92 protein-coding genes and 4 tRNA genes (2 of these 96 only partly in view) are annotated in these 115,343 nt (G+C 71.1%); 47 read left to right on the forward strand and 49 right to left on the reverse strand.

What is annotated here, in order from left to right; all coding sequences use genetic code 11:
- Both EV375_RS19965 and EV375_RS19970 read right to left on the reverse strand, forming a co-directional pair.
- A protein-coding gene (locus EV375_RS19965; RefSeq protein WP_130300648.1) for a DUF4231 domain-containing protein crosses the window boundary here: on the reverse strand, positions 1 to 23 show its 5' portion. 520 nt of this gene lie to the left of the window's left edge; 23 of the gene's 543 nt are visible here — the first part of the coding sequence; its start codon is at positions 21 to 23; its stop codon lies off the left edge, out of view.
- 110 nt (positions 24 to 133) lie between these two features.
- Positions 134 to 1,339, reverse strand: a complete 1,206-nt coding sequence (locus tag EV375_RS19970) for an IS256 family transposase (RefSeq protein ID WP_486588762.1) — start codon at positions 1,337 to 1,339, stop codon at positions 134 to 136.
- Between the two features lie 199 nt (positions 1,340 to 1,538).
- Here EV375_RS19970 and EV375_RS19975 point away from each other — a divergent pair, with 199 nt between their 5' ends.
- Positions 1,539 to 2,708 (forward strand): site-specific integrase, encoded by a 1,170-nt coding sequence (locus EV375_RS19975; RefSeq protein WP_130300650.1) that lies wholly within the window; start codon positions 1,539 to 1,541, stop codon positions 2,706 to 2,708.
- Between the two features lie 61 nt (positions 2,709 to 2,769).
- Here EV375_RS19975 and EV375_RS19980 read toward each other — a convergent pair.
- A tRNA-Gly gene (locus EV375_RS19980) sits at positions 2,770 to 2,843 on the reverse strand.
- Between the two features lie 259 nt (positions 2,844 to 3,102).
- Here EV375_RS19980 and EV375_RS29815 point away from each other — a divergent pair.
- The 3 genes from EV375_RS29815 to EV375_RS19995 all read left to right on the forward strand — a co-directional run bounded on the left by EV375_RS29815 (position 3,103) and on the right by EV375_RS19995 (position 4,643).
- A complete protein-coding gene (locus EV375_RS29815; protein ID WP_055486763.1) occupies positions 3,103 to 3,294 on the forward strand; it encodes a hypothetical protein in 192 nt (63 codons plus the stop codon).
- A 220-nt stretch (positions 3,295 to 3,514) separates the two neighbouring features.
- Complete coding sequence (gene dcd / locus EV375_RS19990) at positions 3,515 to 4,090, forward strand: dCTP deaminase (protein ID WP_055486764.1); 576 nt, start codon at positions 3,515 to 3,517, stop codon at positions 4,088 to 4,090.
- 76 nt (positions 4,091 to 4,166) lie between these two features.
- Positions 4,167 to 4,643 (forward strand): phosphoribosyltransferase, encoded by a 477-nt coding sequence (locus EV375_RS19995; RefSeq protein ID WP_130301979.1) that lies wholly within the window; start codon positions 4,167 to 4,169, stop codon positions 4,641 to 4,643.
- Positions 4,644 to 4,784: 141 nt separating this feature from the next.
- Here the strand turns inward: EV375_RS19995 and EV375_RS20000 are convergent, their stop codons facing one another.
- Together EV375_RS20000 and EV375_RS20005 are read right to left on the reverse strand one after the other, a co-directional pair.
- Entirely contained in the window at positions 4,785 to 5,363 is a 579-nt protein-coding gene (locus EV375_RS20000; protein WP_486588592.1) for a DUF5994 family protein, read from the reverse strand.
- A 166-nt stretch (positions 5,364 to 5,529) separates the two neighbouring features.
- Positions 5,530 to 6,075 (reverse strand): GNAT family N-acetyltransferase, encoded by a 546-nt coding sequence (locus EV375_RS20005; RefSeq protein WP_130300651.1) that lies wholly within the window; start codon positions 6,073 to 6,075, stop codon positions 5,530 to 5,532.
- Between the two features lie 353 nt (positions 6,076 to 6,428).
- On the opposite strand from EV375_RS20005, the gene EV375_RS20010 reads away from it, so the two are divergent.
- The gene (locus tag EV375_RS20010; RefSeq protein ID WP_130300652.1) at positions 6,429 to 6,680 is read left to right on the forward strand and encodes a hypothetical protein; all 252 of its coding nucleotides are present in this window, start codon (positions 6,429 to 6,431) and stop codon (positions 6,678 to 6,680) included.
- Positions 6,681 to 6,708: 28 nt separating this feature from the next.
- On the opposite strand, the gene EV375_RS20015 is transcribed toward EV375_RS20010, so the two are convergent.
- The 4 genes from EV375_RS20015 to EV375_RS20030 form a co-directional block, all read right to left on the reverse strand.
- Complete coding sequence (locus EV375_RS20015; RefSeq protein WP_486588593.1) at positions 6,709 to 6,885, reverse strand: hypothetical protein; 177 nt, start codon at positions 6,883 to 6,885, stop codon at positions 6,709 to 6,711.
- A 10-nt stretch (positions 6,886 to 6,895) separates the two neighbouring features.
- Positions 6,896 to 7,846: a Yip1 family protein gene (locus tag EV375_RS20020; RefSeq protein ID WP_486588594.1), complete on the reverse strand. Its 951-nt coding sequence runs from the start codon at positions 7,844 to 7,846 to the stop codon at positions 6,896 to 6,898.
- Positions 7,847 to 8,219: 373 nt separating this feature from the next.
- Complete coding sequence (locus EV375_RS20025; RefSeq protein ID WP_130300654.1) at positions 8,220 to 8,627, reverse strand: ATP-binding protein; 408 nt, start codon at positions 8,625 to 8,627, stop codon at positions 8,220 to 8,222.
- A 454-nt stretch (positions 8,628 to 9,081) separates the two neighbouring features.
- The gene (locus EV375_RS20030) at positions 9,082 to 11,397 is read right to left on the reverse strand and encodes a (Fe-S)-binding protein (protein ID WP_130300655.1); all 2,316 of its coding nucleotides are present in this window, start codon (positions 11,395 to 11,397) and stop codon (positions 9,082 to 9,084) included.
- 320 nt (positions 11,398 to 11,717) lie between these two features.
- Here EV375_RS20030 and dnaK point away from each other — a divergent pair, with 320 nt between their 5' ends.
- The 5 genes from dnaK (at position 11,718) to EV375_RS20055 (ending at position 17,192) form a co-directional block, all read left to right on the forward strand.
- Positions 11,718 to 13,595, forward strand: a complete 1,878-nt coding sequence (dnaK, locus tag EV375_RS20035) for a molecular chaperone DnaK (RefSeq protein ID WP_130300656.1) — start codon at positions 11,718 to 11,720, stop codon at positions 13,593 to 13,595.
- Positions 13,592 to 14,326, forward strand: coding sequence for a nucleotide exchange factor GrpE (gene grpE / locus EV375_RS20040; RefSeq protein WP_130300657.1), 735 nt, complete (start codon positions 13,592 to 13,594; stop codon positions 14,324 to 14,326). Before dnaK ends, grpE begins: the two co-directional genes overlap by 4 nt.
- A 57-nt stretch (positions 14,327 to 14,383) precedes the next feature.
- Positions 14,384 to 15,580, forward strand: coding sequence for a molecular chaperone DnaJ (gene dnaJ, locus EV375_RS20045; protein WP_130300658.1), 1,197 nt, complete (start codon positions 14,384 to 14,386; stop codon positions 15,578 to 15,580).
- A gap of 1 nt (position 15,581) precedes the next feature.
- Positions 15,582 to 16,040, forward strand: a complete 459-nt coding sequence (locus EV375_RS20050; protein WP_028437518.1) for a heat shock protein transcriptional repressor HspR — start codon at positions 15,582 to 15,584, stop codon at positions 16,038 to 16,040.
- Between the two features lie 297 nt (positions 16,041 to 16,337).
- The gene (locus EV375_RS20055) at positions 16,338 to 17,192 is read left to right on the forward strand and encodes a hypothetical protein (protein ID WP_130300659.1); all 855 of its coding nucleotides are present in this window, start codon (positions 16,338 to 16,340) and stop codon (positions 17,190 to 17,192) included.
- 268 nt (positions 17,193 to 17,460) lie between these two features.
- On the opposite strand, the gene EV375_RS20060 is transcribed toward EV375_RS20055, so the two are convergent.
- Positions 17,461 to 17,991, reverse strand: coding sequence for a pyridoxamine 5'-phosphate oxidase family protein (locus EV375_RS20060; protein WP_486588595.1), 531 nt, complete (start codon positions 17,989 to 17,991; stop codon positions 17,461 to 17,463).
- 106 nt (positions 17,992 to 18,097) lie between these two features.
- On the opposite strand from EV375_RS20060, the gene clpB reads away from it, so the two are divergent.
- Both clpB and EV375_RS20070 read left to right on the forward strand, forming a co-directional pair.
- Positions 18,098 to 20,737, forward strand: coding sequence for an ATP-dependent chaperone ClpB (clpB, locus tag EV375_RS20065; protein ID WP_130301981.1), 2,640 nt, complete (start codon positions 18,098 to 18,100; stop codon positions 20,735 to 20,737).
- Between the two features lie 91 nt (positions 20,738 to 20,828).
- Positions 20,829 to 21,362, forward strand: a complete 534-nt coding sequence (locus EV375_RS20070) for a type III secretion system chaperone family protein (RefSeq protein WP_055486779.1) — start codon at positions 20,829 to 20,831, stop codon at positions 21,360 to 21,362.
- A gap of 56 nt (positions 21,363 to 21,418) precedes the next feature.
- On the opposite strand, the gene EV375_RS20075 is transcribed toward EV375_RS20070, so the two are convergent.
- The 5 genes from EV375_RS20075 to EV375_RS20095 form a co-directional block, all read right to left on the reverse strand.
- Positions 21,419 to 25,327, reverse strand: coding sequence for a type I polyketide synthase (locus tag EV375_RS20075; protein ID WP_130300660.1), 3,909 nt, complete (start codon positions 25,325 to 25,327; stop codon positions 21,419 to 21,421).
- Positions 25,324 to 30,549, reverse strand: coding sequence for a non-ribosomal peptide synthetase (locus EV375_RS20080; RefSeq protein WP_165434777.1), 5,226 nt, complete (start codon positions 30,547 to 30,549; stop codon positions 25,324 to 25,326). Before EV375_RS20080 ends, EV375_RS20075 begins: the two co-directional genes overlap by 4 nt.
- Before the next feature lie 193 nt (positions 30,550 to 30,742).
- Positions 30,743 to 33,202 (reverse strand): SpoIIE family protein phosphatase, encoded by a 2,460-nt coding sequence (locus EV375_RS20085; RefSeq protein WP_130300662.1) that lies wholly within the window; start codon positions 33,200 to 33,202, stop codon positions 30,743 to 30,745.
- A gap of 196 nt (positions 33,203 to 33,398) precedes the next feature.
- Complete coding sequence (locus EV375_RS20090; RefSeq protein WP_130300663.1) at positions 33,399 to 34,631, reverse strand: pyridoxal phosphate-dependent aminotransferase; 1,233 nt, start codon at positions 34,629 to 34,631, stop codon at positions 33,399 to 33,401.
- A 100-nt stretch (positions 34,632 to 34,731) separates the two neighbouring features.
- Positions 34,732 to 35,223 carry a CHRD domain-containing protein gene (locus EV375_RS20095; protein WP_130300664.1) on the reverse strand — a complete coding sequence of 164 codons (492 nt, stop codon included), beginning with the start codon at positions 35,221 to 35,223 and terminating at the stop codon, positions 34,732 to 34,734.
- A 326-nt stretch (positions 35,224 to 35,549) separates the two neighbouring features.
- Between EV375_RS20095 and EV375_RS20100 the strand changes: the two genes are divergently transcribed.
- The 11 genes from EV375_RS20100 (at position 35,550) to EV375_RS20150 (ending at position 46,485) form a co-directional block, all read left to right on the forward strand.
- Positions 35,550 to 35,822: a hypothetical protein gene (locus EV375_RS20100; RefSeq protein ID WP_207228193.1), complete on the forward strand. Its 273-nt coding sequence runs from the start codon at positions 35,550 to 35,552 to the stop codon at positions 35,820 to 35,822.
- A gap of 292 nt (positions 35,823 to 36,114) precedes the next feature.
- Positions 36,115 to 36,684, forward strand: coding sequence for a DUF2617 family protein (locus EV375_RS20105; protein WP_130300665.1), 570 nt, complete (start codon positions 36,115 to 36,117; stop codon positions 36,682 to 36,684).
- Positions 36,685 to 36,810: 126 nt separating this feature from the next.
- A complete protein-coding gene (locus EV375_RS20110; RefSeq protein ID WP_130300666.1) occupies positions 36,811 to 38,502 on the forward strand; it encodes a polyamine aminopropyltransferase in 1,692 nt (563 codons plus the stop codon).
- A gap of 132 nt (positions 38,503 to 38,634) precedes the next feature.
- Complete coding sequence (locus tag EV375_RS20115; protein ID WP_486588596.1) at positions 38,635 to 39,888, forward strand: SRPBCC family protein; 1,254 nt, start codon at positions 38,635 to 38,637, stop codon at positions 39,886 to 39,888.
- A gap of 73 nt (positions 39,889 to 39,961) precedes the next feature.
- Positions 39,962 to 40,780, forward strand: a complete 819-nt coding sequence (locus EV375_RS20120) for an aldose epimerase family protein (protein ID WP_130300668.1) — start codon at positions 39,962 to 39,964, stop codon at positions 40,778 to 40,780.
- Positions 40,781 to 40,812: 32 nt separating this feature from the next.
- A complete protein-coding gene (gene pyrE, locus EV375_RS20125) occupies positions 40,813 to 41,349 on the forward strand; it encodes an orotate phosphoribosyltransferase (RefSeq protein WP_130300669.1) in 537 nt (178 codons plus the stop codon).
- Between the two features lie 259 nt (positions 41,350 to 41,608).
- Positions 41,609 to 42,631 carry a class II fructose-bisphosphate aldolase gene (fbaA, locus tag EV375_RS20130; protein WP_130300670.1) on the forward strand — a complete coding sequence of 341 codons (1,023 nt, stop codon included), beginning with the start codon at positions 41,609 to 41,611 and terminating at the stop codon, positions 42,629 to 42,631.
- 186 nt (positions 42,632 to 42,817) lie between these two features.
- Positions 42,818 to 43,231, forward strand: coding sequence for a DUF3151 domain-containing protein (locus EV375_RS20135; RefSeq protein ID WP_130300671.1), 414 nt, complete (start codon positions 42,818 to 42,820; stop codon positions 43,229 to 43,231).
- 317 nt (positions 43,232 to 43,548) lie between these two features.
- Entirely contained in the window at positions 43,549 to 44,409 is an 861-nt protein-coding gene (locus EV375_RS20140; protein ID WP_130300672.1) for a tryptophan 2,3-dioxygenase family protein, read from the forward strand.
- The gene (locus tag EV375_RS20145; protein WP_130300673.1) at positions 44,402 to 45,733 is read left to right on the forward strand and encodes an aminotransferase class V-fold PLP-dependent enzyme; all 1,332 of its coding nucleotides are present in this window, start codon (positions 44,402 to 44,404) and stop codon (positions 45,731 to 45,733) included. Before EV375_RS20140 ends, EV375_RS20145 begins: the two co-directional genes overlap by 8 nt.
- Positions 45,730 to 46,485 carry an alpha/beta hydrolase gene (locus EV375_RS20150; protein ID WP_130300674.1) on the forward strand — a complete coding sequence of 252 codons (756 nt, stop codon included), beginning with the start codon at positions 45,730 to 45,732 and terminating at the stop codon, positions 46,483 to 46,485. Before EV375_RS20145 ends, EV375_RS20150 begins: the two co-directional genes overlap by 4 nt.
- A gap of 136 nt (positions 46,486 to 46,621) precedes the next feature.
- Here EV375_RS20150 and EV375_RS20155 read toward each other — a convergent pair whose 3' ends face one another.
- Entirely contained in the window at positions 46,622 to 47,083 is a 462-nt protein-coding gene (locus EV375_RS20155) for a cupin domain-containing protein (RefSeq protein WP_130300675.1), read from the reverse strand.
- A 94-nt stretch (positions 47,084 to 47,177) separates the two neighbouring features.
- Complete coding sequence (locus EV375_RS20160; protein ID WP_130300676.1) at positions 47,178 to 48,461, reverse strand: adenylosuccinate synthase; 1,284 nt, start codon at positions 48,459 to 48,461, stop codon at positions 47,178 to 47,180.
- A 150-nt stretch (positions 48,462 to 48,611) separates the two neighbouring features.
- Here EV375_RS20160 and EV375_RS20165 point away from each other — a divergent pair, with 150 nt between their 5' ends.
- A complete protein-coding gene (locus EV375_RS20165; RefSeq protein WP_130300677.1) occupies positions 48,612 to 49,508 on the forward strand; it encodes a diacylglycerol kinase in 897 nt (298 codons plus the stop codon).
- Positions 49,509 to 49,607: 99 nt separating this feature from the next.
- Here EV375_RS20165 and EV375_RS20170 read toward each other — a convergent pair whose 3' ends face one another.
- Positions 49,608 to 50,144, reverse strand: a complete 537-nt coding sequence (locus EV375_RS20170) for a GbsR/MarR family transcriptional regulator (protein ID WP_486588597.1) — start codon at positions 50,142 to 50,144, stop codon at positions 49,608 to 49,610.
- 92 nt (positions 50,145 to 50,236) lie between these two features.
- Here EV375_RS20170 and EV375_RS20175 point away from each other — a divergent pair, with 92 nt between their 5' ends.
- Positions 50,237 to 51,175, forward strand: coding sequence for an ABC transporter ATP-binding protein (locus EV375_RS20175; RefSeq protein WP_130300679.1), 939 nt, complete (start codon positions 50,237 to 50,239; stop codon positions 51,173 to 51,175).
- Entirely contained in the window at positions 51,172 to 52,902 is a 1,731-nt protein-coding gene (locus tag EV375_RS20180; protein WP_486588598.1) for an ABC transporter permease, read from the forward strand. The genes EV375_RS20175 and EV375_RS20180 overlap by 4 nt, the downstream gene beginning before the upstream one ends.
- 89 nt (positions 52,903 to 52,991) lie before the next feature.
- Here the strand turns inward: EV375_RS20180 and EV375_RS20185 are convergent, their stop codons facing one another.
- A complete protein-coding gene (locus EV375_RS20185; RefSeq protein WP_130300680.1) occupies positions 52,992 to 54,878 on the reverse strand; it encodes a serine/threonine-protein kinase in 1,887 nt (628 codons plus the stop codon).
- A 128-nt stretch (positions 54,879 to 55,006) separates the two neighbouring features.
- Complete coding sequence (locus EV375_RS20190) at positions 55,007 to 57,001, reverse strand: protein kinase domain-containing protein (RefSeq protein WP_130300681.1); 1,995 nt, start codon at positions 56,999 to 57,001, stop codon at positions 55,007 to 55,009.
- 226 nt (positions 57,002 to 57,227) lie between these two features.
- Between EV375_RS20190 and EV375_RS20195 the strand changes: the two genes are divergently transcribed.
- The 4 genes from EV375_RS20195 to EV375_RS20210 all read left to right on the forward strand — a co-directional run bounded on the left by EV375_RS20195 (position 57,228) and on the right by EV375_RS20210 (position 61,152).
- Positions 57,228 to 57,899: a DUF4956 domain-containing protein gene (locus tag EV375_RS20195; RefSeq protein WP_130300682.1), complete on the forward strand. Its 672-nt coding sequence runs from the start codon at positions 57,228 to 57,230 to the stop codon at positions 57,897 to 57,899.
- Between the two features lie 226 nt (positions 57,900 to 58,125).
- The gene (locus EV375_RS20200) at positions 58,126 to 59,535 is read left to right on the forward strand and encodes an aspartate aminotransferase family protein (RefSeq protein ID WP_130300683.1); all 1,410 of its coding nucleotides are present in this window, start codon (positions 58,126 to 58,128) and stop codon (positions 59,533 to 59,535) included.
- A gap of 48 nt (positions 59,536 to 59,583) precedes the next feature.
- Positions 59,584 to 60,261 carry a GntR family transcriptional regulator gene (locus EV375_RS20205; RefSeq protein ID WP_130300684.1) on the forward strand — a complete coding sequence of 226 codons (678 nt, stop codon included), beginning with the start codon at positions 59,584 to 59,586 and terminating at the stop codon, positions 60,259 to 60,261.
- A gap of 237 nt (positions 60,262 to 60,498) precedes the next feature.
- Positions 60,499 to 61,152, forward strand: a complete 654-nt coding sequence (locus tag EV375_RS20210) for a hypothetical protein (RefSeq protein ID WP_130300685.1) — start codon at positions 60,499 to 60,501, stop codon at positions 61,150 to 61,152.
- A gap of 47 nt (positions 61,153 to 61,199) precedes the next feature.
- Here the strand turns inward: EV375_RS20210 and EV375_RS20215 are convergent, their stop codons facing one another.
- Positions 61,200 to 61,889 (reverse strand): SLATT domain-containing protein, encoded by a 690-nt coding sequence (locus tag EV375_RS20215; RefSeq protein ID WP_130301985.1) that lies wholly within the window; start codon positions 61,887 to 61,889, stop codon positions 61,200 to 61,202.
- Between the two features lie 211 nt (positions 61,890 to 62,100).
- Between EV375_RS20215 and purD the strand changes: the two genes are divergently transcribed.
- The 5 genes from purD to EV375_RS20240 all read left to right on the forward strand — a co-directional run bounded on the left by purD (position 62,101) and on the right by EV375_RS20240 (position 69,647).
- The gene (gene purD, locus EV375_RS20220) at positions 62,101 to 63,360 is read left to right on the forward strand and encodes a phosphoribosylamine--glycine ligase (RefSeq protein WP_130300686.1); all 1,260 of its coding nucleotides are present in this window, start codon (positions 62,101 to 62,103) and stop codon (positions 63,358 to 63,360) included.
- A 534-nt stretch (positions 63,361 to 63,894) separates the two neighbouring features.
- Positions 63,895 to 65,475, forward strand: a complete 1,581-nt coding sequence (locus EV375_RS20225; protein WP_486588599.1) for a hypothetical protein — start codon at positions 63,895 to 63,897, stop codon at positions 65,473 to 65,475.
- A gap of 83 nt (positions 65,476 to 65,558) precedes the next feature.
- Entirely contained in the window at positions 65,559 to 67,055 is a 1,497-nt protein-coding gene (locus EV375_RS20230; protein ID WP_130300687.1) for a N,N-dimethylformamidase beta subunit family domain-containing protein, read from the forward strand.
- Positions 67,056 to 67,391: 336 nt separating this feature from the next.
- Positions 67,392 to 68,336 (forward strand): phosphoribosylaminoimidazolesuccinocarboxamide synthase, encoded by a 945-nt coding sequence (locus tag EV375_RS20235; RefSeq protein ID WP_130300688.1) that lies wholly within the window; start codon positions 67,392 to 67,394, stop codon positions 68,334 to 68,336.
- A 288-nt stretch (positions 68,337 to 68,624) separates the two neighbouring features.
- Positions 68,625 to 69,647 (forward strand): helix-turn-helix domain-containing protein, encoded by a 1,023-nt coding sequence (locus tag EV375_RS20240; RefSeq protein WP_130300689.1) that lies wholly within the window; start codon positions 68,625 to 68,627, stop codon positions 69,645 to 69,647.
- Between the two features lie 246 nt (positions 69,648 to 69,893).
- Here EV375_RS20240 and EV375_RS20245 read toward each other — a convergent pair whose 3' ends face one another.
- From EV375_RS20245 to EV375_RS20305, 14 genes are all read right to left on the reverse strand, one after another.
- Positions 69,894 to 71,372: a phytoene desaturase family protein gene (locus EV375_RS20245; RefSeq protein ID WP_130300690.1), complete on the reverse strand. Its 1,479-nt coding sequence runs from the start codon at positions 71,370 to 71,372 to the stop codon at positions 69,894 to 69,896.
- Positions 71,369 to 73,405 (reverse strand): ABC transporter ATP-binding protein, encoded by a 2,037-nt coding sequence (locus EV375_RS20250; RefSeq protein ID WP_130300691.1) that lies wholly within the window; start codon positions 73,403 to 73,405, stop codon positions 71,369 to 71,371. The genes EV375_RS20245 and EV375_RS20250 overlap by 4 nt, the downstream gene beginning before the upstream one ends.
- Before the next feature lie 7 nt (positions 73,406 to 73,412).
- Positions 73,413 to 74,171, reverse strand: coding sequence for a class I SAM-dependent methyltransferase (locus tag EV375_RS20255; protein WP_130300692.1), 759 nt, complete (start codon positions 74,169 to 74,171; stop codon positions 73,413 to 73,415).
- A gap of 285 nt (positions 74,172 to 74,456) precedes the next feature.
- Positions 74,457 to 75,173 (reverse strand): hypothetical protein, encoded by a 717-nt coding sequence (locus EV375_RS20260; protein WP_207228197.1) that lies wholly within the window; start codon positions 75,171 to 75,173, stop codon positions 74,457 to 74,459.
- Positions 75,170 to 77,083, reverse strand: coding sequence for an alpha/beta fold hydrolase (locus EV375_RS20265; protein WP_130300693.1), 1,914 nt, complete (start codon positions 77,081 to 77,083; stop codon positions 75,170 to 75,172). Before EV375_RS20265 ends, EV375_RS20260 begins: the two co-directional genes overlap by 4 nt.
- Positions 77,084 to 77,399: 316 nt before the next feature.
- Positions 77,400 to 77,579 (reverse strand): hypothetical protein, encoded by a 180-nt coding sequence (locus EV375_RS20270; RefSeq protein WP_130300694.1) that lies wholly within the window; start codon positions 77,577 to 77,579, stop codon positions 77,400 to 77,402.
- Between the two features lie 113 nt (positions 77,580 to 77,692).
- Entirely contained in the window at positions 77,693 to 77,866 is a 174-nt protein-coding gene (locus EV375_RS29210; RefSeq protein WP_165434778.1) for a hypothetical protein, read from the reverse strand.
- Between the two features lie 565 nt (positions 77,867 to 78,431).
- Positions 78,432 to 79,085, reverse strand: a complete 654-nt coding sequence (locus EV375_RS20275) for a response regulator transcription factor (protein ID WP_486588600.1) — start codon at positions 79,083 to 79,085, stop codon at positions 78,432 to 78,434.
- Positions 79,082 to 80,554 (reverse strand): sensor histidine kinase, encoded by a 1,473-nt coding sequence (locus tag EV375_RS20280; protein WP_486588601.1) that lies wholly within the window; start codon positions 80,552 to 80,554, stop codon positions 79,082 to 79,084. Before EV375_RS20280 ends, EV375_RS20275 begins: the two co-directional genes overlap by 4 nt.
- Positions 80,555 to 80,575: 21 nt before the next feature.
- A complete protein-coding gene (locus EV375_RS20285; RefSeq protein ID WP_486588602.1) occupies positions 80,576 to 81,388 on the reverse strand; it encodes an ABC transporter permease in 813 nt (270 codons plus the stop codon).
- Positions 81,385 to 82,371, reverse strand: a complete 987-nt coding sequence (locus EV375_RS20290; RefSeq protein ID WP_130300695.1) for an ABC transporter ATP-binding protein — start codon at positions 82,369 to 82,371, stop codon at positions 81,385 to 81,387. Before EV375_RS20290 ends, EV375_RS20285 begins: the two co-directional genes overlap by 4 nt.
- 343 nt (positions 82,372 to 82,714) lie before the next feature.
- A tRNA-Gly gene (locus EV375_RS20295) sits at positions 82,715 to 82,790 on the reverse strand.
- Between the two features lie 103 nt (positions 82,791 to 82,893).
- Positions 82,894 to 82,965, reverse strand: a tRNA-Gly gene (locus tag EV375_RS20300).
- A 140-nt stretch (positions 82,966 to 83,105) separates the two neighbouring features.
- On the reverse strand, positions 83,106 to 83,423 hold the full coding sequence (locus EV375_RS20305) for a histone-like nucleoid-structuring protein Lsr2 (RefSeq protein WP_074466846.1): 318 nt from the start codon (positions 83,421 to 83,423) through the stop codon (positions 83,106 to 83,108).
- Positions 83,424 to 83,805: 382 nt separating this feature from the next.
- On the opposite strand from EV375_RS20305, the gene purS reads away from it, so the two are divergent.
- From purS to purL, 3 genes are read left to right on the forward strand one after another with little or no spacing between them, the layout of a single operon-like run.
- The gene (gene purS, locus EV375_RS20310; RefSeq protein ID WP_028437559.1) at positions 83,806 to 84,063 is read left to right on the forward strand and encodes a phosphoribosylformylglycinamidine synthase subunit PurS; all 258 of its coding nucleotides are present in this window, start codon (positions 83,806 to 83,808) and stop codon (positions 84,061 to 84,063) included.
- Positions 84,060 to 84,758, forward strand: a complete 699-nt coding sequence (gene purQ / locus EV375_RS20315) for a phosphoribosylformylglycinamidine synthase subunit PurQ (RefSeq protein WP_130300696.1) — start codon at positions 84,060 to 84,062, stop codon at positions 84,756 to 84,758. Before purS ends, purQ begins: the two co-directional genes overlap by 4 nt.
- On the forward strand, positions 84,755 to 87,034 hold the full coding sequence (gene purL / locus EV375_RS20320) for a phosphoribosylformylglycinamidine synthase subunit PurL (protein WP_130300697.1): 2,280 nt from the start codon (positions 84,755 to 84,757) through the stop codon (positions 87,032 to 87,034). The genes purQ and purL overlap by 4 nt, the downstream gene beginning before the upstream one ends.
- 122 nt (positions 87,035 to 87,156) lie before the next feature.
- On the opposite strand, the gene arfA is transcribed toward purL, so the two are convergent.
- From arfA to EV375_RS20340, 4 genes are all read right to left on the reverse strand, one after another.
- Complete coding sequence (gene arfA, locus EV375_RS20325; RefSeq protein ID WP_130300698.1) at positions 87,157 to 88,689, reverse strand: arabinosylfuranosidase ArfA; 1,533 nt, start codon at positions 88,687 to 88,689, stop codon at positions 87,157 to 87,159.
- A gap of 67 nt (positions 88,690 to 88,756) precedes the next feature.
- A complete protein-coding gene (locus tag EV375_RS20330; RefSeq protein WP_130300699.1) occupies positions 88,757 to 89,647 on the reverse strand; it encodes a carbohydrate ABC transporter permease in 891 nt (296 codons plus the stop codon).
- A gap of 5 nt (positions 89,648 to 89,652) precedes the next feature.
- Entirely contained in the window at positions 89,653 to 90,588 is a 936-nt protein-coding gene (locus tag EV375_RS20335; protein WP_130300700.1) for a carbohydrate ABC transporter permease, read from the reverse strand.
- Positions 90,585 to 91,880 (reverse strand): extracellular solute-binding protein, encoded by a 1,296-nt coding sequence (locus tag EV375_RS20340; RefSeq protein WP_165434779.1) that lies wholly within the window; start codon positions 91,878 to 91,880, stop codon positions 90,585 to 90,587. Before EV375_RS20340 ends, EV375_RS20335 begins: the two co-directional genes overlap by 4 nt.
- 259 nt (positions 91,881 to 92,139) lie before the next feature.
- Between EV375_RS20340 and EV375_RS20345 the strand changes: the two genes are divergently transcribed.
- From EV375_RS20345 to purM, 4 genes are all read left to right on the forward strand, one after another.
- Positions 92,140 to 93,147, forward strand: coding sequence for a LacI family DNA-binding transcriptional regulator (locus EV375_RS20345; protein ID WP_130300702.1), 1,008 nt, complete (start codon positions 92,140 to 92,142; stop codon positions 93,145 to 93,147).
- 525 nt (positions 93,148 to 93,672) lie between these two features.
- Positions 93,673 to 94,491 carry a maleylpyruvate isomerase family mycothiol-dependent enzyme gene (locus tag EV375_RS20350; protein WP_130300703.1) on the forward strand — a complete coding sequence of 273 codons (819 nt, stop codon included), beginning with the start codon at positions 93,673 to 93,675 and terminating at the stop codon, positions 94,489 to 94,491.
- A gap of 178 nt (positions 94,492 to 94,669) precedes the next feature.
- Positions 94,670 to 96,253 (forward strand): amidophosphoribosyltransferase, encoded by a 1,584-nt coding sequence (gene purF, locus EV375_RS20355; protein ID WP_130300704.1) that lies wholly within the window; start codon positions 94,670 to 94,672, stop codon positions 96,251 to 96,253.
- A 74-nt stretch (positions 96,254 to 96,327) separates the two neighbouring features.
- Positions 96,328 to 97,416 carry a phosphoribosylformylglycinamidine cyclo-ligase gene (gene purM / locus EV375_RS20360; protein ID WP_130300705.1) on the forward strand — a complete coding sequence of 363 codons (1,089 nt, stop codon included), beginning with the start codon at positions 96,328 to 96,330 and terminating at the stop codon, positions 97,414 to 97,416.
- Positions 97,417 to 97,566: 150 nt separating this feature from the next.
- Here purM and EV375_RS20365 read toward each other — a convergent pair whose 3' ends face one another.
- Together EV375_RS20365 and EV375_RS20370 are read right to left on the reverse strand one after the other, a co-directional pair.
- Positions 97,567 to 97,818 carry a DUF3073 domain-containing protein gene (locus EV375_RS20365; protein WP_130300706.1) on the reverse strand — a complete coding sequence of 84 codons (252 nt, stop codon included), beginning with the start codon at positions 97,816 to 97,818 and terminating at the stop codon, positions 97,567 to 97,569.
- Positions 97,819 to 98,076: 258 nt separating this feature from the next.
- Complete coding sequence (locus EV375_RS20370; protein WP_130301990.1) at positions 98,077 to 99,207, reverse strand: Glu/Leu/Phe/Val dehydrogenase dimerization domain-containing protein; 1,131 nt, start codon at positions 99,205 to 99,207, stop codon at positions 98,077 to 98,079.
- Positions 99,208 to 99,475: 268 nt separating this feature from the next.
- Between EV375_RS20370 and EV375_RS20375 the strand changes: the two genes are divergently transcribed.
- Together EV375_RS20375 and bldC are read left to right on the forward strand one after the other, a co-directional pair.
- Positions 99,476 to 100,351: a DUF8083 family protein gene (locus EV375_RS20375; RefSeq protein ID WP_055486829.1), complete on the forward strand. Its 876-nt coding sequence runs from the start codon at positions 99,476 to 99,478 to the stop codon at positions 100,349 to 100,351.
- 539 nt (positions 100,352 to 100,890) lie between these two features.
- On the forward strand, positions 100,891 to 101,097 hold the full coding sequence (gene bldC, locus EV375_RS20380) for a developmental transcriptional regulator BldC (protein WP_027749187.1): 207 nt from the start codon (positions 100,891 to 100,893) through the stop codon (positions 101,095 to 101,097).
- Between the two features lie 579 nt (positions 101,098 to 101,676).
- On the opposite strand, the gene EV375_RS29215 is transcribed toward bldC, so the two are convergent.
- The 3 genes from EV375_RS29215 to hrpA all read right to left on the reverse strand — a co-directional run bounded on the left by EV375_RS29215 (position 101,677) and on the right by hrpA (position 106,456).
- Complete coding sequence (locus EV375_RS29215; RefSeq protein WP_165434780.1) at positions 101,677 to 101,853, reverse strand: DUF6274 family protein; 177 nt, start codon at positions 101,851 to 101,853, stop codon at positions 101,677 to 101,679.
- 304 nt (positions 101,854 to 102,157) lie between these two features.
- Positions 102,158 to 102,232, reverse strand: a tRNA-Asp gene (locus EV375_RS20385).
- A gap of 90 nt (positions 102,233 to 102,322) precedes the next feature.
- Positions 102,323 to 106,456, reverse strand: coding sequence for an ATP-dependent RNA helicase HrpA (hrpA, locus tag EV375_RS20390; RefSeq protein ID WP_130300707.1), 4,134 nt, complete (start codon positions 106,454 to 106,456; stop codon positions 102,323 to 102,325).
- 215 nt (positions 106,457 to 106,671) lie between these two features.
- Here hrpA and EV375_RS20395 point away from each other — a divergent pair, with 215 nt between their 5' ends.
- A complete protein-coding gene (locus EV375_RS20395) occupies positions 106,672 to 107,925 on the forward strand; it encodes an ABC-2 transporter permease (protein ID WP_130300708.1) in 1,254 nt (417 codons plus the stop codon).
- 96 nt (positions 107,926 to 108,021) lie between these two features.
- On the opposite strand, the gene EV375_RS29220 is transcribed toward EV375_RS20395, so the two are convergent.
- Both EV375_RS29220 and sph read right to left on the reverse strand, forming a co-directional pair.
- A complete protein-coding gene (locus tag EV375_RS29220) occupies positions 108,022 to 108,192 on the reverse strand; it encodes a hypothetical protein (protein WP_165434781.1) in 171 nt (56 codons plus the stop codon).
- A 260-nt stretch (positions 108,193 to 108,452) separates the two neighbouring features.
- Entirely contained in the window at positions 108,453 to 109,508 is a 1,056-nt protein-coding gene (sph, locus tag EV375_RS20400) for a sphingomyelin phosphodiesterase (protein WP_130300709.1), read from the reverse strand.
- Between the two features lie 284 nt (positions 109,509 to 109,792).
- Here sph and EV375_RS20405 point away from each other — a divergent pair, with 284 nt between their 5' ends.
- Complete coding sequence (locus EV375_RS20405; RefSeq protein WP_130300710.1) at positions 109,793 to 111,346, forward strand: VCBS repeat-containing protein; 1,554 nt, start codon at positions 109,793 to 109,795, stop codon at positions 111,344 to 111,346.
- Between the two features lie 61 nt (positions 111,347 to 111,407).
- Here EV375_RS20405 and EV375_RS20410 read toward each other — a convergent pair whose 3' ends face one another.
- The 3 genes from EV375_RS20410 to EV375_RS20420 all read right to left on the reverse strand — a co-directional run bounded on the left by EV375_RS20410 (position 111,408) and on the right by EV375_RS20420 (position 114,957).
- Complete coding sequence (locus EV375_RS20410) at positions 111,408 to 112,283, reverse strand: geranyl diphosphate 2-C-methyltransferase (RefSeq protein ID WP_130300711.1); 876 nt, start codon at positions 112,281 to 112,283, stop codon at positions 111,408 to 111,410.
- A gap of 68 nt (positions 112,284 to 112,351) precedes the next feature.
- Complete coding sequence (locus tag EV375_RS20415) at positions 112,352 to 113,419, reverse strand: family 2 encapsulin nanocompartment cargo protein terpene cyclase (RefSeq protein WP_130300712.1); 1,068 nt, start codon at positions 113,417 to 113,419, stop codon at positions 112,352 to 112,354.
- Between the two features lie 476 nt (positions 113,420 to 113,895).
- Complete coding sequence (locus tag EV375_RS20420) at positions 113,896 to 114,957, reverse strand: right-handed parallel beta-helix repeat-containing protein (protein WP_130300713.1); 1,062 nt, start codon at positions 114,955 to 114,957, stop codon at positions 113,896 to 113,898.
- Between the two features lie 296 nt (positions 114,958 to 115,253).
- Here EV375_RS20420 and EV375_RS20425 point away from each other — a divergent pair, with 296 nt between their 5' ends.
- On the forward strand, positions 115,254 to 115,343 hold the 5' portion of the coding sequence (locus tag EV375_RS20425; RefSeq protein WP_130300714.1) for a potassium transporter TrkG. 1,251 nt of this gene lie beyond the right edge of the window; 90 of the gene's 1,341 nt are visible here — the first part of the coding sequence; it begins with the start codon at positions 115,254 to 115,256; its stop codon lies off the right edge, out of view.

A 115,343-nucleotide genomic window follows, 5' to 3' on the forward strand; every position in this document is an offset into this window, starting at 1 on the left:
TGCTGATCATCCGTCCCTGGCATGCCTGGGAGTACATCGGTGCCAGAAGGTGCAGTCAACTCTGCTGCCCAGACCCTCGGCTGGCGTAGCGTGGGCGTGTCCAACGAACGGTTGATCTGTGGTTGTTGGTTGGTCAGCGGCGGGCTGCGGAGAGCCGGCCTTCGAAGGCGATTTCGAAAGCGTTCAGCGGCGCTTTCCAGCGCATGGTCCAGCGGCGGCGGCCCTTGCCGGTGGGGTCCTGAGACATCAGTGCCATGTAGACGCACTTCAGCGCGGCCTGCTCGTTGGGGAAGTGCCCACGAGCCCTCACCGCCTTGCGGATGCGGGCGTTGACGGACTCGATCGCGTTGGTCGAGCAGATGACCTTGCGGATCTCCACGTCGAAGGCGAGGAAGGGCACGAACTCGGCCCAGGAGTGCTTCCACAACCGGATGATCGCCGGGTACTTCCTCCCCCAGGTTTCGGAGAACTCGCCGAACCGTGCGGTGGCGGCCTCCTCGCTCGGTGCGGTGTAGACGGGCCTGAGCGTCTTGGAGATCTTGTCCCAGTCCGCGCGGGAGGCGTAGCGGAAGCTGTTGCGCAGGAGGTGGATGATGCAGGTCTGTACGATCGTGGCCGGCCAGACGGTCTCCACCGCGTCCGGCAGTCCCTTCAGTCCGTCGCAGACGAGCATCAGGATGTCCTCGACGCCGCGGTTTTTGATCTCGGTGAAGACCTGCAGCCAGTATTTGGCGCCTTCGCCGCCGTCGCCGGCCCAGATGCCGAGGATGTCGCGGTGCCCGTCGACGGTGACGCCCATGGCGAGGTAGATGGGGCGGTTGGCGACCTGGCCTTCGCGGATCTTCACGTGGATGGCGTCCACGAAGACCACCGGGTAGACCGGGTCCAAGGGCCGGTTCTGCCACTCTGACATGCCGTCGATCACCGAGTCGGTGATGGTGGAGATCGTCTGCCGGGACACACTGGCGCCGTAGACCTCGGCCAGGTGGGCCGATATCTCCCCGTGGGTCAGGCCCTTCGCGGACAGCGACAGCACCATCTCATCCACCCCGGACAGGCGACGCTGCCGCTTGCGCACGATGCCCGGCTGGAAACTGCCGTCGGTATCGCGGGGCACACTGATCTCCACGGGACCGACGTCAGTGGTGACCGTCTTCGCCCGGCGCCCGTTGCGGGAGTTGCCTCCGTTCTTCCCGGCCGCATCGTGCTTCTCATAGCCGAGATGGTCGGTCATCTCACCCTCGAGCGAGGACTCCAGCACCCGCTTGGTCAGCTGCTGCAACAGCCCGCCCTCACCGGTCAGCTGCAGCCCCTCAGCATGAGCCCGGTCGACCAGCATCCCGACCAGCTGTTCATCCACCACCCCAGCACCCGCTCCGGCCGCCGGCTCCGACGGCTTGGCGGGCTCCTCGGCGGCCTCGGCCCCGTTCTTCACAACATCAGTCATCCGGTGTCACTCCATGATCGGCAGTTCCACCGTTCGTTGTACACACCCTTCAGCCGATGCGCCCGCGTCGCCGCTACGGGAGGGCTGCCTGATGGCGAAGAAGAGGCGTACGTTCGGCCGCGTCCGCAAGCTCCCGTCCGGTCGCTTCCAAGCCCGGTATCCCGGTCCTGACGGCATTGACCGCCCGGCCCCGGAGACGTTCACGTCGAGACGCGAGGCTGATGACTGGCTGGCCGAGAAGCAGACCGAGGTACGGCGCGGAGAGTGGCAGGATCCGGAGGCCGGGGCGGTCAACTTCGAGAAGTATGCGGTCCAGTGGGTAGGGGAGCGTGCCCTGTCGCCCACGACTGAGGAGCTGTACCGGCGACTGCTTCGGCTCCACGTCCTGCCCACCTTCGGTGGCCTCGACCTCGACGAGATCACCTCTCCGCGCGTCCGGACGTGGCGTACAGAACTGCTGAAGAGCACGGGAGCCACGACCGTCGCAAAGACGTACAGGCTGCTGAAGACCATCATGGGCACCGCCGCAGATGACGAGTTGATCCGTCGTAACCCCTGTCGCATCCGGGGTGCGGGCAAGGAATCCGCCGGCGAACGGCCCGTCGCAAATGTCGACCAGGTCGACGCACTCGCCGACGCCATGGGTCCGCGCTGGCGCCTCATGGTCTACATCGCGGCGTACGGCCCGGCCCGTCCCGAGGAGCAGGCCGAGATGCGGCGGTCAGACGTCGACCTCGATGCGGTCGGTATCTGGGTTCGCCGTGCTGCGCCGGAGCTGACTACCGGACGCCGCGCTGTAGGCGATACCAAGTCCGAGGCGGGGAAGCGGTTCATCGTGCTGCCGGGCTTCCTGCGTAAGGAGCTGAACCGGCACTTGGACTGGTATGCCCAGAAGGGTCCGAACGGATTGCTGTTCGTCGGCGAGAAGGGTGCCCCTTTCCGGCGAAGCTCGTTCGGGCGGAAGTGGCGAAAGGCGCGTGAGAAGGTCGGCATGCCAGAGGGCTTCCGCTTCTACGATCTTCGTCACACCGGGCATACCCTGTCGACGCAGAGCGAGGCGACGCTCAAAGACACGATGGTCCGGGCTGGCCAGTCCTCGGAGAAGGCAGCGCTGATCTATCAGCACTCCACGCTTGAGCGTCAGCGTGAGGTGGCCGCCGGCATCGAGGCCCGTGTCCTGGCCGAGCGGCATGCCGCCGAGCAGGGCAGCACCAGCAAGACCGACGACGGTACGGGCACGCAGCGGGCACGAGACCAATAGGAAGGGCTGAGACAGCCCGCACAACAATAGAGCCCCGGGCTTCTGGCCTGGGGCTTTGTGCTGGAGCGGGTGACGGGAATCGAACCCGCGCTCTGAGCTTGGGAAGCTCATGTTCTACCATTAAACTACACCCGCGAGGAGCCGTTCACTGTTCGGCTTCCATCGGTTCAACGCCGGACACTCTACCTCATCACCGACCCCCGCCGCACAGGCCGAGGGGTCTTTTTGCTGCTCCGGGACGGGGTGAGGGGACGGGGTGGGGGCCTTCGGGGCAAGGGAGTTGGGGCGTAGCGTGGGTCGGGGGGAGGCGCCCGGAGGGCTGTCAGTTTGATCCCCTAATGTGGCTTTCGTCGACCACCTACTTGTCGACCACGTACTTGGGGAGAGGAGAGCGATGGAGGCCACCGTCGTTCAGTGTGCCGAGGGGCACGTGTTCAGTACCTCGATGTTCCCGATGCAGAACCTCCGCAGCGGGCGCATCGGTCCCGGGCGGTTGCTGCGGTGTCCGCGGTGTGCGCGGCTGAGGCAGGCGGTGCCGGTGGGGGATGTCCCGTCAGTGCCGCGTCCCGGCCGCGGCGAGCGGTAGCCGTAGGGGAGGGCCCGTACGGGAAGCCCCCGGTACGGGGAGAGCTCGCGGGGAGCCGGGGAGCCGGGGAGGCAGCGGCGACTGGCGTGGACGGTTCGCCCGCCGCAGTTCGCATTACAGCGCAAACGGACAGCGCCGCACAGTGCCGTGTGACGGTGCCGTGTGGCAGCGGGGCCGGTTCGATTGGGCCGGCCCCTTGCCGTGCGCGTAGTCTCTGGCCGTGCTTCTCTCTGACAAGGACATTCGCGCCGAGATCGACACCGGCCGGGTGCGGATCGACCCGTACGATCCCGCGATGGTGCAGCCTTCCAGCATCGATGTCCGACTGGACCGCTATTTCCGGGTGTTCGAGAATCACCGGTACCCGCACATCGACCCCGCCGTCGAACAGCCCGATCTGACGCGGCTGATCGAGGCGGAGGGCGACGAACCCTTCATTCTGCATCCGGGCGAGTTCGTGCTCGCGTCGTCGTACGAGGTGGTCACGCTGCCCGACGACATCGCGTCCCGTCTCGAGGGGAAGAGCTCGCTGGGACGGCTCGGCCTGCTGACGCATTCCACCGCGGGTTTCATCGACCCGGGCTTCTCGGGTCACGTGACCCTGGAGCTGTCCAACGTGGCGACGCTGCCGATGAAGTTGTGGCCGGGGATGAAGATCGGGCAGTTGTGCATGTTCCGGCTGACGTCGCCGGCCGAGCATCCGTACGGGTCGGCCCTGCACGGTTCGCGCTATCAGGGTCAGCGGGGGCCCACGCCCTCGCGTTCGTACTTGAACTTCCACCGGACGCAGGTCTGATCCGTCCGATCGAGAGGGAGGAGCGCAGGTGGGTGACGAGGGCCGTGACGAGGGCCGGGAGAACCTGACGTATCCCATGTTCGGGGATGCCGTAAGGGAGTTGGCGCAGGCAGTCGCCGACGACGGATACGAGCCGGACATCATTCTGTCGATCGCGCGGGGTGGCCTCTTCGTCGCCGGCGGGCTGGGCTACGCGCTGGACGTGAAGAACCTGCACGTCACGAACGTGGAGTTCTACACGGGAGTGGGCGAGACCCTGGACATGCCCGTCATGCTGCCACCGGTGCCCAACGTCGTGGACCTGAGCCGAAGGAAGGTGCTCATCGCGGACGATGTCGCCGACACGGGCCGGACGTTGAAGCTGGTGCAGGATTTCTGCGCGGAGCACGTCGCCGAGGTGCGGAGCGCGGTGATCTACGAGAAGTCGCAGTCCGAGGTGAAGTGCGAGTACGTGTGGCGGCGTACGGATCGGTGGATCAATTTTCCGTGGAGCGTCCTGCCTCCGGTGCGCAGGCCCGGCGACCCGGTCACGCCTTCACGCGAAGCGCTCTGAGCCGACGTCCGTCTCGCTCTCTCCCGTTCGTCGCGGGCCCTGACTCCGGTCGGCCCGGCAGGCTCCGGAGCCTTTGCCGGCCGCCGCTCGTCGCGTCCCGGTGACGTGTCGCGGGCATCGGTGACGTCGGAGCCCGGCCGGTCACTCCCGGGAGGCCTGCCAGGCGGGGCGGGCGATGCCCGTCGCGACGAGGATCTGCTGCCCTGCCTCCGTGTTGCCGATGTGCGTTGCCATGGTCATCGCGGCATGTGCCTCGTCGACGGTGGCGTCGGGGGCGATGGCCAGGAGTGCGAAGTTGTCGAGGCCCCGGGTGACGACGACCGTGTCGTCCCCGAGGGGGAACCAGTCGATCTCTATGAGCCGGCCCGCGACGAAGAGCGGCTCGCCGAGCCCGTCCCAGACGTCGGCGTCCAGGCCGACGCGTTCTATGGGGCCCAGGTGTTCGCTCAGTACGGTCACCAGTCCCGGCAGCTCCGCGTGAATGTCGCGCGAGTGCGGCCACCAGGCCCCGTCGAACAGCCCGTCGTGGGAGGGCTCCCGCTTCAGGCGAAGCGCCAACAGGCCGGGTTCGACGGGGAGATGGAGTGCGCTCAGCGCGGAGAGATCCACGAGCGGCGTGTTCGGTTCCGTGTCCGCGCTGCCCGCGATGTGGATGCCTGATGTGCCCGGGGCGTCGGAGACGTGCGGTGCCGTGCCCGGGATGCTCGATTCGGCCCTCATGGTGCCCGCCCCCTTTGTCGCCCGGATCCGTCGCCCGGAGAGATCAGGCCGAAGCCGGCAGCCCGACACTTTCGGAGCGGACGGCGGTCTCGGCGGGCGTTTTCTGCCCTTTCGTCCCAGGCTACTACCGGAGGGCCGGTGCCTCAGCGCGGCGCCGACGGCCCTTCTACCTGCGAGAACGCCGGGTCCAGGCTTCGAGTGGCGGGCGGTCGGGCGACGGTGTGATCTTTCCGAGGCTCTCCCAGCCCCACGAGCCGAGCGCCTGGCGGGCCGGGGCATCCTGCTGGTCGATCAGCGTGACGGCGAGGCCGATGCCCGACGGGGACAGCAGGTGCTCCTGGAGGCGCGTCGCGATGCCGCGGCGACGGAAGGACGGCAGCACCATCAGTTCGGTCATCACGAACACCCGCCCCGCGGCGGTGAGTTCGGCCATCTCCGCGGGGAGCCGGCAGTGCAGCCCGTGCCACCACTCGTGGGTGCGTTCCGGGCGGTAGCCGTAGACACTGCCGACCAGCGTTCCGCCCGCGCTCGCGATCACCAGCTCGAAGCCGGCGAGCTGGACGTGCTCGCCGAGGCGGCGCAGATACTCCTCCCGTTCGTGGAACGCTTCACCGGCCGTGCCTCGGTACGCCTCGACGTACAGGTCGGCGACGGCGTCCCGCTCCCGGTCCGCCTGCCACCGGCTGAGCCGCCGCAGGAACACCTCTGCCATCTCTCCGCCCCCTCCCCGTCAGGCCGCCTCTCCCCCCGTCTCGCGACCGGGCTCGACCGGCATTGACCGACGGTGACGGGTCATCCACCGGGGGGAAGCGGAAAATGCTGAGAATACTCCGGTTTCGGGGATTCCGGCCTGCTCCTTCAGGTCCTGAAGTCCCCGCGCTCGGCGCCGAGTTGCCCGGAGCGGCAGGTGCGGCGCGGTCCACGGGGTGTGCGCGGGCGGAACGGGCGCTGTGTTTCGCAGACGAAATGGGCACCCGCGCTCTGGAGAGGTTTCAGCGGGAGAGGTATCCGCGCAGGCAGCACCCGGACATCCCGCCCCGCGCGAGCCGCAGGAGAGGAGCGACCATGCTGGACATCCTCGTCACCGTCGGCGTCATCCTCGTGCTGATCGCGCTGGCAGCTCTGCTGCTGCACCTGATCAACACGCACCGCGACCAGAGAATCGCCGCAGCCCGCTACGAAGACTTCCACCCCGGCAACCCGCCACGGCCCCCTGGGGACAGGGAGGAGAACGCCGGCCGCGGCGAGGCGCGGGAGCAGCGGGACCGGGAGGGGCCGGAGAGGGGCGGGGGCGGACCGCCGCCCCGGGAGGAGTAGCAGCACGGGCGGACCGACGGCGGCACTGTCAGGCGAGGTGCCGGGAGAAGAAGCGCAGCGTGCTGTCCAGCTCGAAGGACGGGACTTCCCGGTGCTTGCCGGGGTTGGCGTGCGGCGTCTTCTCGGCCGAGGAAAAGACGTCGAACAGCGCCGAGCCCGCTTCCCGCGGCACTCGTTCATCGTCCCACTGCACCAGGAACTCCACCGGGACGGTGCTAGAGCGTCCCCAGCTTGATCAGCACCAGCAGCGCCACGAGTTGTACCGCCGAGGCGCCCAGCGCCCGCGGCCATGCGAGGTCGTGGGAGCGGCTGACCATCATGGTGAACAGAGCGCCCGCAGCCACCCACGTGACCCAGCCCAGTACCTGGACGACCGGTGCGGTGCCGCCCATGAAGAGGGCGACGAGCAGCCGGGGAGCGTCCGTGAGCGACATGATCAGCATGGACAGGCCGACCGTCGGAGCCCATGCGCCGTCGCCGCCGAACTGCCGGGCGAGCGTGTGCGTCACCGCGCCGAGGATGAGGCCGGCGAGCACCACCGCGATGCCGGTGCTGAGGACGTACGGGATCGCGCTGGAGAGCGTGGCGTTGATGACCTCCTCGCGGGCCTGGTCGAGACCGAATATGGCCAGCAGCCCGTAGAGGAACGTGACGAGGACAGCCGTGGTCCACACGCTGTGGTCGCGCATCTGCCAGAAGGTCGCGCCGGGGCGCAGCAGGATGCCGCTCAGCAGGTCCTTCCAGTGGAGCCGCGGGCCGGAGGGCGGCGCGGGGCGGCTGTAGTCGTAGCCGTCGTCCTGGCCGTAGCCGCCGGCGTGGGCGTACGGGTCGGGCACGGTGAAGGACCGGGTGTGTCCGGCGGAGTTCGCATGCGGGTCGGAGACGGGGCCGCCCTGCCGCTGCCCGGGGCCCGCCGCGTAGGGGCCGGGGCCGAACTGTGGTCCGCCCTGCCCCTGTCCGGGATGCGGCTGCCCGCCCCGGTCGTCGAAGTACTCGGGCTCGCCGTGGCCGCCGCCCATGCGCGGCCACTGCTGGGCCGGACGCTGTCCGTACGCTCCGGCGCCGGGGGGCGGAGTGCCCACCCCCGGTCCCTGCGGTCCGCTGTACTGCCCTCGCTGCTGCGCGTTCCGGGAACCCCGGCCGCGTCCGATCCTGAAACCAGCCACGCCTTCGAACGTACCTTGTCCGCAGGGGCGCGATGCGGGGCCGGAGAGATTGGGGACGGCATTGTGGCCGATCCGGTACAACCCGTAGGGGTCACCCGCAGGGACGGCTGAGGGCGTCATCGTTCGCGGGTACGAGTCGCGGGTACGAGTCGCGGGCCCGGAGGGCCGTGGACGGGCGGGACGTGGAGAGGCGGGGCCGCCTCCGTGAGCGGGTCGCGGCCCCCGGACCGTACGACCCGGCGGGTGCGGCGTCGTGCTGCGCGGTCCGAGGGGGGGGAGACTCGGCGGTCCGAGCGGGGAGACTCGCGTCCGCACCAGCGCGGGCCTCCGCCTCTCACGCCTGTGACGTTGCCCTTGCGGCTGCGGAGTCGTTTCAGCCGCCCGGCAGTCTCACCGCCAGGGTCACCACCGCGCCGGAGTCCGGGCCCGCCGGTTCGACGCTGAGCCTGTCGGTGACGAGGCGCGCGAGCCACAGGCCGCGGCCCGCGGTGGCTCCCGCGACGCCCGGAGCGAGTTCGGGGATGACGTCCTCGGAGAATCCGGGGCCGGAGTCCTCCACGCGGCACTCCAGCTCGCCCGCGAGGTGACGCATCACCAACCGGCCCGTTCCGCCCGCGTGTTCGACGGCGTTGGTCGCCACGGCGTCGACAGCGACCACGAATTCACCTCTGCGGGGCTCCGCGAGCCCGGCAGAGGCCGCGCACTCCTCGACTTCGATGCGGATGCGCGGGAGGTCGCGCGAGGTGAAATGCAGTCGGCACAGGCGCTCGTTGGTCAGCATGCGCCCATCTCCTCGACGGTGGTCGGTCTACGAACCGGGTCCTCTCCGTGCCTGGACGGTGTGCGGACTCGGTTGCTTGTGCCCAGCACGTTATCGGGCTGTGAGCTCCGAGTGGAGAGGTGTAAGTGCCACTCATCGGCGACAGCGGGCCGCGCCGGGGCGTGACGCGTCTCCCGTCTCGCGGAGACAGGGGGGACAGGGCGGGCCTTCACCGCCACGTCGCCGCCGTCCAGCAACGGGGTCGCCTCCTTCTGTTCGGGATTTCGCAGCCGCTGGTCAGCGAGGCTAGGACGCGGGGTGCCGGTTGGGTATCCCCCGAAGGCGATTGACATGTGAAGAACGTTAAGTGACCGAATAAGAACGGAGGTTGTCGCAAACGAGCGGAGCTTGCCGTTCTGGAAGGCAAGCTCCGCTCGATCACGCGTATTTGTGCCGGGAGGCGGGCCCCGGAGGCCTACTTGGCGGGCTCGGGCTCCGTGCTCTCCTCCTTCTCCGGTTCGTCCGACGGGCCGTCCGACGGTCCGCCGTCGTCACCGGGCGTGCGCACGGAGTCGAGCAGCAGCTGCGCGACGTCGACGACCCGCAGGTCCTCCTTGGCCTGGGCATCGTTCTTCTTGCCGTTGACCGAGTCCGTCAGCATGACGAGGCAGAACGGGCACGCGGTCGAGACGATGTCCGGGTTCAGGGAGAGGGCTTCGTCCACGCGCTCGTTGTTGATGCGCTTCCCGATGCGCTCTTCCATCCACATCCGGGCGCCGCCGGCGCCGCAGCAGAAGCCGCGTTCCTTGTGGCGGTGCATCTCCTCGTTCCGCAGGCCCGGCACCTTGCCGATGATCTCGCGCGGCGGCGTGTAGACCTTGTTGTGCCGGCCCAGGTAGCACGGGTCGTGGTAGGTGATCAGACCCTCGACGGGCGTGACGGGGACCAGTTTGCCCTCGTCGACGAGGTGCTGGAGCAGCTGCGTGTGGTGGATGACCTCGTAGTGTCCGCCCAGCTGCGGGTACTCGTTGGCGAGCGTGTTGAAGCAGTGGGGGCAGGTTGCGACGATCTTCTTCTTCGAGGCCGGGAGCTTGGTGCTCTCGTCCTCGTCGTCTTCTCCGAACGCCGCGTTCAGCGTGGCGACGTTCTCCTCGCCGAGCTGCTGGAAGAGGAACTCGTTGCCGAGGCGGCGGGGCGAGTCACCGGTGCACTTCTCGTCGCCGCCCATGATCGCGAAGTTGACGCCCGCGATGTGCAGCAGCTCGGCGAAGGCCTTGGTGGTCTTCTTCGCCCGGTCCTCCAGGGCGCCGGCGCAGCCAACCCAGTACAGGTAGTCGACCTCGGTCAGGTCCTCGACGGTCTTGCCGACGACGGGCACCTCGAAGCCGGTGGCCTCCGCGAGCTCCTTCGTCCACTCCAGACGCTGCTTCTTGGCCAGGCCCCAGGGGTTGCCCTTCTTCTCCAGGTTCTTCAGCATCGTCCCGGCCTCGCTCGGGAAGGCGCTCTCGATCATCACCTGGTAGCGGCGCATGTCGACGATGTGGTCGACGTGCTCGATGTCGACCGGGCACTGCTCGACGCACGCGCCGCACGTGGTGCACGACCACAGCACGTCCGGGTCGATGACGCCGTTCTCTTCGGCGGTGCCGATCAGCGGACGCTCGGCCTCCTCCAGCGCGGCCTTCGGCACGTCCTTCAGCTGCTCGTCGGTCGCCTTCTCCTCGCCCTCCATCGTCTTGCCGCCGCCGGCGAGCAAGTACGGGGCCTTGGCGTGCGCGTGGTCGCGCAGCGACATGATCAGCAGCTTCGGCGAGAGCGGCTTGCCGGTGTTCCAGGCGGGGCACTGCGACTGGCAGCGGCCGCACTCGGTGCAGGTCGAGAAGTCGAGGATGCCCTTCCAGGAGAAGTCCTCGACCTGGGAGGCGCCGAAGCGGACCTCCTCCTCGTTGTCGTCGTCGAGGGCGGTCTCGAAGTCGATCTCCTTGCCGCCTGAGACCATCGGCCGCAGCTCGCCCAGCGCGGTACCGCCCTGCGCGTCGCGCTTGAACCAGATGTTGGGGAAGGCGAGGAAGCGGTGCCAGGCCACACCCATGTTGGTGTTGAGCCCGACGACGATCATCCACACGAAGGACGTGTCGATCTTGATGAGCGCGACGAGGTACGTCAGGTTCTGGAGCGCGCTCACGCTCAGTCCCTCGAAGGCGGCCACGAGCGGATACGAGACGAAGTACGAGGCCTCGTAGCCGTCGACGCCGTGCAGCGCACCCTCGAGCCCGCGCAGCACCAGGATGGCGACGCCGATGGTGAGGATGACGTACTCGACGAAGTACGCCTGGCCCGCCTTGGAGCCCGCGAAGCGGGACTTGCGGCCCGCGCGCGATGGCAGGCTCAGCAGGCGGACGACGATGAGCGTGATGATGCCCAGCGTCGTCATCAGGCCGATGAACTCCGTGAAGATCTCGTACGGCGCCCACGTGCCGATGAGCGGCAGAGTCCAGTCGGCACGGAAGAGCTGACCCATGGCGTGCACGAGCGTCAGCACGAGCGCGAAGAAGCCCACGGCGACGAACCAGTGCGCGAAGCCGATGACGCCCCAGCGGTTCATCCGGGTGTGGCCGAAGAACTCACGGGCGACGGTGAGCGTGCGCGCTCCCGGGTCGTCGGTGCGAAGGCCCTCCGGCACCGGCTGTCCGAGCCTGACGAAGCGGTAGATCTGCGTGACGGCGCGCGCGAACAGCGCGATGCCGACCGCGGCCAGCACCAGCGAAACGACGATCGCGGCGAGTTGCATGCGGGCTCCTCGGGCGGCCTTCGAGCGAGACCTGATCGATTGGCTTACTAAGCAGTAACTTAACTGATCCGTATGAGATTACCCAGTCCTCCGGCCCTGCTGATACCCGGGCGGGCGGTGATATGCGTCGCGGGGCGCCATGGCACGCGTGTGCGCCGTCCGGTGCGGCCGGTCCCGTTGCTCCGTCCCTGGTGGGAGGCGGGTGCGCATAAAGACTGCATAAGAGTTGAGTGGACCACGCTCAAGCCAGTTGACGTTATCGGGGCGGCCATGCACTCTTGAGTCAGCTTCACTCAAGACATCAGCTGGAGGAAACCGAAATGGCACGTGCGGTCGGCATCGACCTGGGCACGACGAACTCCGTCGTCAGTGTTCTCGAAGGCGGTGAGTCCACCGTCATCACCAACGCCGAGGGCGCCAGGACCACGCCGTCCGTTGTGGCGTTCGCTAAGAACGGCGAGGTGCTCGTCGGCGAGGTGGCCAAGCGTCAGGCCGTCACCAACGTCGACAGGACGGTCCGGTCGGTCAAGCGTCACATGGGCACCGACTGGAAGATCAACCTGGACGGCAAGGACTTCAACCCGCAGCAGATGAGCGCGTTCATCCTGCAGAAGCTGAAGCGCGACGCGGAGTCCTACCTCGGCGAGAAGGTCGAGGACGCCGTCGTGACCGTCCCGGCGTACTTCAACGACGCCGAGCGTCAGGCCACCAAGGAGGCCGGTGAGATCGCGGGCCTCAACGTGCTGCGCATCGTCAACGAGCCGACGGCCGCCGCCCTCGCCTACGGGATGGAGAAGGAAGACCAGACGATCCTGGTCTTCGACCTCGGTGGCGGCACCTTCGACGTCTCGCTGCTGGAGATCGGCGACGGTGTCGTCGAGGTCAAGGCCACCAACGGCGACAACCACCTCGGTGGTGACGACTGGGACCAGCGCATCGTCGACCACCTGGTCAAGCAGTTCCAGTCCGGGCACGGCGTGGACCTGTCCAAGGACAAGATGGCCCTCCAGCGTCTCCGTGAGGCGGCGGAGAAGGCGAAGATCGAGCTGTCCAGCTCGACCGAGACCTCGATCAACCTGCCCTACATCACGGCGTCCGCCGAGGGGCCGCTGCACCTGGACGAGAAGCTGACGCGCTCGCAGTTCCAGCAGCTGACCGAGGACCTGCTGGCGCGCTGCAAGACCCCGTTCCACAACGTGATCAAGGACGCCGGCATCCAGCTGTCCGAGATCGACCACGTGGTGCTGGTCGGTGGCTCGACGCGTATGCCCGCCGTCGCCGACCTGGTCAAGGACCTGACTGCCGGCAAGGACGCCAACAAGGGCGTCAACCCGGACGAGGTCGTCGCCATCGGCGCCAGCCTGCAGGCCGGTGTGCTCAAGGGCGAGGTCAAGGACGTCCTGCTGCTGGACGTCACCCCGCTGTCCCTCGGCATCGAGACCAAGGGCGGCATCATGACCAAGCTGATCGAGCGCAACACCACGATTCCCACGAAGCGTTCGGAGACCTTCACCACGGCCGAGGACAACCAGCCGTCGGTGCAGATCCAGGTCTTCCAGGGCGAGCGCGAGATCGCCGCGTACAACAAGAAGCTCGGCATGTTCGAGCTGACGGGCCTGCCGCCCGCGCCGCGCAACGTGCCGCAGATCGAGGTCAGCTTCGACATCGACGCGAACGGCATCATGCACGTGTCCGCGAAGGACCTCGGCACGGGCAAGGAGCAGCGGATGACCGTCACCGGCGGCTCGGCGCTCCCGAAGGAAGACATCGAGCGCATGATGCGCGACGCCGAGCAGTACGCCGACGAGGACGCCAAGCGCCGCGAGTCGGCGGAGACCCGCAACCAGGCGGAGCAGCTCGTCTACACGACCGAGAAGTTCCTCAAGGACAACGAGGAGAAGGTCCCGGGCGAGATCAAGACCGAGGTCGAGAGCTCTCTCGAGGACCTCAAGGAGAAGCTGAAGGGCGAGGACACCGCGGCGATCCGCGAGGCCAGCGAGAAGGTCGCGTCCACCAGCCAGAAGCTCGGCCAGGCCATGTACGCCGACGCCCAGGGCGCCCAGGGCGCCCAGGACGAGGCCGCAGGTGCGCAGGCCGGTGCCGGGGCTGCCGGTGAGGGCAAGGCCGAGGGTGACGAAGACGTCGTCGACGCCGAGATCGTGGACGACGAGCAGAAGCCGAAGGGTGGTGCCGCGTGACGGAGGAGACTCCGGGTTTCGACCAGAAGCCCGACGTCCCCGCCGACGCCGTACAGCCCGATGACGCTGCGGCGCAGGCCGCCGGACCCGTCCCCGCGGAGGACGCGGGGGGTCCGGCGGAGCCCGCCGGGGACGTGACCGAGAACGAACAGGAAGGCCGGTCCGGAACGGAGGCTTCCTCCGCCTTCGGCGGGGAGACGGGTCAGAATCCTCAGGAAGCGGCGCTGACCGCTCAGCTGGACCAGACCCGTACGGCTCTGCACGAGCGCACGCAGGACCTGCAGCGGCTCCAGGCGGAGTTCCAGAACTACCGCCGCAGGGTCGAGCGCGACCGCGCGGCGGTGAAGGAAGTCGCCGTGGCGAATCTGCTCACGGAGCTGCTTCCGGTGCTCGACGACATCGGCCGGGCCCGTGACCACGGTGAACTCGTCGGCGGCTTCAAGTCGGTGGCGGAGTCGCTGGAGATGGTCGCGGCCAAGATGGGTCTGATGCAGTTCGGCAAGGAGGGCGAGCCCTTCGACCCGACTGTGCACGAGGCGCTGATGCACTCGTACTCGCCCGACGTCACGGAGACGACGTGCGTGCAGATCCTTCAGCCCGGGTACCGAATCGGCGAACGCACCATCCGCCCCGCGAGGGTCGGTGTGGCCGAGCCGCAGCCGGGTGCCCAGGGTCCGGCAGGTGAGGAGTCCGCCGACGAAGAGGAGAACGGTGGCCCCGACCAGGGCTGACCAGACAAGGCAGGACGGCACGCGCGGATACGGCACCGGGGAGGAGGGACGCCGCGGATGAGTACCAAGGACTTCATCGAGAAGGACTACTACAAGGTTCTCGGCGTCCCGAAGGACGCCACCGAGGCCGAGATCAAGAAGGCGTACCGCAAGCTCGCCAGGGAGAACCACCCCGACGCCAACAGGGGCGACGCCAAGGCGGAGGAGCGCTTCAAGAACGCCTCCGAGGCCTACGACGTGCTCGGCGACGCCAAGCGCCGCAAGGAGTACGACGAGGCGCGCGCCCTGTTCGGCAACGGCGGCATCAGGACCGGCGGTCCGGGCGGCCCCGGGGGTGCCGGCGGTTTCAACTTCGACCTGAGCGACCTCTTCGGAGGCGGTCAGCCCGGAGGCACCGGCGGCCCGGGTGGTGCGGGCGGCTTCGGCGGCGGTCTCGGCGACGTGTTCGGCGGCCTGTTCAACCGCGGCGGTGCCGGTACGCGCACCCAGCCGCGGCGTGGCCAGGACATCGAGTCCGAGGTGACGCTCAGTTTCACCGAGGCCGTGGACGGGGCGACGGTCCCGCTGCGGATGTCCTCCTCGGCCGCGTGCAAGGCGTGTGCCGGAACGGGCGACAAGAACGGCTCACCGCGCGTGTGCCCGACCTGTGTGGGCACCGGCCAGGTCTCGCGCGGCGGCGGTGGCGGCTTCTCCCTGACCGATCCCTGCGTCGACTGCAAGGGCCGCGGGCTCATCGCCCAGGACCCCTGTGACACGTGCAAGGGATCGGGACGGGCGACGAGTTCGCGGACCATGCAGGTCCGCATCCCCGCGGGCGTCAGCGACGGGCAGCGCATCAGGCTGCGCGGCAAGGGCGCACCGGGCGAGCGTGGAGGTCCGCACGGCGACCTGTACGTCGTCGTGCACGTCGACAGTCACCCGGTCTTCGGGCGCAGGGGAGACAACCTGACCGTGACCGTGCCCGTCACCTACCCGGAGGCGGCGCTCGGCGGCGAGATCAAGGTGCCCACGCTCGGCGGCCCGCCGGTCACGCTCAAGCTGCCGCCGGGTACGCCCAGCGGCCGCACGATGCGGGCCCGCGGCAAGGGCGCCGTGCGCAAGGACGGGACGAAGGGCGACCTGCTGGTCACCATCGACGTATCGGTTCCGAAGGATTTGAGCGAGAAGGCAAAGGGCATCCTGGAGTCCTACCGCGACGCGACCGCAGCGGAGGACCCGCGGGCCGCTCTGTTCCAGGCCGCGAAGGGAGACTGAGGTGAACGGCCGAGGTGGACGACGCAACCCCTACCAGCTGACCGACGAGTCCCCTGTGTACGTCATCTCGGTCGCCGCTCAGCTCTCGGGTCTTCACCCGCAGACCCTGCGCCAGTACGACCGCCTCGGGCTGGTCTCGCCGGACCGCGCCGCCGGGCGGGGCCGGCGCTACTCGGCGCGCGACATCGAACTCCTGCGGCAGGTACAGGAGTTGAGCCAGGACGAGGGGATCAACCTCGCGGGAATCAAGCGCATCATCGAGCTGGAGAACCAGGTCGCCGCGCTGAAATCCCGGGTCGTGGAGCTCCAGCAGGCGGTCGAGGGCGCGGCCGCGGCCATGCAGCAGCGCGAGGCACAGGTCCACGCCTCCTACCGCCGCGACCTCGTCCCGTACGAGGACGTGCACCCGCAGTCCGGCGCCCTGGTGGTCTGGCGGCCCAAGAAGCAGCGCCGCGACTGAACGAGTCCCGGGCTCCCGGTGGGCAGCGGCCGCTCGGGGGCGCGCTGCTGCCGCTCGGCTCCGAGCCGTTGCGCGGGCCCAGGACGGGCAATCCGTCGCCCTCCGGGTCGGTGAGGACCACCCGCGGATCGTGCTCGCCCCGCCTCGTCCACACCGGCCTGTTCCCATTCGAGGGACATCGGCAGTGAGCGCAGATTCCGCGGCCCGCCCACCGGCCGGGGCCCGGAACCCTCCCCGGTTAACCTGATCAGGTGTGCGCCGTTGGCCGTGGGGACGGCGACGGCGGAGCGTATATGCATGACGTCGACACGTGCGGCGCTCGCCGCCCTCCTGACCTGCACCACTTCGCTGGCTCTGATGGGGGCGAGCGCGCCCGCGCCGTATCCGCCCGCTTCGAAGGGGAGCCCCTGGCCGCAGGGAACGGTGAGTACGGTCGGGAAGCTCGTCGCCGAGCTGCCGGGTCATCAGGCGGAGTCGTGCTCCGCCGCGATCATCGACTCGCCGAGCGGCAGCATCGTCGCCACCGCTGCGCACTGCATCTTCAGCCCGGAGCGTCCGGCCAGGCCGCGGGCGATGTACTTCCAGCCCGCCTACAAGGGCCCGGGCGGCGACAAGAAGGGCAGGCGCGGCGGCACGGGCGACGCCCCGAAGGCGGTGATCGCTCACGGGTGGAGGGTGACGGCGTGGAGGACGGCGCCCGGCTGGAACAGCAAGAAGGACCTGGAGTCCGTGCTCCCGTACGACTGGGCGTTCCTGCGGATGGAGAAGCGGAACGGCCGCACGATTCAGCAGGTGTACGGCGCGAACAAACTCAAGACCGAGCCCCTGCGGGGCGGCACCACCGCGACGCTCGGCTACCCCGCCTCCTCGCCGTTCGACGGGGAGACGCTCAACTACTGCTCGGGCAAGGCACATCGCTACAAGCGCGGTGAGATCGCGGCCAGCAACGTGGGCGCCCTGTCGCTGTCTCCGTGCCGGCTCACGCAGGGGGTCAGCGGCGGCCCGTGGCTGCGCAATCTCGACAAGAAGCGGGGCGCCGGGACGCTGGTGGCCGTGACCTCGGTCGGCTCCAAGAACGAGCTGCTGGGGCGGCCGTATCCCAAGTCGGCCCGGGCGGTGCTGAAGGAGTTCGGGGCCGTGCACGGGCGCTGAGCCGCGCGGCGAGCCGCCGGTCCGCTGAACCCCTGGTCCGCTACCACCCGGCCGGTTGAACCCCTGGCCCGCTGAACCCCTGGTCCGCTACCACCCGGCCGGTTGAACCCCTGGCCCGCTGAACCCCTGGTCCGCTACCACCCGGCCGGTTGAACCCCCGGTCCGCCGAACCCCCTGGTCCGCTGCCCCGGCCCGCTGAACCGCCGGGGCTCCGACGGGGGCTGCGTGCCTGCTCCGTGCGGCCCGTTCGTGTGCGGCGGACGGGAGTTCACGCCTCCCGGCTCATGCCCAGGGTCCGGTCGACGGTGATCTCGATCAGTACGCGTTCGGGGTTGGGGGTGGGCCGCCGCCCGTAGCGCTCCTCGTAGCGGCGCTCGGCGTCGGCGACCGACTCGGCGTCCGTACGGATGCGCGCGCGGCCCTCCAGCGTCGACCAGCGCCCGCCGTCGACCTGGCAGAGGGCGACGCGCATGCCCCCTTCGCCGGCGGCCGCGATGTTGCGCGCCTTCCTGCTGTGGCGGCGGGTGACCACGCGGGCGGTGCCCACCGCTCCGCGGGCCGCGCCCGCGCCCTGCGTCCCGTCCGCCTTCGCGGGGCCGTCCGCCTGTGCCGTCGTGTCCGCCGCGGGTCCGTCCGGCCGTGCGGGCGGGCTGGGTTCGTACGTCACGCTCACGGGCACCACGTGCGGTGTGCCGTCCGGCCGGAGGGTGGTGAGGGTCGCGTAGCGGCGCTCCCTCCAGAAGGCGTCGAGGGGGGACGCGGCGGACGGCTCGGGCGGGTGGGTTTCCATGCTCGTCATGGGAACGAATCTAGTCGCGCGATAGTTGAGTGGAATAGACTCAACTTGCTGGATGCTGAAGCTAGCAGTGAGCAGCAAGCCGCATACGAAGGAGGCACGCACGCCAGTGGACGCGGAGCTGACCAACAAGAGCCGGGAAGCGATCAGCGCGGCCAGCGACAGGGCGGTGACGGACGGGCACCCGGACATCACCGCGGCCCATCTGCTGCTCGCGCTCCTTCAGGGCGAGGACAACGAGAACATCTCCGACCTGATCGCCGCCGTCGACGCCGACCAGGCCGCCCTCCGCTCGGGCGCCGAACGCCAGATCGCGGCGCTGCCCAGCGTCCAGGGGTCGACGGTGAGCAAGCCGCAGCCGGACCGGCCGCTGCTGGCCGTCATCGCGGACGCCACCCAGCGGGCGAAGGAGCTCGGCGACGCCTACGTGTCCACCGAGCACCTGCTCATCGGCATCGCCGCCAAGGGAGGCCAGACGGCCGACCTGCTCAAGGAGCAGGGCGCCACGGACAAGAAGCTGCTGGAGGCGTTCCAGTCCTCGCGCGGCAGCCGCCGGGTCACCAACCCCGACCCGGAGGGCACGTACAAGGCGCTGGAGAAGTTCGGCACGGACCTGACCGCCGCCGCACGCGAAGGCAGGCTCGACCCGGTCATCGGCCGGGACCAGGAGATCCGCCGCGTGGTGCAGGTGCTCTCCCGCCGTACGAAGAACAACCCGGTGCTCATCGGTGAGCCCGGCGTCGGCAAGACGGCGGTCGTGGAGGGCCTGGCCCAGCGCGTCGTCAAGGGCGACGTCCCCGAGTCGCTCCGTGACAAGCGCCTGGTCGCGCTCGACCTCGGAGCGATGGTGGCGGGAGCCAAGTACCGGGGCGAGTTCGAGGAACGGCTGAAGACGGTGCTCTCCGAGATCAAGGAGAGCGACGGTCAGATCATCACCTTCATCGACGAGCTGCACACCGTCGTCGGCGCGGGTGCCGGGGGCGACTCCGCCATGGACGCCGGCAACATGCTCAAGCCGATGCTGGCCCGCGGCGAGCTGCGCATGGTCGGGGCCACGACTCTCGACGAGTACCGCGAACGCATCGAGAAGGACGCCGCGTTGGAGCGCCGCTTCCAGCAGGTGCTGGTGGCCGAGCCGACCGTCGAGGACTCCATCGCGATCCTGCGCGGGCTCAAGGGGCGCTACGAGGCGCACCACAAGGTCCAGATCGCCGACAGCGCGCTCGTGGCCGCCGCGGCGCTCTCCGACCGCTACATCACCTCGCGGTTCCTGCCGGACAAGGCCATCGACCTCGTCGACGAGGCCGCGTCCCGGCTGCGCATGGAGATCGACTCCTCGCCCGTCGAGATCGACGAACTCCAGCGCGCCGTCGACCGGCTGAAGATGGAGGAGATGGCGCTCGCCAACGAGACCGATCCCGGCTCCGTCGAGCGCCTGCAGCGGCTGCGCCGCGAACTGGCCGACCGCGAGGAGGAGTTGCGCGGACTGACCGCCCGCTGGGAGAAGGAGAAGCAGGGCCTCAACCGCGTCGGTGAGCTGAAGGAGCGCCTCGACGAGCTGCACGGCCAGGCCGAACGGGCCCAGCGCGAAGGGGACTTCGAGTCGGCCTCACAGCTGCTGTACGGGGAGATCCCGGACGTGGAGCGCGAGTTGGAGGAGGCCTCCGCCGCGGAGGAGGAGGCCGCGTCCCAGCCTGAGCGCGAGACGATGGTGAAGGAGGAAGTCGGCCGCGACGACATCGCGGACGTCGTCGCCTCCTGGACGGGCATCCCCGCCGGCCGGCTGCTGGAGGGCGAGACGCAGAAGCTGCTGCGCATGGAGGACGAGCTGGGCAGGCGCCTGATCGGTCAGACCGAGGCCGTACGGTCCGTCTCCGACGCCGTCCGGCGCACGCGCGCCGGCGTCGCCGACCCGGACCGCCCCACCGGCTCGTTCCTCTTCCTCGGCCCCACCGGGGTCGGCAAGACCGAACTGGCCAAGGCGCTCGCGGACTTCCTCTTCGACGACGAGCGCGCCATGATCCGCATCGACATGAGCGAGTACGGGGAGAAGCACTCCGTCGCCCGGCTCGTCGGCGCCCCTCCCGGCTACGTCGGATACGAGGAGGGCGGGCAGCTCACCGAGGCGGTGCGCAGGCGCCCGTACTCCGTCGTGCTGCTGGACGAGGTCGAGAAGGCCCATCACGACGTCTTCGACATCCTGCTCCAGGTCCTCGACGACGGGCGCCTCACGGACGGCCAGGGCCGCACGGTCGACTTCCGCAACACCATCCTCGTCCTCACCTCCAACCTGGGCAGCCAGTACCTGATGGACCCCCTGGAAAAGCAGGAGGAGAAGCGCGAGAAGGTGCTCGCGACCGTGCGTTCGTCCTTCCGCCCGGAGTTCCTGAACCGCCTGGACGACGTCGTCGTCTTCTCCGCCCTCAGCGGGGACGAGCTGAGCCGCATCGCACAGCTCCAGATCGAGGCGCTGCGGCGGCGGCTGTCCGACCGGCGGCTGGAGCTGGAGGTCACACCCGACGCGCTGGCCTGGCTGGCCCGCGAGGGCAACGATCCGGCGTACGGGGCAAGGCCGTTGCGGCGTCTGGTGCAGACGGCGATCGGCGACCCGCTCGCCCGCGAGATCCTCTCGGGCGAGGTGCGCGACGGTGACACCGTGCGCGTCGACCACGTCGAGGGCTGGGAGGGCCTGATGGTCGGCAGCACCACACCCGAGGCCGCGGGAGACGCGGACACCGTGAGCGCCTGACCGGCGGTGACGCGGGCCCGTCCCGCGTCGCTTGCCAGGAAGGGCCCGGCATGGTGGAGGATGGCGACATCCGTACGAAGGGAAATACACGGTGAGCATCGATCCGTCCTCGATTCCGAACTTCGGGGGCAAGGAGCCCGGCCCGGAGGAATCCGGCCCGACCGGCCCTGTCATCCCCGACCAGGAGCTGGTCAAGCAGCTGCTGGACCAGATGGAACTGAAGTACGTCGTCGACGAAGAGGGAGACCTCGCGGCGCCGTGGGAAGAGTTCCGCACGTACTTCATGTTCCGGGGCGAGGAGGAGCAGCAGGTCTTCTCGGTCCGTACGTTCTACGACCGGCCCCACCCGATCGAGGACAAGCCGAAGCTGCTGGAGTCCATCGACGACTGGAACCGGCGCACGCTGTGGCCGAAGGTGTACTCCCACACCCACGACGACGGCACCGTCCGTCTGATCGGTGAGGCGCAGCTGCTGATCGGCACCGGGGTCTCGCTCGAGCACTTCGTCTCCAGCGTGGTCAGCTGGGTGCGTGCGTCGATCGAGTTCGACAGGTGGCTCGTCGAGCAGTTCGGCTTGGAGAAGGACGCGGAGTCCGGCGAAGAAGGGCCCGACGGCTCCGCCTGACGCACGAGTACGCCGGGCGGCCGGGCGCCCCCCTTTCCGGGGCGCCGGTCGCTGCGTCAGGCGTTCCGCAGTGCGTTCCTCACCTGCGTGACCATGGGTGTGAGGACGCGGCGGCCGCCGATCTCGTGGAACTCCGGGTCGTGGTCGGCGATGGCCCGCTCGACCGAGCGGCCCCACAGGACCGGGTGGTCGATCTGGGCGGCGAGTTCGCCCGCGATGCCTTCCGCGGAGTGCGGCCGCGCCGTCGTGTTGGCGATGACGGGCACGGACGGCGGCGCCCACGCAGGTGCGGCCCTGTCCAGAACGGCACTGAACTCGCGCGCGGCAGGCCCCATGAGCCGCGAGTGGAAGGGCCCTCCGACGTCGAGCCTGCGCACCGACCGGGCTCCGCTTCCGAGCAGTACGGACGTCAGGTCTTCGAGCTCGTCGTCCGGGCCCGCGAGGGTGTGCAGACGCGGGGCGTTGGCGGCGGCGAGGTCGACCCGCGTCGGGCCACGCTCGTCGAGAACCGCTCGGATCTCCTCCTCCGCAAGGCCGTTGACGGCGATCATTCCGCCGCCGGAGACGCGTGCCATGGCCGCGCCGCGCTCCGCGGCGAGCCGCAGCCCCTCGGTGAACGGGAAGACCCCCGCGGCCTCCAGCGCGTTGTACTCCCCGAGGCTGTGGCCCAGCACCACGGCCGGCCGGTCCCCGTTCTGCTCCCGGTGCTGCCGCAGGGCCAGCGCGTTCACGGTGTAGAGCGCGGGCTGGGTGTACGCGGTGTCCCTGAGCGGGCGCCTCGGGTCTCCGGCGCACAGGTCCGCGACCGAGTACCCGAGGACCTCGTCAGCCTCGGCCGTCAACTCGGGGTAACGGGCGAAGAGTTCGCGTCCCATCCCTTCGAACTGGCTGCCCTGGCCGGGGAAGAGCAGCGCTGAGGGACGGTGCCGGCGGTGCTCACCGCCGGCCGGCGCCGGGACGCGTCCGGGCCTGTCCGCTGCGAGTGCCCGGTCGTAGGCGGCCGCGAGGTCCGGGAGCCGGGGCGCGTCGAACATGCTGAAGTGGTGGCCGGGAACGGCTGTCGCACGCAGCTCTCCGGTGAGCAGATGCTGCCAGCCCTCGATCGTGCAGTCGGCGGGGGGCGCGCCGTCCGCAACGCTCAACAGCTCGTCCGGCACGGGCTGTTGAGCCGTGAAGAGATGGACGGGGCCGCCGTAGCGGCGCGGCCGGTACCCCGCCAGGGCCCGGTCGCACACGCGCCACACCTCGTACATGCCGCGCAGCTCGCGGACGGTGGCCTCGCTCCAGCCCGACGGGCGCACCGACTCGATGGCCTCGTCGGCCGTGCGCGGCGGGTGGCCCGGCTCCGGGGCGGGAAGCCCGAACATCAGCCGCAGCAGCCGGGGATACAGGGCGAGGAACTCCTGCTCGCTCAGCGCCCGGTCGCCCGGCTGCGGCGGCGGGGTGTCCCACATCAGTACCCGCTCGACCTCCTCGCCCGCCTCGGTGAGCAGGTGGGCGGTCTCCAGGGCGACCGCACCGCCCATCGAGTAGCCGCCGACGCGGTACGGGCCGTGTGCCCGCACCCGGCGGATGAGGCGGACATAGTGCTGCGCCATGCGCGGGACGGTGGTCAGGGAGCCGGCCAGCGCGGACGGGTAGCCGATGCCGTACACGGGGCTCGCATCGTTGCTGTGCGCGGCGAGCGCCTGCGCGAAGGAGACGGAGCCGCCCGAGGGGTGGATCAGGAACACCGGCACGTTCCTCTCCGAGCGGTCCGGGCGGCCCTCCTTGACCAGCACGGTGGTGTCGCCGGCGTGGCCGGGGCGGCCGGCGTGGCCCGCACCGTCCTCCTCGTCGTCCTCGTCGTGCCGTCCCGTGGACCACTCGGCCACCCGGCGGGGCGTTCCCAGCGCGGTGAACCGCTCCAGCGTCAGGTCCGCGCCGAGTTGCCCGCGCAGCGCGTCGACGAGGCCGATGGCGTGCAGTGAGTCACCGCCGAGCTCGAAGTAGTCGTCGTCGGGGCCCGCCGACGCGATGCCCAGGTGAGCCCGGAAGAGGGCGGTGGCGGTCTCCACGGGGCCGACGGCGCCGTCCGCTCCGGTGGGTTCCGGTCCCGCGTCATCCGGTCCCGCGGCCTCCGGTCCGGCGTCATCCGGTCCGGCGTCATCCGGTGCGGGGCGTTGGCGCTCCTCACCGCGGCTCTCCGGCTGCCGGTCGCCGGGCTCCGGCTCGATCCAGTGGCGGGTGCGCCGCAGCCGCAGTCCCGGCAGCCGTGTCTTCCGCGCCTCGCCCGCGCCGCCCGCCCGGGGGGAGCCGGCGCCGGAGTGCCCGTGTGCGGCCCGGTCCTCCCGGGCCGCAGCCGCGTCGAACCGGCCTTCGCGCACCTCCCGCAGCCCCGCTCGCGCCTGCTCCATGTCGCCTGCGGTCACAGCGGTGCGGCACGGCAGCGCGAGCCGGCCGCGGGCCAGCGTGTGCGCGAGGTCGTCGAGCCGTGTCCGCGGATTCCGGTCCAGGTGGGCCAGCAGGTCGCCGGCGAGCTCGCGCAGGCGGTCCGTGTCGGGCGCCGACAGCGGCAGCACGTGGCCCACGCCGGAGCCCGGCCGGAACGCCCCACGCGCGGGGGGAGCCGGCGCCCTCTCCAGCACGCAGTGCGCGTTCGTGCCGCCGATGCCGAGGGACGTGACGGCGGCGGCGTCGACGGGCCGCTCCGGCCGGGTCAGCCGTCGGTGGACGACGAAGGGCGTCTCCGACAGGCGCAGTTCGGGGTTGGGCTCGGTGAAGTTGATCTGCGGCGGGAACCTCTGGTGTTGCAGCACCAGTGCCGTCTTGATCAGTCCGGCGATGCCCGCAGCCGCGTCGAGGTGCCCGATGTTCGCCTTGATGCTGCCCAGCGCGCACTCGGCCGGCGGATCGCCGGTGGTCTCGTACGCCTGTTGCAGGGCGGCCACTTCGATGGGGTCGCCGAGGTAGGTGCCCGTGCCGTGCGCCTCGACGAAGCCGACCGCCGAGGCCGGGACGCCGGAGACGTCCAGGCACGCGCGGACGACCTCGTCCTGGCCGGCAGCGCCCGGCGCGCTGTAACCCGCCTTCGCCGAGCCGTCGTTGTTGACGGCCGTACCGGCGACGACGGCATATATGCGGTCCCGGTCGGCGATCGCGTCGTCGAGCCTCTTCAGTACGGCCACTCCGCAGCCGCTTCCGCGCACCATGCCCGAGGCGTCGGCGTCGAACGGACGGCAGTGGCCGTCGCGCGCGAACGTGCCGCCCGCCTGATGGCGGTAGCCCACGGTCTGCGGTGTGAACACGCTGACTCCGCCCGCCACCGCCACGTCGCACCGCCCCGACCGCAGTGCCGCGCACGCCTCGTCGACGGCCACGAGCGAGCTGGAGCAGGCCGACTGCACGGTGACGCTCGGGCCGCGCAGATTCAGCGCGTACGAGACGCGGGTGGCCAGGAAGTCCTTGTCGTTGCCGAGCAGTACGGGATACGTGAACGCCTGGTCGCGGTGTTCCGCCGAGCGCAGGACGTTGTGGAGCAGGTACGAGCTGAGGCTGGTGCTGCCGAAGACGCCGACGCGTCCGCCGTGCGCGGTGGGCGGTGTGCCCGCGTCCTCCAGGCCCTCCCACACGCATTCGAGGAAGATCCGGTGCTGCGGGTCCATGAGCCGGGCCTCGGCCGGGGTGATCCCGAAGAACTCCGCGTCGAACTCGTCGATGCCGGGTAGGTCGGCGCCGAAGGGCACGTAGTCAGGGTCGTCGGACCGGCTCTGCGGGACTCCCGCGGCGCGGAGTTCGGCGTCCGAGAAGCGGCGCACCGCCTCGGTGCCGGAGGACAGCATCGACCAGAGGGCGTCGATGCCGGCCGCGCCGGGGAAGCGGCCCGCCATGCCCACGATCGCCGTTCGCCCGCTTCCCGCGCCGGGCCCCGAAGGGACGCGGGCCGGGGCGCCGGTGGGGGTGCCCGCCGGGGTGCCGGTGTTCAACTCCCCTCACCCGCCTTCTCTTTCATGCACAGCCTGTGGACGTGGGCGGCGTAGGTGCGGACCGTGGGGTGGCTGAACACGTCGACCATGCGCAGGCCCGACAGCCCGAAGCGCTCGGTGACCTGCTGGTGGATGAGCGCGACGTGCAGGGACGCACCGCCGATGTCGAAGAGCCGCTCGTCCGGGTCGAGGGCGTCGACCGTGATGACGTCGCGCCAGATCCCGGTGATCTGCTCCTGAACCGACGCCAGACCGGGCACCGCGGCCTCCGTTTCCGACGCCGCTGCCGCTGACGCCGCCTGAGCCTGCGCGGCCCCCGGTTCCGGTACCGCTGCCGGTCCCGTCGTCGGCTCCGTCCCGCGCGCTGTTCGCGGCTCGCCCTGCTGACCGGCGGCGTCCCGCACACCTCCCGCCGCCGGCGGGACGGGCAGCGCCGCGCGGTCGATCTTGCCGCCCTCGGTGAGAGGGAAGCCTTCCAGCGCCGTGAGTACGCGGGGGACCATGTACGCGGGCAGTCTCGCGGCGGCCACGTCCGTCAGTTCCCGCGAGGTGACCTCCTGCCCGGGAGCGGTCGTGTAGTACCCGGCCAGATACGGGCTGCCGGGCCGGTCCTCGCGCCTGACGACGACCGCGTGCGTGACGTGCGGGTGCGCGCGCAGGGCGGCCTCGATGTCGCCCGGCTCCACGCGGAAGCCGTACAGCTTGATCTGCTCGTCGCCGCGGCCCACGTAGTCGACGGTGCCGTCGGGACGCCACCGGGTCAGGTCGCCGGTCGCATAGAGCCGTTCACCGGGGGGACCGAACGGATCGTCCGTGAAGCGCTCGGCGGTCAGTTCGGGGCTGCCGAGATAGCCGTGGGCGAGTCCGGGCCCGCCGAGGTGGAGTTCGCCCACGACCCCCACCGGCACGAGCTGCCGGTGCGAATCGAGGATGCGGACCCGGGTGTTGGGGGTCGGACGGCCGATCGGCACCGGTGCGGTGACGTCGTCCGGGGAGTTCATGACGTGGTACGTGGCGTAGGTCGTGGCCTCGGTCGGCCCGTAGGCGTTGATCAGACGCATTCCCGGCGCGGCCTCGAGCGCGGCCGCGGCGAGCGCGGGGTTGAGCACCTCGCCGCCGACCACGAGCGTCTCCAGCCCGGCCAGGGAGGACGGGGCCGCCTCCACCTGTCGGTGGAAGAGCGCCGTGGGCATGTCGGCGTGCGTGACCGCGTGCCGTGCCATGTGGGAGGCCAGTCCGTCGGGGGTCAGGGCGCCCGACGGCGGCAGCACGAGCCGCCCGCCGTTGCCCAGCGTGCCCCACATGTCGAAGGTGACGAGGTCGAAGGAGAGCGACGCCACGAGCAGCAGCCGGGTCGCGGTGCCGATTCCGGCCCAGCGGGGCGCGCCGAGGGCGAGGTCGACGACGGCGCCGTGCGGGATGCGGACGCCTTTGGGTTTCCCGGTGGAGCCCGACGTGTAGATGACGTAAGCGATGTCCTCGCCGGTGAGGGCGACGGCGGGCGGGCGGGAGGGGCCGGCGGCGATCGCCGCCCGTTCCTCGTCGAGGAGCTCCTCGGTGAGGGTGACCACGAGGTCCGCGTCGTCGGCCATGAACGAGAGGCGGTGCTCGGGATACGCCGGGTCGAGCGGCACGTACGCGCTGCCGGTCTTGAGGACGGCGAGGAACGCGACGACCGCGTCGCTGCCGCGCGGCAGGCAGACGCCCACCCGCGAGCCGGGCTCGGCACCCCGTTCGGCGAGATAGTGGGCCAACTGATCCGCACGGCACACCAGTTCGCGGTACGTCAGCTCCTCCTCGTCCGACACCACCGCCACGGCGCCCGGCGTGGACTCCGCCCAGTGGTCCACGAGCTGGTGCACGCACACGTCCGCTCCGGCCGTGCCGTGCGGGGCGGCGCCGGGCGGTCCGCCGGCGAACGTGCCGAGGATCTGCGCCTGTTCGGCCGCCGTCAGCATCGTCAGCTCGTGCACGGGCAGGTCCGGCTCCGCCGTCGCCGATTCCAGGACCGCGCGGAAGTGGCCGAGCATCCGCTCGACGGTCGCCGCCCGGAACAGGTCGGTGCTGTACTCCGCCGTGAGGCGCAGTCCGCCGCCGGGGTCCGGGATGAGGTTGACGGTCAGGTCGAACTTGGCGATGCCCGTGTCGTAGTACTCGAAGGACGACTCGATACCGGCGAACGTCATCTCGTGCCGGTAGACGTCCTCGGGGACCAGGCACACCTGGAGATACGGGTTCTCCGCCCCCGACGTGCCGCCCAGCTCCTCCAGCAGCAGCCCGTAGGGGGCCCGTTGACGGGCGTATGCGGCGGTGACCGTCCGCCGGGTGCGGGTCAGGAGCTGGCGGAAGGAGGGCGCGCCGTCCAGGTCGGCGCGCAGCGGCAGCATGTTGAGGTAGTAGCCGACGGCTCCGGCGGTCCGGAGCTGGTCGCGCCCGGAGAAGGGGGCGCCGACGGCCACGTCACCGGTGCCGCAGTACCGGGAGAGCAGTACGTGGAGGGCCGCCAGGAACGCGCTGTAGCGGGTGGCTCCGGCGGACCTGGCCAACTCCTCGACACGGCACACCAGTTCGGGCGACAGGTGGCCGCGCACGAGCGCCCCGTTCCCCGAGGCCGTCTCGGGACGCGGGAAGTCCGTGGGCAGGTCCGTCGTCTCAGGCAGGCCGGCGAGCTCCTCCCGCCAGTACGCCACGTCGTCGTCCATGTGGCCGCCGGTGACCAACTCGTGCTGCCACAGCGCGAATTCGCAGTACTGGCTCTCGGTCGGGCCGAGACCGTGGGGGCTGCCGGTGGTGTACTGCGTGTAGAGCGTGGAGAGTTCGGCGAAGAGGATGTCCGCCGACGCTCCGTCGAACGCGCTGTGGTGCAGGGTCAGCACCAGCAGGTGCTCCTCGTCCCCGCACCTCACCAGATGTGCGCGCAGGTGCGGGCCGCGGGAGAGCTCGAACGGTCGGTGCACCGCGTCCCGTACGGCCTGCCGCAGCGCGGCGTCCCGGTCCCCGGCGGTGCTCACGTCCCCGGTGGTCATCTCCACCGGTTCGGCCGGGCGGACGATCTGCCGCAGAGTGCCGCCGCTCATGACGAGGTCGGTGCGCAGGGCCTCGTGCCGCTCGACGACGGTGTCCAGCGCGTAGGACAGCGCGTCGCGGTCCAGCGGTCCGCGCAGCCGCAGTGCGAGGGGTTCGTTGTATACGGCGCTCCCCGGGTGCAGCGAGTCGTGGAACCAGAGTCCGCGCTGCCCGTACGTCGCGGGAACGGGTTCGCCGGGCTGCGCGGCCCGCATCCGAGGGGGCGCGGCGGGCGCGGGACCTGCCGCGGTGTCCGGCGGCGACGGTTCGGCGAGCGTCCTGCTGACCACTTCCTGAAGGTCGCCGAGGTCGTCCGCCAGCAGGATCTCGAGCACCGGCACCTCTCTGCCCAGGCGCTCGGTGAGGTCGGCCGCCATCCGGCCGGCGGCGAGCGAGTCCCCGCCGTTCGCCAGGAAGGAGAGCCCGGGGTCCGGCGTTCCGCTCGTGCCGGACGTGCTGCCGAGCACCTCGTTCCACAGGCGCAGCAGTTCCGGTTCGACCTCGGTGTCCTGCGGGTGCTCGCCGACGGCCGGGCCGAGTTCCGGGATGTGGGTGTCGGCGGCGAGGGCCGCTCTGTCGATCTTGCCGTGCTCGGTCAGCGGGAACCTCTCCCGCACGACGATCCGGTGGGGCACCGCGTACCAGGGCAGCCGCTCTCGCAGCTGCTTGCGGACACGGGCCACGTCGAGCGACTGGCCGGCGGGGCCGGGCGCCGGCACGACGTACGCGACGAGCTGATCGGCGCCTGAGCCGGCGCCGGCGCCCTCAGCGGGGGCCGTGCTGCCGTCGGCCTTGCCGCCGGTGGGGCCGGCGGGGGCGCCGGGCGCCGGGAGCTTGAGCACGACGGCCTGCGCGAGCCCCGGCTGGTCGAGCAGGGCGTGCTCGACGTCCCCGGGCTCCACCCGGTGACCGCGGATCTTGATCATGTGGTCGACGCGGCCGAGGAAGGTGTACACGCCCTCGCTGTCCACGCGGACGATGTCCCCGGTGCGGTAATACGGCCGAGGCGTGCCGTCCTCGGCAGTACGCGTGTAGAAGGCGGGCCGGTCCCCGTCCTGCGGGTGCATGTAGCGCCCGACTCCCGCACCGCCGATGTGCAGTTCCCCGCGTGTGCCGTCGGCGTGGTCCCGGTCCGCCCCGTCCGCTCCGGCGGCCGCCGTCCCCTCCGGCTCCGTCTCCAGCGGCTCGACGAGCAGGTCCGTGGCGCGGATCGCGGTGCCGATGGGCGTGCGTTCCGGCCCTTCGTCGGCCTCCGTCACCTCGTACATCGACACGCACACGGAAGCCTCGGTGGGTCCGTAACCGTTGATCAGGGTGAGTCCGGGAAGGGCCCGCTTGATCTCGCCGAGCAGGCCGCGGGGAATGGGCTCGACGGCGACGATGATGCGCTCCAGCGAGCGCAGGTCGAGCCCGGACCGCAGCCCCTGCGCCATGGCGGGCAGGAAGGCCGCGGGAACGTACGCGTGCGCGATGTGCTCGTCGGCCAGCCACTGCGCGAACTCCGCGGGGTGCCAGCGGCGGTTGTCCGGCGTGACGACGAGTTCGCCGCCGGTGGTCAGCGACGTCCAGGTCTCCAGCACGGCAGCGTCGAACCCCGGGCTCGCGCATGTGCTGTACCGGCTGCGGGGCGCCAGCCGGCGCCTGGCCACGCACTCGTCAAGGAGGTTCAGGATGCCCTCGTGCCGGATCACGATTCCCTTGGGACTCCCGGTCGACCCCGAGGTGTAGATCACGTAGGCGTCGTCGGAGGTCACCCGGGCGGAGTCCCCGCACGATCCGGCCGATATGTGCTCGTGCGGGTCCGGCCCGCTGATCACGGCGGCGGGCGCGGCGTCGGCGAGGATGCTGTCGATGCGCTGCCGCGGGTAGGACAGATCGACCGGCAGATACGGCTTGCCGCAGCGCATCGCCGCCAGAGCGGCGCACACCTGGTCCGGGCCGGGTTCGATCAGTACGGCGACCGGCCCCGGCCGGTCCGCCACGAGGGGCCCGAGCTGCCGGGCGAGTGCGTGGGAGGAGTCGCGGAGCTCCCGGTAGGTCGCGGCGTGCGTTCCGGACCGTACGGCGACGGCCGACGGGTCACGCTCCGCGGCTGCGTCGAAGCGGCGCAGCAGGGTGTCCGACTGTGTCCTGGGGGTGACTGCCTGCTGTGTCATGGCGGTGCTCGCAGGGTCGGCGTGCATCAGCGTTGCGCCCTGGCCGCGGGCCCCCGGGTCCCTCCGGCCGGTCCCGGCCGGACGTCTCCCGATCCGGGTTCCTGGCGCCAGGTTCCGTGCTCACGTACCTCCAGCATATGCGCCGACGCGGAGGTACCCGATCAACTCCGTTGCGGGGCAAGGAATCCCGTGGTCAGCCGGTGACCGGAAGCTCGAACCAGACCACCTTGCCGGAGGTGACGGACCGCGCCCCCCACTTTCCGGCGAGCTCGTTGACGAGTACCAGCCCCCTTCCCCACTGGCCGTCGGCGGTCAGCTCCGCACGGTGCGGAAGACGCTCGTCCGCGTCGGAGACCTCCACCACCAGGCTCGCGCCCTTGGCCAGCTGGATCCCGACGTCTCCCCGCCCGTGCTGGAACGCGTTCGTGACCAGCTCGTTCGCCAGCAGTCGGGCCGTCTCCCGCAGGGCGTCGAGACCCCAGTCGGTCAGCGTCCGGTCGATGAGCTGCCGGGCCCGGGAGGCCATGGCCGCCTCGGGCGGAAGGGTCCAGCGCACGCTCCTGTACCCCGGCATGGGCGTCGCCCGGGCCATGAGGACCGCGAGGTCGTCGCCCGCCGACCAGGGCGCGAGCTTGCCCACCACGTTGTCGCACCACTGCTGCACCGACAGGACGGACGGCCCCGGAGCGGTCAGCGCCGACTCCAGCGCCTCGATGCCCTCGTCTATGTCCTTGCCCCGCTGTTCGATCAGGCCGTCCGTGTAGAGCACCAGCGTGCCGCCCTCCGGCAGCACCAGGTCGGTGACGGGATAGTCCGGTACGCCGAGCCCGATGCCGAGCGGCACCCCCGGCTCGACGGGGACCGGACCGGTGGAGCTGTCCCGGTGCCGCAGCATCGGCGGCGGGTGGCCGGCGCTCGCGATGCTGCACTCCCGGGTCACGGTGTTGTACACGGCGTACAGGCATGTGGCGTGCTGCATCGCGGGACTGCTCTCCACGATGTTGTCCAGCCGGGTCAGCAGGTCGACCGGCTCCAGGTCGAGCCTCGCGAGCGTGTGCATCGCGGTGCGCAACTGGCCCATACCGGCGGCGGCGTGTATGTCGTGGCCCATCATGTCGCCTACGACCAGCGCGACGCGGTGGCCCGAGAGCGGTATGACGTCGAACCAGTCGCCGCCGACGTCCGCGGAACGGCTCGTGGACCAGTAGTGGTAGCCGATCTCCAGGCCCTGCCGTACGGGTATCTCCTTCTCGCCCGGCAGCATGGTGCGCTGGAGCGCCAGTGCCGTCCGGCGCTCCTCGTCGTACATCCGTGCGTTGTCCAGATTCAGGGCGGTGCGCGCCGTGAGTTCCTCGGCGACCCGCCGGTCGTCCTCGTCGAGGGGTTCGCGTTCCGCGGACCGGCCGAACGTGACGAGCCCGAGGCACAGGCCGCGGGCCACCAGCGGCGCCATCACGACCGAGCCGAGCCCGGCTTCCCGGAGGCAGGGCAGGGCTTCCTCCGAGGCGAGGGCCGCGGCCTGTTCTTCCTCGAGCCTCTCGGCGTGCCAGGAGAGCCCCGAGAACAGGCTCGTGTGCGCGTGAGATCCCACCGGGTGCTCGTGCCGTCGGCCGGAGACCGCGGAGCGCGGCCTGCCCGAGGGACCGTCGGCGGCGGCGCGTCCGGCGAGCAGGATCGTGGCCACCGGGCTGCCGTGGTCGGCGAAGGCGCTGCCGTCGAGGAAGTCGGTGCGCATCTCCACGGTGGCGACGTCGGCGAAGTCGGGCACGACGAATTCGGTCAGCTCCCGCGCGGTCTTCGTCATGTCCAGGGTGGTGCCGACCTTGCTGCCGGCCTGGTTCACCATGTCGAGCCGCTGGCGCACGGCGGAGGCCTCCAGCAGGGCGGTCTCCCGCTGCGTCACGTCGACGATCAGCCCGCCCAGGCCCAGTACGCGGCCGTCCTGTGCGGTCAGCCGGAAGAACGTCACGGACCAGACGTGGTCACGGTCCCGGTGGCCCTCGGTACGGCCGGAGATGAGGACGTTGTGCAGGGGTACGCCGGTCTCCATGACCTTGCGCAGGTGCTTCTCGTACTCGCCCCGGTCCGCGGGCCGCACGACCTCGCTCACGCTGCGCCCGACGTGGTCCTCCGCCGGTATCCCGTTGAAACGGGCGAGCACGTCGTTGACCATCACGTAGCGGAGATCCGTGTCGAGAATCCCCATGCCGTGCGGAGAGGTCTGCACGAAGGCGTCCATGAAGGGCGCGAGGCCCCCGTCAGGGGCGGACGCGGCCCTTCCTTCCCCGGTGCCGCCTCCGCCGTCGTGCTGTGCCGGGTCGCTCACCTCGCACAGCAGCCCGGTGGCGGCCCGTCCCTCCGGTTGTCCCCGCGTTGCGCCCTGCGCGCCGTCCTCCCACAGGGGTGAGCAGATCAGCAGTACGTCCTGCTGCGCCCCGTCACCGAACGTCATGGGCACGACCCGGCTGTAGTCCTCCCCGGCCGCGGCGCGGTCCCTGGCCTCGGCCAGTGCGCTCTGCGCGGTCTCCGCGAACAGCACGCGGCAGTGCCTGCCCAGCACGGCGGCGGCCGGTCGGCCGAACCATGCGGCGGCAGCGGGGCTCCACGACGTCACGTGCGCCGCGTGATCGATGGTGAAGGTGGCTGTAGGCATCTTCTTCCAGGGCTGTGTTGGATGAATTGCCCGTTTTTAGTGTATTTGTCGATTCTCGCTCCTGCCCGGCGGTGCGGGCGACGCCGGACCGCCCGGGCTTCCGCCCCCGGATCATCCGTGCCAGCCACCCCGCGGCCCCGTGTGAACCCCGTGACGAGCAGCTCCGGGGACATGGGTCGGCGCTCTCGGCGGGGCCTCAGCCGGGAGCGCCCTTCAGTCGCGTGACGGCGTCCGCCAGCACCTCCTGCCGCTTGCAGAAGGCGAAGCGGACGAAGGGGGCGCCCGCCGTCTCGTGGTCGTAGAAGACCTGCGTCGGCACCGCCACCACGCCGCAGCGTTCGGGCAGTGCGAGGCAGAAGTCGATGCCGGAGCTCTCGCCCAGGGGGCGGATGTCGGTCGTGACGAAGTAGGTGCCGGGCGCTCGGAAGACGCCGAAGCCCGCCTCGGCGAGGCCCTGGGAGAGCAGGTCACGCTGGGCGCGCAGGTCCTCACGCAGCTGCGTGTAGTAGCTGTCGGGCAGGGCCAGCGCTTCGGCGACCGCGTACTGGAAGGGCCCGGCCGAGACGTACGTGAGGAACTGCTTCGCGGAGCGGACCGCGCTCACCAGCTCCGGCACCGCCGTCACCCAGCCGACCTTCCAGCCCGTGAAGGAGAAGGTCTTGCCGGCCGAGCTGATGGTGACGGTGCGCTCGCGCATGCCGGGGAACGACGCGATCGGGATGTGCTCGCCCTCGTAGACGAGATGCTCGTAGACCTCGTCGGTGACCACCAACAGACCGCGTTCGACGCAGAGTTCGGCGATCGCCGCCAGCTCGTCCCGGCTGAGCACCGTGCCCGTGGGGTTGTGCGGCGTGTTGAGCAGGATCAGCCGCGTGCGGTCGGTGACGGCGTCGCGCAGCTCGTCCAGGTCCAGCCGGAAGGTGCCCTCCCCCTGCGCGCCGCCCTCCGAGGGGGACGGCCGCAGCGTGACGGGAACGCGGGTGCCGCCGGCCATGGCGATGGCGGCGGCGTACGAGTCGTAGTACGGCTCCAGGGCGATGACCTCGTCGCCGGGCTCGACGAGCGCGAGCAGCGCCGCGGTGATGGCCTCGGTCGCGCCGGCGGTGACCAGCACCTCGGTGTCCGGGTCCGGGTCGAGGCCCAACTGCCCGTACCAGCGCCGCTGGTGGGCCGCGACGGCCGTGCGCAGCTCAGGGACGCCGGGGCCGGGCGGGTACTGGTTCCCGCGTCCGTCGCGCAGCGCCCGCACGGCGGCCTCGCGCACTGCTTCGGGGCCGTCGGTGTCCGGGAAGCCCTGGCCCAGGTTGATGGCGCCCGTACGGGCGGCGAGGGCGGACATCTCGGCGAAGATCGTGGTGCCGAACTCCGCGAGGCGCCGGTTGAGCAGCGGGCGTCCCGTGGCTCCCTGATCAGCAGTCATGGCGGTCATCCTGAGGGAAGCGTCCGCGTTCCTCAACTCCCTGACCGCAGCGCACGGAACCCCCGCTGCCACGAACGGTCGCGGCAGCGGGGCCACCTGTCATGAGCCGTCAGAGCTGGCCGCGAACGGCCCCGGCCGGGAACTGCGCGTTGTGGACGTTGGTGTAGAAGAAGAACGGGTTCCGCTTGATGCCCTCGAGCTCCCAGTAGGTCAGCACGGTCGAGGCGTTGGCCTGGGTCTGGGTCCGCTGCGCGCGGATGCAGCCGGAGGACGAGCCGTTCTCGGGCGGCGTGTTCAGGGTGACGATGACCGGGCCTGCCTCGCCGCTCTGTCCGATGTGGATGTGGGCGGCGGTCGGGGGCGCGACGTTGCTGACGCTGAGCTTGTAGCAGAGCTTGCCGTGCGAGATGCGGTACAAGAACCTGCCGGTGCCGTCGGGGTCGCCCGGGCCGGGAACCTCCTGCGCGCCGTCGAGCAGTACGACGTGCGTGCCGTGGCCGCCGACGGCGTCGGCCGGGGCTGCGGTGGCGGTGCCGGCCGTCGAGGCCAGCAGGGCAGCGGCCCCGAGTGCGGCCGTGGCGGCAGCGGTGGATACGCGCATGCGAATGCTCCTCTTCTCTTCCGTGCACGATCAGTGCTGGATCAAGAACGCTCCGTACATGGCGGTCGATGGCGACGCTATGCACGGCACGGGACATCCGCATCCGCAGCGGGCATTCGGCCCACGCGCACGCATTCCGGGGGGATGTGCGCTGCCGCGGTCCCCAACCTCTCCTCTTCCTCAACTGTGCTTTGAGGAACGGGAGTGCGGGGCAGGAGCGCCACACGCCGGCAGGTGGCCGGCGGGTTCGGGCGTCCTGGGGGCGTCCGGGCCCGGGTGCAGAGCGGTGCGAGGCGGCACCGCGCAAGTGATTGGGGGAACCGCCCATGGTCGGTGTCGCTGAAGTGTTCGTGTTCATGGTCTTCGTGGGAATCGTCGTCGGGATCGTCGCGGTCGTCGCGAAGAAGTCCTCCTCGTCCTCCGGGGGCGGCCGCAAGCGCCGTGGCCGGTACTCGGGCGGCGGCGCTGCCGCGGGCGGCGGCTGGTGGGCCGGCGGCGGCCACGACGGCGGTGGTTCCTGCGGCGGCGGTTCGTCCTGTGGTGGCGGCGGCTGCGGTGGGGGCGGCGGTGGTGGTGGTGGCTGCGGAGGCGGCGCCTGACCTTCGCGCCCGGCCTTCCGCGCGGGCACGCGCAGGGGCCCGGACCGCCTTACAGGGAATCCGTCCCTCCGTCGAGAGAGCCCGGCAGTTGAACATCTGAACTGCCTGGCCCCCGGGGGGATGGAAACCCGGAGAATTTGGGCAATAGAGCTGTGGCAGCACACATTTCATGATTCGGTGATTCTGTATCCCCGGAACTGGCGTGGGTACGAGCCGCCGGCGCACGACCCCTTGTCACTCGTCGGGAGAGCGCCCGGTTCACCCCTCCACTGTGTGTCTGCGGAGCCGACCCATGCTCACCACTCTCTCCACCCCGTACACCGACACCCGCGCGGACGACCTCGCGTGGGCCCTCGGCCGCGGGCCGCTGCCCGCGCTCGCCTGCCGAGAACTGGAACTCGACGGCGTCACCGTCCAGTTGAGGCTCCTGGGTGCATCGCACCAGGTGATCCTCGACGAGGACGGACGCACCTGCTCGGAAACCGTCGCCTGCATGCCCGGCAGCACGCCGCTGCCGCTCGCCGTCTCGCGCCGAACCGGCGCGTGGGACTACGACTTCGCGGCGCGCGTCGAAACGCTCACGCCCGCCTCGTTCGCGGGCCGCGCCCAGGAGTTGCTCGAACTCGTCTCCGGCCATCCCGGCGGTCTCACCGGTGTGTTCCCCGGCGCACCGGACGCGTTCACCGCACTGATGGTGCAGCGGTCGGCGGGCCAGGTGCGCTGGCGCACCTGGCACTCCTATCCGCAGGAGCTCCGGCTGGTCTCCACCCGTACATGCGTGGTGCGTTCGGCCGTGCGTACGCGGTGCGCCCCGTCCTCGGCGCTCTCCGGGACCGCCGAACCGTCCGCGACGGTGCGGTAGTTGACCGGCTCGAACTCGTGCGCCCGGACACGGGGTGTCCGCGGCCGCTTCGCCTCGCGCGGTCCGCGGCCGCGGACCGCGCGTGGGTGACCGGGAGCACGGAAGCCGTCACGTAGCGTTCGCGCCATGACCGACCGCCTTCTCGCCCAGCCCCAGGACGCGCAGCTTCCGGTGCCCGCCGGGCTCGGTCGCGGGCTCGTTCTCGCATCGGTCTTCGTCTGTGCGGCCTGCGGTCTCGTCTACGAGCTCGAACTCGTCGCGCTCGCCACCTACTTGGCGGGCGACTCGGTCACACAGGCGTCCGTCGTCCTGTCCGTGATGGTCTTCGCGATGGGCATCGGCTCGCTTCTCGCCAAGAGACTGCGCTGCCGGGCGGCGACGGGATTCGCCGCCGTGGAGGCGCTGCTTGCGGTGGTCGGCGGCGGTTCGGCGATGGCGCTGTACGCGAGCTTCGCCTGGTTCGGCGGCGCGCACGTCGCGCTCGTCGGCTTCTCGCTCGCCATCGGGGTGCTGATCGGCGCCGAGATGCCGCTGCTGATGACCCTCATCCAGCGCATCCGGCACCAGGACGCGGGCGGCGCGGTCGCCGACCTCTTCGCCGCCGACTACGTGGGCGCGCTCGTCGGCGGGCTGACCTTCCCCTTCCTGCTGCTGCCGTTCTTCGGCCAGTTGACGGGGGCTCTGCTGACGGGCGTCGTGAACGCGGGCGCGGGCGGAGTCGTCGTGCTGTGGCTCTTCCGCCACGACGTGAGCACCCGCACACGCTGGGGGCTGCTCGCCGCGAACGGCGCGGTGGTGGTGCTGCTGGTCGCCGCCACGTCCTTCGTCGCCCCGTTCGAACGGGCCGCGCGGCAGGCGGTGTACGGACACGACGTGCGGGTCGCCGTCGGCGACGGCGAACGCGAGGCCGTCCTCACCGGCGATCCGGACCCCACGGCATACCGGCACGGCGCCGAGCCGTTGCGGTTCTTCCTCGACGGGCGGATGCGGGCCTCGTCCGCCGACGGCGACCGCTACCAGGCCTCCCTCGTCAGCCCCGCCATGGCCGCCGGCCGGCACGGGCGGGTGCTGATTCTGGGGGGCGCGGACGGGCTGGCCCTGCGCGAAGTGCTCCGTCACCCGGGCGTGCGCGAGGTGACCGTGCTCGGAGGCGACGAGGCAGCGGTGCGGCTCGCCCGCACGGACCCGGGGCTGCGGCGGCTCAACGAGGACGCCTACGCCGACCCGCGCGTACGTGTCGTCCACGATGCCGGGATCTTCGAATGGCTGCGGGACCGGGCGCGGGATCCGGGGGCAGCGCCGTACGACGTCGTCGTCTCCGACCTTCCCGAACCCGGGGTGCGGGACGTCGCGAAGCTCTACTCGCAGGAGTTCTACGGTCTGGTGGACCGGGCGCTGGCGGCCGACGGACGTCTCGCCGTGCACGCCGGCCCGGCCACCGCCGACCCGCGCACGTACTGGACGGTGGAGGCGACGCTGCGGGCCGCCGGGCTGCGCACCTCTCCGTACGTGGTGCCCCGCTCCCGTGACCGGGGTCCCCGTGACAGGGGTCCCCGCGACAGGGACGCCCGCGACCGGGGTCCCCGCGACTGGGGGTTCGTGCTCGCCTGGCGCGGCGGCCCGGCGAAGCCCCGCACCGAGGCGCCCGCGGGCGCCTCGGAGCTGACGGCCGTGAGCGGCGGCGGCGCCGCGGGCGACGGCGGGGTGTCACCGCCGTACCCGCTGACTGCGCATCAACTGCGTTCGGCCGGGCTGCTGGCGGAGCGGACCCGCGTGCCGGGCCTTCCGCCCTCCACGCTCACGCGCCCTCGCTACTGACCTCCTGCCGCACGGGCCTCCTTCCGCACCGGCTTCCTTCCGCCCCCACGCGGGTGCGCTGCGCGCCGGAACAGCGCAGACCGGTCACATGTACGGGGTCTCGTGGGTAGGCTCCGCCCTATGGAGCACGAGGTGAACGTTCCGTTTTCCGTCGGATCGGTGCGGGCCGCGCTCGCTGAGCCCGGGCGCGTGGCGCACTGCGTGCCCGGTCTGCAACTCGACGGCGACGAGGCCGTCAGGCCTGCGAAGACCGGCAGGAACACCGGAGGCGCGGACGCCAAGAGCACCGGAAGCACCGTCGAGGGACGCCTGCGCGTCCGGGTCGGCGGCTCCACGATCACGTACCGGGGCAGCCTGACGATCACGCCTCGCGGTGAGGAGTTCACCGTCAAGGGCACCGGCACGGAGGCGCGGGGCAGCGGCTCCGTGCGGCTGAACCTCACCGTCGCACCGAGGCGGGCGAAGGACGGCGAGGGCACCCGCCTGGTCTGCTCGGGCACGGTCAAGGCGGACGGACGCCTCAAGGACATCGAGCCGAAGACGGTGACCGCGGCCGGGCACAGGCTGCTGGAACGGTTCGGCGCCGCCCTCGGCGAGAGCATCCAGCAGGACCCGCCGCCGGAACTCGACTCCCCGGACGCGCCTGCGGCGGAACCGGCGGCGACAACCGGGCCCACCGGCGGCATCGGCGAGCCCGGCGACAACGAGCGCGTCATCCCCGGCATCCCCGGCCCCGACAACCGCGAGGCGGCGCAGGAGGAGAAGCACGGCAAGGGCCGGGCGGAGTCCGCCGAGGACAAGGCCGCTGCCGACGGCAGGACCGGTGGCGAGGACCGGGCCGGCGAGCAGGACCGCGACCGGGCGGAGCCCAAGGACACCGACAAGGGCACGGCCAAGGGCACCGACAAGGGCACGGACGCCGGCCGGGACGCGGGCCCCGACGAGAGCAAGCCGGAGTCCCCGGGCCCGTCCGGTGACACCGGTGAGAAGAAGGGTCCTGGCACCGGCGGGAAGAAGGCCGGCGACGAAGCCCAGGGGAAGGAAGCGGACAAGGACCGCACGGCCCCGGAGGGGGAGACCCCGCAGCGCGAGGGCATCTTCGGCACCGAGGTCCCCCCGTCCTCCCTCGACCCCTTCAACGAGGAACCCCTCGACGAGGCCGAGGTGGAGGCCGCGGCCGAGGCCGAGGCGGCGCACGCACGCCGCACCATGATCGGGCGCAGCGCCGAGGAGGTCGACCACGCGCCGCCGCGCGGCCGCTACGCCCCCATCCCGGTGCCGGAGCCGATCGCCAACTCGGCGGCGCTGCGCTGGGTGGCGCCGGCAGCGGCTGCCGTCGTCGCCGGTTTCGTCGTCATCGGGCGCGCCCTGCGCCGCCGCCGCTGAAGGTGCAGGTGCAGGCCAGGGCGTACGGCCGGGTCGTGCTCTGCCGGGAAGTACCGAGGTTTAAGGTCGCGTCATGACTGACACCGCCACCACCGACGCCGATGTCACACTCCGCGCCGGAGACGCCGAGTTGACGGTCGAACCGCACCGGGGCTGCCGGCTCGCCTCGCTGAAGGTCGGCGGTACGGAGCTGCTGCGCCAGGGCAACAGGTACGGATCGTTCGTCATGGTCCCCTGGTGCGGACGCACCGACCAGGGCCGCTTCCGCAGCGGCGGCGAGCTGTACCAACTCCCCCTGGACAGCGGCCCGCACGCGATCCACGGCACCGCGCGCGACGGCGCGTGGCGCACCCTGCGGCACGACGAGCGGTCGGCGGCCTTCACGTGCGACCTGAGCGACCCCTGGCCGTGGGAGGGCCAGGTGACGCAGATCGTCGAGCTCGACGAGGCCGGCAACGGCCTCACGCTCACTCTCGGCGTCGAGGCGGCCGACGCGAGTTTCCCCGCGCAGGCCGGCTGGCACCCGTGGTTCCTGCGCAACCTCGGCGGACGCGGCGGTGACGTGCGCATCGACTTCGACCCGGAGTGGCAGGAGGAGCGCGGTGTCGACCACCTTCCCACCGGCTCGCGCATCGCTCCCCGCCCGGGCCCCTGGGACGACTGCTTCGGCATGCCGCAGGGCGTCGACGTCACCCTGACCTGGCCGGGGCAGCTGGAGTTGAACGTGGCGAGCCGCGCCGAGTGGGTCGTCGTGTACGACGAGCAGCCGGAAGCCGTGTGCGTGGAGCCGCAGACGGGTCCGCCCAACGGTCTCAACTCCCATCCGCAGCTGGTCACTCCGATCCAGCCGCTGGAGATCTCCACGACCTGGACCTGGCGGCCCCTGTCGTAGTGTCCCCGTCCCGCCCGCATAGGCTCCGGGGCATGAGCACTGCAGACGCGCTGCTGCGGCAGATCAAGGAAAAGGCCGTCGTGCACGGCAAGGTCACGCTCTCCTCGGGGCAGGAGGCGGACTTCTACATCGACCTGCGCCGCATCACTCTCGACGGAGAGGCCGCGCCGCTCGCGGGCCAGGTCATGCTCGACCTGACGGACGGGCTCGAATTCGACGCGGTCGGCGGCCTGACGCTGGGCGCCGACCCCGTGGCCTCGGCGATGCTGCACGCGGCCGCGGCCCGGGGCCGGAGGCTGGACGCGTTCGTGGTGCGCAAGGCGGGCAAGGCGCACGGTCTGCAGCGCCGCATCGAGGGGCCGGACATCGCCGGGCGGCGGGTGCTGATCGTCGAGGACACCTCCACCACCGGCAACTCGCCGCTCACCGCCGTCGAGGCGGCGCGGGAGGCCGGCGCGGAGGTCGCCGCGGTGGCCACCATCGTCGAGCGCGGGGCGGCGCGGGCGATCGAGGCGGCGGGGCTGAGGTATCTGCACGCGTACGAGCTGGCGGATCTCGGCCTGGCCTGAGGAAGCCCGCCGCCGAGCGGGCCTGCCCCGGGCGGGGAGCCCGCGGCGGGCGACGTCCGGGGGCGAGCGGCATGACGGCCGGTGGCCGGACACTGTCACCTCCGGTGGCGGCGAGCACCGCGGTCGGTCTGGGAGTATGGGGGTGACGATGACGTCGTTCCGTTGATTTCGTTGATTCCCGTCGATCCGGCCACGGACTCACCGTCGACCCGGATCCGGCCTCCGCAGCAGAGCCGATACACACCCAAGGAGCGGACAGATGCCCATCGCGACCCCCGAGGTCTACAACGAGATGTTCGACCGGGCGAAGGCGGGCAAGTTCGCCTACCCCGCCATCAACGTCACCTCGACGCAGACCCTGCACGCCGCCCTCCGGGGCTTCGCGGAGGCGGAGAGCGACGGGATCGTCCAGATCTCCACCGGCGGTGCCGAGTTCCTCGGCGGGCAGTACAGCAAGGACATGGTGAGCGGTGCCGTGGCGCTGGCCGAGTTCGCGCACATCGTCGCGAAGAAGTACCCGGTCAACGTCGGCCTGCACACGGACCACTGCCCGAAGGACAAGCTCGACGGTTACGTGCGTCCGCTGCTCGCGATCTCGAAGGAGCGTGTGGACGCGGGGCAGAACCCGCTGTTCCAGTCGCACATGTGGGACGGCTCCGCGGAGAACCTGAAGGACAACCTGGAGATCGGCCAGGAGCTGCTCGCCCAGGCCGCCGCCGCGAAGATCATCCTCGAGGTCGAGATCACCCCGACCGGCGGTGAGGAGGACGGCGTCACCCACGAGATCAACGACGAGCTGTACACGACGGTCGACGACGCGCTCCGGACCGCGGAGGCCCTCGGCCTGGGCGAGAAGGGCCGCTACCTGCTGGCCGCCTCGTTCGGCAACGTGCACGGCGTCTACAAGCCGGGCAACGTCGTGCTCCGCCCGGAGCTGCTGCGCGACCTCCAGGAGGGCGTCTCCGCCAAGACCGGCAAGCAGAACCCGTTCGACTTCGTCTTCCACGGCGGCTCCGGCTCCACGGACACCGAGATCGCCACGGCGCTGGAGAACGGCGTGGTGAAGATGAACCTGGACACCGACACCCAGTACGCCTTCTCGCGTCCCGTCGCGGACCACATGTTCCGCAACTACGACGGTGTGCTGAAGGTCGACGGCGAGGTCGGCAACAAGAAGACCTACGACCCGCGCAGCTGGGGCAAGGCCGCCGAGAAGGGCATGGCCGAACGCGTGCAGCAGGCGTGCGCGAACCTGCGCTCGACCGGCACGCGGCTGAAGTAGTACGCAGGGGCGCAGGGAGCCCGGGCAGAACAGAGCCCACCCGTCCCGTTTCGAGGAGGGCCGGACCGCGCCGCGGCGGGGGCCGGCCCTCCCGTGCTGTGCGCCGGGCCCGCCCGTGCCACGGGGGAATGGCGGGTTCGCTCCACCCGGGACCGCGTCCCCCACCGACAAGGCAGACTGGAAAACATGAGCATTCACGAGAACCTGCTCGGGGGCCCGCCCCCGACCCACCTGCCCGACGACCCCGGTCCGCGCGAACTGCTCGCGTCGGGGGCGGCGCCCGTCGAAGTGGCCGCGGAGTATCCCGCGTCCTCGCTGGCGTGGGCGCTGCTCGCGGACGACGCCTTCGAGGCAGGACGGGTCGTCGAGTCCTACGCCTACGCGCGTACCGGCTACCACCGCGGTCTCGACGCGCTGCGCCGCAACGGCTGGAAGGGCCACGGTCCCGTGCCGTTCGAACACGAGCCGAACCGCGGCTTCCTGCGTGCGCTGCACGCCCTCGCGCGGGCCGCGCAGTCGATCGGGGAGCACGAGGAGTACGAGCGCTGCTCGTCGTTCCTCAAGGAGAGCTCGCCCACCGCTGCGGCGACCTTGTCGTAGGCAAGGGACGGCAACCCAGGGCGGGGCAGGCCGAGGCAAGGACCGTCAGGGCGGGGGATTCCGGCCACGGACCGCGTTCAGGGAGTGCGGGTCGCACTCGCGGCGGCGGACGTGGGCGGCCTGACGCAAGCGAGCCCGCCGGGCATATGACCAAGGCGCTGACCAGGTGCTCTTGTCCCGGCGGGCCGCCTCCCCGATGATGAGTGTCAGGCCCGTACGCCCGAGAATCCGGGGGCGGGCCTGAGGGGACCGGGGCTCCATTGCCGATCGAGAGATTGGAGCGGACCGCTACCCGGACACCACGTCGAGGAGAAGCGATGTCGCACGACGTCGAGGACCCAGCGGCCGGTTCGCAGGCCCCCCATCTGGACTTCAAAGGCACCACTCCGTACGAGGACTACGTGCAGGCCGACGTCCTCACCCACCTTCAGCACCCGCTCTCGGAAGACCCCGGCGAGATGGTCTTCCTCGTCACCACGCAGGTCATGGAGCTGTGGTTCACGGTCATCGTGCACGAGTGGGAGACGGCCGCGAAGGCGCTGCGCAAGGACGACCTTCCCGGCGCGCTGGCAGCGCTGAAGCGCTCCACGTACGAACTCCGGTCGCTGAACGCGTCGTGGGAGCCGCTGGCGCACCTGACTCCGGCGCAGTTCAACTCCTACCGTTCCGCGCTCGGCGAGGGCTCCGGCTTCCAGTCCGCGATGTACCGGCGGATGGAGTTCCTGCTCGGTGAGAAGTCCGCGTCGATGCTCGTTCCGCACCGCGGAGCGCCGCGCGTGCACGACGAGTTGGAGAAGGCGCTGCACGAACCGAGCCTGTACGACGAGGTGCTGCACCACCTCGCGCGGCGGGGCGAGCCGGTGCCGCAGGAAGTGCTGACCAGGGACGTCTCCCAGGTGTACCGGCCGCATCCCGAAGTGGAGGCCGTGTGGGCCGACGCGTACGCACGGGAGGCGGACGAGAACGGCGGCGACGGGAACGAGACCGTACGGCTCGGCGAGGCGCTGACCGAGGTCGCCGAACTCGTGTGGCGCTGGCGCAACGACCATCTCGTCGCCACCCGGCGGGCCATGGGCTCGAAGGTCGGCACCGGCGGCTCGGCGGGCGTGGCATGGCTGGAGAAGCGTGCCGCGAAGAACGTCTTCCCGGAGCTGTGGACGGCGCGCAGCCATGTCTGACGCGGCAGGACCGGGGGCGGGCTCTTCCACCGCCGCCGAAGAACTCGACGCGCGCGACGAACTCGCCCACCGGCGGAAGGACTTCGTCCTGGATGACGGCACCGTCTACCTGGACGGCAACTCCCTCGGCGCGCTGCCGCGTTCCGTGCCCGCACGCCTCGCGGAGGTCGTCGAGCAGGAGTGGGGGCGGCTGCGCATCCGCTCCTGGAGCGAGTCCGGATGGTGGAGCGCGCCGGAACGGATCGGTGACCGCATCGCACCGCTCGTGGGAGCGGGCGAGGGGCAGATCGTGGTCGGTGACTCGACCAGCGTCAACGTATTCAAGGCGGTCGTGGGCGCGGTGCGCATCGCCCGCGAGGAGCACGGCGGCGGGTCCTCGTCAGGCTCGTCCGCCTCCTCTTCCTCGTCTTCCTCGCGGGGTTCCGGCGGCCGCGACGAGATCCTCGTCGACGCGGCCACCTTCCCCACCGACGGTTACATCGCCCGCTCGGCGGCGCGGATGACCGGAGCGACGGTGCGGGCGGTTCCCGTTTCGGAGATGGGTGCCGCCGCCGGCGCGAACACCGCCGCCGTGCTCGTCAACCATGTCGACTACCGCACCGGCGAGTTGCACGACCTGCGGTCCCTGACCGCCGACGTGCACCGCGCCGGCGGCCGCGTCGTGTGGGACGTCTGCCACAGCGCCGGCGCGCTCCCCGTCGAACTCGACGCGCACGACGCCGACTTCGCCGTCGGCTGCACGTACAAGTACCTCAACGGCGGTCCCGGGGCGCCCGCGTTCCTGTACGTGCGGCGCGAGTTGCAGCCCCGCTTCGACACGCCGCTGCCCGGCTGGACCTCGCACGCCGACCCGTTCGCCATGTCCGACGGGTACGTGCCGGGCGAAGGCGCGGTGCGCGGGCGCGTCGGAACGCCGGACATCCTCTCCATGCTCGCGCTGGAGGAGTCGCTGAAGCTCTGGGAAGGCGTCGCCGTCTCCGCGGTACGCGCCAAGAGCCTCGCGCTGACCGACTTCTTCCTCCAGCAGCTGCGTGCGTACGTCCCCGGTGGACGGGCCGGGCGCCTCCGGCTGCGCTCCCTGACGCCGGAGTCGCACGAGCAGCGCGGCAGCCAGATCTCGCTGCTGTGCGAGGCGGAGGGTCACGACGGGGCCGACGTCGCGGAGGAGCTGATGGCGAGGCTCCACGAGCGAGGCATCGTCGGCGACTTCCGCCGCCCCGGGGTGCTGCGCTTCGGATTCACGCCGCTCTACACCTCGTTCGGCGACGCCGACCGCGCGGCGAAGGTGCTCGCGGAGCTGGTGCTCGCGCGCGGGGACGGATGAGCGGCGGTGAGGCGTTGACAGCCGACGAGGAACGGGCGCTGCTGGGCCTGAAGCCGGTGCCGCCGGAACGGACGGTCGCCTACGGCGAACACCCGTCCCAGGTCGTGGACTTGTACGGGGCGGGGGCGCCGGGGCCGCGCATCACGGTCCTGCACGGCGGCTTCTGGCGCGAGGCGTACGACCGCACCCACCTCTCCCCCTTCGCCGCCGCGCTGGCGGAACGCGGCATGGCGGTGGAGCTCGTCGAGTACCGGCGTGTGGGCGGCGGTGGCGGCTGGCCGGAGACGGCCCGGGACGTATGCGCGGCCCTCGGTCTGCTCGGGCAGCCGGACGTGCTGCTGGGGCACTCGGCCGGCGGCCAGCTCGCGCTGTGGGCGGCGGCGGAGACCGGCGGTGCGGCGGGCCCGCCGGGCCGGGACCGCGCCGCCGGACGCGTCGTCGCCGTCGCCCCCGTGGCCGACCTCGAGCGTGCGCACCGGCTCCGGCTCAGCGCGGGAGCGGTGAGCGAATTCCTCGGCGGTGAGGCGTCGTTGGCGCAGCGGCTGCCCGAGGCGGACCCGATGCGGCTGCCGCCGCGTGTGCCGGTGGAGGTGCTGCACGGCACAGCCGACGACGTGGTGCCCGTGGAGATGTCGCGCCGCTACACGAACGACTGGGGTGCGCGGCTGAACCTGCTGACGGGCGTGGGCCACTACGCGCCGTTCACGCCGGGCACGCCGGCGTTCGGCGTGCTCGTCGACGCCCTGAGGTGAACGTCCCCCCGGCAACGCCCGGTTGGTCAGGGCAACGCCGGCCCTGTTGATCGGGGCAACGCCGCTCCGGGCTGCGGCACCCCGGGCTGCGGCAGACTGCGGCACTGCGGACTGCGGCGATCCGGGGGTACGCCGCTCAGGGCAGCATGCGGAAGTCGGCGAAGTCGAAGCCCGGCGAGACGACGCAACTGACCAGCGTCTCGGCTTCGCGGTCCACGGGACGGGCCCGCTGCCAGACGCCGGGCGGCACAACCGCCTGCGGCCGCTGGCCGGTTGTGACGTCGGGGCCGAGCGTGAGTGTCTCCGGCTCCTGCCCGGGTGTCTCACCGTCGCCGCCGAGCTGGAGGTGCAGCGGCGAACCGGAGTGCCACAGCCAGATCTCGGCGGACCGCACGACGTGCCAGCGTGACTCGTCCCCCGGCCCCAGGAGGAAGTAGATGGCGGTGGCGCCGGCCCGCTCGCCGTCGTATCCGTCCGGGTGCAGAGTGACGGCGCTGCGCCACGTCTCGCGGAACCAGCCGCCCTCGGGGTGGGGTTGCAGCCCGAGCGCGTCGGCGAGCGGGGGTGCCGAACGGCTCGTCCGGCGGTGGTCCGTCATGAGCGCGTGCTCCTCGTCTCGTCCGTGGCCGGGAGGCGCGGTGCGGCCCGGGAGACGACAGTGCGCCCCGGGCCGCGCACACCCGATCCTGCCTCTACAGGAAGGAGTTGATCTGGATGGTCTCGTCCCGTCCGGGACCGACTCCGATCGCGGAGACGGGCGCCCCCGACATCTCCTCCAGCGCCTTCACGTATCCCTGCGCGTTCTTCGGCAGGTCGGAGAACGACTTGGCCTTGGTGATGTCCTCGGACCAGCCCGGCAGGTACTCGTAGACCGGGGTGGCGTGGTGGAAGTCGCTCTGGCTGAAGGGGAGTTCGTCGAAGCGCTTGCCTTCGACCTGGTAGCCGACGCAGACGGGGATGCGCTCCCAGCCGGTCAGCACGTCGAGCTTGGTGAGGAAGAAGTCGGTCAGACCGTTCACGCGGGTCGCGTAGCGGGCGATGACCGCGTCGAACCATCCGCAGCGCCGGTCGCGGCCGGTGGTGACGCCCCGCTCGCCCCCGATCTCGCGCAGCGCCTCGCCGTCGGCGTCCAGGAGTTCGGTGGGGAAGGGGCCCGCACCGACGCGGGTCGTGTACGCCTTGAGGATGCCGATGACTCGGCTGATCTTCGTCGGTCCGACGCCCGACCCCGTGCAGGCGCCGCCCGCCGTGGGGTTGGAGGAGGTCACGAACGGATACGTGCCGTGGTCGACGTCGAGCAGCGTGCCCTGGCCCCCCTCGAAGAGGACGACCTTCCCCTCGTCCACGGCGTTGTTGAGGATCAGGGTGGTGTCGGCGACGTAGCCGCGCAGCGCGTCGGCGTAGCCCAGCAGTTCCTCGACGATCTGCTCGGTGCGCACGGCACGCCGGTTGTAGAGCTTGGCGAGCACCTGGTTCTTGAAGTCGAGGGCCGCCTCGACCTTCTGCGCCAGGATCGACTCGTCGAAGAGGTCCTGGACGCGGATGCCCACGCGGTTGATCTTGTCCGCGTAGGCAGGGCCGATGCCCCGCCCCGTCGTGCCGATCTTCCGCTTCCCGAGGAACCGTTCCGTCACCTTGTCGACCTCGGTGTGGTACGGCGTGATCAGGTGCGCGTTGCCGCTGACGAGGAGCTTGGAGGTGTCGACGCCGCGATCGTTCAGCCCGCTCAGCTCGGAGAGCAGGACCGAAGGGTCGACGACGACGCCGTTGCCGATGACGGGCACACAGCCCGGCGAGAGGATGCCCGAGGGGAGCAGGTGCAGCGCGTACTTCTGGTCGCCCACGACGACCGTGTGGCCGGCGTTGTTGCCGCCCTGGTAACGCACCACGTAGTCCACCGAACCGCCGAGGAGATCGGTGGCCTTCCCTTTGCCCTCGTCACCCCACTGAGCACCGAGCAGCACAAGTGCGGGCACAGGCGTACACCCCTTCCGGGCGGGGCATGTCCCACGTGCGTGGCGAGTGCCATCGCAAGAGCCGCGGACCGGTGCCCCAGATAGAGGAAGCCCCTGGCGCAACAGCGACAGGGGCTCTTGCACCGAGAGGTTACCTGAGAGAGGAACAAGGTGTCGGCTCCAGACCCCGCGGGGAGCTCGCAGCCCTCGCTGCTCCTGGTCATCGACCCCGTCGCCAAGCTGTGGGACGGAGAGTCCGTGCGCATCGCGCGGGACGTGCTGTGCGCGGGCGCGTCCGGCGTGAAGGTGTGCCTGCCGGAGAGTCCGGAGGAGACCGAGCGGGCCCTGGCCCGCCGGGGAAGCCGGCGTCCGGTGGTCGTGGGTGATGACAGAGCGCTGCTGCGGGCCGTCCGACTGCTGCACCGCGAGCGGGAGTTGGAGGAGGCGACGCTGTCGGTGGTTCCCGTCGGCCCGGAGGAGACCGTGGCGCTGATGCGCGGTCTGGGCGTGCCGCCGGACGCGGTCTCGGCCGCCCGCACCGTTTTCGGCGGCGCCGAGCGGCGGCTGGGTCTGCTGACGGACGACAGCGGCGGTGTTGTGCTCGGCGGCATCCGTATCCCGGGGCCGCCGTGCACGAGTGAACTCCCCGGACGTGGGGGCGCGTTGAGGGCGAAGGCGGCCCTGTCGCGCGCGCGGCGGCCGCGGTCGGCCGGGCAGCGGCTGCGGGTCGAGGCGGACGGTGAACTGCTGGCGGATCTCGACCGACCGGTGACGGAGGTCTCGGTCTTCTCGCCCCGCTCCCCGGGGCGGGGAGCGCCGGGCCCTCGCTCGTCCCGGGAGAACCCGGAGCCCGGCCCGGGCGGTGAGGGCGCGAAGGAGGGTGCGCGGAGCCTGGCGCAGGTGACCGTGCTGCCGCAGGGAGCGGACCGGGTGCAGGCACGGGCGAAAGCGGTGACGGTCTCGGGCCCGGACTTCCGCTACCGGGCGGACGCGCTGGACGGCGGGCCGGTGCGCGTGCGGACGTGGACGGCGCTGGCAGGGGCGTGGAGCCTCATGCTCCCTGCGTGAAGGGGGCTCTGCCGGCCGGTCGCCCAGGTTCTGCCGGGCTTCCCCTCCGCCCGTGGGTCGAGCCGCTTCGCCCGCGCCGGGCGCGCTCACCTGTTGCGCTCAGGACTCCGCCTCGCGGGCCTCGCGGTGCGCGCGCCAGCGCTCCAGGATTCCTGCGAGTTCGCCCTGCATGAACTCCAGGAAGTCGCAGGTGTCCTTCACCCGCCGTCCGGCGGGAGTGCCGGCTCCGAGTGCCCGTTCGCCGGCACGCAGGGTGGTGGTCCAGCGGCCGATGAGCTGGTCCCGGTCCAGGAGCGCCTCGTACCAGACGTTCTCGTGGACGCGGTAGATCTCGCGGCGTGAGCCCGGCTCGCGTTCGCGGCTGACCATGTGGACCTGGGAGAGATAGCGGACGGCGCCCGAGACCGCGGCCGGGCTGATGCGGAGCCGTTCCGCGAGCTGTGCGGAGGTGAGCCATCCGTGCTCGGAGGCCAGCAGGCAGGCGAAGACGCGGGAGGCCATGCGCTGCATGCCCGCCTCCGTCAGGTCGGCGGCGAAGCGCTCGACGAAGGCGGACGCGGCCGGGTCGTATCCGGCGTCGTTCTCCGCGCCGTACGGGACGGTTCCGGACTCGGGTTCCGGTCTGTCGGCAGGCACCGGTTCGGCTCCCTCCATGATCAGCTGCGTACCGCAGATCCTAACGCTTCCTTAACTTCACAAATTTATGAACCAAGCGTAGCTTCCTGTCCATGGACACATCCGCCACCGCGATCTCGGTCAACGGTCTCGAGAAGACCTTCGGCCGGGTACGTGCACTCGACGGGCTCGACCTCGAAGTCCGCACCGGCGAGGTGCACGGCTTCCTCGGGCCCAACGGAGCCGGGAAATCGACCACCATCCGCGTCCTTCTCGGCCTGCTGCGCGCCGACGCCGGAACCGCCCGGCTGCTCGGCCACGACCCGTGGAACGACGCCGTCACCCTGCACCGGCGCCTCGCGTACGTCCCCGGCGACGTCGAGCTGTGGCCCGGCCTCACCGGCGGGGAGGCCATCGACCTGCTCGCCCGCCTGCGGGGCGGCCTCGACCCCGCGCGCCGGGACGAGCTGACCGAACGCTTCGACCTCGACCCGACGAAGAAGGGCCGCACCTACTCCAAGGGCAACAGGCAGAAGGTCGCGATCATCGCCGCCCTCGCCTCGGACGCGGAGCTGCTGCTGCTCGACGAACCCACCGCGGGGCTCGACCCGTTGATGGAGGTCGTCTTCCAGGACGTCATCCTCCAGGCGAAGGCCGCGGGCAAGACCGTGCTGCTCTCCAGCCACATCCTCGCCCAGGTCGAGAAGCTCGCCGACCGCGTGAGCATCATCCGGCTCGGCAGGATCGTCCAGTCCGGGACGCTGAGCGACATGCGGCACCTGACGCGGACCACGATCGAGGCCGAGACCGAGCGGCCCGTGACCGGGCTCGAAGACCTGCCGGGAGTGCACGACGTACGCACCGAGGACGCACGGGTGCGCTTCGCCGTCGACGGCGCGCACCTCGACGGGGCCGTGCGCCACCTCAGCGGGCTCGGCGTCCGCAGCCTCACCAGCCACCCGCCGACGCTCGAAGAGCTGATGCTGCGGCACTACGGCGACGAGCTCGCCGCCAACGGGCACCGGGGCGGCGCCGGGGGAGCGGCACGATGAGCACCGGGACCGGATCGGAAACCACCGGAAGCACCACGCCCCGCTCCGCGGACGGGACCCGCAACAGGCCGGGGGGCACGCTCCCGACGGCGGCGTCCGGTACCGGCGGCCCGCCCGCACCCCACCGGCTTCTGGCGGGCACGGGCACGCTCGTCCGCTTCGCCCTGCGCCGCGACCGCGTCCGCATCCCCGTGTGGATCGCCGCGCTGCTGATGGCCAACCTCTCGACCGTCGCCCAGTTCGAAGGTCTCTACTCCGGTGCGGCCGACCGGGCCTCCGTCGCGAAGACGATGGGCAGCCCCGCCGCGCTCGCCATGACCGGGCCGCGCCACTACCTCGAAGGGGGCTACGGCCTGGGCGCGATGCTCGGGCACCAGGTGATCGGCTTCTACGGCGTGCTCACCGGACTCATGGCGGTGCTGATCGTCGTCCGGCACACACGGGACGAGGAGGAGACCGGCCGCGCGGAACTGCTGCGCTCCGCCGTCGTCGGCCGGCACGCCGCGCTGACCGCCGCCCTCACCGTCGCCGTGACCGCCTCGCTCGCGCTCGGCGGGCTGCTGGCGGCCGGCCTCGGAGCGGCCGGAACACCGGGCGTGACCTGGGGCGGATCGCTGCTGTACGGGGCGGTTTTCGCGGGCCTCGGCATCGTCTTCGCCGGCGTCGCGGCCGTCACCGTGCAGATCACGGAGCACGCCCGCGGCGCCTCCGGGATGGCCCTGGGCGTGATCGGACTCGCGTACGTGCTGCGCGCCGCCGGCGACGTCGGCGACGGCACGCTGTCGTGGCTGTCGCCGATCGGCTGGGCGCAGCGCAGCTATCCGTTCGTGGACGACCTGTGGTGGCCGCTGCTGCTCACGCTCGCAGCCGCGGTCGCGCTGTGCGGCACCGGCTACGCGCTCAGCGTGCGCCGCGACGTCGGCGAGGGCCTGCGCACTCCGCCGGCAGGGCGCCGCACCGCTTCGCCGGTGCTGGTGCGTCCCTTCGGTTTCGCCCTGCGGCTGCACCGCGGCATGCTGGCCGGCTTCGGCGCCGGCGTGTTCCTGCTGGGGACGATGTACGGGTCGATGCTCGGCGAGGTGGAGGAGATGCTGAAGGACGTCGACGTGATGGACCAGGTCCTCGCGAAGGCCGGGGGTTCCTCGCTGGTGGAGTCCTTCGCCTCGGTCGTCATGATCGTCAACTCGGTCGTCGCGGCCGTCTACGTCGTGCTCGCGGCGCTGCGTCCACGGGCCGAGGAGGGCGCCGGGCGGGCCGAACCGCTGCTGGCCACAGGTCTCTCCCGTACGCGGTGGGCCTGGAGCCATCTGTCGGTGACCCTCGTGGGCGGCACGTTCACGCTGCTGCTGGCCGGACTCGGTTTCGGCGTCGCGGGCGCGGCGTCCACCGGCGACCGCGGCCTGGTGTTTTCGCTGACCGGTGCGGCACTGGCGTACGCGCCGGCGCTGTGGGTGACGGCCGGCGTCGCCGCCGTGCTCTTCGGCTGGCTGCCGCGTGCGACGGCGGCGGCGTGGCTCGTGCCGGTGTACGCGTTCCTCGTCGGATACCTCGGCCGGCTCCTGCAGTTCCCCGACTGGATGAACGACCTCTCCCCGTTCGGGCACGTGCCGCAGCTGCCCGCGAAGGAGATGGACTGGACGCCGATGGCGGTGCTCACCGCGGTCGCGGCCGTGCTCCTCGCGGCGGGGCTGGCGGGCTTCCGGCGGAGGGACCTGGAGATGAAGTAGTCCGCGGAAGCAGCCCGCGGGAAGCGGTCCGCGGTCCGCCGGGAGAGACCGTCAACGGGGGGCTGGGAGCGGCCCGTTCACCCGCGCGTTCAGTTCACGCGGGTGTAGGCCAGCTCCTTGGCGTCGGGGAAGGTGCGCACCAGCCCGCCGTTCTCGGTGCGCAGCGTGGAGGAGTCACCGGTGGCGCAGGCGCCGGAGGAGGCCGTCTTGTCCACGGCGGGCGGGCCGATCCGGACGTCTTCCCCGCCGCCGCCCACCGAGAACAGGCCGGCCCTCGCCTCGCAGTGCTCGTTCGTGGCCTCCGACACCATGGAGACGGACCTGCCGCCGGCACCGACCTGCTCGATCGTCATCCGCTGGGTGCCGCCCGCGGGCAACCGGCGCTGCCAGGTGCCGAGATACTCCTCCGGCAGCTTCTCCGGTCCGGCGACGCGGTGGAGGGTGGCGGTGCGGCCCGCCGCCTCCCACCTCAGCGTCGAACCGGAGGCCTTGCTGAGCTTGTGGGAGCCCAGGGCCGAACACCTGCCCTCGGGCACGCTCTTGACGACCTTGGTGTCCAGCTCGACCGAGCCGCCGGCCGAGACGAGCTTGCCGTCGCTCCTGCACTCGTAGTTCTCGCCGAGGCTGACGCTGTTGGCGACCACCTCGCCGATCTTGCCGTGTGAGACCACGAAGCGCCGGTGCTGGCCCGTGGGTTCGCCGTCCCGCTCGACCTGGCCGCTCCACGTGCCCACGTAACTCTCGGGGATGTCGGAGGAATCGCCGGTGCCCGTGTTCTTGTCCGAGTTCAGCAGGGGGAGTTCGGCACCGGATGCGGCGAAGGCGACGCCCGCCACGACGACCGCCGCCAGCGCGCCGATCGCGAGGCGCCTGCGCGGACGGCGCGGGGGAGCCGGGTGCGCAGGCTGCACCGGGTCCTGATGGGCCGGCGGCCGGGGCAGCGCCGACGTGCTCGAGTCCCCGGACCGCTCGCCGCCGGGCACCTCCGGCGCGCCCGAACCCGAGGGCGGGGTGTCTGTGTCCAGCAACTGCACGGCGTGACGGCCCAGTTCGGCGATGAGCGTCGCAGGCAGCCACGGTGCCGAAGCGGTGCCGGACGAGACGGGCTGCACCCTCGCGATGACGTCCTCCGGCGCGGGCCGGTCCGCCGGGTCCTTGGCCAGGCACGAGGCGATCAGTCCGCGCAGCGGCTCCTCGACTCCCTCCAGATCGGGCTCCTCGGACGCGATGCGGAACATCACGGCGTGGATGCCGCCGCCCTCGCTGCCGAAGGGCCTGCGGCCCGTCGCGGCGTACGCGAGCACCGAACCCATGGAGAAGACGTCGCTGGCCGGGGTGACCTGCTGGGCGCGGATCTGTTCCGGCGACATGTAGCTGGGGGAGCCCACGATCACGCCGGTGCCGGTCACCGTCGAGTCGGGAAGCGCGTCCAGGGCGCGCACGATGCCGAAGTCGATGACACGCGGGCCGTCGATCGTGACGAGCACGTTGGACGGCTTGAGGTCGCGGTGGACGACTCCGGCGCCGTGGATGTCGACGAGGGCGCTGGCGAGCCCGTAGGCGAGCACGCGGACGGAGTTCTCGGGGAGCGGGCCGCCCTCCCCGCCGCCCTCGTCCTCGGCGCCGCCGCCGGAACCGGTGGACGTTCCGCGTCGCATCCGGTTCGCCACGACCTGTTCGAGGGAGGGCCCGGCGATGTATCCGGTGGCGACCCACGGGTTCTCGGCCTCGGTGTCGGCGTCCAGTACGGGGGCCGTCCAGCGCTCCCCCACTCGCCGCGCGGCCTCCACCTCCAGGCGGAAGCGCGAACGGAACTCCGTCTCGGCCGCCAGTTCCGATTTGATGAGCTTCACGGCGACCGTGCGTCCGCCCTCGGAGCGCGCCAGATAGACCCGGCCCATTCCTCCGGCGCCGAGCCTGCTCAACAGCCGGTAACGGCCGATCGATTGCGGGTCGTCCGCCGTCAGCTGAGCCATTGCATTCCCCACGTCGGTCTTTTCACTTGGTGCGCCGGAACCCTTTCACCTTCGGCCGCGAAGGTCACAGCCCGGCTGCCAACACGTTCCCGTTTGATGGTCGCGGCCCGATGCGGGGGGCCCGCAGGTCAGTTGAGCCGGCCGGTGAGGCGGTCGTTCTGCATGGAGCTGAGCCGGCCGACGAGGACGAGGGCGAGGATCGTGGCCGGGATGCCGAAGAAGTCGGTGAAGATCGCGACCGCAACGGTCTCCTGGGCCGCCTCGACGCCGGTTTCGCCGTACCAGCTCTCGTAGTCCAGCAGGGAGAAGAAGAAATAGAAGAGCCACATCGTCCACCAGCCGTTGACGATGCCCCGTCGTACGCGGGGTTTCGGCCCGTAGCCCTGCCACTGCGGTGCGGCCGGATCGCTCGCGGACCAGACGTCGTTCATGACCTGTTTGGGCATGAACAGATTGCACACCGGTATGAACCACGAGCCGACCGCCATGGCGGACGAGTAGCGGACGCGGCCGGGAGCGAAGCTCTCCACGTTGACCCGCACGCGCCAGAACCAGACCAGCCAGAGGACGATCACGCTCAGCCCCAGCAGGCCCTCGATCGCCTCGACTCCGACGGTGGCGCCCTGGAGCCGGCCGTAACCGGGGACGCGCTGAAGGTCGTCGGCGAAGACCACGTTCGCCTGCACGCTGTCGAGCTTGTTGACCACGAGACCGTCCACGACGACGGCGATCACACCGATGAGCAGATGGAGGCTGAGGAGCACCGTCAGGGCGTGCGCGATCCGGCGGGGCGGAGCGGCCGGCCGGAGCGGCTGCGCGGGCCGCGCGCCGCCGGGCCCGCCCGGAGCGGGGCCGGGAGCGGGGCCGTGGCCGGGTCCCGGAGCGGGGCCGGGAGCCGGGCCCGGGAAACCGGCCTGCCACGGCTGCTGCGGTGGCGGTTGCGGTGGTGTCTGCCGCGGCGAGTACGGGCCCGGGGCGGGCGGGCCGTAGAGCCCGGGCGGCGGCGGGGTGGACGCCGCGGGCTGTCCCGAGGGCGGCGGTGTCGAGGGCCCTTGGGGAGCAGCGGGAGGCGGTGTCGACGGCGTGAGCGCCGGGGGCGCGGCCGGACCGGACACCGCGGGCGCGGCCGGACCGGACACCGCGGGCGCGGCCGGAACGGACCCCGCGGGCGCGGGCCCGGCGGCGCGCACGGCCTCGGCGCGCGGCTGCTCGATGCTCTCCGGGTCCTCGCTGTCGAGCAGCTGTACGGCGTGCCGGCCCAGCTCGGCGAGCACCTCGCCCGGCAGCCATGTGCCCTTCAGCTCGCCCTCCGTGCGCTGCATCAGCGCCTCCAGCGCCGGCCTGTCGCCCGGCTTCTTGGCGAGGCAGGAGACGACCAGCTCGCGCAACGGTCCCTCCAGCCCGGACAGTTCGGGCTCCTCCTCGGCGATGCGGAACAGCAGCGCGTGCACTCCGCTGTCCGCCGTGCCGAACGGCATCCTCCCCGTCGCCGCGTACGCCAGTACGGCGCCCAGGCAGAAGATGTCGCTGGCGGGCGTCACCTGCGTCCCGCGCACCTGCTCGGGCGACATGAAGCCGGGGGAGCCGACGAGCGCGCCCGTCCGCGTCAGCCCGCCCGCCGACTGCACCGCGGAGTCGAGGGCGCGGGCGATGCCGAAGTCGATGACGCGCGGGCCGTCGATGGTGATGAGGATGTTGGAGGGCTTCAGGTCGCGGTGGACCAGCCCGGCCCGGTGGATGTCGCCCAGCGCGCGGACCAGTCCGGAGGCCAGCCCCGTCACGGTCCGGTGCGGCAGCGGCCCGAACTGGTCGTCCACGACCTCGGAGAGGGAGGGCCCGGCGATGTAACCGGTGGCGACCCACGGCGTCTCGGCCTCGGTGTCCGCGTCCAGCACGGGCGCCGTCCACGCACCGCCGACCTTGCGCGCCGCGGTGATCTCCTGGGCGAACCGGCGCCGGAAGTCGGGCTGCCGGGCGAGTTCGTCCTGCACGGCCTTCACGGCGACGGTGCGGCCGCGCCCCGAACGGGCGAGATAGACCCGGCCCATGCCCCCTTCGCCGAGCCTGCCGAGCAGCCGGTAGTCGCCGATCCAGCGTGGGTCCCCGGCGCTGAGCCGCTTCATCTCCGTACCTCTTCCCCCCGGATGATTCGAGTGCCACGAGAATAGATCGGCGGGCACCGGGGATTGAGCGGAGCCGGGAATCCGATCCCGTAACGCCTCTTGCGCGGGGCACGGGGGCGCATCCGGAGGGCGCCTCAATTGAGATGACAAGCTCTCAATTCGCCCTAATTGATGGGCTGATGAGCGTAGAGCCTTCGTTGTTCACCGGCTGCCTTATTTTCCCGCTATGGACTCGATCAGCCAGATCCTCTTCCATTTCGCGCTGGACCTCGTATCCGTGTGCGTACTGACCTTCGCCGTCTACTATCCGCGGCACCGGCGGCGGGACCTGATTCCGGGGTATCTCGCCCTGAACGTCTCGCTGTTCGCGCTCGCCTCGGCCCTCGGCCGCAGCGGGGACAAGGGCGGCATCGCACTCGGATTCGGGCTGATCGGGGTGTTGTCGATCATCGGTCTGCGTTCGGAGTCCATGCAGAACGAGGAGATCGCCTACTACTTCACGGCGCTCGTCCTCGGTCTCATCTCCGGCCTGCCGAATGTGAGCCTGCTGCTCGCGGCGACGCTGTGCACGCTTCCGCTGGCGGCCGTCTGGATCGGGGGCCACCCGCGGCTGTTCGCCCGTACGCTGCGCGCCCTCGTCACGGTCGACGAGGCCGTCACCGAACCGGCGGCCATCGAGTCCTTCGTGCGGGAACGGCTGGGGGAGCCGCTGTCCTGGAAGATCCAGGAGGTCGACTACGGGCGGGACCTGACCGTCGTCGACGTGCGGTACCGGCGTGCGGGCACCGCACGTCACGGTGGCGGGCCCAGGCTGCGGGCGGTCGTGCGGCCGCCGCGGCCGCGGGAGTCGCCGCGCGAGTCGCCGCGGGAATCCCCGGGGGAGAGCGTGCCGTCGTAGAGCGGGCCCGGCCCCGGCGGTGCGCGCGGCGCCGGAGCAGCCCACCAGGGCGCCGCCAGGGGCCGTGAAAAAGCGGGCCCGGGGCAGCCGTTGGAGCGGTTCCGCGGGCCCGTGGCGGGGAACGGCCCAGGGCATGGCGGTGCAGCGGTGTTGATTGCCCTGCTGGGACACCCCCTAGGCTGTGCCCGTCCCACCCGGCGCCTTCCCCGAGCTGAGGAGCCACCACGTGACAAGCACGAGTACGAACCCGTCGACCCCCGCGGGCCCCGCCGCCGCCGTCCCCGACCCGGCCGCCGGCGAGGCCGTACGGGCCGCGGACCGGGCGCACGTCTTCCACTCCTGGTCCGCGCAGGGGCTGATCGAACCGCTGCCCGTGGCCGGCGGCGAGGGCTCGTACTTCTGGGACTACGACGGCAACCGCTACCTGGACTTCTCCTCCCAGCTGGTCAACACCAACATCGGGCACCAGCATCCGAAGGTCGTCGCCGCCATCCAGGAGCAGGCGGCCCGCATGTGCACCATGGCCCCCGGGTTCGCCGTCGACGTGCGTGCCGAGGCGGCGCGGCTCGTCGCGGAGCGCACCCCCGGCGACCTGGACAAGGTCTTCTGGACGAACGGCGGCGCGGAGGCCGTCGAGAACGCCGTCCGCATGGCCAAGCTGCACACCGGCCGCCCGAAGGTGCTGAGCACGTACCGCTCGTACCACGGCCACACCCAGGCGGCGATCCACATCACCGGTGAACCGCGCCGCTGGGCCAACGACACGGGCTCGGCGGGCGCCGTGCACTTCTTCGGCCCGCACCTGTACCGCTCGCACTTCTACGCCGAGACGCAGGAGCAGGAAGCCGAACGCGCCCTCGCCCACCTCGAGGAGACCATCGTCTACGAGGGCCCGGGCACGATAGCCGCGGTGATCCTCGAGACCGTTCCCGGCACGGCCGGCGTCCTCGTGCCGCCGCCGGGCTACCTTGCCGGGGTCCGCGAACTCTGCGACCGCCACGGCATCGTCTTCATCCTCGACGAGGTCATGGCCGGATTCGGGCGCACCGGCGCATGGTTCGCCGCCGACCACTTCGGCGTCACCCCGGATCTGATCACCTTCGCCAAGGGCGTCAACTCCGGCTACGTACCGCTGGGCGGCGTGGCCATCTCCGCCGAGATCGCGGCCACCTTCGACAAGCGCCCCTACCCGGGCGGCCTCACGTACTCCGGCCATCCGCTTGCGTGCGGTTCCGCCGTGGCGACGATCAACGCGATGGCGGAGGAGGGCATCGTCGAACACGCGGCGCAGATCGGTGAGAACGTCATCGGCCCGTCGCTTCGGGAGATGGCCGAACGTCACCCGTCGGTCGGCGAGGTGCGCGGCATGGGCGTCTTCTGGGCGCTGGATCTCGTACGGGACAAGGAGACCCGCGAGCCTCTCGTGCCCTACAACGCGAGCGGCGCGGACAACGCCCCGATGGCCGAGTTCGCGGCCGCCTGCAAGCGCGGCGGTGTGTGGCCGTTCCTGAACATGAACCGCACCCACGTCGTGCCGCCGTGCACGATCAGCGAGGCGGAGGTCAAGGAGGGGCTCGCCGTCCTCGACGAGGCACTCGGCGCCGCCGACGCCCATGCGACCTCGGGGCGGGACTGAGGCCGGGTCCGGGCGAGTTCGTCTCGCGAGCCGATTCGGGCCGAGCCGATGATCAAGCGAAGTACGCTGCGGGCGCAGCTCGCCGGCGCCCTGCGGGACGAGATCCTGGCCGGGAGGCTCCCGGCCGGGAGCCACTTCACGGTCAAGGAGATCGCCGAGCAGTACGGGGTGTCCGCAACTCCCGTGCGCGAGGCGCTGGTCGATCTGGCCGCGCAGGGGCTGCTGGACGTGGAGCAGCACCGGGGCTTCCGCGTCCACGAGTTCACGGTCGACGACTACCGGTCGATGGTGAAGGCCCGGATGGCGGTGCTGGACGGGCTGTTCCACAGCTACTTCACGGCCGACGGACCGGTGCCGATGCTCACGCTCGACGAGGCGGTCCTCGCGTCGGTGCGGCGCCGGGCGGAGGCCGCGGTGCGGGCGGCCCGCACCGGTGACCTCGATGTGCTGATCGGCTACGACCTGCGCTACTGGCGCGAGTTGGGCGACGTCATCGGTAACCGGTACATCTCGGACTTCCTCGACCGGCTCCGCGTGCAGTGCTGGGTCTGCAGCGTGCCCTGCCTGCGCAGCGACCCGGACCTGGTGAACCGGCTGTGGTCGGGGCACAGGGAACTGGCGGACGCCTTGGAGCGCGAGGACATGGAGGAGACGCGACGGATCATGTCCGATTACCACCGGCACGCGCTGGCGCTGGCGGACAAGGCTCCGGGGTCCGGGCCGTGAGCCCGTCCCGCGCCGCGGCCGGCCCTGAGTCCGGCGGTCGCGCGGCCGGTACCGGATCCGGCGCCCCCGCGGCCGGAACCGGCGCCCCCGCGGCCGGTACCGGCGCTCCCGCGGCCGGAACCGTGACCGGGCTGACCGGTACCGGCGCTCTTCCGCACGTCACCGCCCACGGCACTACGCTGTTGCGACCGAGCCGGGAATCCCCCCGGCGAAGCGAAGGGGAGGGTGGAGAATCCCTTGGCCTGTGATCTCTGGTTGGTTCCTCTCGTCGACGTGCTGTGCCACAGCCCCGACAACCCCTTCGCCGAGGAGATCGCCACGTACGACAAGGCGCTGACGGAAGCAGGACTGCCGCCCGTGCCCGTCTACAACTACATGCCGGGCCTGTCGGGGGACGTGGCGCCCGTCGCCGGGTTCGACTACGACGCGCTCCACTTCCTCCGCCGCGCGCACATCCTGCAGATGTGCAATCTCGAGGTCACGCCCGTCGACGAACTGGGCGGCGGCTACGAGCAGTTGCTGGAGATGTTCGAGACGACGGTGCAGCAGTCCCACCTGGTGTGGCACTACGACCACGCGGGGGCGTACGTCCCGCTCGACTTCCCCGTGCCGCTCGCGAACGACGAACTGATAGACGGCGGCGGGCCACTGGGCTCCAGCCACGGTCTGCTGCGTGAACTGGAGGCCGTCGCACCGTACTTGGGCATCGACCCGGCCGCGCCGCCGCCGGTGCCGGAGGCCCCCACGCGCCCCACGGACCTGGAGGAGCCGGCGGAGACGCCGGTCGCCCAAGGGGACGGGCCGTTCGCGCGGGAGCGGCACGTGTGGCTGGGGCTGCACGCGGCGGCCACGCGGAGCCTGGCCCAGGGGTCGATGATCGTCTTCAGCTGACGCGAAGTGCGCGGCCGCCCCCGGCCCTGAACGGGCCGGGGGCACCGTCACAGGGGCCCCTCGGGCGGACGCTGGCGGGGCATGCTCGGCCGGAACCCCGGCGGGGCGGGGAAGCGGTGCACGTTGTGTCCGGCGGCGCAGACCTCCGCGGGGCGCGCCGCCCGGGTGCCGACCGCCTGCGGGACCGGCGCCGCGGGAGCGGGCCTGAACTCCAGCATCCAGTCGGCGGTTTCACTCCTCACGATCTCCGAGACGTCCTCGGTGAAGCGGCGCAGCAGCGACAGGCCGCGCTCCGCCGCCTCGCTCGCCCCGCCCTCCGTCGGGCCGAGCATCTCGCGCACGGACTCCGACGCCCAGTCGTACTGCAGGGTCTCCAGGCGCCGCTGGATGGCCTGCGCCGTCGCGACGTCGCGGATCCAGCCCGAGGTCAGCCCGAAATACCGGTCGGCGCACACGCACGCCAGGGCACCGAGCAGCGCCAGATAGCCCCACACGGCGTGCCGCGCGGGCAGCGTCCCGGTCAGGGTCAGCAGGGGCAGCACCGCGGCGCCGGCGGCGCCGAGGGACACACCGGTGCGCAGGGCACGCGCGCCCCACTGCTTCCAGGTGCGGTCGGAGAGATACCAGTCTGCGACGAACAGCGCGCGCTGCTCCACCCATACGTACAGCTCGTCGAGGCGCTCCCCCGGCTCACCCCAGTCACCGAGCGGGAACGCCCGTCCAGCCCCGGGCCGCATCTTCGGCTTGCTCACCGCCACACCCCACAACACACGCGCCACGACGACGACTTTTCGAAGGGCCCTTCCTACCGCCATAAGTGGGGGCGCAACGCCAGTTTGAGGATGAAGTACCACCGAAATGCGCACTGTTCAGGTATAGGACGGATTCCGCTCTCACTCGAAAGAGTGCCCCGTGAAGGACGCGCAGGCCGACGTCTAGGCTGCTCCCGTGAGGATTCTGGTCATCGGCGGCGGCGCCCGCGAACACGCCCTGTGCCGCTCTCTTTCGCTCGACCCCGAGGTCACCGCGCTGCACTGTGCACCCGGCAACGCGGGCATCGCCGAGGTCGCCACGCTGCACGCCGTGGACGCGACGGACGGCTCCGCGGTCGGGGCGCTCGCGGAGACGCCGCAAGTGAGGGCGGACCTCGTCGTCATCGGACCGGAGGCGCCGCTCGTCGCCGGTGTCGCGGACGCCGTACGGGCGCGCGGCATCGCCGTGTTCGGGCCCTCGGCGCGGGCGGCGCAGCTGGAGGGTTCCAAGGCGTTCGCCAAGGAGGTCATGGCGGCGGCGGGCGTGCCGACGGCCCGCAGCCGCCTGTGCACCACGCCGCAGGAGGCCGACGAGGCGCTGGACGCCTTCGGTCCTCCGTACGTGGTGAAGGACGACGGGCTCGCCGCCGGCAAGGGCGTCGTCGTGACCGGCGACATCGAGGAGGCCCGCGCCCATGCCCGCGCCTGTGAGCGGGTGGTCATCGAGGAGTTCCTGGACGGGCCCGAGGTCTCACTCTTCGCGGTGACGGACGGCGAGACCGTGGTGCCGCTTCAGCCCGCGCAGGACTTCAAGCGCGCCTACGACGGCGACGAGGGCCCGAACACCGGTGGAATGGGCGCCTATTCGCCGCTGCCGTGGGCCGACCCGAAGCTCGTGCGGGAGGTCGAGCAGACGGTGCTCAAGCCGACCGTCGACGAACTGCGGCGCCGCGGAACGCCGTTCTCCGGGCTGCTCTACGCGGGGCTCGCGATCACCTCGCGCGGTGTGCGCGTCATCGAGTTCAACGCCCGCTTCGGCGACCCGGAGACCCAGGCCGTACTGGCGCGGCTGCGGACGCCGCTGGCCGGGCTGCTGCACGCCTCGGCCACCGGAGGGCTGGCCGGCTTCCCGCCGCTGAGCTGGAGCGAGGAGGCCGCTGTCACCGTCGTCGTCGCGGCGCGCGACTATCCGGCGACTCCCCGCACCGGTGACGTGATCGAGGGGCTGGACGCGGTGGCGCAGCAGGACGCACCCGAGGCCTACGTGCTGCACGCGGGCACCAAGCGGGACACGAAGGGGCGCGTGGTCAGCGCGGGGGGCCGGGTGCTGTCCGTCACCGCGACGGGGCCGGGGCTCTCCGGAGCACGCGAACGGGCCTACCGGGCGCTCGCGCGCATCCGGCTCGACGGCTCGCACCACCGGACGGACATCGCGGCCCGGGCGGCGGAGCAGTAGGCGACGCCGAGGGCCGCCCCCGGGCCGCCCCCGGGCCGCCCCGGAGCCAGGGCAGCGGGGCCGCGGAGCGGGGCCGCGGAAGCGCCGGCCGGTCCGGGCGGTGGCCGCCCGCCCTGGAGTGACGGCGCCGACGGCCCGCGCGCCACGGGCGGGGCGGCCCGTCTGCCCATACCGGACTGCACGCCCATAGTCGACCGATCTCCCCATAAAGGGCAGACAGGGGCAGGGTGGGCACCCCGCTCACCCCCCGATGACGCAAGAGCTCTGCCCAAAGCCATTCCATCGAGTGACCGGACACCGGAGCGGCTGACGGCTGAAAGGCCCCCCAACTAGGGTTCCGCGCAAGCCGTATGGGCGTTCGCGGCCCTGTTCCCGGCTGTGTCCCGAGTGGCCCTGCGCACGTTGCGGTGTCGGCGCGCGGTGCCACAGTGGGACCACCGAAACCCGGGAAACCGGACACGTCGTGATGGGGGTGAGCAGTTCGTGGTGGGCCGCCAGGCAGGGACGCGCTCCGCGCGCTCGCACGCTCTCTCCGTGCTCCGCATCCGCGGCACGGCGCTCGCTCTCGCGCTGCTGCCCGCGGCCGCCGCGGTGATACTTCTCGCCGCCGAGACGACGGGCCGCATCGGCCCCGGCTGGGCGGGCGTCCGGCTCGCCGTGAGCGGCCTGGCGGCCCTGGCCCTGGCGGTGGCCGGGGGCGTCGCGGCCGTGATCGCACGGTCGCGTCCGGCCGTCTCCCCCACCGTCCCCGTGGAGGAGGGCTCCGCCGCCGACCTGTACGACCTGGTGCGGGACCTGGCCGAGCGGCTGGAGGTCCCGGTTCCCTCCGCCGTGGCGCTCACCCCGGACTGCGACAGCTGGCTGGAGGACCGCTCACACCGCACACGGGGGCGCGTGGCCCCCGTCCTGGTCATCGGCTCGCCGTTCCTGTGGTGGATGAGGGTGGCGGAGCTGCGTGCCCTGCTGGCGCCCGTGGTCGCGGGCACGGGGCCTTCCCTGCACCCCGACATAGCCGCCGCCCGCCGCTTCGTGCGAGGGCTGGACGCGGCCGTCGCCGTCGCCGACAAGGTGCACGCCGGGCGCTCCGGCGCGGGCGGGCCCGGCGCCGCGGCCCGCCGCGCGTGGCTCCGCTTCGCGGGCGGCTGCGCCCGGTTGATGCTGAGGGCCTGCGCGCAGCACGCGGCCGAGATGGAGCGCGGGGTCGCCGCAGCGGCCGCCGCCCGTGCACAGGGTGTGGATCAGGCGCTGCGCACGGCGGCGCAGGAGCAGGTCGGCCTCGCCTACGCGGGCTGGGACAGGCTGCTGACGCGGGTCGCCCTTCCCGCCTGGCGCATCGGCCGGTGGCCGGCCCGCCTCGACGCGGGAGTTGTCTCGGCGCTGACCGACCTCTCCCACCGCGACAGGCTCGCCGAGGGCTTCACCTCGCGTCTCGGCGAGCGACCCGCCTGCGATCTGCTCGACGAGCCGGGTGCCGTCGACGAGGCGGTCTCGCTGCTCGCCGCCCGCCTCTTCCACGGCGGCCCGCCGGAGCCGGGCCCGGACTGGGCGCCCGTCGACTGGCAGCAGTATCCGGAGGAGGTCGTCGACCGCATCTGGCGCACCCGCGCGTCCCGCCTCTTCACGCACCTGACGGCGCTGGACCGGCCGGGCGGCGGCGCAGTCGACGGTGGAGCGACGCCGGCCCGGATCATGGAGTGGCTGGCGGGCGGCGCGGAGGCCCGCACGGAGGAGCTGGCCGCCCGCATAGGCGCCGCCGTCGCGCGCGAGTCGTCGCACGAGTCGTGGGAGGACGCTCTCGTGGCGCCGCTGATAGCGGGCTCGGGCGACGGCGCCGGCGTCTCGCCCATGGGCCTCCCGCTCCATGAGCCCCGCAGCGGGCGGGAGTTGATGACGGAGCACGTCACCGCGCTGATCTGCTGCGCGGCTGTGGACACCGCGGGTGCCGCCCCCGGTCTCGACTGGCTCGACGGCCCGGCGCTGATCGTCGACGGTGTGCGCACGGCCGACCTCACGGGCCCCGTGCTCGAACTCGTCGAGGGCGGCGACGCCGAGCTGCTGCGGGAGTGGATGGCACTCGTGGGTGTCAGGCCGGACAAGCCCGTACGCCTCGTATGATGCCGGGCGGTGACGTGCCGCTCGCGTAATGTGACGGTGCGGCTCTGTCGGGGGCGTCGACGAGCAGGGGGGTTGGGGCAGAGGTGGGCAAGGCAGACATCCGGCGATGGGAGTCCGGGGCGCTTGCGCACGCGGTCACGGATCCGTTCGGGCAGGGGCCGCTTCCCTGGCTGCGCTTCGGTGAGCAGTACTTCGACAACGGCCGCATGGTCCCCTGGTACGTGGACCACACCGGCCTCGAGGACGTGCTCGCCGGCGAGCGGATCCGGCGCAGCCCGGGCGTCGGCCGCCCCCGCACCGCGGATGACCTGCACTGCCAGATCAAGGGCTTCGCGGGCAGCGACGGCGGCACGGCCCCCGGCGAGTCGCTCGACTTCCGGATCACCGTCGACCCGCCCCAGTCCTTCGGCGTCGACATCTACCGCATCGGCCACTACGCGGGCGACGGCGCCAGGAAGATCACCACCAGCCCGCGGCTGTCGGGCATCCGCCAGCCCGACCCGCTCGCCGCCGGGAAGACGGTCTCATGCCACCACTGGTGGCTCTCCTGGCGGCTGCAGATTCCCGAGGACTGGTCCACCGGCGCCTACGTGGCGGTCCTCACCACCGCCGACGGGTGCCACCGCTCGCACATCCCCTTCACCGTCCGCGACCGCACCCCCGCGGATCTTCTCCTCGTCATGCCGGACATCACGTGGCAGGCCTACAACCTCTTCCCCGAGGACGGCCGCACCGGCGCCAGCCTCTACCACGCATGGGACGAGGAGGGCCGGCTGCTGGGCGAGGCGGACGCCGCCGTCACGGTCTCCTTCGACCGCCCGTACGCCGGGGCCGGCCTGCCCCTGCACGTGGGTCACGCCTACGACTTCATCCGCTGGGCCGAGCGCCACGGCTACGACCTCGCATACGCGGACGCCCGCGATCTGCACGCGGGCCGCGTCGATCCGTCCCGCTGCCGGGGCGTCGTCTTCCCCGGCCACGACGAGTACTGGACGGTGCCCATGCGTCGTGCGGTGGAGCGGGCGCGTGACGCGGGCACCTCCCTGGTCTTCCTCTCCGCCAACACCATGTTCTGGCAGGTGCAGTTGGACCCGCTGCCCGGCGGCGCCCCCGACCGGCTGCTGACGTGCCGCAAGCGCCGCGGCCCCGGCCGAGCCGCCCAGTGGCGCACCATGGGCGAACCCGAACAGCTCGTGCTGGGCATCCAGTACACCGGCCAGGTGCCCCGTCCGTACCCGCTGGTGGTGCGCAACGGCGACCACTGGCTGTGGGAGTCGACCGGGGCCGCCGAGGGAGACGAACTGCCCGGCCTGGTCGCGGGGGAGGCCGACTGCTACTTCCCCCGTACGAGCCTGCCGGAGCACTCCGAGCGCGCGCTGCTCGCGCACTCCCCGTACCGCGACGTGCGGGGCGTCCGCCGTCACCAGGAGACGTCGCTCTACCGCGCCCCTTCCGGCGCGCTGGTCTTCTGTTCCGGCACCTTCGCCTGGTCGCCGGCGCTGGACCGGCCCGGTCATGTCGATCCCCGCATCCAGCGCGCGACGGCCAACCTGCTCGACCGGGTGAGCAAGCGGAACTGAGGGACGGGGCCGCAACCGGGCCGGGCACGGGGGCCCGGCATCGGGGCGGGCATCGGCACCGAGCAACCGGGGCCGGGCGTCGGGGCCGGGCATCGAAACGCCCACGGGGAGCCGACCGGCGCCGGAAGCGGTCCCGGGGGCCGCCCCGGACCGGCGGCCCCCCGGGAGGTGTGCGAACCCCTCGTACGGGACAATCGGGAGCTGAACCGCTTCCTCCGGTGTCTCCCGCCGTGCTCCTCCCCGGCTTCTCACCCTGGCTTCTCCTCGCTGGGAGGGACCCCCGGGGAGGTGCCCTCGGGACACCGGGGAAGATCCTCAGCCGACCCCGGAGGACCCGTGTCCGGATTCGTGGAGAAGCCCGACCCCGTGCAGGTCCCGGGCCTGCTGCATCTGCACACCGGCAAGGTGCGCGACCTGTACCGCAACGAGGCGGGTGACCTCGTGATGGTGGCCAGCGACCGCATCTCGGCGTACGACTGGGTGCTGCCGACCGAGATCCCCGACAAGGGCAGGATCCTCACCCAGTTGTCGCTGTGGTGGTTCGAGCAGCTCGCGGACCTCGTCCCCAACCACGTCCTCGGCACCGACGTGCCCGAGGGCGCCCCGGCCGACTGGGAGGGGCGCACCATGGTGTGCCGTTCGCTGCGGATGATCCCGGTGGAGTGCGTCGCGCGCGGCTATCTGACGGGTTCGGGTCTCGCGGAGTACGAGCAGACCCGCACGGTCTGCGGGCTCGCACTGCCCGAAGGGCTCACCGACGGCTCCGAGTTGCCGGGCCCGATCTTCACGCCCGCCACGAAGGCGGCGGTCGGCGACCACGACGAGAACGTCAGCTACGAGGAGGTCGCGCGCGAGGTCGGCGCGGAGACCGCCGCCCAGCTGCGGCAGTTGACGCTCGCGGTCTATCAGCGCGCCCGTGACGTCGCCCTCGACCGGGGCATCATCCTCGCCGACACGAAGTTCGAGTTCGGGTACGCGAACGGAGCGGGCGGCGGAGACGGCATCGGTGTGCAGGCCGAGTCGGACGTCGGCCTGGTACTGGGTGACGAGGTGCTCACCCCCGACTCCTCCCGCTTCTGGCCCGCGGACAAGTGGCAGCCCGGCCAGGCGCAGGAGTCGTTCGACAAGCAGTTCGTCCGCGACTGGCTGTCAGGCCCTGAGTCCGGGTGGGACAGGAGCGGGGAGGAGCCTCCGCCGCCGCTCCCGGAGAGCGTCGTGGAACAGACCCGCGCGAAGTACGCGGAGGCTTACCGGATGCTCACGGGGCTCGGCTGGGCCTAAGACGTGTCCGACTATCCGTCGCGGTGAGGCGCCTGCGCATGCCGGTGTGATCCACGAGCTGAACGCACGGCGCTTCACCTGGAGTTGAATCGTGCGTCCGGGAGGGTGCATACGGGGGCAGATGCGCAGTTAATGAAGGGCCCTTTCGAAAAGGTATCCCTCCGAGGGGTGTTCGGCGCCTTCGTTTTTTCTATGCTCGGTGTTCTGTTCCGCATGTGGGTGCTCAACTTCTGACCACCGCCCACGTGCACGGGTCCAGGCGGGGCGGCCGGGCAGGGGGAATTCACCGTGGGTACGAACGAGATGTCCTATCTGGGTCTCACCGAGGAGCAGGAACACATGTACCGGCTCTGTCTGAGGGAGCCCGGCATAGGACTCGACGGCCTGATCGACCAGCTCCGTCTGCCTCCGAACACGGCACGCAGGGAGCTTCGAAGGCTGCGTGAACTGGGCCTGCTGCGATGTGTGGGCGCCACCCGCGGGCGAGGCCAGGCGGGAGAGGAAGGGCTCGCCGCGGCGGATCCGGACGTGGCTGTGGCCAGGCTGCTCGATCTGCGCCTGCACGAACTGCACGAGAAGCTTCAACGTGTCACGCAGCTCCAGCCGTTGGTGGCGTCGCTCCGTGCGGAGCGGGGCGAGGTGCGAGAGCCCGCCGTCGTCGGCATCGAGCAGGTCACCGACCCGACGAAGATCCGCGACCGCATCGACGACCTGGCCTTCTTCGCCCGTGAGGAGGTCGCCCTCGTGGAGCCCGGGGTCGCGCTGCGCCAGGACGAGATCGACGAGGCTCGCCCACGCGTGCTGCGTTGCCTGCGAAGAGGGCTGACGGTGCGCACCGTTCTCGTCCGCAAGGCCCTCGACCACGAGCCGACGGTGGCATATCTGCGGGAGCTGGAGTCGTACGGGGCGCGGGTGCGGCTGGTCACCCACACCACGGCGAAGATACAGATGTACGACCGCCGCACGGCCGTCGTCCCCGTCGACCCCGAAGACACCGCCCCGGGCGCGTTGTTCGCGCAGGAGAGCGGACTCGTCTCCAACATCCTCGCCCTCTTCGAGTCCATCTGGGCCGAGTCGGAGGATCTGGCGTCGCTGCTCGGGGAGTGGAGATCCGACGCGGACACTCCTTCGGAACTGGAACGGATGGTGCTGCGCGCGATGTGTTCCGGAGGCAAGGACGAGGCGGGAGCGCGCGATCTGGGTGTGTCCGTACGTACGTACCGGCGCTACATCGCGGACCTGATGCAGCTGCTCGGTGCCGGCAACCGGCCGCAGGCGGCGCTGCTGGCGCGGGAGCGCGGCTGGATCTGACCGGCGGAGCGGTCGCCCGTGACCCACGGGCGGGAACCGGCGCCGGGCCGGCGGAACAGGAACCGGCGCCGGGCCGGCGGGCAGGGCCAACGGCCGGGAGGCGGAGGCCGGTTGGCCCGGCCGGACGGATGCGGGAGTGGGCCCCCGGCGCGGTCCGGGCGAGGCTCAGATCCGCGTGCGCTCGGCCCGCGTGCGCTCAGGCCCGCGTGCGCTCAGGCCCGCGTGCGCTCAGGCCCGCGTGGGGGCTCAGGCCCGGGCGCCCGACGCGGCCGGTCCCAGGGACGGCGCCAGCGACGGCGCCTCACGCACCCCGAAGCGGTGCCGCAGTGCCGAGAGCGCCGCGAGATGGCCGCACATGCCGTGCACGCCGGGCCCGGGCGGCGTCGAGGCGGAGCAGAGGAAGACGCCGGGCAGCGGCGTGCGCCAGGGGTCGAGCCTGGGGACCGGCCGTGCCAGCGACTGGTACAGCGTCATCGCGCCGGACCCGATGTCCCCGCCCACATAGTTGGGGTTGTACGTCTCGTAGTCACGGGCGGAGACGCCGCGCGCCGCGATCACGGTGTCGCCGAAGCCGGGCGCGTACCTCTCGATGCGTGAGCGCACGAGGGCCACCGGGTCGCGCGGATCGCCGTTCGGCACGTGCGCGTACGCCCACACGGGGCGCCTGCCCTTGTGCGCCCGCCCGGGGTCGGTGGCCGCCGGGTCCACGAGCAGCACGAACGGCTCGTCGGTGGCCTCGCCCCGCACCGCCAGCCGCTCCTGGCGGGCGATCGCGGTGTGGCTTCCGCCCAGATGGACGGTGCCGGCGCGGCCCACGTCCGGGTTGGTCCACGGGACGGGCTCCGAGACGAGGAAGTCGGCCTTCGCCGCGCCCGGCCCGTATCGGAAACGCCTCAACTGCCGTGCGTAGCCGGCCGGGAGACGGCCGTCGGCGAGAGCGAGCAGCTGGGCCGGAGTCGTGTCGAGCAGGACGGCACGCGCGTGGCCGAGTTCGCGCAGGCTGTTGATGCGCGAGCCGGTGTGGATGGTCCCGCCGTGCGCGCGGACGTCGTCCGCCATGACCCGGGCGATGCGTTCGCTGCCGCCGCGTGGCAGCGGCCAGCCGGTCGCGTGGGCGAGGTGCCCCAGCAGCATCGCGACGGCGTCCGCGGAGAGGGACGGCAGCTTGCCCACCGCGTGCGCGGCGACTCCCGTCAGCAGCGCCGGCGCGATGTCCCCGCGGAAGCCGCTCAGCAGCCGCCGGGGCAGCAGCCGCGCCGCGAGGAGCAGCGGTGCGACGGGGTCCGACGGCAGGGCACGCTGGCCGCTCATGATGAAGTCCACCAGGCCCGTGCTGTGTTCGACCAGCGGCTCCATCAACTGCCGCCAGCGCCCGCCGTCCTCGCCCAGGCCCTCGCACGTGGCGTCCAGGTCGGGGTGGGCAAGGCCGGCGCGTCCGTCGTCCAGCGGATGCGCGTAGCCGATCCGGGGGGCGAGGAGTTCCACGCCGCGCACCGTGAGGTCGAACTCGCGGAAGAACGGCGAGGCGGCGGCCATGGGATGGACGGCGGAGCACACGTCGTGCAGGACGTCGCTGTCGAAGTACGCCTCGCCGCGCAGACCGCCGCCGATGGACTCCCCGGCCTCGTGGAGCTCGACGCGCATGCCTGCCCGCGCGAGTGTCACCGCCGCGGCGAGCCCGTTCGGGCCGGTGCCGACGATCGCCGCGTCGACGGCCTGTGTCACCGCGGCCCGCCGACGGGCGTGCCGTTCGCCACGGGCGTCCCGTTCCGGCTCGCGGTGTCCGCGGACACCGCCGTCCCGGACGGGTCCATGGGCCACGAGGCGGCGGAAGTGGCGGCCTGCAGCTGGGAGTTGGCGAGCCGGTGGTAGAGCGCGTCCCGCTTCATCAGCTCGTCGTGCCGGCCCGTGGCCTGCACACGGCCTTCGTTCATCACCACGATCTTGTCGGCGTCGATGACGGTGGAGATGCGGTGTGCGATCGCGATCACGGCGCAGCGGGCGGAGACCTTGCGCAGCGTCTCGCGGAACTCCCGTTCGGAGTCGGAGTCCAGGTGGGAGGTGGCCTCGTCGAGGAGGAGCACCGCCGGCTTCTGCAGCAGCGCACGCGCGATGCACAGGCGCTGCCGCTGCCCGCCGGAGAGTCCGCTGCCCTGGTCGCCCAATTCGGTGTCCAGCCCCTGGGGCAGATCGTTGACGACCTTGGTGAGACCGGCCAGTTCGATGACTTCGCGGATGTCCTCGTCGCGGGCGTCGGGCTTCGCGTACACGACGTTGTCGCGCACGGTGCCGCGCATGGCCGCGGTGTCCTGCTGCACGTAGCCGACGAGGCCGCGGAGCGTGGCCAGCGGCATGGTCTCGATGTCCTTGCCGCCGACCGTGATGCTTCCGGAGTCGAGAGCGTGGAAACGCTCGATCAGCTGGAAGAGCGTGGTCTTGCCCGCACCGGACGGTCCGACGACCGCGGTCATCCCGCGGGCGGCCACGGAGAAGGTGATGTCGGTGAGGGTCTCGGCCGGCTGCTCGTCGGTGGTCTCGCCCGCCGCTCCGCCGCCGTTCTTCCCGTTCTTCGCGGCCTTCGCGGCGCCGGCGTCCTTGCCGCCGTAGGTGAAGTGCACGGAGCGGAATTCGACGGCGTCCTGGTCCTCCGAGAGCGACGCGCTGGACGGCGGCTTCGCCCGGTGCCGCATCCTGTCGAGAACGCCGCCCTCCTGCGGGAGCGTGGTGAGCTCGTCGACCCTCCGGATCGCGGCGCGCCCCTGCTGGAACTGGCCGATGGCCAGGAAGAACAGCACCAGGGGGGAGACCATGTAGAAGAGATACATCACGAAGGCGGTGAGGTCCGCCATCGACATCGTCCCCCGGGTCACACGGGTCATGCCGACACCGACGACGACGGCGAGCGCCGCCTGCGTACCGACGTTCATGGCAGGCATGAACAGCGCGTTGAGTCCGTTGACCCGCACCCCGGAGTTGCGTGCCCGCCAGGCCAGCAGGCCGATGCGGTGCGTCTCGCGGTTCTCGGCGCGGGACGCCTTGACCGTGGGCAGCGCCGACAGCGCGCGCTGCACGTCCGAGCCGTAGGCGCTGGTGTCCTCGCGGTTGACGACCGCGGCCCTGCGCACGCTGCGTGCCAGCATCAGCGAGACGCCGCTGGCTATGCCGAGGCAGGCCAGCGTGATCAGCATCATCCACACGTCGATCAGGAACATCACGACGACGCCGCCCGCCACCGTGAAGCCGTTGATGACGAGCTGCGCCAGGCTCTGCGACAGCGCGATCTTCGCGAGCGAGGTGTCGGCGACGGTGCGTGTGAGGACGTCTCCCTGCTGCTGCTTGCTGTAGGCGGCGAGGTCCACGTGGAGCAGGCGCCTGGTGAGGAGCATGCGCACGTCGTAGACGACGTTCTCCCCGGCCCGCCCGATCAGGTACGACTGGAGCGCGGAGAACGCGCCGTCCACGCAGAACAGTCCCACGAGGATGAGGACCGCCATGGTGAGCGGCTTGTTCGCCGCCGCCTGCTTGATCAGTTCCCCGATCGCGTACGGCTGCGCGAGCTGCGCCGTCACACCGACCAGGCCGATGACGATGCCCGCGGCGAGCAGCCCGCGGTGGCGACGCGCCAGGTACCAGACGGCGGCCGGACCGGTGCCGCCCCGCCGTCTGCGCGCGTGAGCCGGGCCCAGGTGCTCCGGCGGTTCCTCCGCCCGGGGGGCCTCGGTTTCCGTCGTGTCCTTCGCCTCCACGGTGCTGCTCATGCCGGGGTCACCTCGTCGTGTAGGTGCTGACGAACATGGGGGAGTTCTCCGCGTAGGGCGTCTCCTCCCAGTCCGCCCAGCGGTCGACCGGCTTCAGGCCGGCGGCTGCCGCGTACTCGTCCACCTCCTCCGGCGTGGTGAGCCGGGCCAGTTCGGAGCCGACGGAGGACTTGCCGTCCTCGAACCAGATGTGCGAGGCGTGCCAGAGGCTGCGGTCCTCGAAGACGGTGGAGTACGTGAGCAGCCCCGTGTTCGGCTCCGGGTAGGGGATGAAGTACGAGGTGCGCTGCTGCCCCTCGTGGAGGGCCCGCAGGCCGCCCGGGTTCGACGTCTCCACGACGAGGACGCCGCCGGGAGCGAGCCGGTCGGCCGCGTGCTGCATGACGGCCCGCTGGTCGTCGGCTTCGAGGACCATGGAGATGGTCGCGCAGACGCAGTAGACGAGCTTGTACTCGGCGTCGTCGGTGTACTTGCGGATGTCGCCGTGCACCGCTTCGACGTCGGCGTCGGCCTCCTTCGCCTTCGCTGTCAGCTGCTGAAGCATCTCGGGCGAGGAGTCGACTCCGGTGACGGGAAAGGCCCGTTGGGCCAGGGGTATCGCCACCCGGCCGGTGCCCACGCCCAGTTCCAGGGCGCGTTCACCGGGGCTGGGGTGCAGGGAGGCGAGCTTGCGCACGGTCGGCTCGGTGTAGGCGCCGCTCGGAAAGATCCGGTCGTAGAAGTCTCCGAACTGCCGCCCGTAGCCTATGTCGTCCACAGAGCTCATCAGGGGCCCCCTCTCGGTCTTGTGGTGCGGGTCTTCCGCTGTGCTCCGCCGGGGCTTTCGGGTTCCCCGGCGGTTCGGGTCGTCCGGCTTGCCGTGTGTTCTCGGGGCCGGGGGCGCCTACTTCTTCTTCTTCGAGACGTTCAGCGCGATGGCGGCGACGACGATGATGGCGATGACGAAGATGACGATCGAGCCCATGCTCATGTGCTTCGACCCCTTTCGGAATCCGGTGGTGGTTCACCCGCCGACGCAGGCGCGCAGGCGGACACTTGTGCGTACTGCTGCTCAGGCGGGCTGTGCGGGTACCTCCCCGCGTGAGTCGTCCCTTATGTGCGATTCGTAGGACGGGCTCCAGCCGGAGGTGCCGCCGGCCGCCGTCTCGTCCGGACCCTTCATCTGGGTGTACGGGGAGACGAAGACGACCTCCGGCTCGGTCTCCTCGTACCCGGTCGCCCGCACGAGCGTGAACTGGAAGCCCTTCACGCCCTCCGCGTTGCCGTCCTCACGGATGCGGTGGCGCAGATAGGCGCAGAGCATCCGGTAGGAGGGCAGCTTCATCATCCCGCTGAAGCCCTTGTCGAGCTGGGTGATGAGTTCGGTGACGATGTCGAAGATGGCTTTCTCGGGGCGGCGTCCCGGGAACCAGAACATCTGCGGGAGCTTGCGGCCGACGATGACCTCCACCATCCGCCAGGGGGAGGTCTCCCCTTCGTGATTCAGCGTCCGGTAGAGGATGTGGTAGTCGTGCTGCGCCGGAGTGGGCGCGAAGAAGCGCCAGTTGGGGAACATGGCCGAGAAGATGTCCATCTTCTGGGCCTTGTTGAACAGCGGGTTGGGGTGCTGCGCCGACAGCGTGCCCAGCAGCAGCGCCGCCCCCGCCGCCCGCGTCAGGCCGCCCGGCCCGGTGAACGCGGTGGAGAGACCGGAGCGGGCCCCGCGGGCCGCGCGCACCAGGGTCCCCGTGAGTGAACCGGGAACAGCCGGGGTTCGGGTGCTGGTCATCGTGCCTCCTTGGACTGGTTCCCGTTGGAGCTGTGCTTGCCCCCGGCCCGGCCGCCGTTCCCGTCGTCGCCCTCGGCCTCACGCAGGAACTCCAGGATCCGGCGGCCCACCTCCCCGCCGAGGCGTGCGTCGGTGAGCATCGTGTCGTGATCGGCCGCCTCGATGACGGAGTTGCGGACGATGCGACCCTCGCCCCGGTGGGCCGCGCCGAGTTCGTTGTGCATCAGCAGCTGTTCGGGGTCGCGGTCGACGGTCCGCTGCGCCGAGAGCACCAGCGCGTGCGAAGCGATCGGCGGCAGATCGCCGCTGAACCGGTGGAAGTCGGCCTCGGTGGCGTCCCATTCGCGCAGCCCGGCCCGCCACAGCCTGCTGTCCGCGTACTGAGCGAAGGCGCGGCTGCGCACCTCGGTGGGCAGGTCGTGGACCCAGCGCGGACGGACCAGCGTGGCCCCGAGCCCGGCCCGCAGGCTGCCGCTCAGCATGTTCAGGCCTTCCTTGAGCCGGTCGGCGGACTCCTTCTGCTGCTTGGAGCGGGACAGCTCGTCCGGGTGCGAGCTGTCGAGGTAGATCACGCCCCGTACGCGGTCGCCGAGTTCGGCCGCCGCCCGCCGGCCGATCTCGCCGCCCAGCGAGTGGCCGACCAGATACACGGGCCGTCCCTTCGCCACGGCGCCCCCGACCAGGTCGACCAGGTCGTCCACCGACTCCTGGAGGGTGAAGGGGCTGCTGCTGCGGCGCTTGCTCGGTCCGTAGCCGGCGCGGCTGTAGGTGATGATCCCGTAGTCGCTCTCCTCGACCAGCTTGTCGGTGATCCAGCCGAAGTGCTCCATCGTGGAGATCATGCCGGTGCCGAATACCAGCACCGGAGAGCTGTCGTCCTCGGAGATCCGCTCGTTGTAGTGGAGTTCGTTGCCGTGGCGGGTGGTGAGCACCCGGCCGTGGGGCCAGGGGTCCGTGGCCCGCATGCGCCGCATCGCCGCGAGGAAACCGGCGACGGTCACGCCGATCGCCGCCATGGAGGCCGTGGCCTTCAGCATCCGGTCGTCGCGCCCCGCCACGGCGGGGTGGCTCCTGGGGGTGCTGGTGTACGCGACCATCGGGTGCATCGCCTCGAAGGCGGTGATGAAGCGGCCGAGCCCCATGAAGTATCCGTTGGCCACGTGGAACGCTGCGGCGCTCGCCATGACGGGCCGTGCCAGCATGCCGCCCTTGAGGTACGCCACGGGGAAGAGGCACTCCAGTGCCAGCACGCCGTGAGCGAGGTAACGGGCCGGCACGGGGTAGCGGTTGGTGAGGTTCCACAGCCCCTCGTGCCCGTATGTGCGGGTGCGCATGATGCCGTTGAGCGCGGAGCCGTCACGCCAGGGCTGCCCCAGCAGCTTCACCCAGCCCGACACCAGGTACGAGAGGTTCGCCTGGAGCGCCACGTACCACAACAGGGCGTCCTGCACGGCGGGTTGTGTCGACAGACGGGCCAGGCCGGCGGCCGTCTGCACGAACGAGGAGACCTGGTCCGAGCCGTCGGTGCCGTAGCGGTGGCGCGGATAGAGGGCCGCGTTGCTCAGCCCCAGGAAGATGTTGGCGGCCCCGCGCCAGCGCGCGTTTCCGGGCGCCAGCAGGGCGGCGCTCGCGGCAATGCGTGCGACGTGCAGCGCCCGCGTCGTCCCGGGATTTCCGACCGCGTCCAGAATGCGCCGGGTTGGCCGGGTGGACGAGGCGTGCATTCCGCGGGCGATGGTCCAGTCGTTCAGTCCGCCCTTGCGTATCTGCCGCTGGTGGGTGATGTATTCGAGGCTCGATGTGAGCGACGTCACTGCCGTCAGCCGCTCCGAAATGGCGAGCGCGCGGCCGCGGGAGACCGGAACAGGTCCGAGAAATGTCGAGGTCAGCTTTTTGGCAAGCGATTTCACGTCGGTCTCCTCGGTTCCCGTGTTCCCGAGAGGGGGGTGGCGAGTGTGGGTCGGAGTGGGGGGTGGCGTCTGAATCGCGTCAACGGCGGACGGCGCGGTGCGAAGTCGGTTGCTGCGACGAGTGCAAAGAATCAGGAAGGAGTGGGGAAATCCCCGGCCAAGACCAATTCGGCGTCTTGAAAGAAATCTTCATCGGTGATGGTGTGACCCGGTCGGCCGGTGTCAGGACCGGCCGACCGGGCGGAGCCCCCGATCTCACAAGGCCCTGCAGAAGGGGGTACTGCGGGGCCGTGCGACTAGCGGGTGCGAGCCGGGATCAGTCCTGGCCCGCTTCGAAGGCCGCAACCGTCGCCGAGGCGATGGCGACGCCGCCGAGGAAGGCGCCGGGGGTGCCCATCACCGGGGTGTAGTCGGTGAAGACGACACCCTCGGCGTCGGCGATGTCGACAGAGGCGAGTTCCGCCGACTCGTTGATCTGCGAAGTCACATCCTTCATGTGCGCACTCCTGTTCTGTTCTGGATCCTCCGGATTCCCCGGGCCCTGAGCCCCTGGGGGGAGGAAGTGGTCGACGGCCGGACCGAGTTGGCCGGCCGGGGTAACGCCCTTGGTCAGCCGACGGCCTTGCCGGCCGCGTACGCGCCGGTCACGACGGCCGCGCCGCCGACGAAGGCGCCCGCGAGTGCGGGGGTGGCGAGAACCGGAGCGGCTTCCTCGGCGATCTCGCCCTCGTGGTCCTCGTGCAGCTGGTCCTGAATTTGCAGATTCAGCTTCTCTTCCAGCATGGGTTTCCTCCGAGCCTGTGGGACATGACTGGCTGTTTTCTCGCGAAAGTGGTCGAAGCCAGGTAGCTCAGGGTGGTCATCGGGCGCGGAGCCCCCGTCGATTGAGCTTTCGGTCGTCACCGTAAACTGCAGCGAAGCGGGTCTAGCGCACGCTTGCCTCCCCGTGAATGCCCAGGTTCGCTTCCGCAGGGATGAAGATGCCAGCACGGAGTGCGCGGCAGAAGGGGAATCCGTGACAGTTTGCTGCAACGCGGAGCGTCAGCTTCATGCCACGCAGGAAAAAGGCCTGGACCATCTTGCGGTCGGTCGAAGCCTGTTTACGGTTTGCCGCTGAACAAGCTCAAGTAAACCTCAATCTTTGAGAATTGGCATGAGGGTAAGCAGAGGATAGCCAAAGATATCCGCCTCGGGAATGCTTGTCCCGTCATGGTGCACCGCTGCTGAATGGTCCGAATTCGTCCGCGTGTGAGCCTGGTTGACGCATCGGGGCGCATCCCGGAGCACCGCCGCCCGGCCCCGATACGCACGCGGACGCGGTCGGGGGACGCGGGACCCGGGCCCCGCGTCAGAGCCAGCCGCGCTCGCGTGCCATACGCGCCGCCGCGTGTCTGTTCTCCGCGCCCAGCTTCGCGGTCGCGGCGGAGAGATAGTTCCTCACCGTCCCGGGCGTGAGCGAGACACGCTCCGCGATGTCCGCGACGGGAGCTCCGTTCGCCGCGAGGCCCAGCAGCTGGGTCTCGCGGGCCGTCAGCGGCGAGTCACCGGTGCTGATGGCGTCCGCCGCCAACTCCGGGTCCACATAGCGGCTTCCGCCGTGCACGGCGCGGATGATCTCCGCGAGCTGCTGCGCGGAAGCGGTCTTCGGTACGAAGCCCCGCACGCCTGCCGCGAGCGCGCGCTTGAGATGGCCGGGACGGGCGTGACTCGTCACGATCATCGTCCGGCACGCGGGCAGTTCGTCGCGCAGCTGTGTCGCGACCTGGACGCCGTCGGCGCCGGGCATCTGAAGATCCAGCACGGCCACGTCCGGCGTGTGTGCGCGGGCCATGGCGATCGCCTCGGGCCCGGAGGCAGCCTCCGCGACGATCGTGAGGTCCTCCTCCAGGGCGAGGAGTGCGGTCAGGGCGCCGCGGATCAGATGCTCGTCGTCGGCGAGCAGCACGCGGATGCCGCCGTCCGGGCCGCCGCCGTCGTTGCCCCCGTCTCGCCCGCCGCTCACTCCGCCATGTCCTTCCCGTGCGTGCCGGTGTCGTGGGTGCCGGTGCCGCAAGTGCTGCAAGCGCCGGTGGTGCCGGCCCGGTCCGTGCCTGCCGGGCTCGTGACGGTCTCTGCGCGGACCCCGTACCGGTCCGCTGTCCCGTTCCCGTCGGTCCCGTCCCGGCCCTCGGTTCCGTTCCGGCCGTCGGTCCCGTCCGCGGTCCCGTCCCGGCCCTCGGTTCCGTTCCCGGCCGCCAGCGGGACCTCGGCCGTCAGCCGGAATGTACCGCGCTCGCCGTCACCTGCCACGCGCAGCGTGCCGCCGACCCCGTCGAGACGTTCGCGCAGGCCCGCGAGGCCCGAGCCCGCGCGCCCGCCGGGCGACCGGCCGCGCGTGCCGTCGTTCTCCATGACCAGCAGGCCGCTGCCGCCCGCCGGGTCCGTACCCACCCACACCGTGCACCATGTCGCGTCCGCGTGCCGCAGCACATTCGTCGCACCCTCCCGCACGACCCAGCCGAGGGCGGCCTGGACCGGGGCCGGAAGCAGTGAACCGCCGTTGTCCGTACGGCAGTCGACGCCGGCGGCGCGCAGAATCCCGCGGGCGCCCGCGAGTTCGGTGGAAAGGTCGGCTTCGCGGTAGCCGCGGACGACCGCCCGCACCTCCGACTGCGACTCGCGGGCGATGCGCTGCACCTCGGTCATCTGCTCGACGGAGGCCCCGGCGTCGGCCCCGCGCTGCGCCAGCTGCGCCGCCAGTTCGCTCTTGAGCGCGATGGCCGACAGGTTCCGCCCCATCACGTCGTGCAGGTCGCGGCTGAAGCGCAGCCGCTCCTCGGCGACGGCCAGCCTCGCCTGCACGCCGCGCGCCTCCTCCAGTTCCCTGATGACGGCGATGTACCAGGCGGAGGAGCGGCCGGTGAAGACGGACAGAAGGCCGCCGAGGCCCGCCACCGCGAGTGCCGCGAGCACGCCCGCCCCCGGCATTCCCGCCGCGGCGAGCGCGGCCGCCGTGGCGGTGAGGTAGCCGCAGAGCGCCAGCGCCGCCGTCCGCCTCGGCACAGCCACACCGAAGGTGACGGCGAACGGCGCCAGCGTCCCGTGCAGCCCGAGGCCCACACTCAGTCCGCCCTCGACCGCGCCGATCGCGACGAGCGCGACCGTCAGCGCGGTCGTCGCACCCACCAGAGCCGCCGGCACCGCGAGCCGGGCGCCGGTGACGCTGCTCGTGCCCAGATAGCTGTCGACGGCCTGGTGCAGCAGGCCCGTGCACAGCAGGCACTGCACCAGGCCCAGCGCGAGGACGGTCCAGGCGAGGGTGAGGGGAAGAGCACCGGGGCCCACATCCGGTACGAGCTGCACGACGAAGCCGACGAGCGTCATCCAGGCGTACGCGACGAGCATCCACCGCGTGGACGCCTCCACCTGTTCGTGGCTGCTGCGTTCCTGCCAGCGGCGGTACTTCGGGGCGACCCCCCACCAGCCGATCACGTGCCCGTGCTCCTCATCCCTCTAGCGTCGCGGCTCCCAGCGGAACCAGCGCCGCACGGCCACGGTCCCGAGGACGATCCACACCACCAGGACCGTCAGCGCCTTCACCGTGTCCATGCCGCTCAGTGTGCCGACCCAGCCGTTGCGTACCAGCTCCATCGTCGGTGACAGCGGAAGCAGTGAACACACATTGGCGAGCGCGTCCGGCATGACGTCCAGAGGGACCACGACCCCGGACCCCACGAAGGAGACCGCCATGAACGGGAATGTGGTGATCTGCGAGGCTTCCGTGGTCCGCGTGAACGCGGCGGACACCGCGGCCATCAGCACCATCAGCACCAGCCCCAGCAGCACGCCGGCCGCGACGAGCTCCGGCCGCTCCGGCGCCGCGAGGTCGAGCAGGACCGCACCGCCTCCGAGCAGCAGTACACACTGCCCGAGCGAGAGCACGAGCGACGGCAGGGCGCTGCCCATGAGGATCTCCCCGTCGCTCGTCTCACCGGTGCGCAGCCGCTTGAGCACCAACTCCTCGCGTCGCGTGACGTAGATGCCGGTCAGGTTGGCGTAGACGGCGAAGACCAGCACGTAGCCGATCGAGCCGGGGATCAGCACCGTCCCCATCGAGAGACCGGTGCCCTTGAGGCTCATGCCGCTGGCGGTCTGGCGCATCAGGACCGTCAGCAGGGCCGGGGTCGCGAGCGCGACGAAGAGCATGGCCTTGTTGCGCATGAGGAGCGTCAGTTCGGCACGTCCGAGGGCGCGCAGCCGGCGCCACACCGCCGAAGTGTCCATCCCGCCCGGCGCCTTCACCGTGGCGGCGTCCGTGCTGCTCATACGCGCTCCACCTCCATGTCGCCGGCTGCCGCACCGGCGCTGTGCTTGCCGCCTTCCGCGGCCTGGCCGTCCTCGTCCGTCTCGTCGGGCAGTTGCGCGATCTCCAGGAACACCTCTTCGAGGGTTGCGGTGCGGGCGTGCAGTCCGGGCAGTTCGACTCCCGTCTGCCGCGCCCACAGCAGCAGATCGGTCAGCGCCGCCTGGAGCTGCGGCGTACGGATCTCCACGCGCCGGTCCCGCAGCGTGGCCGGGGGCAGCGACGGCGGCAGATGCTGCGGCGAGAGCCCGTCCGGCAGCGTGAAGCGGATGCTGGACGGCCGCTCCGCGACGACCTGTTCGGGGGTGCCGGCGGTGACGATCCGGCCCGCTCGCATGATGGCCAGCCGGTCGGCCAGCTCTTCGGCCTCCTCCAGGTAGTGCGTGGTGAGCAGGACGGTCGTGCCGGCCCTGCGCAGCTCACGCACCAACTCCCAGGTGTCCCGGCGCCCTTCGGGGTCCATGCCGGTGGTCGGCTCGTCCAGGAAGAGCACTTCCGGGTGCCCGACCAGCGCCATCGCCAGGTCCAGGCGCCTTCGTTCACCACCGGAGAGCTGCTTCACGCGGACGTTCGAGCGCCGGTCGGAGAGCCCCACCTGGGCCAGCACCTCGCCGATAGGACGGGCGTCGCTGGTGCAGCCGGCCCACATCCGTATGGTCTCGGTGACCGTGAGCTCGGAGGGAAATCCGCCTTCCTGGAGCATCACGCCGGTGCGGGGCCGCACCGCGGCGCGCTCCGAGTACGGGTCGAAGCCGAGCACCTTCACGGTGCCGCCGCTGGGCCGTGCCAGGCCCTCCAGCAGCTCGACCGTGGAGGTCTTGCCCGCTCCGTTCGTGCCCAGCAGCGCGAAGATCTCGCCCTCCCGCACGGAGAACGAGACACCGCGCACGGCTTCGAAGCCCTTCGCGTATCGCCGTTTGAGTCCGTTGACCTCGATCGCATCCATGTACTCAGTCTTCCGCGGGGACCGGCGGTCACCTGGTGCGTGCTGTCACGAGTGCGTATGACGAACCTCATGCGCGGGCAGGGAGGTCCGCACACGTGGGGGCGCACGCGTGGGAAGGCGGTCCGCAGACGCAGACGCGAGCGCCGGAGGGAAGGGCCGCTGGAGGAGACCGGGGAGGAGAACTGTGCGCGGGGAACTGTGCGCGGGTAACCGGTGTTTCGGACCGCGGATACGGGGAGCCGCGGATTGCGGTTCCGGAAACGGAACGAGCCCCGGTCCGAAGACCGGGGCTCTCTCATTCGCGAATCGTCGTTCCGGTGGAACCGGAAGATCCCGATGAGCCTGGAGCGGACGACGAGGCTCGAACTCGCGACCTCAACCTTGGCAAGGTTGCGCTCTACCAACTGAGCTACGTCCGCCTGCTTCCACCCTGCTTTCTTTCCCGGCTTCCCGGGAGGTCCTGCTGAGTGGTGCGCCCCCACTGTACCTGATCGTTACCGATGCCGGTCCTGCGAGAACGAGAGCGGGTGACAGGAATCGCACACTGCGCCTCCCCCTTGGAAAGGGGGCGCTCTACTACTGAGCTACACCCGCGCGCTCCGTGAGGTTTCCCTCGCGGCGACGGGCCCGACTCTAGCGGATCAACCGGGGTCCGTGGCAAGTCGGGCCGCCCGGCCCGCGGTACGGGTGCGCCGCGCGCGCCGCATGCGTGCCACGGGGGCCGGGCGCGGAGGTCAACGGGAGGCGTTGAAGGCGTCGTAGACCTTCTTCGGGATGCGGCCGCGGGCGGGCACCTCGAAGCCGTTGGACTCGGCCCAGGCGCGGACGGCGCGCGGGTCGGGGGCGACGGAAGTGCGGTGGTAGGCCTTGCCGGACTTGGCCCGCTTGCGGCCGGCTTCGACGAAGCGTGCGAGGTCCTCGCGCAGCTTCTTCGCGTTCTCGATGTTGAGATCCACCTCGTACGACTTCCCGTCGAGTCCGAAGGAGACCGTTTCCGATGCTTCTCCGCCGTCAAGATCGTCGGAGAGGGTGACCACTACACGTTGTGCCACGGATATCGGACCTTCCATCAGGCTCGCGAATCGGATCACAGGATTCCCGCGCTGACGTGGGAGGACCAGGGGGAGGTGCGAGTGATCCGCATGATTGAGGTGGGACATTTCTTTTGTACAGCTGCGGGCTTTGCAATGTGAAGCGAGAGTATTTCGACTCGCGTGTCAGACCGCAATCGGGACCATACTTTTTTCACGGCATTTTTCCCAGAGCTCCGGGCGGTGCCGGTGCCGTGGGACGGCGGTGGAAAGCGGGTGCGGTGAGTGTCCGAGGAAGATATCCACGCGCGTAGATTTTCGTGGCCGGTAGGCTGGCCGGGCGCGTCGCTTCGCTGGCAGCACGCACCAACGCTCAGCAAAACCACCATCACCGGGAGTACCTGTGGCTCGCGTCGTAGTCGACGTCATGCTGAAGCCGGAGATCCTCGACCCGCAGGGACAGGCGGTGCAGCGAGCACTGCCGCGTCTCGGCTTCGAGGGCATCGAGGGCGTACGCCAGGGCAAGCGCTTCGAACTGGAGGTGGCGGAGCCCGTCACCGACGAGGCGCTGGCCCGCATCCACGAACTGGCGGGGACGTTCCTCGCGAACACAGTGATCGAGAACTACACGGTGCGCGTCGAAGAGGGGGCCGCTGCGTGACCGGCGGTTCCGATACGCGCCTCGGACGCATCGGCGTCGTCACCTTCCCCGGGTCGCTCGACGACAGCGACGCCCGCCGCGCCGTGCGGCTCGCGGGCGGCGAGCCCGTCGAACTGTGGCACCGCGACAAGGACCTGCGGCAGGTGGACGCGGTCGTGCTGCCGGGCGGCTTCTCCTACGGCGACTATCTGCGCTGCGGCGCCATCGCCCGCTTCTCGCCCGTCATGGAGCCGCTGTTGGAGCAGGCACGCGCCGGCATGCCGGTGCTCGGCATCTGCAACGGGTTCCAGGTGCTGTGCGAGTCGCATCTGCTTCCCGGCGCGCTCACCCGCAACGACCATCTGCACTTCGTCTGCCGCGACCAGAAGCTGCGCGTCGAGCGCACGGACACCGCCTGGACGTCGGACTACTCCGAAGGCCAGGAGATCACCGTCCCGTTGAAGAACGGCGAGGGCGGCTACGTCGCCGACGAGCGCACCCTGGACGCGCTGGAGGCCGAGGGCCGTGTCGTCTTCCGGTACCTGAACGGCAACCCCAACGGCTCCCGCCGCGACATCGCGGGCATCTCCAACGAGGCCGGGAACGTGGTCGGTCTCATGCCGCACCCCGAGCACGCCGTCGAGACCCTCACCGGGCCGACGACCGACGGGCTGGGCTTCTTCACCTCGGTACTCAAGAGGCTGGTCACCGCATGACTCCGTCCACGCAGCCCGCACACCGCACGGCTCTCGACACCGTCAAGCACGCCACGGACACCCCCGGCACCGAGCAGCCGTGGGCCGAACTCGGCCTCAAGCAGGACGAGTACGAGCGCATCCGCGAGATCCTCGGCCGGCGCCCCACCGGGGCCGAGCTGGCCATGTACTCGGTGATGTGGTCGGAGCACTGCTCGTACAAGAGCAGCAAGGTGCATCTGAAGCAGTTCGGCGAGAAGGCCCCCGAGAGTGACGCGATGCTCGTGGGCATCGGCGAGAACGCCGGCGTCGTCGACATCGGCCAGAACTACGCCGTCACCTTCAAGGTCGAGTCGCACAACCACCCCAGCTACGTCGAGCCCTACCAGGGCGCGGCCACCGGCATCGGCGGCATCGTCCGCGACATCCTGGCGATGGGCGCCCGTCCCGTGGCCGTGATGGACCCGCTGCGCTTCGGCGCCGCGGACCACCCCGACACCAGGCGCGTGCTGCCCGGTGTCGTCGCGGGCGTCGGCGGCTACGGAAACTGCCTGGGGCTGCCCAACATCGGCGGCGAGGTGGTCTTCGACGACTGCTATCAGGGAAACCCGCTGGTCAACGCCTTGTGCGTCGGTGTGATGAAGCACGAGGACATCCACCTCGCGCAGGCCTCCGGCACCGGCAACAAGGTCATCCTCTACGGCGCGCGCACCGGCGGCGACGGCATCGGCGGCGTCTCGGTGCTCGCCTCGGAGACCTTCGAGGAGGAGGGGCCCGCCAAGCGGCCCGCCGTCCAGGTCGGCGACCCCTTCCAGGAGAAGCTGCTCATCGAGTGCACCCTGGAGATCTTCAAGGAGAACCTGGTCGCCGGCATCCAGGACCTGGGCGGCGCCGGACTGTCCTGCGCCACCTCCGAGCTGGCCAGCGCCGGCAGCGGCGGCATGCGCGTCGAGCTGGACACCGTCCCGCTGCGCGACTCCTCGCTCTCCCCCGAGGAGATCCTCATGAGCGAGTCGCAGGAGCGGATGTGTGCGGTGGTGGAGCCGGACAAGGTGGACCGCTTCCTGGAGATCTGTGAGAAGTGGGACGTCATCGCCACGGTCATCGGCGAGGTCACACCGGGCGAGCGGCTGGAGATCTACTGGCACGGCGAGCAGATCGTCGACGTGCCGCCGCGCACCGTCGCTCACGAAGGCCCCGTCTACCAGCGGCCGTACGAGCGTCCGCCCTGGCAGGACCAGCTTCAGGCCGACGACGCGGCCGCGCTGCCCCGCCCCGCCACGGGTGACGAACTGCGGGCCGCCGCACTGGCGTTGGTCTCCTCCCCCAACCAGGCCGCCAAGTCCTGGATCACGGACCAGTACGACCGCTACGTACTGGGCAACACCGTCCTGGCGCAGCCGGAGGACGGAGGCATGATCCGCGTCGACGACACCACGGGTCTGGGGGTCGCGGTCGCCACCGACGGCAACGGCCGCTACGCCAAGCTCGACCCGTACGCGGGCGCCCAGCTTGCGCTGGCCGAGTCGTACCGCAACGTCGCGGCCACGGGCGCGCGCCCGCTGGCGGTCACCGACTGCCTCAACTTCGGCTCGCCGGAGGACCCTTCGGCCATGTGGCAGTTCGCCGAGGCGTGCCGCGGGCTCGCCGACGCCTGCCGCGAGCTGGGCACTCCGGTGACCGGCGGCAACGTCTCCCTCTACAACCAGACGGGCGACGCCGCGATCCACCCGACGCCGGTCGTGGGCGTTCTCGGCGTCATCGACGACGTGACCCGCCGTACGCCGATCGCCTTCGCGGAGGAGGGGCAGCTGCTCTACCTGCTGGGTGAGACGCGCGAGGAACTCGGCGGCTCCGCCTGGTCCCAGGTCGCACACGGGCACCTGGGCGGGCTGCCGCCGGCCGTCGACCTGGAACGGGAGCGTCTGCTCGCGGAGATCCTCATCGCCGCCTCCCGTGACGGGATGATCGACGCCGCGCACGACCTGAGCGACGGCGGCCTGATCCAGGCGCTCACCGAGTCCTGCCTGAAGGGCGGCAACGGTGCGCGTGTGGTCGTGCCGGACGGGATCTCGCCGTTCGTCTTTCTCTTCTCGGAGTCGCAGGGACGCGCGCTGGTCGCGGTCCCGCGCAGCGAAGAGGTCCGCTTCAACGACATGTGCGGTGCACGGGGCCTTCCGGCCGCGCGGATCGGTGTCGTGGACGGAGAAGAGATCGAGGTCCAGGGCCAGTTCAGCGTGTCGCTGCGTGAGCTGCGCGAAGCGCACGAGGGCACGCTGCCGGCTCTGTTCGGGTAGGTCCGGGCAGGCCCAGTGGGCGTCCCGCCCGGGGCGCCGGCGGGGAAGAATGTGAAACAGGGCGCCAACGGCCGGTCGCAACACGGCCGTTGGCGCCCTGCTTCACTTCAGCCCGAGCGGCCTCAGGGCTTTGAGACCCCGAGCCGGATCAGGCTCCACGAGACCGGCGGCAGCACCGCCTCGAGTTGGCCCTCCGCGCTCACCGCCGTCTCCTGTACGGGGCGCGGCGTGACGCGCTCCGGTTCGGCCTGCGTGTTGACCGCGTCCGGGTCGTCGTCGGCGATCACGAGGTGCTCGATGACGCGGTACTGCTTGCCCAGGCCGCGCAGCGCCGCCCGCAGACCGAGGTGCTGCTCCTGGTCGCGGTTGACGGCCAGCACGGTCAGCTCGCCGGTCTCCTCGTCCAGCGTCGCGGCCGTGTCGATCGCGGAGACGGCCCCGTACCGCGGCGTCTCGACGACGGGCCCGGACACCTCGGTCCGCAGCACGGTGCCCCGGGCGTACCGGGCCGTCAGCGCGAAGGGGTGGAAGGTGGTCTGCCGCCAGCTGGGGCCGCCGGGCTCGCTGCGGATCGGCCCGATGACGTTGACGAGCTGCGCGAGGCAGGCGACCGGGACCCGGTCGGCATGGCGCAGGAGCGTCATCAGCAGCGAGCCGACGACGGCCGCGTCCGTGACGCTGTACGTGTCCTCGATGAGCCGCGGCTGCTCCTCCAGCGGCAGTGCGCGCTCGCCGGGGAAGCGGGACTGGTACCAGACGTTCCACTCGTCGAAGGAGAGCATCATCCGCTTCTTCGAGCGCCGCACCGCACGCACGTGGTCGGCGGTGGCGATGATGTCGGAGATGTAGGCGTCCATCTCGGCGCCGCTGGCGAGGAAGCTGGCGCGGTCGCCGTCGGTCTCCTCGTAGTAGGCGTGCAGGGAGAGGTAGTCGACCTCGTCGTACGTCTCGTGCAGGACCTGCCGTTCCCACTCGCCGAACGTGGGCATCCGCGCGTTAGAACTGCCGCACGCCACAAGCTCGATGGACGGGTCGACCTGGTGCATCGCCTTGCCGGCTGTGGCCGCGAGGCGCCCGTACTCGGTGGCCGTCTTGTGGCCGGTCTGCCAGGGGCCGTCCATCTCGTTGCCCAGGCACCACAGCTTCACGCCGTGCGGTTCGCGTACGCCGTTCTTCACCCGCAGGTCCGACCAGGCGGTGCCGCCGGGGATGTTGCAGTACTCGACGAGGGCGCGGGCCGCGTCGATGCCGCGGGTGCCGAGGTTGACGGCCATCATCGGTTCGAGGCCCTGACGGCGGGTCCAGCCGAGGAACTCGTCGGTGCCGACCTGGTTCGACTCGAGGCTCCTCCAGGCCAGGTCGAGGCGGCGCGGACGCTCCTCGGCCGGGCCGATGCCGTCCTCCCACCGGTAGCCGGAGACGAAGTTGCCGCCGGGGTAGCGGACGAGGCCCGTGCCGAGTTCACTCACGAGCCCGGCCACGTCGCCGCGGAAGCCGTGTTCGTCGGCGGTCTCGTGCTCCGGTTCGTAGATGCCCGTGTAGACGCAGCGGCCCATGTGCTCGACGAACGTCCCGTACACACGGGGGTCCACGGTTCCGAGGGTGAAATCGGGGTCGATGGTGATGCGGGCGGTGCCGGCGGGCTGTTCGGTCATGCGGTGGGTGCCTCTCTCGGTGCTGTTCCTGGTCCGGGCTCGCTCATGAACGGGCGCTGTGCCGCTGTCACTTCAGGCCGGTGCCCGCGATTCCTTCGACGATCCGCCGCTGGAAGAAGAGGAAGACGGTCAGCAGCGGCAGGGCACCGAGCACCGCCGAGGCCATCAGCTGGGCCTGCGGCAGCCCGAAGGCGTCCTGTACGGAGTTGAGGCCGACCGGCAGCGTCATCATCTGCGGGTCCGTGACGGCCAGCAGCGGCCAGAGGAAGTTGTTCCAGGACCACACGAAGACGAAGATTGTCACGGCGGAGATGGCGGGGCGGGCCAGCGGCATCACGATCTGCCAGTAGATCCGCAGCCAGCTCGCGCCGTCCGCGCGCGCCGCGTCCGTCAGTTCGACGGGAATGCCGTCGAAGAACTGCTTGAAGACGAAGACGGAGACGACGTTGGGAACCTGCGGCAGGATCACGGCCCAGTACGTGTTGAGCATCCCCGTGGCCTGAAGGGTCAGGAACTGCGGAATCATCAGCAGCTGCGGCGGGATCATGACGCCGGCGAGGATGACCAGGAAGACCGGCCGCCGGTACCGGAACTTCAGCCGGGACAGCGCGAAGGCGGCCAGGGACGTGGTGCACACCGCGAGCACCGTCGTCAGCGTCGAGGTGATGAAGCTGTTCAGGTACCAGTACTGGATGCGCCCGGCCGACAGCAGCTCCTGGTACGAGGAGAGCGTCGGGTTGTCCGACAGCCACGAAGTCGGCTCCGTCGCGACGTCGTTGGGCGACCGCAGGGACGTGGCCAGAGCCCACGCGATGGGGACCAGCCACAGCAGCGCGAGGGCGATCAGCACGCCCAGTGTCACGCGGCTGAAGAGCCGCTCCGAGTCGGTGCGCCGACGGCGGGTCCCGGAGGGTTCCGCTTCCGTGCTGCGGGGCGCTGCCGGGGTGAGGGTCGTCATCGTGCTCAGACCTCCTTCTCGGTGCGCCGGATCAGCGCGAACCAGACGAGCGAGATCAGCAGGATGATGACGAACAGCAGCAGCGCGACCGTCGAGGCGTAGCCGGCACGGCCGTCGGTGAAGCCGGTCTGGAAGATGTACAGCAGCGACGGCCGGGTGGCGTCGTCCGGGCCGCCGTTCGTCATCATGTAGATCTGGTCGAAGACCTTGAGCGACGCGACGAGTTGGAGCACCGCGACGAGCGTGGTCGCACGTCCCAGCATCGGGACGACCACCAGCCGGATGCGCTGCCACGGCCCGGCGCCGTCGATCGCGGCGGCCTCGTGCACGTCCCGCGGGATCTCCTGGAGCGCGGCCAGGTAGATGACGAAGTTGAAGCCGATCGTCCACCAGATCGTCGCGGCGGCTATCGAGATCATCGCCCAGTCCGGGTCGCCCAGCCAGGAGGGCGCCTCCACGCCGAACCACGTGACCACGTTCTGCGCCAGCCCGATCTCGTCCGCGTAGATCCACATGAACAGCAGCGCGATCACCGAGGAGGGCAGCATGAACGGGGCGAAGAACGCCAGCCTGAAGAACCATCTGCCGCGTGAGAACCGGTCCGTCATGAGGGCCAGCGTCAGCGAGAAAACGATCAGCGGCACCGTCGTGAGCACGGTGAACCAGAGCGTGTGGCCGAGGCTGGACCAGAACTCCGCAGATGTGAGGGCCTCCGCGTAGTTCGCCGTCCCGACCCACTTCCCGGGTCCGTCCTTGACGAGGCTGTCGTTGAAGAACCCCGCGACCGCCGTGTAGAGGAGCGGGCCCAGGAGGAACAGGACGTAGAACACGCCGAAGGGGAGCAGCATCCCGGACGCCGTCCACCGGACGCCCCCGGTCCCGCGCCCGGACGTGGGCACGCCCGCCCCGGCGCCCAGGTGCACGCTCGTGCCCGCGCTCATACGGGTGCCTCCGTTGCTGCCAGGTCCTTCACGGCCGCCAGCATGCGTGCCGCGCCGGGGCCCGGGCGGGTGTGGCCGCCCACGACGGAGGCGACGACGTCGCCGAAGCGCCGGTAGAGGTTGCTGTCGGCGCCGGAGTACCAGGCGGCCGGGTCGTAGGCCGCCCCGTCCGCCGCGTCGGCGTAGTGCGCCTGCGGCACCAGCTCTCGGTAGGCGCCGGAGTCCGCCGTCGGCTGCCAGGCCGGTATGTGGCCGCCCTTGGCCCAGTCGAGGCTCGCCTCCAGCATGGAGTGAGTGAAGTCGAGTGCCTTGTCCGTCCGTTGGGCCTTCTCGGACGGCGCCTTCGGAAGGATGAAGGCGTGCGAGTCGGCGGCGCACGCGTACGGGGCGTCGCGGAAGATCCGAGGGAAGGTGCGGATGTCGAACTTGTCCTTCACCGCGCCCTGTACGGCCAGGAGCTGCCACTCCCCGTCCATGAGAAACCCGGCCTTGCCCGAGGTGAGCAGTGTGATCGCGCCGCCGTCGCCGTCCGCGCCGGGCGGGATGAGCTTCTCGGCCGACATGCGCCGGATGTAGGCGAGCGTCTCCTCGGCCGCACCCACGTCCATGACGACCTTCCGGCCGCCGTCGGTGATCAGGTCCGCGCCGAGCTGCCGATAGAGGGACCAGAACAGCCGCCAGCAGGTGGCGGGGTCCTTGACGGTGGCGATGGAGCCGCCCCAGACGCCGGTGACCTCCTTGGCGGCCCGCATCGCGTCGAGGAACTTGTCGGGCCCGTCGACGTCCGTCAACTTGCCCTTGCCGTCGAGCAGTCCGGCCTTCTTCGCGACGTCGGTGCGGTAGTAGAGCACGAAGGGGTGGGTGTCCAGCGGCAGCGCGTAGAGCTTGCCGTCGTGGTGCGCCGACTTGAAGGCGGCCTTGGCGAACCGTTCCGGCCGCAGCCCGTGTTCCTCCAGCTCGGAGCGGGATATCTCCCGCAGCAGCCCGGACGCGGCGAGCGTCGGCAGCCGTGAGACGTGGGTGATCGCGACCTGCGGGGGCCGGCCGCCGAGCGTCGCCAGGGTGAGCTTCGTGTAGTACGGGGCGCCCCAGACCAGCGTGGTCGACTTGAGGTCGACGTCGGGGTTGGCCTTGCGGTAGCCGCTCTGCATCGTCACCAGCTGGGCGCCGTCACCACCGGTGAACGGATGCCAGAAGTTGAGCAGCGACGGCGGGCCCGCGGAGCCCGTGAACGCCTGCCCCACCGGAGTGCCGCACCCCGAGAGCGCCCCGGCGGCCGTGAGGGAGCCCACGGTGCCGAGGAACCTCCTCCTGCCCTGCACACGCACCACGTCCGTCCATTCGACGTTGGGAGTCGCGGGAGACGACCGGCCGGGAACCGCCCGTCGGGACCAGCCCTGGCCAACCGGCCGGACCCAGCGGAATTCCGCTGTTCCAACGTTGTACGCAGGGCGTAATCTGACGTCAACACGTCGGACGGATCTTTCCGTCCGGACATACGGGGCCGGCGGGAGCAAGGGCGGGCACACCAGCCCGTACGAGGGGAGCGCAATGGGCGGGACGAGACTCAAGGACGTCGCGGAGCGGGCAGGCGTGTCCATCAAGACCGTCTCCAACGTCGTACGCGGCAGTGTCCGAGTCGCCGAGCCCACCCGCCAGCGCGTGCTGAGCGCCATCCAGGAGCTCGACTACCGCCCCAACGTCTCGGCCCGCCACCTGCGCACCGGCCGCAGCGGCGTCATCGCCCTCGCCGTTCCGGAACTGGTGCAGCCCTACTTCGCGGAACTCGCGAAGGCCGTCATCGACGCCGCGCGCGAGCACGACGTCTCCGTCCTCATAGAGGACACCGGCGGCGACCCCTCGGCCGAACTGCGCGTCGCCTGCGGGCTGTCCGACCCGCTCATCGACGGCGTGCTCCTCTCCCCGCAGCGGCTCGACCAGTCCACCCTCGCCCGCCGCGAGCGCCGCGTGCCGCTCGTCCTGCTCGGCGAGCGCGACTACGAAGTGCCCGCGGACCACGTCCTCATCGACAACGTCCTCGCCGCGCAGGAGGCCACCGCCCATCTGATCGCGAGCGGACGGCGCCGCGTCGCGGCCGTCGGCTTCCAGGCCGACCCGCTCTTCACCACCTCGCAGCAGCGGGCACGCGGCTACCTCAAGGCCCTGGAGTCCGCCGGCCTGCCGCACGATCCCGGACTGACGCCGCTCGTACCGGCCTTCACCCGCACCGACGGCATGACCGCGATGCGCGAACTGCTCGCCCTCCCGGAGCCGCCGGACGCCGTCTTCTGCTTCTCCGACCTGCTCGCCTCCGGGGCCGTGCGGGCTGTGTACGACGCGGGCCGCACCGTGCCGCACGACGTCGCGGTGATCGGCTTCGACGACATCGAGGAGACCCGGTTCAGCGTCCCCTCCCTCAGCACCGTGGCACCGGACAAGCACCAGGTGGCCGCGCTCGCCGTCGAGGCCCTGCTCGCCCGCATCGCCGGGGACCCGGAGGCGCCGCACACGACGCTGTACGCGGAGCACCGCCTGGTCGCGAGGGAGAGCACGGCCTGACCCGCGGGGACGCGTGACCGGCCGGGAGCCGGGGCTGTGAGCCGTGAGCCCTGGGCCGGTGGACGCCGAGCCGGCGGGGGAGCGGGAACGGGGCCCTGCCGAGCCGGCCGCGAGTGGGCGTCGGCGGCCACGGAACCGGTTGTGAGCTGGGCCGGTCGGCCACGGAACCGGTTGTGAGCGGGGCCGGTCGGCCACCGAGCCGGCCGCGAGGGAACCGGCGCGGAGCGGAACCGGGCCTGCCGAGCCGGCCGCGAGCGGGAACCGGCGCGGAGCGGAACCGGGCCTGCCGAGCCGGCCGCGATGGAACCGGCGCGGAGCGGAACCGGGCCTGCCGAGCCGGCCGCGAGCGGGAACCGGCGCGGAGCGGAACCGGGCCTGCCGAGCCGGCCGCGAGCGGGAACCGGCGGCTGCGGAACCGGCCCGGACCGGCCGCGCGCAGCCGCCGCCCGCCGCGACCGGCCGGGTCCCGGGTGACCTGGCACGCTCCGCGCACCGGCCGTCCGTCCAGCGCCTAATCTCTTGACCATGCCGCCCGTCAAACGAAGCAAGGCCCCCGCAAGGCGCAATTACGACCCCGCCCGTGTCCGTCAGGCGCTCATCGGCCAGGTCGAGGCCGTCGCCGCCGCCGCGCACGCACTGACCGACGAGCAGCGCGCACGCCCCTCAGGTCTGCCCGGCTGGGACGTGCACCGTCTCCTCGTCCACATCGCGCTGCAGATCGACTCGGTGCCCCGCTTCCTCGCCGGGCCGGAGTCGCAGGCCGCGGCCCCCGAGCTGGATCTGCCGACCTGGGCGCTGTCCACCGCCGGCGCCGCCGCCGAACTGGACCTGGAGACCCGCGAGGAGGCCGACCGCGCGGCCGCCGGCGGCGCCGCCCGCATCGACGAGGCCGTCGCACAGCTGGAGCCCGTGCTGGAGTCGGCGGTACGCGACGACCTGCTCATCCCGCACGGTGCCGGCGCGATGCGGATGCTCGACTTCACCGTGACGAGGCTCGTCGAACTCGTCGTCCACAGCGACGATCTGGCCCGTGCCACCGGGAGCGCCGTCACCTTCGACCGGCAGGCGCTCGCCGCCACGGTACGGCTGCTCACCGACACCCTCGCCGTGAAGGCGCCCGGGGCCTCGGTCGAGGTGCGGGTGCCGCCGTTCGCTGTCGTCCAGTGCGTCGAGGGCCCGCGGCACACTCGCGGCACCCCGCCCAATGTCGTCGAGACCGACCCGCTCACCTGGATCAGACTCGCCACCGGACGGGTCGGCTGGGAGGAGGCCCGCAAGGCGGCCGTGGTCTCCGCGAGCGGCGAACGGGCCGACCTCAGCGGCCAGTTGCCCCTGCTGGGCTGAGCGCGGAGAGCCGTACCGAATCCGGCCGGCGCACCTCGCGGAACAAGGCGGAGGACCCGCCTCCGCCCGCCCCGCGGCCTCGTCACCACAGGTAGTGGCCGTGTCACCCGATTCCCCCTCTGGGTCCGGAGGTGTCCCCGATTCGGAGCAACGCGCCTCCTGTCCTAGACTCGGTGCCGTGCCACGTGGTGACGGACGACTAAGTCACGATCTTCTTCCCTCCGAGAAGGGCCCCCAGGACGCTTGCGGCGTCTTCGGTGTGTGGGCTCCCGGGGAAGAGGTCGCGAAGCTCACGTATTTCGGTCTGTACGCGCTGCAGCACCGCGGTCAGGAGTCCGCGGGCATCGCAGTCAGCAACGGCTCACAGATCCTGGTCTTCAAGGACATGGGCCTTGTCTCCCAGGTCTTCGACGAGACCTCCCTCGGCTCCCTCCGCGGTCACATCGCGGTCGGGCACGCCCGCTACTCGACGACGGGCGCGTCCGTGTGGGAGAACGCCCAGCCCACCTTCCGTGCCACCGGGCACGGTTCGATCGCGCTGGGCCACAACGGCAACCTGGTCAACACCGCCGAACTCGCGGAACTGGTGGCCGCGCAGTCGACGGAGAGCAGCGGCCGGGCCACGCGCGTCGCGGCCACCAACGACACCGACCTGGTGACCGCCCTCCTCGCCGGGCAGACCGACGAGGACGGCAGCCCGCTCACCGTCGAGCAGGCGGCCCCCGTCGTGCTGCCCCAGGTGAAGGGCGCCTTCTCCTTCGTCTTCATGGACGAGCACACGCTCTACGCGGCCCGCGACGCGCAGGGTGTGCGCCCCCTCGTCCTCGGGCGGCTGGAGCGCGGCTGGGTCGTCGCGAGCGAGACGTCGGCGCTGGACATCGTGGGCGCGAGCTTCATCCGGGAGGTCGAGCCGGGCGAGATGATCGCCGTGGACGAGGACGGCCTCCGCTCCACCCGGTTCGCGGAAGCGAAACCCAAGGGCTGCGTCTTCGAATACGTCTACCTGGCCCGCCCGGACACCGACATCGCCGGGAGGAACGTTTACCTCTCCCGAGTCGAGATGGGCCGCAAGCTCGCGGCCGAGGCACCCGCCGACGCCGATCTGGTCATAGCGACACCGGAGTCCGGCACTCCCGCCGCGATCGGCTACGCCGAGGCGAGCGGCATCCCGTACGGCAGCGGCCTGGTCAAGAACAGTTACGTTGGCCGCACGTTCATCCAGCCGAGCCAGACGATCCGGCAGCTCGGCATCCGTCTGAAGCTCAACCCGCTGAAGGAGGTCATCAGCGGCAAGCGCCTCGTGGTCGTGGACGACTCGATCGTCCGCGGCAACACTCAGCGCGCCCTGGTGCGGATGCTGCGCGAGGCCGGTGCGGCCGAGGTCCACGTGCGGATCTCCTCCCCGCCCATCAAGTGGCCGTGCTTCTTCGGCATCGACTTCGCCACCCGTGCCGAGCTGATCGCGAACGGCCTCACTGTCGACGAGATCGGCAAGTCCCTCGGCGCGGACTCCCTGGCCTACATCTCCATCGACGGCATGACCGAGGCGACGACGATCCCCAAGTCGCAGCTGTGCCGGGCCTGCTTCGACGGCGAGTACCCGATGCCGCTTCCCGACCCCGAGCTGCTGGGCAAACACCTGCGTGAACCGGACGCGGCCGGCGGTCGGCACGGCACCGAGCAGCCCTCCGTTCCCGACGTCGACGGCGTGGGCACCCTCACCGCGGGAGTCGGCGGCACCGACGCCCTGCGGCGCCCGTAGCCACGCAGCCCGTCCCGGCCCGTAGGCCCGCGGACGCCCGCCCGCCTTTCCCACGACCCGAAAGAGCCGATCCGATGCCTGCCGAGTCTGCCGAGCCCGCTGGGTCCGCCGGCGCCACCTACGCCGCCGCCGGCGTGGACATCGAGGCGGGCGACCGCGCCGTCCAGTTGATGAAGGAATGGGTCAAGAAGGCCCAGCGCCCCGAGTCCGTGGGCACGCTCGGCGGCTTCGCCGGCCTCTTCGACGCCTCCGTCCTCAAGCGGTACGAGCGTCCCCTGCTGGCCTCGGCCACCGACGGCGTCGGCACGAAGGTCGCCATCGCACAGCGCATGGACCAGCACGACAGCATCGGCCACGACCTGGTGGCGATGGTCGTGGACGACCTGGTCGTCTGCGGCGCCGAGCCGCTCTTCATGACCGACTACATCTGCGTCGGGAAGGTCGTCCCCGAACGGGTCGCCCAGATCGTCAAGGGCATCGCCGAGGGCTGCGTCCTGGCGGGCTGCGCGCTGGTGGGCGGCGAGACCGCCGAGCACCCGGGCCTCCTCGGACCGGACGAGTACGACGTCGCGGGCGCCGGAACGGGCGTCGTCGAGGCCGATGCGGTGCTGGGCGCGGATCGTATCCGTACGGGGGACGCCGTGATCGCCATGGCCTCCTCCGGCCTTCACTCGAACGGGTACTCGCTGGTGAGGCACGTGCTCTTCGAGCGCGCGGGCTGGGCCCTGGAGAGGCGGGTGCCGGAGTTCGGCCGCACCCTCGGCGAGGAACTGCTGGAGCCCACCAAGATCTACTCGCTGGACTGCCTCGCCCTGACCCGCACCACGCCGGTGCACGCCTTCTCGCACATCACCGGCGGCGGACTGGCCGGCAACCTCGCACGGGTCGTGCCCGAGGAACTGCAAGCCCGCGTCGACCGCGCGACGTGGACGCCGGGCCCGGTGTTCGACCTGGTCGGCCGCGCGGGGAACATCGCGCGGGGCGAACTGGAGAGCGCCCTGAACATGGGCGTCGGCATGGTCGCCGTCGTACCGCAGGAATCTGCCGAAGCCGCGCTCACCACTCTTGCCGACCGCGGAGTGGAGGCCTGGGTGGCGGGAGAGATCACCGAGCGCCCGGCGGGCGGCGAAGCCGTGACGCTCACCGGTGACTATGCGGCGTGACCCGGGCGATCCCCGTGAGCCGGGTGGGCGCTGCGATCACGCCTGCGTTCGCGGCCTGTCACGAGCGGCGATGCGAGCCCCACGCGCACGCCCCGGAACAGCACAGAACCCGGTCCGGCTGATGCCGGACCGGGCAGGGATCTGTGGACGTCAGCTCCGGCGCCGTTGCGCCGAAGAATCGGAGGACTCGCCCTCGTCCTCCTCGTCGTTGTACACGTCCGCGTACTGTGCGTACGGGTCGTCGTCACGCTCATCGTCCGCGAAGCGGTCGCCGTTCGGCGGCTCGTTCGACGTCGATGCGCCCAGCTCCTCAGCCAGGCGCGAGAGGTCCGTCCCACCGCTGTTGTACTTCAGCTGGCGGGCGACCTTCGTCTGCTTGGCCTTGGCCCGGCCGCGCCCCATGGCTCGACCCCCTCAACGACGGGGCTCGACGGCCCCAGAGTCTTGACACGCGTTCACAATTCAGAGCGGACCCTCGAAGGAGAGACCGGCCCGTAGGGCTTCAACGGTACCTGCTTCCGCCGCCGTACGGTACGCCGCCCGCACGACACGGCCGCCGGCAGACGCGTCCGGTGGCTCTCTCTTCGCTGGTCAGCCCTCATTTTACCGTGCGTCCGAGTGTCGACCCGCCGAGGGGTCGTGAGAAGACCCCCGGCAGCCTCAGCTCCCGGATTCCCCGGGACCTTCACCACCCGGCCCGCCGCTCGCCATACGCATCTCCGCGATGCGGTCCGCAGCCGCGGCCGGTGGTACGCCGTCCGCGGCGGCACGCTCGAAGATCGAAAGCGTGGTGTCGAAGATCTTTGCAGCCTTTGCTTTGGCACGTGCGAAGTCGAAGCCGAGGAGCTCGTCCGCGACCTGGATCACGCCGCCGGCGTTCACGACGTAGTCCGGCGCGTAGAGGGTCCCGCGGTCGGCGAGGTCCTTCTCCACGCCCGGGTGGGCCAGCTGGTTGTTGGCGGCCCCGCACACGACCTTGGCGGTCAGGACCGGAACGGACTCGTCGTCGAGTGCTCCGCCGAGGGCACAGGGCGAGTAGACGTCGAGCCCGTCGAAGCGGACCAGTGCCGCGGCGTCCGCGACGGCCTCGACATCCGGGTGCGAGGAGCGCACCCGCTCGACCGCCTCGGACCGCACATCCGTGACGACCACGCGGGCACCGTCCTCGAGCAGGTGCTCAACCAGGTGATGGCCGACCTTGCCGACGCCCGCGATGCCGACGGTGCGGCCGCGGAGCGTAGGAGCCCCCCACAGGTGCTGGGCGCCGGCGCGCATGCCCTGGAAGACGCCGAAGGCCGTGAGCACCGAGGAGTCGCCCGCTCCGCCCCGCTCGGGGGAGCGTCCCGTCGTCCAGGGGCACTCGCGGGCGATCACATCCATGTCCTGCACGTACGTGCCCACGTCGCAGGCCGTGACGTAGCGGCCGCCCAGCGAGGCCACGAAGCGGCCGTAGGCGAGGAGCAGCTCCTCCGTCTTGATCTTCTCCGGATCGCCGATGATCACGGCCTTGCCGCCACCGTGGGGGAGGCCGGCCATCGCGTTCTTGTACGACATGCCGCGGGCGAGGTTCAGCGCGTCCATGAGGGCGGCTTCCTCGGGCTGCTCCTCTCCCGGGTAGGCGTGGAACCGCGTCCCGCCCAGGCCGGGGCCGAGAGCGGTGGAGTGGAGGGCGATGACGGCCTTCAGGCCGCTGGCCCGGTCCTGGCACAGCACGACTTGCTCGTGCCCGCCGAGCTCGGACCGGAAGAGGGTCCGCAGAATCCCTGTGCCGCTCGCTCCGTCGGCGCTGATGGTGGGCGCCGGGGCGGGCCGCGGGGAGGGACGTACGTCAGCCACGGTGGTGACTCCTGATGTCGGGTTGTACGCCCTCTTGGTCGCCGTCCGGGCTTGTGACGCGCACGGCGGGGAGGGCCGGTCGAGAGCAGGGTACGACCTGCGCGCGGCCCGATCGTTGCGGTGCCACGATCGGTGGTAGTCAACTGTCTTCGGGGCCCGCCCGGCAAGGCGCGGGCCGGGGCTCCTGACGGAGCCCGATTTCGCGAATTCTGGAGGAGAACGCGTGGGTCAGCAGGCGTCGGTCATCGTCCCGTACGCGGCGTATCTGCGGGTGTACGAGCCACTGGCCGCGTTCCCCGAGCCGGAGCGTGCCCACTGGGTGCGGTACGCGAAGCGCGACCGGGTGCCCACCGCCCAGGACGAGTTGAGGCGTTCGCTTGCCGATCTGCTTCCGGTGCCGCCGGTCGCCGTGCCGGTACGGGAGAGCGCGGACGCCTTCGTGGCGGAGGTGGACGGTGTGGTCTGCGTGTGCCCCTGGCGGACGCGGCTGCGCGGTTGGCAGGCGCTTGCGGCGCTCTCGCAGGCGGCGGGTGAACAGGAGGTTGCGATGCCGCAGACGGTGCTGGACGCGGCGGTTCCGCCCGTCGTGCGCCGGCAGGCCGCAGCGGACTATGAGCGCTGGTTGACGCGCAATCCGGATGCCCGCCCGTGGATCCGCACGGCGCTTTGGCACGTGCCCGTGCGCTGGTTCGTTCTTTTTTCTTCGGAAGAGAAAGAGTTTGCGAAGCCCGGAAGCGGTGAGGAGAGCGTTCAGCAGTTCGTCCTCCGCTATCGCACCCCGATGGTCGAGGCGAGGCGTCGCCTCGCCCGCGGTCTGAAGGTTCTCCGCGAGGAGTTGGAGGAGGGGCCGCTCGTCGACGGCCTGGTCGACGTGGGCAGATGGCTGGAGGAATTCCATCCGCGGTCCCTCGTCGAACTGGACTACGGCGGTCTGGCGCACGCGATCTCTGAGGAGCAGCTTGCCGACGACGACTCCGCTGCTGATGTGGCGGAGGGAATCGCGGCACTGCGCGCAGGGGACGGGGAGCGGGCCGGCGTCGCCTACGAGCGGCTCACGGACCGCTGGCGGGCTGTGAGAGAACTGCAGTTCGCCAACTGACTACGCGGGTTCGGTCCGTGAGGTTCATGTGCACGGTTGTGTTCGTGAACTGAACGCGGACGGGGGCCTACGGGGTGGTGCACGTCACGGACCTCCAGGACCAAGGTCCCGAAAGGGGCCAAAGCCTCAAGCGTGACGGACAGCACTTTCTTGGGCCTTGCTCTCAGAGCCGTCCCTCGTGTCAAAATAGGACAAGGAGTTCGACGGGGGCTCCATCCATCCAACTGTGGTCGGAAAGATCGGTATTGCCCACCTTGGTGGGGCTGGTGCCAGTTGGTCACACTGTGACTGTTCGTCACGGTGGTGTGACTGTCCGCTATGGGCTGGTCCATCGGCTTCCGTCGAGGTTCACCACCTCAGAGGGCAATTCCATCGGTTTGGCCGCCGTGGCTGGACAGATGGTGTAGTTGTAGTGCCGAGGACAAGCCGTTCGTCCTATAACCGACTCGGCTCGCGTAGGTCCATATCGGGCAACGCGGGCCAAGGTGCAGAATTTTGGGAAAGAACCGTATGGTTCGGTTCCTTCGAGGAGGCCGCTCATGACCGCTCGCACCCCTGATGCCGAGCCGCTGTTGACCCCGGCGGAGGTTGCCACGATGTTCCGCGTGGACCCGAAGACGGTCACACGCTGGGCAAAGGCAGGCAAGCTCACGTCGATCCGCACGCTCGGTGGTCATCGCCGATACCGCGAGGCGGAGGTGCGCGCACTGCTGGCGGGCATCCCGCAGCAGCGCAGTGAGGTTTGATCAGACGAAATAACTGCATATCCGGGCGTATTCGGGGCCCTCATCCCCGATCGGCGCCCGAGGCAACAGACATCAGGCAGCTGTCCCCAACGGTGCTTGATCGTTGATCGCGCTGGACTCCGCCGGGTCCGGCGCGATCTTTTTGTGTCCGGATCTGCCGTGCCCGGACTGGTCGTGCCCGGTCTCCGCATCCTGGACCGGCGCCGGCGGGTGGGAAACCGCATGGTCGGCAGGGGTCCGACTGGTGTGCCGCGAGGGCGAGTTGGCAAGCCGGCCTGGACTGCTTCGGACAGCCGGGGGCGCCGATGGACCCTGGTGCAATTGCACATATTAAATTGGCTGGTGGCGAGAAGGGTGTAAGTTCCCGTGCATCCGGAACCGGAGCGGTGACTCCTGTCACACTTGATGCCGGTTGTGGAGAACGATCATTCTCCTATATCGGGACGGACTCGTCGCCCGGTTCTTCGCAGTTTCACAGTCCACCACCGAACGCCCTTATGCGGAACGGGCGTTGAGTAGTTGGACGCGGCCGGCGGTGCGCGCCGGCCCCCTGGGGAGCCCGGGGGGCGGTCCTTCCGCTCACTCCGCGGGCCTGCCCGCAGGCTCCTCGGCCGCGTGCTCCATCGCCAGACGCAGCAGTCGGTGGCAGACGGGGCAGTGGTGTGTCACGTGCCGGTAGCGGGTGGCCGCCGCCAGGTGTGCACGCAGCAGCGCCCTGGTCTCATGTCGCCGAGCCCTGCGCGGAGTTGTCCCCATTGATGCCCCACCTCCCTTTTACGAGAAGTACCGGCCGGGCGGTTGGCCGTCAAGGAGTGCTGAGCGGGGCGCACGCAGCACCGGGCACGGCGCACGGACGGCCGCGGACGTCGCTGAGAGCGCCTGTGACGGCTCGGCGCGGGCCTGACGAGGTGTCACGTCGTCGCGCACCCCGGGGCCCGTATGCCGCTCCACGGCGCCGCACCGGGGCTTCCGGCCCCCACGCCGCACCACAGCGCCGCAGCCCGCCCCCTGCGTACGGGGACGGGCTGCGGCGCTGCGGTGTGCTTGTTCTGTTCTTCTGCGGTCCTGACGGGATTTGAACCCGCGGCCTCCACCTTGACAGGGTGGCGAGCACTCCAAACTGCTCCACAGGACCTTGTCCACGCCCGTCGTCCAGGCGCGAGCGAGACTCTACAGCAGCCCGACGAGCGGCGCGAACTCACCTTGTGCGACGGGTTCGTCACCCTCACGGCGCTGCCGCATCCACCGCCTTCATGATGCGTTTGTCCGAGACCGAGTAGGCGGTGCCCAGGGCGTGGGCGTAGTAGCTGACACGCAGTTCCTCGATCATCCAGCGGATCTCAAGCGCCGCCTGCGGCACGGGACGTCCGCGGGGGAACTGCTCCAGCAGCCAGAGGTATTCGTCCTGCATCTCCTGAACCTTCGCCATCCGCGTGCGGTCGCGTTCGGCGTTGTTCGGCATCTGCTGGAGACGGCGGTCGGCGGCGACGAGATAGCGCAGCAGGTCCGGCAGCCGGGCCGCGCCGTGCCGGGTGACGAAGCCGGGGCAGACCAGGTCGGCGAGCTGCCGGCGGACGTCCTCGGCGGACTCCGCGAGGGCGGGGCTCGTGACGCCGCGCAGACGCTGCTCGCAGGAGTGCCAGGCGGCAAGCACCTCCTGAACCTGCTTGACCGTCTTGAGCGTGGCGTCGACCAGATCCGTACGTACGGCGTCGAAAAGCTTCCGGAAAGCCTCCTCGTCCCACGCCGGGCCGCCGTGCCCTGCGATGAGACGGTCGGCGGCCGCCGTGACGCAGTCCTCGAAGAGCGCCTGCACGCTGCCGTGGGGAGACCGCGAGAGGGCGAGCTTCTGGGGGTTGGACAGCTTCGAGGCGGCGAACTTGGCAGGGTCGGAAGGGATGTTGAGCAGGATCAGCCGGCGCGTCCCGCGCCACATGGCCTGCTGCTGCTCGGCCTCGGTGTCGAAGAGGTGAACGGAGACGGAGTCGCCGTCGTCCACCAGCGCCGGGTAGGCCTTCACGGGCTGGCTGCCGACCACGCCCTTCCCGCTCGACGCCCGGGGACGCGTCCCGAAGACGCGGGGCAGGGAGCCGATCGTCCACTCGGTCAGACCCTTGCGTGAGGAGAGGGCAGGTGCCGCGTCCCCCGGGCCGGGTGCGGGCGCCTGCGCGGACGGTGACTCCGGGCCCCGCTCCCGCTCCTCCTTCCGTTGCGCGCGTGCGGACGACTCGAAGGCGCGCGCGATGGCGGCCTGTGTCTTGTCCCGCAGCCGGTGCTGCAGTTCCTCCAGGTCCTTGGACTCGGCAAGGGTGCGTCGCCGTTCGTCCGTGACCCGGAAGGTGACCTTGAGGTGGTCGGGGACCTTCGCCGGGTCGAAGTCGCCGGCCTCGAAGGGCACTCCGACCATGCCCCGCAGCTCGCGGGCCATCGCGGCGGTCAGCGGCTCCTGCCCCGGCGTCGCGACGCGCAGGAAGCGCGCGGCGAAGTCCGGAGCGGGGACGTAATGCCGCCGGACGGCCTTGGGCAGCGAGCGGATGAGCTCGGTGACGAGGCTTTCGCGCAGGCCGGGGATCTGCCAGTCGAATCCCCCAGGCGTGATCTGGTTGAGGACCTGGAGCGGGACGTGCACCGTCACGCCGTCCGCGTCCGTGCCGGGCTCGAACTGGTAGGTGACGCGCAGCGTGAGGTCACCCTGCTGCCACACGTCCGGATAGTCGCTGCGGCTGATCTCCTCCGCCTGCTCGTTGATGAGCATCGACTTCTCGAAGTTGAGCAGGTCGGCGTCCTCACGACGCTGCTTCTTCCACCAGGAGTCGAAGTGGGCGCCGGAGACCACGTGTTCGGGCACGCGCTCGTCGTAGAAGTCGTACAGGGTCTCGTCGTCGACGAGGATGTCGCGGCGGCGCGCGCGGTGCTCCAACTCCTCGACCTCGTCGAGGAGTTTGCGATTGTCATGGAAGAAACGGTGGTGCGTGCGCCACTCGCCCTCGACCAGGGCGTGCCGGATGAACAGGTCCCGGCACGTCTCCGGGTCGATGCGGCCGTAGTTGACCTTGCGCTGGGCAACGAGAGGCACCCCGTAGAGCGTCACGCGCTCGTACGCCATCACGGCCGCCTGCTTCTGCTCCCAGTGCGGCTCGCTGTAGGTGCGCTTCACCAGGTGCTCGGCGAGCGGTTCGATCCACTCGGGCTCGACCTTGGCGTTGACGCGGGCCCACAGCCGGGAGGTCTCCACGAGTTCGGCGGACATCAGCCAGCGCGGCTGCTTCTTGAAGAGCGACGAGCCGGGGAAGACGGCGAACTTGGCGCTGCGCGCGCCGAGATACTCGTTCTTGTCGGTGTCCTTGAGCCCGATGTGCGAGAGGAGGCCGGCCAGCAGCGACTGGTGCACGGCGTCGGCCGGCGCCTCCCGGTCGGAACGGGCCGGCAGAATGTCCATCGCCCTGGCCACCTGGCGCAGTTGCGCGTAGATGTCCTGCCACTCCCGTATACGCAGGTAGTTGAGGAACTCCGCCTTGCACATGCGGCGGAAGGCGGACGAGGACAGCGCCTTCTGCTGCTCGCGCACATAGCGCCACAGATTGAGGAACGCGAGGAAGTCGCTGCCCTCTTCGCGGAAGCGCGCGTGCTGCTGGTCCGCCTGCTGCTGCTTGTCCGAGGGGCGCTCGCGAGGGTCCTGGATGGACAGGGCCGCGACGATCACCATCACCTCGCGCACGCAGCCGTTCCGCTCCGCCTCCAGCACCATGCGGGCGAGCCGCGGGTCGACGGGGAGCTGCGCGAGCTTGCGGCCGGTGCCGGTGAGGCGCTTGCCGCCGTCCTTCGAGGTGCGGGAGGCGGGGGTGGTGCCGAACGCGTGCAGTTCCTCGAGGAGTTGGACGCCCGCCTTGATGCTGCGGTGGTCGGGCGGGTCGATGAAGGGGAACTTCTCGATGTCCCCGAGGCCGGCCGCGGTCATCTGCAGGATGACGGAGGCGAGGTTCGTGCGCAGGATCTCGGCGTCCGTGAACTCGGGCCGGGAGAGGAAGTCCTCCTCGGAGTAGAGCCGGATGCAGATGCCGTCGGACGTACGGCCGCAGCGGCCCTTTCGCTGGTTGGCGCTGGCCTGGCTGACCGGTTCGATGGGCAGCCGCTGGACCTTCGTGCGGTGGCTGTAACGGGAGATGCGGGCGGTGCCCGGGTCCACGACGTACTTGATGCCGGGCACCGTGAGGGAAGTCTCCGCGACGTTCGTGGCCAGGACGACGCGGCGGCCCTGGTGGCTCTGGAAGACGCGGTGCTGTTCGGCGTGGGAGAGCCGGGCGTAGAGGGGAAGGATCTCCGTGCCGCCGGCGGCGCCCGCGGCGCCCGCGGCGCCCGCCTTGCGGCCCCTGCCGGAGATGCGTTTCTCCAGCGCGTCCGCCGTGTCCCGGATCTCGCGCTCGCCGGAGAGGAAGACGAGGATGTCGCCCGGGCCCTCGGCCTGCAGCTCGTCGACCGCGTCGCAGATCGCCGTGGTCTGGTCGCGGTCCTTTTCCCCGGGGGCACCTCCCTGGCCGTCGGGCTCAGGGGGACCCTCTTCGAGGAGCGGCCTGTAGCGCACCTCCACGGGGTACGTACGTCCGCTGACCTCGACGATCGGCGCGTCGCCGAAGTGCCGTGAGAAGCGCTCCGGGTCGATCGTCGCCGAGGTGATGACGACCTTCAACTCGGGACGTCTGGGCAGCAGTTGGGCGAGATAGCCCAGCAGGAAGTCGATGTTGAGGCTGCGCTCGTGCGCCTCGTCGATGATGATCGTGTCGTACTGGAGAAGATCGCGGTCCTGCTGGATCTCGGCGAGCAGGATGCCGTCCGTCATCAGCTTGACCAGGGTGTTCTCCCCGACCTGGTCCGTGAAACGGACCTTCCAGCCGACGGCTTCGCCCAGCGGCGACCTCAGCTCGTGGGCGACACGCTCGGCGACAGTACGTGCCGCGAGCCGGCGTGGCTGGGTGTGGCCGATGACGCCGTGGATGCCGCGGCCCAGCTCCATGCAGATCTTCGGGATCTGCGTCGTCTTGCCCGAACCGGTCTCACCCGCGACGATCACGACCTGGTGGTCCCGTACCGCCTCGAGGATCTCGTCCTTCTTGCGGCTGACCGGAAGCTGCTCCGGATACGAGATCGCGGGCCGCGACTCACGGCGGGCCGCGATCTTCAGCTCCGAGTCGTCCATGGCCGCGGAGATCTCCGCGAGGACCTTCTCGCGCGCCTCCGGCTTGCGGATCCTGCGCGCGCCGTCGAGGCGCCGCCCCAGCCGCCGGCGGTCGCGCAGCATCAGCTCGGGCAGGCGCTCGCGCAGAGCGTCGAAGGACGGGGAGGGGGACGTGGATGTCGGCATACCGGATCCAGGATCGCACTTCACCGAATCCACCGGCCAGCCAATTCCCCCCGGCGCCCGCCTCTGCGCGTCCTCCCGCCTCGCGGGTGCGGGCGTGGGCGACTGCGGGCGGGGGTGCGGAAGGGCACGCGACGGGTCCGGGCGACCGTACGGAGACACCGGAAGAGGCGCCGCAAAGCCCGTGAAAGGCACAAAACGCTCCTAGGGTTGCGCACATGAGCGAACCGCGCGAGCCGGAACCGGACGATCCGCGTGATCCGCACGACGAGCGTGATCCGCGGGACCCGCGAACACCGGGCGGTCCGGGCGGGCGCGGCGGTCACGGCGGTCCGGGTGGTCCGGGCGCCTCCGGCTCGGGCGGTTCGCGCGCCTCCGGCGGCCCGGACGGATCGCCGGACCAGGACCGCACGGAGAGCCTGCCCGTCCGGCCCGCCGGGCACGGTGCCCGGGGTGTGCAGCGCCCGCCGACGGATCTGCGTTCCGGATGGCGGACCTTCAGGCACACACCTTTCTTCCCCGCGGCCGTACTCGCGCTCATCGTCGCCGCGGCCGCCGGGCTCTTCGCGGGCTCCTACACCTATGCCATGGCCGACCCCACACCCCGGACCATCCCGGCGGCCGTCGTGGTGCAACCCGCGGGCGAGCACAGCGCCCGCGCCTTCGTCGACGGCCTGGAGAAGGCGCTCGGATCGTCGCTCCAGGTCCACCGCTACCGGCCGTTCTCCCAGGCCAGGGATGCCGTCGACGACCAGAAGGTGTTCGCGGTGCTGCGGGCGGACAGCCGCGACCGCGTCGAGCTCAACCTCTCCAGCGCCGCCGGCGCCTCGGTGGCCGAGGTGCTGCAAAAGGCCGCGCCGAAGGTCGCGAAGCAGGTGGGCGTGAGCGTGACCGTCAAGGACCTGAAACCGCTCGGGAAGGGAGACCCGCGGGGGCTGACGATCTTCTACATGACGCTCGCCGCCGACGTCATCGGCTTCATCGGCGCGATCCAGCTCACCATCAACGTGCCGGACCTGTCCCCGGCGGCCCGGCTCTCCTTCATCGCCGCGTACGCGCTGATCGGCGGTTTCGTCATCGCCGCGACGGTGGGCTGGGTCCTGGACGCCGTGCATCTGCCGTTCGTGCACTCCTGGATGATCCTCGCGCTGACCATGTTCGCCTCCGGCATGGTCTACGTGATGTTCAACGCCCTCATCGGACGCTGGGCGATGATCCCCACCTGGCTGGTGATGGTGCTCCTCGGCAACCCGTCGTCCGGCGGCGCGGTCTCCTGGCCGCTGCTCCCCTCGGTGCTGGGCGCGGTCGGCCGCTGGCTCCCTCCGGGAGCGTCCGTCAACGCCCAGCACACGGCCGTCTACTTCCCGGACAACGTGCACGTGATGCCGTACTTGGTGCTGGCCGCGTGGGCGGCGGCGGGCATGGCTCTCTTCCTCGCCATCGACGCCCGGCGGAAGCGCCGCGAGACGTGACGGGGCCGCCCCGACTGCTGTACCGCGGCGGCGTGTTCGGTGGGGAAAACCGCTGTCACCGCGCGGCACCGAGCTGACACCCTGTCACCGGAGACCTCACAGCGGACGAAGGGAGGCGATGGCGATGGAACCGCTCGATCTCGTGAACGCGCTCAGCGCCGTCGTCAGCGCCGTGGCCGCCGTCGTGAGCGCCGCCGTGTCGGTGAAGTCGTCGAACGGACGGCGGCGGTCCGCGGAAGCGCACCAGCTCCGACGTGAGGAGGGCATGCCGCCGAGCCTGATCCTGCCGGGCGGCAAGCTTTCCGCATCCGCATCCGCATCCGCATCCGCATCCGCATCCGGCGCCCGGCGACTCGTCCCGGCCTGAGGCCGGCGCGGACCGGCACGGCGTCCGGGGCGCCGGGGGCCCTCAGCCGCGCGGACCCGAACGGATACGGGGGACCCCCGGCCCGGCTGACGCACCCGCCGCGGCCCGGGCCCCCGCTCTGCTCGTCCCGCTCTGCTCGTCCCGCTCTGCGGGCCCCGCTCTACGAGGCCGGGCCGCCGATCACCGGATAGTGGTCGGAGAGGTTGGTGAAGGTGCCCTCGGAGGTCTCCCAGGGCGCGCACTCCTCCTTGACGACCTCGTTCTGCCAGCCCGCGGGACGGACGTGGCCGTTGCGGTGCAGCACGTAGTCCAGGTCCGAGCGGCCGCCGTCGGGGTTGCGTCCCTTCGCGATCGAGTTCTCCTGGTGGTCCGAGGAGTAGGGGTGACCCGTGCGGGCGTCCGCGGGAGCGAGGTCGGCGTTGGCGAGCATGGACGCGTACTCGTCGCTCCGCGAGTCGGTGTTGAAATCGCCCGCGACCATGACCTCCTCGTCCGCGGGGATCTTCTTCTCGTCGAGGAAGGAGTCGATCGCCCGGAACTGTTCGGCTCGTATCTCCTTCGCCTCGCCGTCCCCGCAGGCCGAGTCGCCCGCCTGCACGTGAGTGCCGACGACGTGCACCCTGGTGCCGCCGACGTCGAGCACGGCGTAGACGAATCCCTTGTTGGAGAGGTAGTCGGCGCCGCAGCCGTGGTCGTAGACGAACTGTTCCTTGTGGACGACGGGCCACTTGCTGAGGATCGTGACGCCGCCGTCCTCGAGCGCGATGTCCGACCACGAACCGCCCGTCGCGTCCCAGCCCTTCTTGCTGCGGCCGAGTACCGGCGTCTGGTGCGGGTACTGGCCGGCGGCCTTCTCCTGGAGCTTGTCGGAGACGGAGTTCTCGAACGCCTCCTGGAGGACGACGACGTCGTTGCCCTGGAAGAAGTCCGCGTCAGGGATCGCCTCCCCCCTGTGGTCCTGGCCCCAGTCGGGATAGATCAGCTTGCTGAACAGGAACGCGTTGTAGCTGAGGACCTTCAGGCCCGGGGCTTCGGCGGCGGCCTGCTGCCCGGCCTGCCCGGTCGCCTCGGGGGCGGCCGTCGCCGAGGAGCCCGTCGCCACGAGCGCCGTGGCGGCGAGGGCGCCGGCGGCGACGAGGCTCTTGAGGCGGCGCACTCTCCCCGGCCTGCGGGACGGGGGCGTCGGTACGGGGCCGGCGGATGCTGAGGGTGGCATGTTCGTCTCCCGTGGGGGGTGAGGGATCCGTACGCCCCATATCCAAGCAAGCGAGCTTGATTTCTGTAACCGTGCTCGCACGCCAAAGTTGCTTCGCCGGGGGCGAGTCGGGGCGGCGCGGGGCCGGCGGGCGCCCGACGCGGAGGTCAGTCGGGCGGCTTGGGACGTTGCTCCCGACACAGGGCGAATCATCTTCGGTGCAACTTTTCGGACGGGCGGTGCGTCTTGTTCGTATCGGCGCCACCAGGCGCATCGGGGGACTTGCCGGGGGATCGGGAGGGGCAATGCGCGTTCGCACGCTGTGCGCGGTCGTGGCGGGGCTGGCCGTCGCGCTCACGGGAGGAGCGGCATCGGCGGCCGGCCAGGCCGGGACCACTGGGAAGGCCGGGACCACTGGGAAGGCCGGGACCGCCGGGACCGCCGGGAAGGCGGGAACGGCGGGAACGGTGGCGACGGCGGGTAAGGCGCCGAACCGGGCCTCCGTCCACGAGGACTTCAACGGGGACGGATTCCAGGACGTCGCCACCGCGGCGCCCGGCGCCACGATCGCCGGGCAGACCAGGGCCGGGTACGTCGTCGTCACGTACGGCTCCGCGTCCGGGCTGTCCGCCGGCAGCAGCACCTACATCAGCCAGAACACCGCAGGAGTCCCGGGAACGGCCGAGACCAACGACTTCTTCGGCGCCAGGCTGATCGCCCGCGACCTCGACGGCGACGGCCTCACCGACCTCGCCGTGCGGTCCTCGAGCGAACAGGTCACCAACGGCTATGGCTCGGTGACCGTGCTCTGGGGCCGTCAGGGCGCGATCAGCGGGCAGGACTCGACGCTCATCGAGGCCCCCTCGGACCCCTATTGGGAGATGGGCGCCAACCTGACCGCCGGCGACTTCGACGGCGACGGCGACACGGACCTCTTCATGCAGCACGGTGGCGACTGGGAGTCCCGCTCGGTGCTCTTCGGCCCGTTCACCCGCGACGGCAAGGCGGCGGACGAGCAGCAGATCGGCATGTTCACCAGCGACAACGACATCTACGTCACCACCGCGGGCGACATGACGGGCGACGGCATCGACGACCTGGCCACGTTCTACGTCTACCAGAACCACGCCGAGGGGGGCCGGTTCTGGCCGGGCACCGCGTCCGGCCTCTCGACGCAGGCGACGCACCTGAACTCCGCGGCAGCGGCGGCCGTCGGCGACTTCGACAAGGACGGCAAGGGCGACCTGGCGACCCGCACCGTCCCGAGCGGCATCACGGAAGACCTGCCGTTCGACTCCGGCACCGTGAAGATCTACTACGGCACCGCGGACGGCCCCAGCGCCACCCGCACCAGGACGATCACGCAGAACAGCGCGGGCGTCCCCGGCACCAGCGAGAACGGTGACCAGTTCGGCGCCCGGCTCGACGCGAACGACGTCAACGGCGACGGCTACGCCGACCTCGCCGCAGGCGTGCCCTTCGAAGCCATCGGCACGAAGAAGGCGGCGGGCGCCGTCGTCCTGCTCAAGGGCAGCTCCGGCGGCCTCAGCGGCACCGGCGCGCAGGCCTTCCACCAGGACACCTCCGGCATTCCCGGCGTGGCCGAGGCCGGCGACCGCTTCGGCGGGGCTGTGCGCCTGCTCGACGTCACGAAGGACGGCAGGGCCGAACTCGCCGTCTCCGCACCGGAGGAGAACAAGACGGGAGCGGTCTGGTCGCTGCGCGGCACCTCCGGTGGCCTGACGGCAACCGGCTCGCTCGCCTTCAACCCCGTGGACCTGGGCACCCCGTCCGCCGGCGCCGGCTTCGGCTACGTCTTCTCCAACGAGCCCGGCACATTCCTCTACGCGCCCTACTGACAGGGCCGCGAGGCGGGCCCCCGGCGGGAGTGCCGGGGACCCGCCGTGCGGAACGCGAGCCTCACACCCGGTCGGCGGCGATCAGCAGGTACTGGAAGCTGCCGTTGCGGTACGCGTCCAGGAAGGTCTCCTCGATGCCCGTCACCAGGTGGTCTGCCTGCCGGCGCAGCTCCCAGTACGGAATGGTCTCGGCCGTCAGATCCTGGACGTGTACCGGTACGAGCCTGTTGCGGGCCATGGCGCGGAAGTACGCCGAGCGGGGATGGATGTCGCAGATGTAGTGGGCGTTGATGAGCGACACCTCTCGGGAGGCCTGCCCGTAGGTGTCGTTGTAGCAGCCCGTGATCACCACGTACCGGCCGCCGCGTCGCAGCAGCCGCGCATGCTCGGCGAACAGCAGGTCCAGCTCGACGTACATGGTCGACTCGTTGTTCCAGGACGCCGCGTACGCACCCGAGGTGAACCCGGTGTCGAGCATGTTGCGGTGGTGGTAGCGGACCTTGCCGTCGATGCCCCGCGTGCGCGCCTGCTCGTTGGCGAACTCGGCCTGCTTGGCGGAGAGGGTGACCCCGTCGGCGTGACAGCCGTACCGCTGGTGCGCCACCACGCTGCCTCCGCCGCGACCGCAGCCGGCGTCGAAGACGCGGTCGTCGGGGGAGAGTTCACCGAGGTGGGAGGCGAGGAGTTCCGCCTGGGCGTGCTCCAGCCGGTGCAGTTCGCGCGTGATGCGCTCGGCCCGCTTGTCGCCGTCGGGTTCGTCCAGCACCGACAGGTCGGCCGCCCCCACCCCGTAGTGATGGTGGTAGAGGTCGTCGATCTTTCCGAGTTCGAGGTTGACCGGGTTCTCTTCGGTGTTCCAGTAGTCCGCGACCCGGGACTGGTACGTGGACTGGTTCGGCACCTTCGCGTAGGCGGTGCCGGTGTGAGACGTGGCCAACGATGGCTCCTTGCCGTAGTGCGTCTGCGTTCTGCGTCGCTGCGTCCGGTCGGTCGACCGGCCCTTGATCACCAGTAGTTGGGCAGGCTGTAGCGGTCGGTGTTGGTGGCGTGCCACTCGTGGTTGCCCGACACCCAGGCGGCCAGGCCGCGGGCGTATCTCTCGATGAGGGGCGAAGCGGCGGAGGCCAGCGCCGCCTCCGTCTCGAACGCGTCCATGACCTGGTTGTGGATCTCGACGCTCTTCAGATAGGCGGCCTTGAGGCCGCGTTTGTCGTTCGCGGCCACCACTTGGGGCAGGTTCAGGTGGTCGGGGTCGCTCGCCAGCTCCTTGGTGAAGGAGTACAGATCGTTGACGATCGTCGTCGCGTTGCAGGCGAGGGCGGTGATCCGCTGCGTCTCGGGACGGGCGTAGAGCGCCTCGGGCAGTTCGTAGCCGTCCACGGCGTCGACGACGGACAGGCAGGGCCGGAAGTTGTTGAACTGCCGCATCACCAAGTACTCCCAGATCTGCGGCGTATGCCGCGTCTCCGCCCAGGAGGCCTCGGCGAGGTAGCCCAGGTGCAGCCGCGCGACGTCGTGCACGAACCGGTCGGTCTGGCTCGGCGTGGCGATGGCGGCGTAGTCGTGCAAGGCGCAGTGGTACGAGCGCAGCGGACCGTCGGCCTGCACTCCTCGTCGCCACTCCTCCTCCAGCGCGGGGGTTCCGTGGAACGGGTCGAGGGCCGACTGGGCCACGACGAGCCGGCCGCCCAGGCCGCGCCGCGCGCCACCCCTGCCTTCGTCCTCCTCGCAGTAGCAGCTGTCGACGATGTTCTCGGCCAGCAGCAACTTGCCGGCGACGGTGAGGCGTTCCAGGTCCGCCGCGCCCGGATGCTGGAGCGTCACGGCATGGCCGAAGCGGAACTGTGCGAAGTCTCCGGTCCATTCGGGAGGGAACAGCTCCAGCCGGCGTGCCCACTCCTCCAGCCTCCGGTCGATCTCGGCGGCCTTCTCCGGGTCGGCCGGTGCGGCGGGCCTGTACCTCAGTCCGGGAACGGCTCCCGTGCGCCGGCCCCGCCCGGCGCCGGCGGGCCGGGGCGGGCCGGGCGGTGAGAACGGTGAGGAACCGGCGGTGACGTTCGTGGGCGTGCTCATGGTGCGTACTCCACACGGTCGGTCCGCAGCCCGGCCGAGCTGGACGTTCTCCAGGACTCCGGCTGCTGCGTCGGGGCTGCTGCGTCGGTACGGGGTCAGCGGGCGGTGAGCGGGGACGAAGGGGTTGCTGGCGTCGGCCCCGTCGGGGGCTGTGAACCGGGCGGCGCGCAGAAAGATCTAAACAAGCGGGACGCGCACCCCGGTAGGGCGTGACGGGGCGCCCCCACGCGCGGAGCGCATAAACCGGCGCGAGGATTCAGACGGCGCACGCCACCCCTTGTCGTCCGCGGCGAACTGCGCCCGGCCCTCTGCCGGCAGCCCTGCTCCTCGGGGCCGGGGCCGCACCGAGTCGCACGCCTGCGCCCCTTTGCTGGGCCACGCCCTGTCCCACCACACGGCGAAGCCCCCGCCGGGAGCCCTGGACTTCACCGTCCCGGCGGGGGCTTCGTGCTGCTCGCGTGCCTAGATGCTGCGCTTCACTTGCCGGCCTTGACGTCGGCCGCGGGCGGGAGCTTGGCCGAGGTCGGCGGAACGACCGTGCCGGTGGGGTTGGAGCATCCCGGGACGCTGCCCTCGGGTGCGCAGTTGTCCGGGCTGTTGCGGACGACCCTGCTGGCGGTGAGCGTGACCTGGCCGCCACCCTCGTTGAGGATGCCGCCGCCGGTGCTGATGGCCGTGTTGCGCGTGACCGTGCTCCGGACCAGCGAGACGGTGCTGTTGGAGCCGAAGTTCGAGATGCCCGCGCCGTTCACGGCGATGTTCTCCCTGACCGTGGTCGACTTCAGGCGCACGGTGGAGCCGTTCACGTTGCGGATGCCGCCGCCCAGCGTGGAGACGTTGCCTCTGACCGAGACGTCCTCCATGGACGCGGTACCAATGCGGTTCTCCAGGCCGCCGCCGAGGCTGCCGGACCGGTTCTCGCGCAGGGACCCGCCCTTCATCGTCAGGGTGCCGCTGCCGTCGTTCGTGATCCCGCCGCCCCAGGTGGACGCGGTGTTCCGCTCCACGGTGCTGCGGTGGAGGTCGAGTCGCCCGCCCAGGTTGGCGAGGCCACCGCCGAAGCCGGCCTCGTTGCCCCTGACGACCGTACGGTTCAGCTTCAGCGTGCCTCCCTGCTGGTTCGCGATGCCGCCGCCAGAGCCGGAGGGCAGGCTTCCGTCCCTGACCGTGAGCGAGTTCAGGGTGAGATTGCCGCCGTTGACCACGTGGAAGATGCGGAAGTCCTGCGTCGCTGTGGGGGCGCGCCGGATGGTGGTGTCGCGGCCGGAGATGGTCACGTCGCTTCCGGTGATCTCCGGAAGCCCGTCGTCGGCGTTGTCGGCCGATGTCAGGGTGTAGGTGCAGTGGGACGCCAGGGTGATGGGACCGGTGTTGGGGTGGGTGTTGGCGAAGTTGATCGCCTTCTTCAGGGCGGTGATGTCGTTGCACCGCACGTGGGTCCCACCGGCGGCGTTCGCCGGCACGGCCGGCAGGACCGCGACGGACAGACCCACACCGACCGCAGCCGTGACGGCACCGGACCGCAGAACGAGCTTCATCGTGCGACTCCCTCGACGCTGGATAGTGGAACGGCACATCGCCGTCCCCCAACGGCCACGCAGGTCGGCCGGGATGACGGAATGCCGGGATGACGTGTCACTCGTAGCCACAGGGGAGCGTGGCCCCACTTGGCTCACCGCCGAACGGCCCCGCTTTCGGCGGCCCCGGCCCCATGCCGTTCGGGGCGCCCTCCTCCTGCAAAGGCAGGGGCCTGTGGCCGAGACGGTTCCCGTGGCGTCTATCGTCACCCGGTGCGAACAATCGTGGTGCCTGTCCGCGGAGCGGAGGGCTGGTCATGGTGACGCGGCGGCTGCGCATCGGGCATCCGGCGCAAGCGGTCGTGGCCGGCTTCGGTACGGCTATCGCCGCTGGGACCGGCCTGCTC

The sequence above is a fragment of the Streptomyces sp. CNZ301 genome (assembly GCF_004217425.1).

Excerpts from the sequence above, each read along its gene's own strand:
- EV375_RS20145 (WP_130300673.1), top strand. The coding sequence starts at position 44,402 with ATGTCTGACGCGGCAGGACCGGGGGCGGGCTCTTCCACCGCCGCCGAA.
- EV375_RS20030 (WP_130300655.1), bottom strand. The coding sequence starts at position 11,397 with ATGCAACTCGCCGCGATCGTCGTTTCGCTGGTGCTGGCCGCGGTCGGC.
- EV375_RS20150 (WP_130300674.1), top strand. The coding sequence starts at position 45,730 with ATGAGCGGCGGTGAGGCGTTGACAGCCGACGAGGAACGGGCGCTGCTG.
- EV375_RS20255 (WP_130300692.1), bottom strand. The coding sequence starts at position 74,171 with ATGAGCTCTGTGGACGACATAGGCTACGGGCGGCAGTTCGGAGACTTC.
- EV375_RS20140 (WP_130300672.1), top strand. The coding sequence starts at position 43,549 with ATGTCGCACGACGTCGAGGACCCAGCGGCCGGTTCGCAGGCCCCCCAT.
- EV375_RS20120 (WP_130300668.1), top strand. The coding sequence starts at position 39,962 with ATGACTGACACCGCCACCACCGACGCCGATGTCACACTCCGCGCCGGA.
- purM (WP_130300705.1), top strand. The coding sequence starts at position 96,328 with ATGCCTGCCGAGTCTGCCGAGCCCGCTGGGTCCGCCGGCGCCACCTAC.
- EV375_RS20060 (WP_486588595.1), bottom strand. The coding sequence starts at position 17,991 with ATGACGAGCATGGAAACCCACCCGCCCGAGCCGTCCGCCGCGTCCCCC.
- EV375_RS20290 (WP_130300695.1), bottom strand. The coding sequence starts at position 82,371 with ATGGATGCGATCGAGGTCAACGGACTCAAACGGCGATACGCGAAGGGC.
- EV375_RS20330 (WP_130300699.1), bottom strand. The coding sequence starts at position 89,647 with ATGACGACCCTCACCCCGGCAGCGCCCCGCAGCACGGAAGCGGAACCC.
- EV375_RS20395 (WP_130300708.1), top strand. The coding sequence starts at position 106,672 with ATGAGCGAACCGCGCGAGCCGGAACCGGACGATCCGCGTGATCCGCAC.
- EV375_RS20175 (WP_130300679.1), top strand. The coding sequence starts at position 50,237 with ATGGACACATCCGCCACCGCGATCTCGGTCAACGGTCTCGAGAAGACC.
- EV375_RS20055 (WP_130300659.1), top strand. The coding sequence starts at position 16,338 with ATGACGTCGACACGTGCGGCGCTCGCCGCCCTCCTGACCTGCACCACT.
- EV375_RS20405 (WP_130300710.1), top strand. The coding sequence starts at position 109,793 with ATGCGCGTTCGCACGCTGTGCGCGGTCGTGGCGGGGCTGGCCGTCGCG.
- EV375_RS29815 (WP_055486763.1), top strand. The coding sequence starts at position 3,103 with ATGGAGGCCACCGTCGTTCAGTGTGCCGAGGGGCACGTGTTCAGTACC.
- EV375_RS20415 (WP_130300712.1), bottom strand. The coding sequence starts at position 113,419 with ATGAGCACGCCCACGAACGTCACCGCCGGTTCCTCACCGTTCTCACCG.
- arfA (WP_130300698.1), bottom strand. The coding sequence starts at position 88,689 with ATGACCGAACAGCCCGCCGGCACCGCCCGCATCACCATCGACCCCGAT.
- EV375_RS20085 (WP_130300662.1), bottom strand. The coding sequence starts at position 33,202 with ATGCCTACAGCCACCTTCACCATCGATCACGCGGCGCACGTGACGTCG.
- EV375_RS20135 (WP_130300671.1), top strand. The coding sequence starts at position 42,818 with ATGAGCATTCACGAGAACCTGCTCGGGGGCCCGCCCCCGACCCACCTG.
- EV375_RS20025 (WP_130300654.1), bottom strand. The coding sequence starts at position 8,627 with ATGCTGACCAACGAGCGCCTGTGCCGACTGCATTTCACCTCGCGCGAC.
- dnaJ (WP_130300658.1), top strand. The coding sequence starts at position 14,384 with ATGAGTACCAAGGACTTCATCGAGAAGGACTACTACAAGGTTCTCGGC.
- EV375_RS19975 (WP_130300650.1), top strand. The coding sequence starts at position 1,539 with ATGGCGAAGAAGAGGCGTACGTTCGGCCGCGTCCGCAAGCTCCCGTCC.
- EV375_RS20010 (WP_130300652.1), top strand. The coding sequence starts at position 6,429 with ATGCTGGACATCCTCGTCACCGTCGGCGTCATCCTCGTGCTGATCGCG.
- EV375_RS29210 (WP_165434778.1), bottom strand. The coding sequence starts at position 77,866 with ATGCTGGAAGAGAAGCTGAATCTGCAAATTCAGGACCAGCTGCACGAG.
- EV375_RS29220 (WP_165434781.1), bottom strand. The coding sequence starts at position 108,192 with ATGCCCTCCTCACGTCGGAGCTGGTGCGCTTCCGCGGACCGCCGCCGT.
- EV375_RS20185 (WP_130300680.1), bottom strand. The coding sequence starts at position 54,878 with ATGGCTCAGCTGACGGCGGACGACCCGCAATCGATCGGCCGTTACCGG.
- EV375_RS20090 (WP_130300663.1), bottom strand. The coding sequence starts at position 34,631 with ATGACCGCCATGACTGCTGATCAGGGAGCCACGGGACGCCCGCTGCTC.
- dnaK (WP_130300656.1), top strand. The coding sequence starts at position 11,718 with ATGGCACGTGCGGTCGGCATCGACCTGGGCACGACGAACTCCGTCGTC.
- EV375_RS20180 (WP_486588598.1), top strand. The coding sequence starts at position 51,172 with ATGAGCACCGGGACCGGATCGGAAACCACCGGAAGCACCACGCCCCGC.
- EV375_RS20260 (WP_207228197.1), bottom strand. The coding sequence starts at position 75,173 with ATGACCAGCACCCGAACCCCGGCTGTTCCCGGTTCACTCACGGGGACC.
- EV375_RS20190 (WP_130300681.1), bottom strand. The coding sequence starts at position 57,001 with ATGAAGCGGCTCAGCGCCGGGGACCCACGCTGGATCGGCGACTACCGG.
- purL (WP_130300697.1), top strand. The coding sequence starts at position 84,755 with ATGACTCCGTCCACGCAGCCCGCACACCGCACGGCTCTCGACACCGTC.
- EV375_RS20270 (WP_130300694.1), bottom strand. The coding sequence starts at position 77,579 with ATGAAGGATGTGACTTCGCAGATCAACGAGTCGGCGGAACTCGCCTCT.
- EV375_RS20250 (WP_130300691.1), bottom strand. The coding sequence starts at position 73,405 with ATGAGCAGCACCGTGGAGGCGAAGGACACGACGGAAACCGAGGCCCCC.
- EV375_RS20005 (WP_130300651.1), bottom strand. The coding sequence starts at position 6,075 with ATGGCAGAGGTGTTCCTGCGGCGGCTCAGCCGGTGGCAGGCGGACCGG.
- EV375_RS20195 (WP_130300682.1), top strand. The coding sequence starts at position 57,228 with ATGGACTCGATCAGCCAGATCCTCTTCCATTTCGCGCTGGACCTCGTA.
- pyrE (WP_130300669.1), top strand. The coding sequence starts at position 40,813 with ATGAGCACTGCAGACGCGCTGCTGCGGCAGATCAAGGAAAAGGCCGTC.
- EV375_RS20000 (WP_486588592.1), bottom strand. The coding sequence starts at position 5,363 with ATGAGGGCCGAATCGAGCATCCCGGGCACGGCACCGCACGTCTCCGAC.
- EV375_RS20080 (WP_165434777.1), bottom strand. The coding sequence starts at position 30,549 with ATGACACAGCAGGCAGTCACCCCCAGGACACAGTCGGACACCCTGCTG.
- bldC (WP_027749187.1), top strand. The coding sequence starts at position 100,891 with ATGACCGCTCGCACCCCTGATGCCGAGCCGCTGTTGACCCCGGCGGAG.
- fbaA (WP_130300670.1), top strand. The coding sequence starts at position 41,609 with ATGCCCATCGCGACCCCCGAGGTCTACAACGAGATGTTCGACCGGGCG.
- sph (WP_130300709.1), bottom strand. The coding sequence starts at position 109,508 with ATGCCACCCTCAGCATCCGCCGGCCCCGTACCGACGCCCCCGTCCCGC.
- EV375_RS20105 (WP_130300665.1), top strand. The coding sequence starts at position 36,115 with ATGCTCACCACTCTCTCCACCCCGTACACCGACACCCGCGCGGACGAC.
- EV375_RS19995 (WP_130301979.1), top strand. The coding sequence starts at position 4,167 with ATGTTCGGGGATGCCGTAAGGGAGTTGGCGCAGGCAGTCGCCGACGAC.
- EV375_RS20420 (WP_130300713.1), bottom strand. The coding sequence starts at position 114,957 with ATGAAGCTCGTTCTGCGGTCCGGTGCCGTCACGGCTGCGGTCGGTGTG.
- EV375_RS20285 (WP_486588602.1), bottom strand. The coding sequence starts at position 81,388 with ATGAGCAGCACGGACGCCGCCACGGTGAAGGCGCCGGGCGGGATGGAC.
- hrpA (WP_130300707.1), bottom strand. The coding sequence starts at position 106,456 with ATGCCGACATCCACGTCCCCCTCCCCGTCCTTCGACGCTCTGCGCGAG.
- EV375_RS20345 (WP_130300702.1), top strand. The coding sequence starts at position 92,140 with ATGGGCGGGACGAGACTCAAGGACGTCGCGGAGCGGGCAGGCGTGTCC.
- EV375_RS20350 (WP_130300703.1), top strand. The coding sequence starts at position 93,673 with ATGCCGCCCGTCAAACGAAGCAAGGCCCCCGCAAGGCGCAATTACGAC.
- EV375_RS20215 (WP_130301985.1), bottom strand. The coding sequence starts at position 61,889 with ATGCGGCCCGGGGCTGGACGGGCGTTCCCGCTCGGTGACTGGGGTGAG.
- EV375_RS20100 (WP_207228193.1), top strand. The coding sequence starts at position 35,550 with ATGGTCGGTGTCGCTGAAGTGTTCGTGTTCATGGTCTTCGTGGGAATC.
- EV375_RS29215 (WP_165434780.1), bottom strand. The coding sequence starts at position 101,853 with ATGGGGACAACTCCGCGCAGGGCTCGGCGACATGAGACCAGGGCGCTG.
- EV375_RS20335 (WP_130300700.1), bottom strand. The coding sequence starts at position 90,588 with ATGAGCGCGGGCACGAGCGTGCACCTGGGCGCCGGGGCGGGCGTGCCC.
- EV375_RS20205 (WP_130300684.1), top strand. The coding sequence starts at position 59,584 with ATGATCAAGCGAAGTACGCTGCGGGCGCAGCTCGCCGGCGCCCTGCGG.
- EV375_RS20155 (WP_130300675.1), bottom strand. The coding sequence starts at position 47,083 with ATGACGGACCACCGCCGGACGAGCCGTTCGGCACCCCCGCTCGCCGAC.
- EV375_RS20365 (WP_130300706.1), bottom strand. The coding sequence starts at position 97,818 with ATGGGGCGCGGCCGGGCCAAGGCCAAGCAGACGAAGGTCGCCCGCCAG.
- EV375_RS20095 (WP_130300664.1), bottom strand. The coding sequence starts at position 35,223 with ATGCGCGTATCCACCGCTGCCGCCACGGCCGCACTCGGGGCCGCTGCC.
- EV375_RS20110 (WP_130300666.1), top strand. The coding sequence starts at position 36,811 with ATGACCGACCGCCTTCTCGCCCAGCCCCAGGACGCGCAGCTTCCGGTG.
- EV375_RS19970 (WP_486588762.1), bottom strand. The coding sequence starts at position 1,339 with ATGCTGGTCGACCGGGCTCATGCTGAGGGGCTGCAGCTGACCGGTGAG.